103 protein-coding genes and 2 pseudogenes (1 of these 105 cut by a window edge) are annotated in these 114,958 nt (G+C 64.6%); 52 read left to right on the top strand and 53 right to left on the bottom strand.

Annotation, left to right across the window (positions count from 1 at the left end; translation table 11 throughout):
- From NKJ04_RS07805 to NKJ04_RS07795, 3 genes are all read left to right on the top strand, one after another.
- A protein-coding gene (locus NKJ04_RS07805) for an NAD(P)/FAD-dependent oxidoreductase (RefSeq protein ID WP_352674211.1) crosses the window boundary here: on the top strand, positions 1–463 show its final stretch. It extends 671 nt beyond the left edge of the window; only the last 463 of its 1,134 coding nucleotides appear in the window; its start codon lies off the left edge, out of view; it ends in the stop codon at positions 461–463.
- A 55-nt stretch (positions 464–518) separates the two neighbouring features.
- Complete coding sequence (locus tag NKJ04_RS07800) at positions 519–2,120, top strand: ABC transporter substrate-binding protein (RefSeq protein ID WP_352674210.1); 1,602 nt, start codon at positions 519–521, stop codon at positions 2,118–2,120.
- An 84-nt stretch (positions 2,121–2,204) separates the two neighbouring features.
- Positions 2,205–3,305 (top strand): serine hydrolase domain-containing protein, encoded by a 1,101-nt coding sequence (locus NKJ04_RS07795; protein ID WP_352674209.1) that lies wholly within the window; start codon positions 2,205–2,207, stop codon positions 3,303–3,305.
- On the opposite strand, the gene NKJ04_RS07790 is transcribed toward NKJ04_RS07795, so the two are convergent.
- Positions 3,302–4,015, bottom strand: a complete 714-nt coding sequence (locus tag NKJ04_RS07790) for a 3-keto-5-aminohexanoate cleavage protein (RefSeq protein ID WP_128306021.1) — start codon at positions 4,013–4,015, stop codon at positions 3,302–3,304. The genes NKJ04_RS07795 and NKJ04_RS07790 overlap by 4 nt on opposite strands.
- A gap of 346 nt (positions 4,016–4,361) precedes the next feature.
- On the opposite strand from NKJ04_RS07790, the gene NKJ04_RS07785 reads away from it, so the two are divergent.
- On the top strand, positions 4,362–4,556 hold the full coding sequence (locus tag NKJ04_RS07785; protein ID WP_023813860.1) for a hypothetical protein: 195 nt from the start codon (positions 4,362–4,364) through the stop codon (positions 4,554–4,556).
- A gap of 54 nt (positions 4,557–4,610) precedes the next feature.
- Here the strand turns inward: NKJ04_RS07785 and NKJ04_RS07780 are convergent, their stop codons facing one another.
- Positions 4,611–6,728, bottom strand: a complete 2,118-nt coding sequence (locus NKJ04_RS07780; RefSeq protein WP_352674208.1) for an EAL domain-containing protein — start codon at positions 6,726–6,728, stop codon at positions 4,611–4,613.
- 395 nt (positions 6,729–7,123) lie between these two features.
- On the opposite strand from NKJ04_RS07780, the gene NKJ04_RS07775 reads away from it, so the two are divergent.
- Entirely contained in the window at positions 7,124–8,191 is a 1,068-nt protein-coding gene (locus tag NKJ04_RS07775; RefSeq protein ID WP_352674207.1) for a phosphatase PAP2 family protein, read from the top strand.
- Positions 8,192–8,334: 143 nt separating this feature from the next.
- On the opposite strand, the gene NKJ04_RS07770 is transcribed toward NKJ04_RS07775, so the two are convergent.
- Positions 8,335–8,835 carry a hypothetical protein gene (locus tag NKJ04_RS07770; protein ID WP_502897893.1) on the bottom strand — a complete coding sequence of 167 codons (501 nt, stop codon included), beginning with the start codon at positions 8,833–8,835 and terminating at the stop codon, positions 8,335–8,337.
- A 157-nt stretch (positions 8,836–8,992) separates the two neighbouring features.
- A complete protein-coding gene (locus NKJ04_RS07765; RefSeq protein WP_352674205.1) occupies positions 8,993–9,319 on the bottom strand; it encodes a DUF1330 domain-containing protein in 327 nt (108 codons plus the stop codon).
- Between the two features lie 174 nt (positions 9,320–9,493).
- On the opposite strand from NKJ04_RS07765, the gene NKJ04_RS07760 reads away from it, so the two are divergent.
- From NKJ04_RS07760 to NKJ04_RS07740, 5 genes are all read left to right on the top strand, one after another.
- A complete protein-coding gene (locus NKJ04_RS07760) occupies positions 9,494–10,186 on the top strand; it encodes a winged helix-turn-helix transcriptional regulator (RefSeq protein WP_127297522.1) in 693 nt (230 codons plus the stop codon).
- A gap of 65 nt (positions 10,187–10,251) precedes the next feature.
- The gene (ada, locus tag NKJ04_RS07755) at positions 10,252–11,364 is read left to right on the top strand and encodes a bifunctional DNA-binding transcriptional regulator/O6-methylguanine-DNA methyltransferase Ada (protein ID WP_352674332.1); all 1,113 of its coding nucleotides are present in this window, start codon (positions 10,252–10,254) and stop codon (positions 11,362–11,364) included.
- Positions 11,365–11,385: 21 nt separating this feature from the next.
- On the top strand, positions 11,386–11,604 hold the full coding sequence (locus tag NKJ04_RS07750) for a hypothetical protein (protein WP_352674203.1): 219 nt from the start codon (positions 11,386–11,388) through the stop codon (positions 11,602–11,604).
- 103 nt (positions 11,605–11,707) lie between these two features.
- On the top strand, positions 11,708–12,262 hold the full coding sequence (locus NKJ04_RS07745) for a methylated-DNA--[protein]-cysteine S-methyltransferase (RefSeq protein WP_128306027.1): 555 nt from the start codon (positions 11,708–11,710) through the stop codon (positions 12,260–12,262).
- A complete protein-coding gene (locus NKJ04_RS07740) occupies positions 12,259–13,002 on the top strand; it encodes a 2OG-Fe(II) oxygenase (RefSeq protein WP_128306028.1) in 744 nt (247 codons plus the stop codon). Before NKJ04_RS07745 ends, NKJ04_RS07740 begins: the two co-directional genes overlap by 4 nt.
- Positions 13,003–13,026: 24 nt before the next feature.
- On the opposite strand, the gene NKJ04_RS07735 is transcribed toward NKJ04_RS07740, so the two are convergent.
- A complete protein-coding gene (locus NKJ04_RS07735) occupies positions 13,027–13,626 on the bottom strand; it encodes a dihydrofolate reductase family protein (RefSeq protein WP_352674201.1) in 600 nt (199 codons plus the stop codon).
- A gap of 103 nt (positions 13,627–13,729) precedes the next feature.
- Between NKJ04_RS07735 and NKJ04_RS07730 the strand changes: the two genes are divergently transcribed.
- Together NKJ04_RS07730 and NKJ04_RS07725 are read left to right on the top strand one after the other, a co-directional pair.
- Positions 13,730–14,146: a winged helix-turn-helix transcriptional regulator gene (locus tag NKJ04_RS07730; RefSeq protein ID WP_352674199.1), complete on the top strand. Its 417-nt coding sequence runs from the start codon at positions 13,730–13,732 to the stop codon at positions 14,144–14,146.
- A 122-nt stretch (positions 14,147–14,268) separates the two neighbouring features.
- Positions 14,269–15,515: pseudogene (locus NKJ04_RS07725) on the top strand (Y-family DNA polymerase).
- Positions 15,516–15,529: 14 nt separating this feature from the next.
- Here NKJ04_RS07725 and NKJ04_RS07720 read toward each other — a convergent pair.
- The 12 genes from NKJ04_RS07720 to NKJ04_RS07665 form a co-directional block, all read right to left on the bottom strand.
- Positions 15,530–15,862 carry an excalibur calcium-binding domain-containing protein gene (locus NKJ04_RS07720; protein WP_128305750.1) on the bottom strand — a complete coding sequence of 111 codons (333 nt, stop codon included), beginning with the start codon at positions 15,860–15,862 and terminating at the stop codon, positions 15,530–15,532.
- A gap of 133 nt (positions 15,863–15,995) precedes the next feature.
- Positions 15,996–17,018 (bottom strand): cupin domain-containing protein, encoded by a 1,023-nt coding sequence (locus tag NKJ04_RS07715; protein WP_352674198.1) that lies wholly within the window; start codon positions 17,016–17,018, stop codon positions 15,996–15,998.
- Positions 17,019–17,157: 139 nt separating this feature from the next.
- Positions 17,158–18,759: an FGGY-family carbohydrate kinase gene (locus NKJ04_RS07710; protein WP_352674196.1), complete on the bottom strand. Its 1,602-nt coding sequence runs from the start codon at positions 18,757–18,759 to the stop codon at positions 17,158–17,160.
- 161 nt (positions 18,760–18,920) lie between these two features.
- Positions 18,921–19,649, bottom strand: a complete 729-nt coding sequence (locus NKJ04_RS07705; protein ID WP_352674194.1) for an SDR family oxidoreductase — start codon at positions 19,647–19,649, stop codon at positions 18,921–18,923.
- 22 nt (positions 19,650–19,671) lie between these two features.
- Positions 19,672–20,931 (bottom strand): sugar ABC transporter permease, encoded by a 1,260-nt coding sequence (locus tag NKJ04_RS07700; protein ID WP_352674193.1) that lies wholly within the window; start codon positions 20,929–20,931, stop codon positions 19,672–19,674.
- Positions 20,928–21,749 carry an ATP-binding cassette domain-containing protein gene (locus NKJ04_RS07695; protein ID WP_352674192.1) on the bottom strand — a complete coding sequence of 274 codons (822 nt, stop codon included), beginning with the start codon at positions 21,747–21,749 and terminating at the stop codon, positions 20,928–20,930. Before NKJ04_RS07695 ends, NKJ04_RS07700 begins: the two co-directional genes overlap by 4 nt.
- A gap of 95 nt (positions 21,750–21,844) precedes the next feature.
- Positions 21,845–22,933: an ABC transporter substrate-binding protein gene (locus NKJ04_RS07690; protein ID WP_127255649.1), complete on the bottom strand. Its 1,089-nt coding sequence runs from the start codon at positions 22,931–22,933 to the stop codon at positions 21,845–21,847.
- A gap of 247 nt (positions 22,934–23,180) precedes the next feature.
- On the bottom strand, positions 23,181–24,065 hold the full coding sequence (locus tag NKJ04_RS07685; RefSeq protein WP_109660775.1) for an AraC family transcriptional regulator: 885 nt from the start codon (positions 24,063–24,065) through the stop codon (positions 23,181–23,183).
- 332 nt (positions 24,066–24,397) lie between these two features.
- Positions 24,398–24,694, bottom strand: a complete 297-nt coding sequence (locus tag NKJ04_RS07680) for a DUF982 domain-containing protein (protein ID WP_352674190.1) — start codon at positions 24,692–24,694, stop codon at positions 24,398–24,400.
- 98 nt (positions 24,695–24,792) lie between these two features.
- Positions 24,793–25,020, bottom strand: coding sequence for a hypothetical protein (locus tag NKJ04_RS07675; protein WP_352674188.1), 228 nt, complete (start codon positions 25,018–25,020; stop codon positions 24,793–24,795).
- A 69-nt stretch (positions 25,021–25,089) separates the two neighbouring features.
- Entirely contained in the window at positions 25,090–26,721 is a 1,632-nt protein-coding gene (groL, locus tag NKJ04_RS07670) for a chaperonin GroEL (protein WP_352674186.1), read from the bottom strand.
- 56 nt (positions 26,722–26,777) lie between these two features.
- A complete protein-coding gene (locus NKJ04_RS07665) occupies positions 26,778–27,092 on the bottom strand; it encodes a co-chaperone GroES (RefSeq protein WP_128305759.1) in 315 nt (104 codons plus the stop codon).
- Positions 27,093–27,409: 317 nt separating this feature from the next.
- On the opposite strand from NKJ04_RS07665, the gene NKJ04_RS07660 reads away from it, so the two are divergent.
- Positions 27,410–27,688: an usg protein gene (locus NKJ04_RS07660; protein ID WP_031214047.1), complete on the top strand. Its 279-nt coding sequence runs from the start codon at positions 27,410–27,412 to the stop codon at positions 27,686–27,688.
- Between the two features lie 176 nt (positions 27,689–27,864).
- Positions 27,865–28,647, top strand: coding sequence for an SDR family oxidoreductase (locus NKJ04_RS07655; RefSeq protein ID WP_352674185.1), 783 nt, complete (start codon positions 27,865–27,867; stop codon positions 28,645–28,647).
- 133 nt (positions 28,648–28,780) lie between these two features.
- Here the strand turns inward: NKJ04_RS07655 and NKJ04_RS07650 are convergent, their stop codons facing one another.
- A complete protein-coding gene (locus NKJ04_RS07650; RefSeq protein ID WP_128307828.1) occupies positions 28,781–30,283 on the bottom strand; it encodes an ATP-binding protein in 1,503 nt (500 codons plus the stop codon).
- A gap of 206 nt (positions 30,284–30,489) precedes the next feature.
- Here NKJ04_RS07650 and NKJ04_RS07645 point away from each other — a divergent pair, with 206 nt between their 5' ends.
- Positions 30,490–30,795, top strand: a complete 306-nt coding sequence (locus NKJ04_RS07645) for a hypothetical protein (RefSeq protein ID WP_013530714.1) — start codon at positions 30,490–30,492, stop codon at positions 30,793–30,795.
- A 58-nt stretch (positions 30,796–30,853) separates the two neighbouring features.
- Here the strand turns inward: NKJ04_RS07645 and NKJ04_RS07640 are convergent, their stop codons facing one another.
- The 3 genes from NKJ04_RS07640 to NKJ04_RS07630 form a co-directional block, all read right to left on the bottom strand.
- Positions 30,854–31,684 carry an aldo/keto reductase gene (locus NKJ04_RS07640; protein ID WP_352674184.1) on the bottom strand — a complete coding sequence of 277 codons (831 nt, stop codon included), beginning with the start codon at positions 31,682–31,684 and terminating at the stop codon, positions 30,854–30,856.
- A 144-nt stretch (positions 31,685–31,828) separates the two neighbouring features.
- The gene (locus NKJ04_RS07635; protein ID WP_352674183.1) at positions 31,829–32,461 is read right to left on the bottom strand and encodes a Vgb family protein; all 633 of its coding nucleotides are present in this window, start codon (positions 32,459–32,461) and stop codon (positions 31,829–31,831) included.
- A 36-nt stretch (positions 32,462–32,497) separates the two neighbouring features.
- Entirely contained in the window at positions 32,498–33,718 is a 1,221-nt protein-coding gene (locus NKJ04_RS07630; protein WP_352674182.1) for a helix-turn-helix domain-containing protein, read from the bottom strand.
- Positions 33,719–34,011: 293 nt separating this feature from the next.
- Between NKJ04_RS07630 and NKJ04_RS07625 the strand changes: the two genes are divergently transcribed.
- The 3 genes from NKJ04_RS07625 to NKJ04_RS07615 all read left to right on the top strand — a co-directional run bounded on the left by NKJ04_RS07625 (position 34,012) and on the right by NKJ04_RS07615 (position 36,162).
- A complete protein-coding gene (locus NKJ04_RS07625; protein WP_352674181.1) occupies positions 34,012–34,761 on the top strand; it encodes a DUF899 domain-containing protein in 750 nt (249 codons plus the stop codon).
- 86 nt (positions 34,762–34,847) lie between these two features.
- Entirely contained in the window at positions 34,848–35,108 is a 261-nt protein-coding gene (locus NKJ04_RS07620) for a hypothetical protein (RefSeq protein WP_127297078.1), read from the top strand.
- Positions 35,109–35,157: 49 nt separating this feature from the next.
- Positions 35,158–36,162 carry a zinc-dependent alcohol dehydrogenase family protein gene (locus NKJ04_RS07615; RefSeq protein ID WP_352674180.1) on the top strand — a complete coding sequence of 335 codons (1,005 nt, stop codon included), beginning with the start codon at positions 35,158–35,160 and terminating at the stop codon, positions 36,160–36,162.
- A 63-nt stretch (positions 36,163–36,225) separates the two neighbouring features.
- Here NKJ04_RS07615 and NKJ04_RS07610 read toward each other — a convergent pair whose 3' ends face one another.
- Both NKJ04_RS07610 and NKJ04_RS07605 read right to left on the bottom strand, forming a co-directional pair.
- Entirely contained in the window at positions 36,226–37,224 is a 999-nt protein-coding gene (locus tag NKJ04_RS07610; protein WP_352674179.1) for a bestrophin family protein, read from the bottom strand.
- Between the two features lie 56 nt (positions 37,225–37,280).
- Positions 37,281–37,901, bottom strand: a complete 621-nt coding sequence (locus NKJ04_RS07605) for a TetR/AcrR family transcriptional regulator (protein ID WP_024501664.1) — start codon at positions 37,899–37,901, stop codon at positions 37,281–37,283.
- A gap of 291 nt (positions 37,902–38,192) precedes the next feature.
- Between NKJ04_RS07605 and NKJ04_RS07600 the strand changes: the two genes are divergently transcribed.
- From NKJ04_RS07600 to NKJ04_RS07575, 6 genes are all read left to right on the top strand, one after another.
- A complete protein-coding gene (locus NKJ04_RS07600; RefSeq protein ID WP_023814339.1) occupies positions 38,193–38,690 on the top strand; it encodes a (2Fe-2S)-binding protein in 498 nt (165 codons plus the stop codon).
- On the top strand, positions 38,687–39,745 hold the full coding sequence (locus tag NKJ04_RS07595) for an FAD binding domain-containing protein (RefSeq protein WP_352674177.1): 1,059 nt from the start codon (positions 38,687–38,689) through the stop codon (positions 39,743–39,745). Before NKJ04_RS07600 ends, NKJ04_RS07595 begins: the two co-directional genes overlap by 4 nt.
- Positions 39,735–41,993: a xanthine dehydrogenase family protein molybdopterin-binding subunit gene (locus tag NKJ04_RS07590; RefSeq protein ID WP_352674175.1), complete on the top strand. Its 2,259-nt coding sequence runs from the start codon at positions 39,735–39,737 to the stop codon at positions 41,991–41,993. Before NKJ04_RS07595 ends, NKJ04_RS07590 begins: the two co-directional genes overlap by 11 nt.
- Positions 41,994–42,222: 229 nt before the next feature.
- The gene (locus NKJ04_RS07585; RefSeq protein WP_352674173.1) at positions 42,223–42,702 is read left to right on the top strand and encodes a (2Fe-2S)-binding protein; all 480 of its coding nucleotides are present in this window, start codon (positions 42,223–42,225) and stop codon (positions 42,700–42,702) included.
- Positions 42,699–43,682, top strand: coding sequence for an FAD binding domain-containing protein (locus NKJ04_RS07580; RefSeq protein WP_352674172.1), 984 nt, complete (start codon positions 42,699–42,701; stop codon positions 43,680–43,682). Before NKJ04_RS07585 ends, NKJ04_RS07580 begins: the two co-directional genes overlap by 4 nt.
- Positions 43,679–45,976 carry a xanthine dehydrogenase family protein molybdopterin-binding subunit gene (locus tag NKJ04_RS07575; protein WP_352674170.1) on the top strand — a complete coding sequence of 766 codons (2,298 nt, stop codon included), beginning with the start codon at positions 43,679–43,681 and terminating at the stop codon, positions 45,974–45,976. The genes NKJ04_RS07580 and NKJ04_RS07575 overlap by 4 nt, the downstream gene beginning before the upstream one ends.
- Before the next feature lie 156 nt (positions 45,977–46,132).
- On the opposite strand, the gene NKJ04_RS07570 is transcribed toward NKJ04_RS07575, so the two are convergent.
- Both NKJ04_RS07570 and NKJ04_RS07565 read right to left on the bottom strand, forming a co-directional pair.
- Positions 46,133–46,843 carry an outer membrane protein gene (locus tag NKJ04_RS07570; protein ID WP_023814333.1) on the bottom strand — a complete coding sequence of 237 codons (711 nt, stop codon included), beginning with the start codon at positions 46,841–46,843 and terminating at the stop codon, positions 46,133–46,135.
- 302 nt (positions 46,844–47,145) lie between these two features.
- Complete coding sequence (locus NKJ04_RS07565) at positions 47,146–48,288, bottom strand: helix-turn-helix transcriptional regulator (protein WP_352674168.1); 1,143 nt, start codon at positions 48,286–48,288, stop codon at positions 47,146–47,148.
- 232 nt (positions 48,289–48,520) lie between these two features.
- On the opposite strand from NKJ04_RS07565, the gene NKJ04_RS07560 reads away from it, so the two are divergent.
- A complete protein-coding gene (locus NKJ04_RS07560; protein ID WP_352441803.1) occupies positions 48,521–49,483 on the top strand; it encodes an AraC family transcriptional regulator in 963 nt (320 codons plus the stop codon).
- A gap of 75 nt (positions 49,484–49,558) precedes the next feature.
- Here NKJ04_RS07560 and NKJ04_RS07555 read toward each other — a convergent pair whose 3' ends face one another.
- Entirely contained in the window at positions 49,559–50,071 is a 513-nt protein-coding gene (locus NKJ04_RS07555) for a hypothetical protein (protein WP_352554566.1), read from the bottom strand.
- A gap of 445 nt (positions 50,072–50,516) precedes the next feature.
- Here NKJ04_RS07555 and NKJ04_RS07550 point away from each other — a divergent pair, with 445 nt between their 5' ends.
- Positions 50,517–50,996, top strand: coding sequence for an autotransporter outer membrane beta-barrel domain-containing protein (locus NKJ04_RS07550; RefSeq protein WP_352554567.1), 480 nt, complete (start codon positions 50,517–50,519; stop codon positions 50,994–50,996).
- A 111-nt stretch (positions 50,997–51,107) separates the two neighbouring features.
- Here NKJ04_RS07550 and NKJ04_RS07545 read toward each other — a convergent pair whose 3' ends face one another.
- The 7 genes from NKJ04_RS07545 to NKJ04_RS07515 form a co-directional block, all read right to left on the bottom strand.
- On the bottom strand, positions 51,108–51,989 hold the full coding sequence (locus tag NKJ04_RS07545) for an EamA family transporter (RefSeq protein ID WP_352554568.1): 882 nt from the start codon (positions 51,987–51,989) through the stop codon (positions 51,108–51,110).
- Positions 51,990–52,204: 215 nt separating this feature from the next.
- Positions 52,205–53,287 (bottom strand): sensor histidine kinase, encoded by a 1,083-nt coding sequence (locus NKJ04_RS07540; RefSeq protein WP_352674166.1) that lies wholly within the window; start codon positions 53,285–53,287, stop codon positions 52,205–52,207.
- Positions 53,288–53,453: 166 nt separating this feature from the next.
- Positions 53,454–54,944: an efflux transporter outer membrane subunit gene (locus NKJ04_RS07535; protein WP_352674164.1), complete on the bottom strand. Its 1,491-nt coding sequence runs from the start codon at positions 54,942–54,944 to the stop codon at positions 53,454–53,456.
- A 12-nt stretch (positions 54,945–54,956) separates the two neighbouring features.
- The gene (locus tag NKJ04_RS07530; protein ID WP_128305726.1) at positions 54,957–58,100 is read right to left on the bottom strand and encodes an efflux RND transporter permease subunit; all 3,144 of its coding nucleotides are present in this window, start codon (positions 58,098–58,100) and stop codon (positions 54,957–54,959) included.
- Between the two features lie 3 nt (positions 58,101–58,103).
- On the bottom strand, positions 58,104–59,375 hold the full coding sequence (locus NKJ04_RS07525) for an efflux RND transporter periplasmic adaptor subunit (RefSeq protein WP_502897891.1): 1,272 nt from the start codon (positions 59,373–59,375) through the stop codon (positions 58,104–58,106).
- Positions 59,376–59,617: 242 nt separating this feature from the next.
- Positions 59,618–59,866, bottom strand: a complete 249-nt coding sequence (locus NKJ04_RS07520) for a hypothetical protein (RefSeq protein ID WP_352674162.1) — start codon at positions 59,864–59,866, stop codon at positions 59,618–59,620.
- 140 nt (positions 59,867–60,006) lie between these two features.
- The gene (locus tag NKJ04_RS07515) at positions 60,007–60,726 is read right to left on the bottom strand and encodes a hypothetical protein (protein WP_352674161.1); all 720 of its coding nucleotides are present in this window, start codon (positions 60,724–60,726) and stop codon (positions 60,007–60,009) included.
- A gap of 212 nt (positions 60,727–60,938) precedes the next feature.
- Between NKJ04_RS07515 and NKJ04_RS07510 the strand changes: the two genes are divergently transcribed.
- From NKJ04_RS07510 to NKJ04_RS07485, 6 genes are all read left to right on the top strand, one after another.
- The gene (locus NKJ04_RS07510; RefSeq protein WP_352674160.1) at positions 60,939–61,667 is read left to right on the top strand and encodes a response regulator; all 729 of its coding nucleotides are present in this window, start codon (positions 60,939–60,941) and stop codon (positions 61,665–61,667) included.
- The gene (locus tag NKJ04_RS07505; RefSeq protein ID WP_352674159.1) at positions 61,664–62,905 is read left to right on the top strand and encodes an ATP-binding protein; all 1,242 of its coding nucleotides are present in this window, start codon (positions 61,664–61,666) and stop codon (positions 62,903–62,905) included. The genes NKJ04_RS07510 and NKJ04_RS07505 overlap by 4 nt, the downstream gene beginning before the upstream one ends.
- 558 nt (positions 62,906–63,463) lie before the next feature.
- Positions 63,464–64,630 (top strand): acyltransferase family protein, encoded by a 1,167-nt coding sequence (locus NKJ04_RS07500; protein WP_352674157.1) that lies wholly within the window; start codon positions 63,464–63,466, stop codon positions 64,628–64,630.
- Positions 64,627–65,733, top strand: a complete 1,107-nt coding sequence (locus NKJ04_RS07495) for a glycosyltransferase family 2 protein (protein ID WP_352554576.1) — start codon at positions 64,627–64,629, stop codon at positions 65,731–65,733. Before NKJ04_RS07500 ends, NKJ04_RS07495 begins: the two co-directional genes overlap by 4 nt.
- Positions 65,734–65,737: 4 nt before the next feature.
- Positions 65,738–66,772, top strand: coding sequence for a glycosyltransferase family 2 protein (locus NKJ04_RS07490; RefSeq protein WP_352674155.1), 1,035 nt, complete (start codon positions 65,738–65,740; stop codon positions 66,770–66,772).
- A gap of 9 nt (positions 66,773–66,781) precedes the next feature.
- Positions 66,782–68,566 carry an ABC transporter ATP-binding protein gene (locus NKJ04_RS07485; RefSeq protein ID WP_352674154.1) on the top strand — a complete coding sequence of 595 codons (1,785 nt, stop codon included), beginning with the start codon at positions 66,782–66,784 and terminating at the stop codon, positions 68,564–68,566.
- Between the two features lie 281 nt (positions 68,567–68,847).
- Here NKJ04_RS07485 and NKJ04_RS07480 read toward each other — a convergent pair whose 3' ends face one another.
- The 9 genes from NKJ04_RS07480 to NKJ04_RS07440 form a co-directional block, all read right to left on the bottom strand.
- Positions 68,848–70,314 (bottom strand): coiled-coil domain-containing protein, encoded by a 1,467-nt coding sequence (locus NKJ04_RS07480; RefSeq protein ID WP_352674153.1) that lies wholly within the window; start codon positions 70,312–70,314, stop codon positions 68,848–68,850.
- Between the two features lie 326 nt (positions 70,315–70,640).
- Positions 70,641–72,845: a sensor domain-containing diguanylate cyclase gene (locus NKJ04_RS07475; RefSeq protein WP_023813380.1), complete on the bottom strand. Its 2,205-nt coding sequence runs from the start codon at positions 72,843–72,845 to the stop codon at positions 70,641–70,643.
- 294 nt (positions 72,846–73,139) lie between these two features.
- Positions 73,140–73,412, bottom strand: a complete 273-nt coding sequence (gene minE / locus NKJ04_RS07470) for a cell division topological specificity factor MinE (RefSeq protein ID WP_024501686.1) — start codon at positions 73,410–73,412, stop codon at positions 73,140–73,142.
- Positions 73,409–74,224, bottom strand: a complete 816-nt coding sequence (gene minD, locus NKJ04_RS07465) for a septum site-determining protein MinD (protein ID WP_256746825.1) — start codon at positions 74,222–74,224, stop codon at positions 73,409–73,411. Before minD ends, minE begins: the two co-directional genes overlap by 4 nt.
- Before the next feature lie 62 nt (positions 74,225–74,286).
- A complete protein-coding gene (gene minC, locus NKJ04_RS07460) occupies positions 74,287–75,102 on the bottom strand; it encodes a septum site-determining protein MinC (protein WP_352674152.1) in 816 nt (271 codons plus the stop codon).
- Between the two features lie 352 nt (positions 75,103–75,454).
- Positions 75,455–76,798: a hemolysin family protein gene (locus NKJ04_RS07455; protein WP_031213649.1), complete on the bottom strand. Its 1,344-nt coding sequence runs from the start codon at positions 76,796–76,798 to the stop codon at positions 75,455–75,457.
- A gap of 222 nt (positions 76,799–77,020) precedes the next feature.
- Positions 77,021–77,674: a hypothetical protein gene (locus tag NKJ04_RS07450; RefSeq protein ID WP_023813375.1), complete on the bottom strand. Its 654-nt coding sequence runs from the start codon at positions 77,672–77,674 to the stop codon at positions 77,021–77,023.
- A 22-nt stretch (positions 77,675–77,696) separates the two neighbouring features.
- A complete protein-coding gene (locus NKJ04_RS07445; RefSeq protein ID WP_352674150.1) occupies positions 77,697–78,365 on the bottom strand; it encodes a HupE/UreJ family protein in 669 nt (222 codons plus the stop codon).
- 114 nt (positions 78,366–78,479) lie between these two features.
- Positions 78,480–78,869, bottom strand: coding sequence for a hypothetical protein (locus NKJ04_RS07440; RefSeq protein ID WP_023813373.1), 390 nt, complete (start codon positions 78,867–78,869; stop codon positions 78,480–78,482).
- A gap of 102 nt (positions 78,870–78,971) precedes the next feature.
- Here NKJ04_RS07440 and NKJ04_RS07435 point away from each other — a divergent pair, with 102 nt between their 5' ends.
- From NKJ04_RS07435 to NKJ04_RS07415, 5 genes are all read left to right on the top strand, one after another.
- Positions 78,972–79,253 (top strand): metal-sensing transcriptional repressor, encoded by a 282-nt coding sequence (locus NKJ04_RS07435; protein ID WP_023813372.1) that lies wholly within the window; start codon positions 78,972–78,974, stop codon positions 79,251–79,253.
- A gap of 8 nt (positions 79,254–79,261) precedes the next feature.
- A complete protein-coding gene (locus tag NKJ04_RS07430) occupies positions 79,262–80,590 on the top strand; it encodes a cation diffusion facilitator family transporter (protein WP_352674148.1) in 1,329 nt (442 codons plus the stop codon).
- Positions 80,591–80,614: 24 nt separating this feature from the next.
- Positions 80,615–81,049 (top strand): YqaA family protein, encoded by a 435-nt coding sequence (locus NKJ04_RS07425; RefSeq protein ID WP_352674147.1) that lies wholly within the window; start codon positions 80,615–80,617, stop codon positions 81,047–81,049.
- An 80-nt stretch (positions 81,050–81,129) separates the two neighbouring features.
- Positions 81,130–81,786, top strand: a complete 657-nt coding sequence (locus tag NKJ04_RS07420; protein WP_502897890.1) for a DUF1007 family protein — start codon at positions 81,130–81,132, stop codon at positions 81,784–81,786.
- Between the two features lie 21 nt (positions 81,787–81,807).
- On the top strand, positions 81,808–82,518 hold the full coding sequence (locus NKJ04_RS07415; protein ID WP_352674329.1) for a nickel/cobalt transporter: 711 nt from the start codon (positions 81,808–81,810) through the stop codon (positions 82,516–82,518).
- 391 nt (positions 82,519–82,909) lie between these two features.
- Here NKJ04_RS07415 and NKJ04_RS07410 read toward each other — a convergent pair whose 3' ends face one another.
- A complete protein-coding gene (locus NKJ04_RS07410) occupies positions 82,910–83,257 on the bottom strand; it encodes a DUF2934 domain-containing protein (protein ID WP_352674146.1) in 348 nt (115 codons plus the stop codon).
- Positions 83,258–83,347: 90 nt separating this feature from the next.
- Positions 83,348–83,959, bottom strand: coding sequence for a BA14K family protein (locus NKJ04_RS07405; protein ID WP_352674145.1), 612 nt, complete (start codon positions 83,957–83,959; stop codon positions 83,348–83,350).
- Between the two features lie 261 nt (positions 83,960–84,220).
- Between NKJ04_RS07405 and NKJ04_RS07400 the strand changes: the two genes are divergently transcribed.
- Positions 84,221–88,339 carry a Pls/PosA family non-ribosomal peptide synthetase gene (locus NKJ04_RS07400; protein WP_352674144.1) on the top strand — a complete coding sequence of 1,373 codons (4,119 nt, stop codon included), beginning with the start codon at positions 84,221–84,223 and terminating at the stop codon, positions 88,337–88,339.
- A complete protein-coding gene (locus tag NKJ04_RS07395; protein ID WP_352674143.1) occupies positions 88,336–89,463 on the top strand; it encodes a GNAT family N-acetyltransferase in 1,128 nt (375 codons plus the stop codon). Before NKJ04_RS07400 ends, NKJ04_RS07395 begins: the two co-directional genes overlap by 4 nt.
- Before the next feature lie 9 nt (positions 89,464–89,472).
- Here the strand turns inward: NKJ04_RS07395 and NKJ04_RS07390 are convergent, their stop codons facing one another.
- Positions 89,473–90,567 carry a KamA family radical SAM protein gene (locus NKJ04_RS07390; protein WP_352674142.1) on the bottom strand — a complete coding sequence of 365 codons (1,095 nt, stop codon included), beginning with the start codon at positions 90,565–90,567 and terminating at the stop codon, positions 89,473–89,475.
- Between the two features lie 369 nt (positions 90,568–90,936).
- On the opposite strand from NKJ04_RS07390, the gene NKJ04_RS07385 reads away from it, so the two are divergent.
- Complete coding sequence (locus NKJ04_RS07385) at positions 90,937–92,592, top strand: acyl-CoA synthetase (RefSeq protein ID WP_352674141.1); 1,656 nt, start codon at positions 90,937–90,939, stop codon at positions 92,590–92,592.
- A gap of 58 nt (positions 92,593–92,650) precedes the next feature.
- On the opposite strand, the gene NKJ04_RS07380 is transcribed toward NKJ04_RS07385, so the two are convergent.
- Positions 92,651–93,541, bottom strand: a complete 891-nt coding sequence (locus NKJ04_RS07380) for an NmrA family NAD(P)-binding protein (RefSeq protein WP_352674140.1) — start codon at positions 93,539–93,541, stop codon at positions 92,651–92,653.
- Entirely contained in the window at positions 93,538–93,720 is a 183-nt protein-coding gene (locus NKJ04_RS07375) for a DUF1127 domain-containing protein (RefSeq protein WP_352674138.1), read from the bottom strand. The genes NKJ04_RS07380 and NKJ04_RS07375 overlap by 4 nt, the downstream gene beginning before the upstream one ends.
- 62 nt (positions 93,721–93,782) lie before the next feature.
- Here NKJ04_RS07375 and NKJ04_RS07370 point away from each other — a divergent pair, with 62 nt between their 5' ends.
- Both NKJ04_RS07370 and gcvA read left to right on the top strand, forming a co-directional pair.
- A complete protein-coding gene (locus tag NKJ04_RS07370; protein ID WP_352674136.1) occupies positions 93,783–93,917 on the top strand; it encodes a hypothetical protein in 135 nt (44 codons plus the stop codon).
- Between the two features lie 20 nt (positions 93,918–93,937).
- Positions 93,938–94,849, top strand: coding sequence for a transcriptional regulator GcvA (gcvA, locus tag NKJ04_RS07365; protein WP_352674134.1), 912 nt, complete (start codon positions 93,938–93,940; stop codon positions 94,847–94,849).
- 269 nt (positions 94,850–95,118) lie between these two features.
- Here the strand turns inward: gcvA and NKJ04_RS07360 are convergent, their stop codons facing one another.
- Both NKJ04_RS07360 and NKJ04_RS07355 read right to left on the bottom strand, forming a co-directional pair.
- Positions 95,119–95,331 carry a tautomerase family protein gene (locus tag NKJ04_RS07360; RefSeq protein WP_127269408.1) on the bottom strand — a complete coding sequence of 71 codons (213 nt, stop codon included), beginning with the start codon at positions 95,329–95,331 and terminating at the stop codon, positions 95,119–95,121.
- 67 nt (positions 95,332–95,398) lie between these two features.
- A complete protein-coding gene (locus NKJ04_RS07355; RefSeq protein ID WP_352674132.1) occupies positions 95,399–96,157 on the bottom strand; it encodes an SDR family oxidoreductase in 759 nt (252 codons plus the stop codon).
- Positions 96,158–96,257: 100 nt separating this feature from the next.
- Between NKJ04_RS07355 and NKJ04_RS07350 the strand changes: the two genes are divergently transcribed.
- Positions 96,258–97,151 carry a LysR family transcriptional regulator gene (locus tag NKJ04_RS07350; RefSeq protein WP_352441830.1) on the top strand — a complete coding sequence of 298 codons (894 nt, stop codon included), beginning with the start codon at positions 96,258–96,260 and terminating at the stop codon, positions 97,149–97,151.
- A 23-nt stretch (positions 97,152–97,174) separates the two neighbouring features.
- On the opposite strand, the gene NKJ04_RS07345 is transcribed toward NKJ04_RS07350, so the two are convergent.
- A complete protein-coding gene (locus NKJ04_RS07345) occupies positions 97,175–98,407 on the bottom strand; it encodes a flavin-dependent oxidoreductase (protein WP_352674130.1) in 1,233 nt (410 codons plus the stop codon).
- Between the two features lie 75 nt (positions 98,408–98,482).
- Positions 98,483–98,659, bottom strand: coding sequence for a hypothetical protein (locus tag NKJ04_RS07340; RefSeq protein WP_352674128.1), 177 nt, complete (start codon positions 98,657–98,659; stop codon positions 98,483–98,485).
- Between the two features lie 84 nt (positions 98,660–98,743).
- On the opposite strand from NKJ04_RS07340, the gene NKJ04_RS07335 reads away from it, so the two are divergent.
- From NKJ04_RS07335 to NKJ04_RS07300, 8 genes and pseudogenes are all read left to right on the top strand, one after another.
- Positions 98,744–99,769, top strand: a complete 1,026-nt coding sequence (locus NKJ04_RS07335) for a GlxA family transcriptional regulator (RefSeq protein WP_352674127.1) — start codon at positions 98,744–98,746, stop codon at positions 99,767–99,769.
- A 184-nt stretch (positions 99,770–99,953) separates the two neighbouring features.
- The gene (locus NKJ04_RS07330) at positions 99,954–100,814 is read left to right on the top strand and encodes an FAD binding domain-containing protein (RefSeq protein WP_023813349.1); all 861 of its coding nucleotides are present in this window, start codon (positions 99,954–99,956) and stop codon (positions 100,812–100,814) included.
- Positions 100,814–101,290, top strand: a complete 477-nt coding sequence (locus NKJ04_RS07325) for a (2Fe-2S)-binding protein (protein ID WP_352674126.1) — start codon at positions 100,814–100,816, stop codon at positions 101,288–101,290. Before NKJ04_RS07330 ends, NKJ04_RS07325 begins: the two co-directional genes overlap by 1 nt.
- A gap of 1 nt (position 101,291) precedes the next feature.
- Positions 101,292–103,553, top strand: a complete 2,262-nt coding sequence (locus tag NKJ04_RS07320) for a xanthine dehydrogenase family protein molybdopterin-binding subunit (protein WP_352674125.1) — start codon at positions 101,292–101,294, stop codon at positions 103,551–103,553.
- Positions 103,554–103,617: 64 nt separating this feature from the next.
- Entirely contained in the window at positions 103,618–103,863 is a 246-nt protein-coding gene (locus NKJ04_RS07315) for a MoaD/ThiS family protein (protein WP_027035223.1), read from the top strand.
- A 211-nt stretch (positions 103,864–104,074) separates the two neighbouring features.
- On the top strand, positions 104,075–104,980 hold the full coding sequence (locus tag NKJ04_RS07310) for a tyrosine-type recombinase/integrase (protein WP_352665110.1): 906 nt from the start codon (positions 104,075–104,077) through the stop codon (positions 104,978–104,980).
- Between the two features lie 3 nt (positions 104,981–104,983).
- A pseudogene (locus NKJ04_RS07305) lies at positions 104,984–106,176 on the top strand (IS91 family transposase).
- A gap of 1,230 nt (positions 106,177–107,406) precedes the next feature.
- Positions 107,407–111,936: an autotransporter outer membrane beta-barrel domain-containing protein gene (locus NKJ04_RS07300; RefSeq protein ID WP_352674124.1), complete on the top strand. Its 4,530-nt coding sequence runs from the start codon at positions 107,407–107,409 to the stop codon at positions 111,934–111,936.
- A 120-nt stretch (positions 111,937–112,056) separates the two neighbouring features.
- Here NKJ04_RS07300 and NKJ04_RS07295 read toward each other — a convergent pair whose 3' ends face one another.
- Positions 112,057–112,413, bottom strand: coding sequence for a hypothetical protein (locus NKJ04_RS07295; RefSeq protein WP_031213633.1), 357 nt, complete (start codon positions 112,411–112,413; stop codon positions 112,057–112,059).
- A 251-nt stretch (positions 112,414–112,664) separates the two neighbouring features.
- Between NKJ04_RS07295 and NKJ04_RS07290 the strand changes: the two genes are divergently transcribed.
- Complete coding sequence (locus NKJ04_RS07290; RefSeq protein ID WP_352674122.1) at positions 112,665–113,105, top strand: lipid-binding SYLF domain-containing protein; 441 nt, start codon at positions 112,665–112,667, stop codon at positions 113,103–113,105.
- 3 nt (positions 113,106–113,108) lie between these two features.
- Here NKJ04_RS07290 and NKJ04_RS07285 read toward each other — a convergent pair whose 3' ends face one another.
- Positions 113,109–114,731: an ABC-F family ATP-binding cassette domain-containing protein gene (locus tag NKJ04_RS07285; RefSeq protein ID WP_352674121.1), complete on the bottom strand. Its 1,623-nt coding sequence runs from the start codon at positions 114,729–114,731 to the stop codon at positions 113,109–113,111.
- Positions 114,732–114,958 lie beyond the last annotated feature (227 nt).

Genomic DNA, 114,958 nt, shown 5'->3' with positions numbered 1-114,958 from the left:
CGATCCGCCCGCCGGCACGGACATCAGCGCCTGGCCGCTGGTGGTCGATTTGCATGAACAATTCTACTTCAAGCCCGATGCCGGCAGGCTGATCGGCTCGCTGGCCGACGAGACCGATTCCGAACCCTGCGACGCCTATCCGGAAGACATCGACGTCGCGATCGCCGTCGACCGCATCGAACAGGCGACGTCGCTGCGCATCGGCCGTCCGTCGACGCCCTGGGCGGGCCTGCGCACCTTTTCGCCTGACCGCACGCCGGTCATCGGCTTCGACCCTCGCCTGCCCGGCTTCTTCTGGCTTGGCGGCCAGGGCGGCTACGGTTTCCAGGTGTCGCTGACGCTGGCGCGGCTGGGCTCAGTGCTGCTGCGCGGCCAGCCGCTGCCGGACGATCTCACGGCACGCGGTATCACGTCCGCCGCGCTTGCGCCCAACCGTTTCATCACCCCGGCGGCGACGCCATGAACTTCACCGGCCTGCCCTTCCCTCAACCCGTAAAGTGTCATCAGGAGCGTTTGCGATGAAATCCGTTCTGCGCGCAGTGCTTACCTCGTCCCTGCTGGCCTCATCCGTCCTTCTCGGCGGACAGGCCTACGCCAAAACCCTGGTCTATTGCTCGGAAGCCAATCCCGAGACCTTCAACCCGGCGATCGGCACGGCGGACTCCACCATGGATGCCGCCGCCAAGACGATCTTCAACCGGCTGGTCGAGTTCAAGCCTGGCACGACCGAGGTCGGGCCGGCGCTGGCCGAAAGCTGGGAGGTCTCAGCCGAAGGCAAGATCTACACATTCCACCTACGCCACGGCGTGAAATTCCAGTCGAACGACCACTTTACACCGTCGCGCGAGTTCAATGCCGACGACGTGCTGTACACCTTCAACCGCCAGCGCGACGCCAGCAATCCCTACCACAAGCTCGGCGGCGGCGCTTACGAGTATTTCAACGCACTGGGCATGGGCACGCTGATCGACAAGATCGACAAGGTCGACGACCACACCGTGCGCTTCACGCTGACGGCTGCCAATGTCACCTTCCTGCCCGGCATTGCGCTCGACTATCTCTCCATCCTGTCCCTGGAGCAGACCGAAAAGATGGTCGCCGCCGGCACGCCGGAACTGATCGATAGCGAGCCCGTGGGCACCGGCCCGTTCGTGCTGCAGGCCTATGTCCCCGACAGCCAGATCCGCTACGCCGCCAACAAGGATTATTGGCGCGGCGCGCCGAAGATCGACACTCTGGTCTTCGCCGTTACGCCCGAACCGACCACGCGCGTCGAGCGTCTCAAGGCCAATGAGTGCCAGGTCGCCGCCCCGCCCCCGCCAAGCGCCGTCGCCGATTTGCGCACCGATCCCGACATCACCGTGCTCGACCTCAAGGGCCAGAACATTGGCATTCTCGGCTTCAATGTCGAACATCAGCCGCTCGGCGATGTGCGCGTGCGCATGGCGCTGGCCAAGGCCGTCGACCGCAAGGCGATCGTCGACGCCGTCTATGCCGGCGCCGGCACGGTCGCCGGCAGCGTCGTGCCGCCGGCGCAGATCGGCGCCGTCACCGATGCCGGCATCGACTATGACCCGGATGGCGCGAAGGCGCTGCTGAAGGAAGCCGGCCACGAGAGCGACCTGAAAATCAGCCTGTGGGCGATGCCGGTATCGCGGCCGTACAATCCCAATGCCAAGCGCATGGCCGAGATGATCCAGGCCGACTGGGCGAAAGTCGGCGTCAAGGCCGAGATCGTCAGCTTTGAATGGGGCGAATATCTCAAGCGCACCGCGGCGGGCGAACAGGACGCCTACCTGCTCGGCGGCAGCAGCGACAATGGCGACCCCGACAACATGCTGAGCTACCTGCTTTCCTGCGACGGCGTGAAGGGCGGCTCCAACCGCTCGCGCTGGTGCGATCCGGCCTTCGAGAAGCTGCTGCAGGACGGCCGCGTCGCCGCCGATCCGAAACAGCGCGCCGACATCTATGCCAGGGCGCAAGCGATCCTGAAGGTTGAGGTGCCGGTGGCGCCGATCGCCCATTCGGTGGTGGCGATCCCGATCCGCAAGAGCGTGCTCAACTACGTGCTCGACCCCTTCGGCCGGCAGAACTTTGCCGCCGTCGATATGGCGGAGTGAAGCTTGGCGACCCTGCCCTCGGGCTCGGCCCGAGGACGCACCGACATCTATGAAACCAGCAATTTAGCGGCGAAAGCAGAATCCATGTGTGAAGACCTGAACGCCCTCCTCAAGACCTATCTCACCGATGGCGCAGTAGGCGCATCACTCGCATACTCCATTGGCGCCGCACCAACCGGCCTGACCGCCGGCCTCGCCGACCGGGAGCATGGCATTGCCGTCTCGCCTGAACGCCTGTTCAAGATCGGCAGCTGCACCAAGACCTTCGTTGCCGCGGCCCTGGCCAAGCTCGCCCAGGACGGCAAGCTCGATCTCGGAGCGCCGATCTCCGGCTGGTTTCCCTACCTGCCGGAAGCAAAAGACATTTCGGTGCGCCAGTTGATCAACCACCGCAGCGGCCTGCCGGAGTTCGAATATTACATTCCGATGGATCCGAGCCGGCAATGGACGCCGCGGCAACTGGTCGACATCGCCTTCGCTTCCGACAAGCAGAAGGCGCCGGGCGGACCCGCCGTCTACAACAACACCGGCTATGTGCTGGCCGGCATGGTGATCGAGGCGGTGACAGGCCAGTCGCTGGGCGGCTATGTCAGAAATGCAGTGCTGCAGCCGCTCGGCCTCAAGAATACCTGGTCGCCGGCCACCGAGGCCTTTCCGGAAAAGTCAATGGTGCGCGGCTATTACCACCGGCCGCCGCCGGCGGCGAATGCGCCCACCGATATCGCCTCGGGCGGCGAGATGTGGCGCATGGATGGCGTGATGCCTTACTCCGATGCGCTGCAGGATTCCTCCGATTCCTTCCCGTTCGGCGCCGCCTATGGCTGCGGCGACATGGTGTCGACGCCGTCCGACATGGTGAGCTTCATGCGCGGCCTCTTTTCCGGCAGAGTGCTGTCGCCGCCGTTCTTCGCCGAGATGTTCGAACACCGCGTGCCAGCGAGTTTTCCGGGCACCCCCATGCGCGAGACCGGCGCCGGCATGTTCCAGAGCGCCTACGCCAACCGCGCCTTTTACGGCCACCAGGGCAGTATCCCCGGCTACGTCGCCGTCATGCTGCATGACCCGATCTCAGAGCTGACCATCGCCATGACCAGCAATGTCGGCTCCGGCAACCGACTGTCCTTCCAGGCTAGCGGCTTGCATCCGGTGGTGGATAAGGCGATCCAGATCATTCTGGAAAACTAGCCGCGAAAGATCGCCACGGCGGCAGCGACGATCGCCGCGTTGTCCTTCGCCACAGTTCCATCGGCGAGCGTCTTGCCGTCTTCCAGCCCGACCCGTGTCGACCAGCGCTTGCGATGCGCAACCTTGATGAAGGGCCAGACAGTTGCATCGACGCCATGCAGCAGGATCGGCCGCCGTACCCCGGCGCGCTCGAGCACGGCGACGATGCCATGCGCTTCGTCGAGTGCAGCGGACAGGTCCTGGATGTCGATCTCGATCAAAATGCGCAGCACCTGGTCGTGGCCGGCAAGCGCTACGAAGCGCTCGGCATCGGCGACGACGGCAAGCCCCGTCTCGATGCCGACTCCACGCTGGCGCAGCAGTTCCATCACGGCGGGCGCATCCGGTTCGGACACGTTGACCGAGGCATAGTCGGGCAGGCCTCGCCAGCCTGCGATCGCCGTGCGGGTCCGCTCGACGTCGTCCTCGATCCAGGCGCCGGTCGACACGCCAACCAGTGTTCCCGGGCAGGTCCGGCGCACCGCCAGCACGGTGGCATCGACGGCTGCCAGGCTTTCGCGCCCGTCAGTGCCGCGCGGATGGATGTGCAGTTCGGCCGCTCCAGCGGCGACGCAGGCTGCCGCATCGCTGGCCATTGCCTCGGCAGTCAGCGGCAGCTTCGGGTGGAAATCGCGCGGACGCGCGCCGTTGATGCAGGCCTGGACGATCATCGGTCTCACCTTGCGCAGGAATTGACAGTCTAATCATGCGGCGGTGAAACCGCCAATCTCGTGTGGGGGAGATGCCCGACAGGGCAGAGGGAGGCGTGACAGATCGCAAGCCTCTCTGATCGTCAATCTCATCAATGCAGGCTGCGAAACAGGTCGAAAATCTGATTGTTCAGGTCGGCGGGACAGCGCCCCCTCTGTCCTGCTGGACATCTCCCCCACACGGGGGATCGGCAGCGCGCCTCCCCGCAACATTCGGCGGCATTTGAATAAAAGCCGCTTGTGGATATTTACCCGGCGTTCCCTCGTCTCCGGCAAGGTCTTCTAGGGCGGGATCATGGAGGGACCATTGACCAGCGATTTTTCAGCCGCCCGCATCCACCTCGAACGCGCCTATCATTATCTGCAAGGCAACGACGAGACGAGTCGCACGGCCTGTGAAGCGCTCGATCTGTTGATCGAAGCGGTGACGGAGGCGCAGCACAGGCGACCCGAGGCTGGAGTGCTGGAGTTTCCGCAATCAACGGCGCGGCGAACCGGATAGACTGTGGCGAGTTTCAGGTCAGTCCGGCCTGGCCTGAAACTCGCCGCACCCGGATCACGATGCCTTGCGGGCCGCCGCTCCCTTGGTCGCACGCACGACAATCCGCTCCAGCGGCTCCGGCCGGTGCAGCAAAAATCCCTGGCCGAAGGCGACCCCCATGTCGCTCAACATGGCCAGCGTTTCCTGCCGTTCGATCTTCTCGCCGACCACGTCGCAGCCAAGGCTGCGGGCAATGCTGGTGATGGCCAGCACGATCTCGCGGTCAAAGCGGCTTTGCGTGATGTGTTCGATGAAGGAGCCGTCGATCTTGATCGTGTCGACGGGGAACCGCCGGAGATATTCGAACGAGCTCATACCAGCGCCGAAATCATCGAGGCTGACCCGGCAGCGCCGCTCGCGCGCCTTGCGCACAAACTGTTCGGCGGCGTCGAAATTGGTGACGGCGGCGGTTTCGGTGATCTCGAAGCCGATGCCCGAATGCGGCGCCCCGGTTTCTTCTATGACGTTGTCCACGAAGTCCCAAAGCTGCGGGTCGCTCAGCGTCTGCGCCGACAGATTGAAGCCAAGCGTCAACGCCCCCGAACGCAAGGCGGCACCATGCCGCGACAGCGCGTTGCGGATGATCCAGCGGTCGAGCCGCGACGCGATGCCGAACCGCTCGGCCACCGGAATGAACTCGCCGGGCGGCACCAGCCGGCCGTTGCGGGCGGCGAGCCTGGCCAACACTTCGACATGGCGGCTTTCCAGCCAGGGACGGCCCAGCCGATGGATTTCCTGGCCAAACAGCTTCAGCCTCCCGTCTTCCATGGCATCGACCGTATCGGCGACGACGCGCGCCGCGTTGAGGCCACCCGAACCCGATGCCGTATCGGTGGAGAAGACGGCAAATCGGTTTCGCCCGGCGGCCTTGGCCGCGTAGCAGGCGTCGTCGGCGCAGGCCAGCGCGTCGGCCACCGTCGTGTTTGCATCATCGACGAAAGCGATGCCGATCGAGGCCGCCAGCTTGCGCGACGTGGCCGTCGATCCTAGTTCGGCATCGCGAACCGCTGCAAGTACCGCGGCGGCCAGCCGCCCGGCCTGCGCCGTATCGCAATTGGGCATCAGCAGCGCGAACTCGTCACCGCCCAGGCGCGCGGCATGCGCCGTCGGGGGAAGGCAGCCCAGAATGCCTTGGGCAACGCTTTTCAGTGCCAGGTCGCCGGCCGCGTGGCCGGCAAAATCATTGAGCGCCTTGAAGTAGTCGAGATCGACATAGAACACGGAGAGCGGCAGCCGCTGCGCGGCCGCGATATGATCGGCCAGCAGCCGGTCGAACGCGGCACGGTTCCAGAGACCGGTGAGCGCATCGTGGCGGGCCGCATAGGCAAGTTCCTGCTCACGCTGCTTGTCTTCGGTGATGTCGCGCACCGTGCCCAGGATCTGCCCCGCCAGCCGGCGGTCCGGGATTTGCGGGTCGGCGATGAAACGCAGCAGGGATTCTATGTGCCGGACCTCTCCGTCGCGTCGGACGATGCGGTATTGCACCGCGGTGACCTTGTCCGTTTCGAGCGGCACCAGATGTGCGCGCGACGCGGCCTCCTTGTCGTCCGGATGCAGATAGCCGAACCAGTGGTCGCGCTCGACTTCGGCGGTGTCGGAGACAAGTCCGAAAATCTCCCTGGTGCGTTCGTCCCAATAGCTTTTGCCGGTGGCGAGGTCGTGGTGCCAGATGCCGGTACCGCTGGCGGCGAGCGCCAGGCGGAAGCGCACATTGACCTGCTCGAGTTCGGCTTCTGCGGCTTTCTGCTTGGAGATGTCGGTCTGCACACCCATCAGCCTGAGCGGCTTTCCCATCGCGTCGCGCTCGACGACGCCGCCGCGATCGAGCACCCACACCCAGTGTCCCTGCTTGTGCTTCAGCCGCAATTCGGTCTCGATGGTGTCGGTCAGGCCGGCAATGTGGCGGTCGCCGCTGGCCAGCGCCCGCTCGCGGTCGTCAGGATGGGTCAGTTGCAGCCACAGGTCGCTGGTGTCGGCAAGTTCGCTCTCATCGTAGCCCAGCATCCGCGCCCAGGTCGCGGAATAGAAGCAGTCGCCGGTCACAAGATCCCAGTCCCAGACGCCAAGATGGGCGCGCTCCAGGGCCTTGGCCCAGAACGTTCCATTGCGACTTTTCTTGCCCTGACGCGCCATCGTCTGCTTCGCCTGCTCCACCGCGGGGCAATCTGCGGCAAAACCAGAGAAGAAACAGTTACCGCGGCGATGGCGGGCTGCTTTGTTGGCTCCCCGCCTGCCGCCTCTGCTCTTCGATTGGCCGGCAAGAACCGGAGTTTCGCATCGGCCGGATCTTCCTAGTCATGGCTCCAGGTCATCGGCCAATCCGATGATCCCGGATCATCGGCGGCGCCGATGAGCCCATGCAGAGACAAAGAGGGCGGCGCAACGCTTTCGTAAACAGACTCTTTGCCAACAGGCATCTATCGGTCTAATATTTGGAGATCTATTCGCACACAAGTGTAACCTGATGGTAATATATCGCCTGCGAAATAATCCAATTATTTTTCTGGACAACGGCGGGATGTCCTTCGATGAGTGAGCACACAGGTCAGCACGGCAACAATCGCCGCCCAGCTGCCATCCTTGACCTCGACATCGCGACAACCAGGAGCGGCTGGCTGCTGGTTGCCTTGTGTCTGACCTATGCCGTGACCGCTGTTTGCCTGCAGCCGGACCGCTACCTGCATCTGGCGCAATCCTATGCCAAGCCGTTCGCCTTTTTCCTGCCCGCGCTTCTGGCGGCGGGCCTTGGTGTGGCGGGGCTGGCATTTGCCCGGCATGCGCCGACGAGGTTCATCCTCGGCGTACTCAGGCACCGCTGGCTTGCAGCCGCACCCGTCATCTTCTTGTTCTTTCTCGGCGTCACCGCATTCACCACCTTGAAGGTCGCCATCCCGGACATGGTGCCGTTCTACGCCGACCGCGCCCTGGCGGACCTCGATCTTCGGCTGCATGGCGCCGATCCCTGGACATGGGCGCACAGCATCTTTTCCGAACCGGTGTCGGTCGCCATTTTCGCCGGCTATGGTTATGGCTGGCTTCTGCAATGGTTCGGCGCCGTGCTCTTCGTCGCCTTCTGGAACAATCCGGTCGGGCGTTTGCGCTACCTATGGGCATTCGCGCTGACCACGATGCTGTGCGGCACCGTTCTTGCGACCCTGCTGTCGTCCGCCGGCCCGATATTCCACGACCAAATCTACGGCGGCGACCGGTTTGTCGCGCTGCAGGCCGCCCTGGCGCAGAAGGGCTACGGCGCGTCGGTCCATCTGTACGCCGATTATCTGTTTACAGCCTACCAGAGTGGCCGCCCGGAACTCGGCGGCGGCATCTCGGCCATGCCCAGCATGCATGTTGCGATCGCCACGCTCAACGCATTCTTCCTGGCCCAATTCGGCCGCCGGTGGGCAACCGCCGGCTGGTCCTTCGCGGCCTTCATCCTGTTCGGTTCGGTTTACACCGGCTGGCACTATGCCGTGGATGGCTATCTCTCGATTCTCGTGGTGTCCCTGCTCTGGTACGTGACGGGACGCTTCGTCTTGCCGCAAGCGAGCCGGGATACCGCCGAGGTGGGATTGGCGATCCCGGATCAAGCGGCATAAAGACCGTACCTGCCTGACGCCGCGAGGAGCGCCAGCGGCACGCACCTCCCCGGCTTTTCCTCGCCGAAAGCGGCCGCTGGGCCGGAGCTGCCAACTGTCACGGAGGGCGACCAGGCGGCATTGACGCCGCCTGGCTTCATTGCTTACTGGCTCGGCGCCATCGTGTGTTCGCATGACACTTTCGGGTTCATGTCGGCGAAAGTGCCGGTCGGGTTGCCCTTCCAGGCCCAGACATGCAGTTCGTAGAATTCGCCCAGGCCATAGCGGTTGGGCGCGCTGTTGAAATTGAACAGCTGTCCGTCCAGCGACGCCGGCCCCTTCGAGGTGATGTATTCGACCGCCACCAGTTGCAGCGTGCCGTCGGCCATCGGCTCGTACATCACGGCCTCAGGCCGGGCGATATCGATCTTGTCGTCCTTCAGATATCCGCCGTTGACATAGTGGATGCCCATGGCGCCGCCGGTGATGCCGCTGGCGCAGGGAATGGGCGCATAGCCCTCTGATGTAGCGGCCTTGACGTCGAGAAACCGGCTGTTGGCGGCCCGCACCTTGTCGGCCAGCGGATTGAGGCCGGCCACCGGCGCGGCGGCTTCCTGATGCGCCTGTGCGAAGGTGGTGCAGACAGCCAGCATGGCCCCGGCCATGATAAGCTTATTGTGAAAGTTCGATATCATCTTCATTCCATTCTTCTTGAAAAAGCCCAGCTGGCCGGCCGCCGAAAAATACGGAGGCCCGGCGGGCAAGCGCTGTGACTGTTGTTGCTTGGAGATCCCGAAATCGATGTGACGCTACCGGGAAGGATCATCCCTTCGGCAGATACGGGATCGTTCCAGCCAGATCGGTGTTGTCGATCATCTGGAAACGGCTGTCGCTACCGCCCCGACGGGCCGAAACGAAGGGCGCATAGGCCGGATCGTTGGCGAAGGCGCGGGCCGCCGCTTCCGACGGGAACGCCATCAGGGCGATCAGCGTGGTGTCGAGCGGCTTGCCTTCAAGCGTCTTCACATTACCGCTGCGCGACAGATATCTGCCGCCATGCTTGTGGACGAGGTCGTGCACCGATGCGGCGTAGGTCGGCACCCACTGCGGGTCGTTTATCTTGATGTCTGCGATAACGTAAGCGGTCATGGTAGTCTCCTGGTTGCGGCGCACAGGGTATCCCGTGCAACCGGCCAAAGGGCTCGCATGGCAAGGCGCTCGCCAACCAGTCCGCGATCTGTACTGGGGCAGTACAGTTTCCGTACTGGCCGCTTCATTCATGAGCGCCTAATGTTCGGCCAGGTTGGAGGGAGAGGCGCAATCATGAACCAGCACGGATACAAACAGTTCTGCCCGCTATCGATGGCCGCGGAGGTGCTGTGCACCCGCTGGACGATGGTGCTGATGCGCGAATTGGTGGCGGGTTCGACCCGCTTCAACGACCTGCGCCGCGGTGTCCCCAAAATGTCGCCAACCCTTCTGTCGCAACGGCTGAAGGAGCTTGAGATCGCCGGGATCGTCGAGCGCGGGGAGGTCCGGGGCGAGAAGGGGATCTTCGATTATCGGCTGACGGAGGCCGGCCGCGATTTGCGCCCGGTCGTCGAGGCGATGGGCTTCTGGGGGCAGAAATGGGTCGAGTCCCGGCTGTCGCTCAAGAACCTCGATCCGTCATTGCTGATGTGGGACATGCGGCGCAATTTGAACCCCTCGCCGCTGCCCGAGGGACGCACGGTGATACAATTTCTGTATCAGGACCTGCCGGCGTCCAAACGGTCATGGTGGCTGATCGTCGAGAAGCACGGCGAGGTCGATCTGTGCTGGTACGATCCGGGTTTCGACGTCGACCTCTACGTCTCGACCGACCTGCACACGATGACGGCGATCTGGATGGGATTGCTGACCGTCGAGAAGGCCGGTGCGAAGGTTGCCCTGACCGGCGACCAGGCCATCGGCAGGAAGATGCAGACCTGGCTCGGGCTCAGCCCGTTCGCCGTGGAGCCTAAGCGCGCGGCCTAGGAGAGCCGGGTGTTCTTTGCAGGAAACGGGTGGCCGGGCCGTTTTCCCTCGGCTTCAATGCGGCCATGTTCATCACCCTGGCCAAGAATCTGAAAGCCACGCCGCTGCCGGTTGCCAACGATCCGCGCTGGGCGCGCATTGTCGCCCGCGACAAATCGGCAGACGGCGAGTTCTGGTATTCGGTGGCGACGACCGGCGTCTATTGCCGGCCTTCCTGCCCGTCTCGGCGCGCCAATCCGAAAAATGTGCAGTTGCACGACACGCTCGATCAGGCCAAGGCCACCGGCTTTCGCCCGTGCCGGCGCTGCAACCCGGATGGCCCATCGCTCGAGGCCGGTAATGCCGCGATGGTCGCCGATGCCTGCCGCAGGATCGAGCAGGGCGAAGAAGAACCGTCGCTGGCTGAACTGGCTGATGCCGCCGGCCGCAGCGCCGGTTACTTCCATCGTATCTTCAAGGCGGTCACCGGGCTGACACCGAAGGACTATGCCGCCGCGCACCGCGCCGCCAGGGTCCGCCAGGGGCTGGAAGACGGCGCCAGCGTGACGACGGCGATCTACGATGCCGGTTTCAATTCGAGCGGACGTTTTTATGAGAAATCCACTGGCATGCTCGGCATGACGCCGACGCGCTATCGCGCCGGCGGCGCCGATGAAGAGATTCGCTTCGCCGTCGGCGAGACCTCGCTCGGCACCATCCTGGTCGCGTCGAGCCAAAAGGGCGTCGCCTCGATCCTGCTCGGCGACGATCCCGACGCGCTGGTGCGCGACCTGCAGGACCGTTTCCCCAGGGCACGGCTGATCGGCGGCGACCGCGACTACGAGGCGCTGGTCGCCCGCGTCGTCGGTTTCGTCGAGGTTCCGGCGCTCGGTCTCGATTTGCCGCTCGACGTGCGCGGCACCGCCTTCCAGCAGCGTGTCTGGCAGGCTTTACAAGACATCCCCGTCGGCCGCACGGTTTCCTATGCCGAGATCGCGCAGCGCATCGGTGCGCCGAAGGCAACCCGCGCCATCGCCGCCGCCTGCGCCGCCAACAATCATGCCGTCGCCATTCCCTGCCACCGCGTGATCCGCAGGGATGGCGCCCTGTCCGGCTACGCCTGGGGCGTTGAGCGCAAGCGCGCACTGCTGGAGCGTGAGGCGGCGTCCGACAATGCCAACCGGTCAATGCGGGCCTGACGAGGACCGGCAATGCGCGCGATGGCAAGGTCTCCCACCACCGATGCGACCAGCCGGACCCAAGCTGTCGGCAGCCGGCGCGCCGAGGGCTCGAAGTTACTGGTGATGGCGGCCATTGGCGAGATGGTCGATCACGGCAGAGCCGAATGGAGCCGCACCGCGGCCGGCGAGATCGAGCTGCGGTTGTTGACGGGTGAGGTGTTTTTGCTCGGCGAGGTCGCTGTTACTCGTGTCGCGTAGAACGGTTCGCCTACCTTCGAAATTCGAATTTGAAAGCAAGCACCGGAGTGAGCGCGAGAAGCCGTCTCTGTAGGGTTCACGCACAGACAAAGGAGTAAACGCAATGAACCTCACGCAAACCCAAATGGCGCCGCCGGCGAGCGTCCCCAATGCCTTCGACACCATAAGCTATGCCATCGGCGAATCCCCGATCGGCAACATCCTCGCCGCGCGCAGCGATATCGGCGTCTGCGCCATCCTGATCGGCTCGGATGCAGAGGCGCTGGAGCAGGACCTTGGCCATCGCTTCCCGGGCAAGGTACTGGTCGAAGACGAGGCCACCTTGCGCGACGATCTCGCGGCAATCGCGCGCTTCATCGAGACGCCCAGCGTCGGCCTCGACCTCCCGCTCGACCTGCGCCACGGCACGCCATTCCAGCAACAGGTTTGGGATGTGCTGCGCAGCATCCCGTGCGGCGCCACCATCACCTACACCGCACTGGCCCGCAGTCTCGGCCAGCCGAACGGCGCCCGCGCCGTGGCGACGGCCTGTGCGGCCAACGCAATCGCGCTGGGCATTCCCTGCCACCGTGTCGTCCGCGCCGACGGCTCACTGGCCGGTTACCGCTGGGGTGTCGAACGCAAACGCGCGCTGCTCGACAAGGAGGCTACGATATGAACGCCCATGCCAAGGTTGCCGCATCGGCGGTTGAAGCCGCCGGGACGCGCATCGCCGATTACGACTGGCCCGCCCTTGCCGCCGAACTCGACGGCTTCGGCTGTGCCGTGATCGAAAAGCTGTTGTCGCCCGAGGAGTGCCGGCGGATCGCCGACCTCTATTCGGATGAGAAATATTTCCGCAGCCACATTCATATGGCCAGGCATGGCTTCGGCAAGGGCGAGTACCGCTATTTCCGCTATCCCTTGCCCGACCTCCTGGGTGGCCTGCGCAGCGCGCTCTATCCCAGGCTGGCCGAGGTCGCCAATCGGTGGAACGAGCGCATGGGGCAGGCCATGCGTTATCCCGCGACGCATGCCGCGTTTCTCGATCAGTGCCATGCCGCCGGCCAGACACGGCCGACGCCGCTGCTGCTGCAATATGTGCCTGGCGACTTCAACTGCCTGCACCAGGATCTCTATGGCGACCTCGCCTTTCCGCTGCAGGTGGCGATCCTGCTCTCCGAACCGGGCCGGGATTTCAATGGCGGCGAGTTCGCGCTGACCGAGCAGCGCCCGCGCATGCAGAGCCGGGTCGAAGTGGTGCCGCTGCGCCAGGGCGACGCCGTTGTCTTCGCCGTTCACAACCGGCCGGTGCAGGGCACCAAAGGCAATTACCGAGTCAACCTGCGCCATGGCGTCAGCCGGCTGCGCTCAGGCATGCGCCACACGGTCGGGATTATTTTTCACGATGCGAAGTGAGCAGGGAGAAGATGGAGGTCCCCCTCACCCCGCCGGCGCATAGCGGCTGACCACCATGCCACAGGCATAGGCCGTCGAGCCGAGCAGCCTTAGGTTTTGGAAACCACCCTGATCGAAAATCCGGCGGCCCGCACCCAGCACCGCCGGGTTGATGAAAAGCTGGAACTCGTCGACCAGCCCGGCCGCGATCAGCGCCGACGCGAAACCGGCGCCGCCGAACACCGCCATGTCGCCGCCCTCGCCCGCTTTCAGCGCATTGACTTCGCGCGGCAGGTCGCCGCTGGCCAAACTGGTGCGCTCCCAAGCCGGCTCCGAGGCCGATTGCTTGAGCTTGTTGCTGAGCACCACCTTGCGGGAGTCGACGATGCGCTGCGCAAAGGCGTAGAACGGATCGCGCGGAAACTTCTTCGCCGCATTGCCCCAATGGGTGAGATAGCCCTCCTGCGCCATCTTGCGGCTGAGCAGGATGGTATCGACGCCTGCGAAGACGGCGTTAAAGTCCTGCTTCAGCGCACCGTCCCAGGCGCTCTCGTCACCCCACTCCCAGAGCTGCCAGGAATGGTCCTCATTGGCGCCGACAAAGCCGTCGACCGACATCTGCATCTGCAGGACCAGCTTTTTCACCGTCATTCTCCTCAGGGCCATCGCAAAACAGTTTACATTTGGAACCGTTGACGCAAGGCCAAAACGATGTCAATAGTAAAGTGATTTAAAAATGGAACCATAGATGTCGACGCGCGAAAAATCCGGCTGCCCGATCAACCTGTCGCTCGAACTGATCGGCGACCGCTGGACGCTGCTCATCATCCGCGACATGGCCTTCGCCGGCAAAAGGCACTTTCGCGAATTCCTGCAATCCGACGAAGGCATCTCCTCGCGCACGCTGGCCGAGCGACTGCAAACGCTTCAGGAGGAGGGCATCCTCACCCGAAGCGACGACCCGACGCATGGCTTGAGAACCGTCTACCGGCTGACCGAAGCAGGCATCGACCTCTTGCCGGTGCTGGCGACGCTCGGCGCCTGGGGCAGCAAGCACCGCAAGGCCGACGATAAGCTGGCCAGGATTGCCGACGAACTGGCGGCAGGCGGCGAAGCGGCGCTGGAAAGGATGAAAGCGGCGCTGCGAGCGGAGCATATTGTCTAGGCGGTTGCGTTCAGGCGGAACCGGCATGGCTGTTGCCGCACAAATCGCCCTTCCCTTGACAATGATCCATCTTTGTTCTTTATTTGTTCCAATCTATCAGCAACTGCGGATGTGCGGTCGGGATGGAAACGACAGCCACCATCCTGCATGCCGATCTCGACGCTTTCTACGCCTCGGTCGAGCAGTTGCTCGATCCGTCGCTGCGCGGCAAGCCGATCGCGGTGGGCGGCGGTGTCGTGCTCGCCGCTTCCTACGAGGCCGCGCCTTCGGCGTGCGCGGCGGCATGCCCGGGCGCAAGGCGCGCGAACTCTGCCCGCATCTGATCTTCGTCGGTGGCAATTTCAGCCATTACCAGCGGCTAGGCGACGCGGCGATCAAGGTGCTCGACGATTTTACGCCATTGGTCGAGCGCATCTCCATCGACGAGGCCTTTGCCGACGTTGCCGGCTGCACGCATCTGTTCGGCTCCCCACAGGAGATCGCCACGACGATCCGCAGCCGGGTACGCGCCGAACTCGGCCTGCCGATCTCGATCGGCGTCGCCCGCACCAAGCATCTGGCCAAGATCGCCTCGCAGGTGGCAAAACCCGATGGGCTGGTGGTCGTCGAACCCGGCAGCGAGCTCGCTTTCCTGCACGACCTGCCGGTCGGGCTGATGTGGGGCGTCGGCTCGGCGACCAAAGCGCGGCTGGCGGAAATCGGCGTCGAGACCATCGGCCAGCTGGCCAGGACGCGCAGCGGCGCGCTGACGCGGCTGCTCGGCCCCGCCGCCGGCGAAAAGCTCGCCGCGCTGTCATGGAACCGCGACCCGCGAAAACTGGAGACGAAGCGCCGGGCGCATTCGGCCGGCGCGCAATCGGCGCTTGGCCGCAAGCCCGCCGTAGCTGACGTCATCGTGCCAACCCTGCTGCATCTGGCCGACCGCGTCGCCAGCCGGCTGCGCGCCAAGGCGCGGCCCGGCCGCACGGTGACGGTGCGCGTGCGCTTTGCCGATCTCAGCGCCGTCACCCGCTCGATCACGCTTGACCAGCCGATCTCGGCGACCGCGATGCTGGCCGAGATCGCCGGCGATCTGGTGCGCGGCGTGCTTGCCGACAACCCCCACGAGAGAACGATCTCGCTGCTGGCGATCTCGGTCTCGCATCTCGAGGAAAGCTTCGAATTACAGCTCGAACTGCCGCTCGATCTCGCCGACGAGAAGCAGAGGCCCGGCACCCGAAAAGGCCTGGCACGCTTTGACGCCGACCGCGCCATCGACAAGATCCGCGAACGCTTCGGCAAACAGGCGGTCGGCTATGGCACGGTGGCGCTGGAGGCGGCGCGCTCGGTGCCGGATGAATTCAGGGAACTGGCGGAGAAGGAGCTGTGAAGCCAAGGCAAAGGCTATGGGCCGGTACGCGAGTAACGATGGACCCGAACGCCAGTGGAGCTTGCCCCGTGTCGTCGGCTTGCCCCGTGCCAGGGCTCGCAGGCTATGCCGTCATGGTCGGCATCGTGAGTCGGCCAATAGCCAGGTTCGCCCCTGCGGGCGGCCGTGCAGTTCGGGAACGCGGCAAGGTGCCTCAGCACCGAGAGAGGCGTATCAAACCGAATGCCGACGAAGCCATAGACGATATAGCCCGACAACAGAATGAACGGCGCGAACAAAGCCACCCATCTCAGCCTGCCAAGGCGGCGGTGATAGCGTGAAGGCCATCGCAAGAATGGCAGGAGCATCCCCGCCAACTCCCCCGTTGAAGTGCCCGAACCAGACTAGCGTCACCCAGGTAGGGTGGCAACAACGCCTATCTCCGAACGGTTCTCGCGTTCAGAGCGCGGCTATTTGAGTCGGATATCGACACTTTCAGTTCTACGCTTCGCCATCCCAATACCGCCTAACCCCGGCCATATCGAAAATGCCGTCGCGCCGGCGCAAGGCGTCGACCGCCATCTTGTTGGAATCGGGATAGACGCAGACCTCGTTGGGGTTTTTCTCGCCGATCATCAGATAGCGGCACGGTCCCGTACCGCTGTTGAGGAAGGAATGTCCAACCGCCAGGCCGGCCGGAAAGCAGACATAGTCGCCGGCTTTCATCTCATAGCGCTCCTCGCCAAGCAGCAGCGTCACTTGCCCTTCCAGGATCAGCGCATGCTCTTCTTCCAGCATATGGTAGTGCCTGGGCGCCAGGCGCATGCCGGGGGCCGGTGCCTCGATCAGCACGCCGACATGGTAGTCGGGCCGTCCCAAGGCGGCATAGGTGAGGTGTTTGGACTGACCACCAAACCGCGCCCCCTCGCCTTCCTGTTTCCACTCGACAGCGTCGCTGGCGACCGGCGGGATCGGAATGGCTGCTGCCTTGGTGACACCGGCCGTCACATCCGACGGCAACGGATCGCCGGCGGCGAGGCCGGTGCTCTCACCGTCCCAGTAGGTTCGAGTTGCCGCGAGATCGAAGATCGCACGGCTGCCCAAGGCGCGCACCAGCACCTTGTTGGAGGCGGTGTAGACGACAACGTCGTTCGGGTTGCGCTCGCCGACGATGACGTAGCGGCAGGGTGCGTCGCTGGTGTTGATGAGGCAATGCCCTGCCGCCGCCCCGGCCGGAAAGCAGATGTAGTCGCCGGCCTTCATGACATAGGCGGCATTGCCGACATGCGCGGTGAGCGTCCCCTCGAGGATGAAGACATGCTCCTCCTCGAAAATGTGGTAGTGCGCCGGCGAGGTCTGCTTGCCCGCCGGCAACTCCTCGATCGCCACGCCGACATGATAGGTTTCGCCAAATGCGGCCAGCGACAAATGCCGGTAGCGCACGCCGAAGCGCGGCACATCGGACCATTCCGTCCACGGCACCTCATCCGATGCAAATGGCACTGGCGCTTTCTCGTCTGCCATACGGCCTCCTGGTCCTGTCGCCCTGCCCTCGTCGCAAGCCGCAGGAGGGTCTACGACAGAACAAAGCTGCCAGCTTCCGGCATCATCGCCAAGCGGTGTTCGCCACGCTCCTGACAGAGCCCGACAGGAGCCGCTCGCTTCAGCCTCGGATGGCCTTGCCGGCCTGCTGCAGCAGCTCGAACGCCGCGAAGCGCTTGGCATGCCAGCCGGCCAGGGTAGCGTCGGGATGATAGACCTCGCCCAGTTCCGACATGCCGGCCATGGCCGTGACCAGGTCCTTGTAGGTTCCGGCGGCGACGGCGCCGAGCATCGCCGAGCCGAGCAGCACCGGTTCCGGCGAGGTCGACGCCACCACCACCATGCCAGTCGTGTCGGCCAGCAGCTGGCGCACCAGCGGACTTTGCCCGGCGCCGCCGCTGACGACGATGGTGTCGACGGCGATGCCCTTCTCATGCTCGGCCCGCACGATCTGGCGCGCGCCGTAGCCCAGCCCGCAGACGCCTGCGACATAGAGCCCGACCAGGCTGTCGAGACTGGTGTCGAGATCGAGGCCGGCAATCAGCGCACGCGCGTCCGGATCGGCGAACGGCGCGCGGTTGCCGAGGAATTCCGGCACGACATGGATGCCACCGACCAGGGCCGGCGTCGCCGCTGCCCCGTTGCGGCTTTGCGCCTGCAGCGACAGCCAGGCGCTGAGGCTGAGGCCGTCGGCCTGCGCCCTGGCCGTTGCTTCGCCGCTCGCGGGGTGCATGCGCACCAGATGATCGATGGCGGCACCGGCCGCCGATTGGCCGCCCTCGTTCAGCCACAGGCCCGGCACCATGGCCGAGAAATACGGACCCCAGACACCGTCGACGAAAGCCGGCTGCGCGGTCGACGACATGGTGCAGGCCGAGGTGCCGAAGACATAGGCCATGCGCGACAGAACGCTGCCGAACGCGCCGCGCGCGCCAACCGTACCGACGCCGCCGGCATGCGCGTCGATCAGTCCGGCCGCCACCGCGGTGCCGGCGACGAGACCAAGGTCCGCAGCCGCCTGCGCGGTCAGACCGCGGCCAAGTGCGGCACCCGCCGGCACGATCTGCGTGCCGATGCGCGCGAACCCCTCGTCGGCCAGGCTCCCTAGTCCGGTGGTGCGGAAATAGGCCTCGTCCCAGCGGCTTTCATGCGCCAGATAGGTCCATTTGCAAGTCACCGTGCAGACCGAGCGGGCAAGGCTGCCGGTCGCCCGCCAGGTGAGGAAATCGGCGAGGTCCATGAACTGCCAGGCGGCGTTGAACGTGTCGGGCAGGTTTTCGGCCAGCCAAAGGAGTTTCGGCGTTTCCATTTCCGGCGAGATGACGCCGCCGACATAGTTCAGCACCGCCTCGCCGCTGCGGTTGATGCGGCGCGTCTGCTCGACCGCGCGGTGATCCATCCAGACGATGATGTTGCGTTCCGAATTGCCGGACTTGCTTACCGGCAGCGGCGCGCCGCCCTCGCCCAGCACCACCAGCGAACAAGTGGCGTCGAACCCGATGCCGGCGATGGCCTCAGCTGCCACGCCCGATTGAGCGACCGCTTCCCGCGTGGCCGCGCACACCGCCCGCCAGATGTCGTTGCTCGACTGCTCGACAATGTCGCCGGCCTCGCGCCAGACCTCGATGTCCCGCTTGGCCGAGGCGAGCAAGGTGCCGGTGTGGTCGAACACCCCGGCCCGCGCGCTGCCGGTGCCGACATCGATGCCGAGATAATGGGGCATGAGGAACCTCCGGTTCAGGGAATAGGGGATAGGCAGTAGGCAGTAGGCAGTAGGCAGTAAGCGATTAGTTAGTAGGATAGGACGCGCGAAGCACTTTTGAGCGGGGCCTGTAAGACTGTGTCTACATCTTCCCTATTGCCTATTGCCCATTCCCTACTGCCTCACAAATCATTGCTCTGCGGCAAAATCACCAGATCCCGGATCGTCACGTTGCGCGGGCGGGTCAGCATGAACATCACCGCTTCGGCCACTTCGCGCGGCTGCATCAGGCCACCGGCGGCGAGTTCTTCCTCTAGCTTGGCCTTCGGCCAGTCGTCGACCAGCGCCGTCACCACCGGGCCCGGCGCTACCGCGCCGACGCGCAGGCCATGCTTGGCGACCTGCCGGCGCACCGTGTGGACGAAGGCCTGCACGGCGTGCTTGGAGGCCGTGTAGATCGGCTCCCAGACCACCGGGACCAGACCGGCGATCGAACTGGTGACGATGATGTCACCCGTCTTGCGCTCGATCATGTGCGGCAGCACCGCCTGGATCGAGCGGAAGCAGGCATTGATGTTGAGGTTGAGCATGCGGTCCCAGGCGTCGGGATCGCCGGTCGCCACCTCGCCGCCGACATAAGCGCCGGCATTGGCATGGAAGATGTCGAGCTGGCCGGCCTTCTCCATTATCTGCGGCATCATGTTGGCGACGCTGGCCGGCTGCATCAGGTCGATGACCAGCGGGATGGCGTTCGGGCCTAGGTCGGCGCACAATTTTTGCAGCGTCGCCTCGGCGCGGTCGACCAGCACCACGGTGGCGCCGGCCGCCAGCATGTGCCTGGCGCATTCGAGGCCGATGCCTGATGCCGCGCCGGTGACGGCGGCAACTTTTCCGGACAGTTCTTGGCTCATGTCTTGCTTCCTGTTGATGGGTTCAGGCCCGGCCATGCGAGACACGCGAGCGGCGTGCCAGCGAGTCGACGATGACCGCGATGGCAAGCACGGCGCCGGTGATCATGTACCGAAGCGACGAGGACAGATCGAGCAGCGTCAGGCCGCTGGCGATCGACTGGATGACGATGATGCCGAGCAATGCCGAATAGGCGCTGCCGCGGCCGCCGAACAGGCTGGTGCCGCCAATGACCGCCGCCGCGATGGCGTTAAGGTTCACGTCGCCGGTGCCGGCCTGCTGGCTGGCCGAGGCAAGGCGGGCCGCCGACAGCACGCCGCCGAAAGCGGCCAGCATCGAGCACAGCACGAAGGCGCTCGAATAGATCAGTCGCACATTGATGCCGGCGCGCCTTGCCGCCTCGCGGTTACCGCCGACCGCCGACATCGAGCGGCCCCATTTGGTCCGCGTCAGCGCGTAATGCATTGATATGACCAGGCCGACGAACAGGCCGAACATCCACGGAATGCCGCGCGCCTGGTTGAGATAGAAGACAATGAGTTCGAGAATGACCGTGATCACCACCGCCCGTGTAACCAGGCCGCCGGTCGACGGCGCCGACAGATTGGCGGCGCGGCGGCGCGTAACGGTGCGCAGGCCGGTGACCAGCATGACGATGCCGGGCACGGCTGCCAGTCCGAACGAGACGAACTTCGGCATCATCAGCAACTGACCGAAATTCACCAGGTTCGAGCCGTAGGGCAGATTGATCGAGCCGGTCGAGCCGAGAATGTAGAGCTGCAGGCCAAGCACCGCCAGCAGGCCGGCCAGCGTCGAGACGAAGCTCGGCATGCCCAGCCGATTGAACAGCAGCGCATAGAGTGCGCCGATGAAGCCGCCGACAGCGACAGCGGCCAGAATGGCGAGCGCCACCGGCCAGCCCTGATTGACCCACAGCGTGCCCACCATCGCCGAGGCAAAGCCACTGATCGAACCGACCGACAGGTCGATTTCGCCGACCATCAAGACGCAGACAATGCCGAGCGCAATGACGCCGACGGTGGAGCAATCGAACAGCAGATTGACCAGATTGCTGCTCGACAGGAAGATCGGATTGATGCTGGCGAACACCGTCCAGATGATGACCAGCCCGACGATCACCGGCAGCGAACCGAGATCGCCGGAGCGGACCCGGTCGAAGAACCTGCGGATGGCGCCGCCGATTCCCGCCTCATGCTTGACGCGCACATCGGCGCGGTCGAGCTGCGGCGGCACGGAGGCGGCCTGTCCGGCTTCGCGGCTCATGGGCGTGGCTCCTGGGTTTGGTCTTGCCTAGCCTGTCTCCGCTCGGCGCGCCGCGATACCGAATTGTTCGACGCGCCGGTGATGGCGCTGACCAGTTCCTGGTTCGAGGCGTCGGGCGAGAAGATGCCGTTGTTGCGGCCAAGCCGCAGCACGACGATGCGGTCGGCGACGGCGCGCACGTCTTCCATATTGTGGCTGATGATGACGACGCCGAGGCCGCGGTCGCGCACCCGCTCGATCAGGTTGAGCACTTCCGCCGTCTGCGCCACGCCAAGTGCGGCCGTCGGTTCGTCGAGCAGGATGAGCTTGGGTTCGAGCAGCAGCGAGCGGGCGATCGCCACCGTCTGGCGCTGGCCGCCCGACAGCGAAGCGACCACTTCGCGAACGCTTGGGATGCGCGCCGATAGCTCGTTGAGCAGCGTCCAGGCGCGCACTTCCATCGCCACCTCGTCAAGCCGCAGCGGGTTGAGCTCACGGCCGAGAAAGATGTTGGCGACGATGTCGAGGTTCTCGCACAGCGCCAGGTCCTGGAACACCGTGGCTATGCCGAGCGTCAGCGCCGCACTCGGATCTGCAAGCGTCACCTGCTTGCCGCGAAAACTGATCGTGCCTGAGCTCGGCTGATGCACGCCGGCCAGGATCTTGACCAGGGTCGACTTGCCGGCGCCATTGTCGCCGACCAGCGCCACCACCTCCCCAGCATGGACATCGAGATCGATGTCGGTGAGCGCTGAAACGGCGCCGAAATTCTTCGAAACGCCGCGCAGGCTGAGCACCAGCTCGCCTGCCGGAACCGGTTCGTCCGGGGTATCGATCATGCCAGGAAGCCTTTCAAAACCGGTTCAAAATGTCGGATGAGCGCTGCCTGGCCACCGCGTGGGCGGCCAGGCAGCGGAGCGGGCAAGGGTCGCGGTCAGTTCCCGATGCCCAGCTTCTTGCATCCTTCCGCATAACGATCGACGCAGAGTTCAGCCGCAGTGTTGATCTTCTTGTCGATGATCTCGGCCTTCAGGTTTTCCTGCGTCACCACCGCCGGCGTGAACAGCTGCGAGGGCGTGTCGTACAGCGTCATCTCGGCCTTCGGCGTCTCGCCCGAAAGCAGCTTGATGGCAATGTTGGCGGCGGCCGCCGCCACGATCTCGCTCGGCTTGGAGATGGTGTTGTACTGGTCGCCGGCGATGATCAGCTGAAGTGCCGCGATCGTCGCGTCATTGCCGGTCACCGGCGGCACCGGATCGACGCCGGCCGCCTTGAAGGCCGCTATGGCGCCGCCACCGGTGCCGTCATTGGCGGCAACGACGCCGAGGATTTTTGGTCCAAAGCGGGTGATCTGGCCACCGGCCCATTGCTGCGCCTTCGGCGGCGCCCATTCCGGTGTGTCGTATTCGGCCAGGATCTGGTAGCCGCTGTTGTCGAGGCCGGCATGGATGCCCTTCTTGATCAGGCCGGCCGCCGCGTCGGTCGGCGAGCCGTTGATCTGCAGCACGCCGCCGCTGGCCGGATCGACCTTCAGCGCCTTCAGGTGCTCGACCAGCGAATCGGCGATGGCCTTGCCAATGCCTTCATTGTTGAACGAGACATAGAAGTCGGCAGGCGCGGTCGGGATCGGCCGGTCATAGGCGATGACCTTGATGCCCTGGCTCTGCGCCAGCTTGACCAGCGAGGCGGCAGCGGTCGAGTCGACGGGATCGAGCACGATCGCCTTGGCGCCCTGCGAGATCACCGAGTTGAACTGCTGCTGTTGGCGCGAGGCGTCGGCATCGGCGTTCTGGTAGAGCACCTTGCAGCCCGGGCACAGCTTCTTCATCTCGGCGGCGAAACCGGGATAATCATGCTGCTCGTAACGGGTCGAGGCCTGGTCGGGCATCAGGAAGGCGACGGTGGCGTCGGTGACTTCGGCGGCCCGGGCGATCGCGGCGGTGCCGGCCAGCAGCGACAGCGCAAGGGCTGCCATGCCGGCGGACTTGCCAGCGGACTTCAATGAAATTGAAAGTTTGGTCATTCGGTCTTCTCCGTTTCTGATATGGTTGTAAGAAGGTCGTTGACTGCTTTGGTCTGAAGACACCCATCCGCCCTCGCCCCAACTGCATTGGGAACCGGAACCCGGCGCCGGCCTTTCGAGCCGCGCCGACAACCTCCGCCGACGGAGGAATTCGAGACAAGCGTTCTCTATCGCGAACCGCTCCACGCGGCTCACGTCACGTCATGCAAAAGAAAAATCCTCCCTTGGTTCCTCCCTGGCTCCTCCGTTAAGCGGCTTTTCCCGCGTTGATGTTGTCGGCCAGCAGGCGCCTGAAGCGCGAGGGCGGCATGCCCTTCTCCGCCAGGAACTGCCGGTTGAAATTGGATAGATTGTTGAAGCCGACCTCGTAGCAGATGTCGGTGATCGAGGCCTGCTCGTCGCTCATCAGGATCTGGCAGGCGAGGTTGATGCGCAGCCGTTTGACATACTGCACCAGCGACATGCCGGTGTGACGGCGAAACGAGCGCGAGAAGGCGCCGGTCGACTGGCCGGCGATGGCGGCGAGGTCCGCCTCGTCGAACAGCTGCGTCAGGTTTTCCCTGATATAGGCGAGCGCCTTGTTCATGCCGGCGGTCATGTAGCCGGAGGGATCGGGCCGGTAGCTGGCGCTGGCCAGCAGCTGGAATTCCTGGGCGCGGCTGAGCAGGCCGGCGATCATCATGAACAGCTCGATGCGGCGCACGCCCTGCGCTTGCATCATCTCTTCCATCAGCGGCGCCAGCGCCTTGCTGGTGCGATTGGAAAACAGCACGCCACGCCGCGACGCTTCGAGCAGGTGCCCCAGCCCCGCCAGCTCCGGCAGCACATGCATGGCGTCGCCGATGAAACTTTCGGAAAATTGGATGATGCGGCCGCGCAGCGGGATCGAGCTGTCCCTGGGGATGTCGCTGACCCAGTTGTGCGGCAGGTTCGGCCCGGTCAGCACCAGATTGCCCGGCTCGAACTCGCCGATGAAATCGCCGACGAAATAGCGGCCGTTGGTGAAGATCACCTGATGCAGTTCATATTCGGGATGGAAGTGCCAACGCACCGTGTGGAAGGGGTAGCCATGCGACCACGCCTTGAAGGACTCACCGCGTCGTATCTGGACTACTTCCAGGTCCGGTTCCATGTCCGTTTCCTCCCGGGCCGGCACGGATATTTGCCGCGTTCGGCCCAATTCCCTAAACCGGCCGAATTGGTTTCGGCTCTGCATTTCAAGAGCCAAGGTACCGGCTCATGACAACAGGCGCCACCACGATTCAAGACAACGGATGATACTTTTTTAACCGGGAGGCGGCGCTCAGAGGCGTTATTCGGGCAGAACAGGTCAGTCTTGCTGACGCGTCCGCTCAACTGACCGACGACAATGTCGCCCGCCCGGGAAGGAATTCCGGCGTCTCCGTGTTCGCCTGGCTTATCTCAAGAACATGGTCTGCAGGCGCTGTTGAAGCGCCGCATCCGTCAGTTCACCTCGTGCACAGCACCACCGGCCGCCGTCGCGAGCGGCGTAATCAAGTCAGGCACCAGTATGTCGTGGCGGCGCGCGAAGCTGATCAGCGTGGCCCGCACCGTCTCCGGATCGATCTCGCCGACGATGCCCACCTTGCAAGCGTTGAGCGCGACGGCATGGGCGCCGTTGCGGCCGGCGCTCGGCCAGTCCTGCAGCAGTGCATAGGCTTCCATCACGCTGTCGATCTTCCTCGGAAAGCCCATTCCGACCAGAAGTGTGACCGGTTCCTCAAATTGCCCGCGATTCATGGCTTGTGCCTCCTCTCGATTGTTCAGGGCCTGCAGCGGACCGAACACCGGGCAGCACGGCCCGCCGCGGATAGGTGAATGGACTGGCCGATTTCCGTTCAGCCGCTGCCGGCGGATACCTCGGATGTTGCCGACACTTGCTGCGCTGCGAGGAACATCAGTGCCGACGCCGCGGTTCGCCGATTCCAGCCGGCGGCTTCAGCCATGTCGAGCAGCCCTGCCAGCAGCGGGTTCAGCACGTTCCTGCATTCTGTTTCATAGGCCAGGAATTCCTTCGCTTGGTGCGTAGGAGCCGGTACGGATTCGATGCCAGCCATTGCGTCCATCTTTACCTCCACTTTCTCTTCGACTGACGCCCGCTCCCCGCCAGGGGAGCGGGCGGATTGGCCGCGACCTCAGAAGTCCATGCCGGCGCCGGCGGGCATTGCCGGGGCGGCGGCTTCCTTCTTCGGCTTCTCGGCCACCATCGCCTCCGTGGTCACCAGCAGGCCGGCGACCGATGCCGCGTCCTGGAGAGCGGTGCGGACCACCTTGGCCGGGTCGATGACGCCCTGGCCGTAGAGATCGCCGAATTCGTTGGTCTGGGCGTTCCAGCCCCAGCCGAATTCGGTTTTCTCGCGCAGCTTGCCGACGATGATCGAGCCTTCGGCGCCGGCATTCTCGGCGATCTGCCGGACCGGCGTTTCGATGGCACGGCGCACGATGTCGACACCAGTCTTCTGGTCGGCATTGTCGGTCTGCACGGTATCGAGCGCCTTTGCTGCCCGCAGCAACGCGACGCCGCCGCCGGGCAGCACGCCCTCCTCGACGGCCGCGCGGGTCGCATGCAGCGCATCGTCGACGCGGTCCTTGCGCTCCTTGACCTCGACCTCGGTCGAGCCGCCGACCCGGATCACCGCAACGCCGCCGGCGAGCTTGGCCAGCCGCTCCTGCAGCTTTTCGCGGTCGTAGTCGGAGGTGGTCTCCTCGATCTGCGCCTTGATCTGTGCGACACGGCCCTGGATCTCTTCCTTGCGGCCGACGCCGTCGACGATGGTGGTGTTTTCCTTCTCGATCACCACCTTCTTGGCGCGGCCCAGCATCTGCAGCGTCACATTATCCAGCTTGATGCCGAGATCTTCCGAGATCGCGGTGCCGCCGGTGAGAATAGCGATGTCTTCCAGCATGGCCTTGCGGCGGTCGCCGAAGCCTGGCGCCTTGACAGCCGCGACCTTGAGGCCGCCCCGCAGCTTGTTGACGACCAGCGTGGCAAGCGCCTCGCCTTCCACATCCTCGGCGATAATTAGGAGCGGCTTGCCCGACTGTACCACGGCTTCGAGCACGGGCAGCATCGCTTGCAGATTGGAGAGCTTCTTCTCGTGGATCAGCACATAAGGCTCGTCGAGTTCGACGCGCATCTTGTCCTGGTTGGTGACGAAATAGGGCGAGAGATAGCCGCGGTCGAACTGCATACCTTCCACGATTTCCAGTTCGGTCTCGGCGGTCTTGGCCTCTTCCACCGTAATGACGCCTTCATTGCCGACCTTCTCCATCGCCTCGGCGAGGAAACGGCCGATCTCGGCATCGCCATTGGCGGAGATTGTGCCGACCTGTGCGATCTCGTCGTTTCGGGTGACCTTGCGGGCATTGGTCTTCAGCTCGGCGACCACCGCATCGACCGCCTTGTCGATGCCGCGCTTCAAATCCATCGGGTTCATGCCCGAGGCAACCGCCTTGGCCCCTTCCCTGACGATCGCCTGTGCAAGCACGGTTGCGGTCGTCGTGCCGTCGCCGGCAAGGTCGTTGGTCTTGGAGGCCACCTCGCGCACCATCTGGGCGCCCATATTCTCGAACTTGTCCTCCAGTTCGATCTCCTTGGCGACGGTGACGCCATCCTTGGTGATGCGCGGCGCGCCGAATGACTTGTCGATGACGACATTGCGCCCCTTGGGTCCGAGCGTCACCTTCACCGCATTGGCAAGGATGTCGACGCCGCGCAGCATCTTCTCGCGCGCTTCGGTATGGAATTTCACTTCTTTGGCAGCCATTGGATCACTCCTCTATCTAGGCAGCATTCGTTGACTGGTTGGATACGAAGAAGCCGTCAGGCGGCCTTCTTCACTTCGGCGATCTCATCGATGACACCCATCACGTCGCTTTCCTTCATGATGAGCAGGTCCTCGCCGCCGAGTTTGATCTCGGTGCCGGACCATTTACCGAACAGGATGCGATCGCCGACCTTGACATCGAGTTCGACAAGCTTGCCGCTGTCGTCGCGCGCGCCGGGACCGACGGCGAGCACTTCGCCTTCCTGCGGTTTTTCTTTTGCGGTATCGGGGATGATGATGCCGCCGGAGGTCTTCTCCTCGGCTTCAAGGCGGCGGACCAGAATACGGTCATGCAATGGACGGAACGCCATGTCGTTCTCCTCGTGGACAAACAGGTTTTTGAGGTTCCTCCGCACCGAACCGGCAATATCGGACCGATGCGGAACGCCGCGACCCTTCGTCAGGCATCGCGGGCGCATATCGAGCTAGTTTTGCCGTTTTTCGGTTTCAAGAGCCCCGCCAAAAAATTTTTACATCGAGCAGAAAAAAGGCCAAGGCACTGTTATGGCGCGACTATTCTCGGAACCCCTGACCTTCTCGCGGAGTTTGTTTGTAGAGGGACCGGCAGACCGGCCTGGCATCGGGCGAGTTCAGGCGGATGCCTGAACGGAGAGAGAAGGAGAAAGACATGGTCGATACGGTCAGCAGCGAATTCCGCCTGCAAATGGAAGGTTATGGCCTGACGACGGCCGAAATCCACTATCACCTGCCCGATCATCCGAGCCTGCTTCAGCTCTATGTCTGGCAGGACTATGATCTCGCTCCGGCCTTTCCCGAGCTCAAGGGCTTTCTCCAATATTGGGAGCGCGAGCTCGACGGCCCGCTGCACTCGGTCCGCGTTGCTCATCACCGGCTCATCCAGCCTTCGGAATGGCGGGCCGTCGAGGGCATCATCACGGTCCACTAGGGTCTTTGCGACGGCCGCCGCTCCTGCTTCGCCTGGAGCGGCGGCGTTAGGGCAGGCTCTCGCCGGCCCCACGCAGCGCGACAGCCAACAGCCTCCCCTCCCAAATTTCCAATTTCCATGTTGTAAAACGATCGTGCCGCGCTAGCCTGAAACCAGATGCGATGCGGGGGAGAGGAATGGAGCTTCAGCTCAACGGCAAGGTGGCGCTGGTCACCGGCTCGACGCAAGGCATTGGCCGCGCCATCGCCGAGACCTTGGCGCGTTCCGGCGCCGGCGGCCTGCTCGTCACCGGGCGTGATAAGGCCCGCGGCGATGCGGTGGCGGCGGAGCTTTCGCAGCTTGGCACACCAACGCTCTTCGTCGCCACCGACCTCGCCGACCCGGCCGCCCCTGCCCTTTTGGCGCAAGCGTGCATCGAGCGCTTCGGCCGCATCGATGCGCTGGTCAACGCCGCAGGGCTGACCGACCGGGCCTCGTTCCTCGATGCCGATCTCGACGGCTGGGCCTCGCTGTTGGCCGTTAACGCGCGGGCGCCGTTCTTCCTCATGCAGGCGGCCATCGCCGACATGAAGAAGCGCGGTCAGGGCGGCGCCATCGTCAACATCCTGTCGATCAACGCCCATTGCGGCTCGCCGGAGCTCGCCGTCTATTCCGCCAGCAAGGGCGCGCTGGCCACGCTGACCAAGAACGCCGCCAACGCCCATCGCTTCGATCGCATCCGCGTCAACGGCATCAATGTCGGCTGGACCGACACGCCGGCCGAACGTGCCATGCAGGCCGACACGCTGGGCAACGGGCCGGGCTGGCTCGATGCCGCGAACGCCTCGCAACCCTTCGGCCGCCTGTTCTCGACGAGCGACATCGCCAACCTCGCCGTCTTCCTGCTTTCGGATGCTGCCGGGCCGATGACCGGCACGCTCGTCGACCAGGAACAGTGGGTGATCGGGGCGAACCGGTGAGCGCCAGCGAAACGCAAGCGCTGCACGGCGCATTTCGGCGTCGGCGATTTCACCGTTGCCATCAAAAATTGGCCGCGATGACGGTGACTGAAAAAAGCCTATCACCACATTCGCTCAAAGCGCCCGCCCCGCCTCACAGCGCCAGGCTCCCCTGCTCCACCTCCTCGGCATTCGGATCTCCCGGTGCGGTGGCCCAAGCCAATTCGACCAGCGTCACGGTGCGCCGGCCTGTCCCGTCGAGCTGGCAGACGATGAGCCCCTGCTCCTCGATATAGGTTAAGAGGCGCCGGGCGCGGCGCAGCGAGTGCGAGCCGTAGGCGCGGGCGATCGCGGCGTCGCTCGGGCACGGCCAGCCCTCTTTCGCCGCACGGGCGATCATCATGAACACGCCCTGCATGTCGTCGGGCAGCAGCGACGCGCGGACAGAAACGTCCCGCCACGCGTCATCCTGCGTCGTCTCGGAACCAAGGCCGGCACGGGCGCGTGTCAGCATGCGGCGGAACTCCGGCAGGTCGGGCACGACCGACGCGAGGCCTTCTATGCGGCAGCGGACCACGAATTCCTGATAGAGCACGCCGATCACGCGAAAACCCGCATCGGGCTGCGCCAGGATGGCGCGCAGCACACGGTCGACGCGCTCGCGGCGCTCGGCCAGATCCTCGGCGCTGACTTGCGGCTCCGCCGGCTCGGGACGCATTTCCAGTGCCGCCGATTTGGCCGCCATCAGCTGGTCGAGCAGGTCCGGCGACGCCGGGCGGCGCGGCGTGCGCACCGTCTCGGGCGGCGGCGCCGCCAGGATGATCGCGCGTGCGTCTTCCAGCGCGGATTCCGGCATCGCCATCAGCCGCGGCGTGCCGTTGCGCGGGCTGGTGTCGGTCGGGCCGATGCGCAGCCCCAGCGGACGGCGCGACAGCGCCGGACCGAGCGCCATGAACTGTCCGCGTTCCAGATCGCGGAACGCTTCCGCCTGGCGCCGTTCCATGCCCAGAAGATCGGCGGCACGCGCCATGTCGATATCGAGGAAGGTGCGGCCCATGAGAAAATTGGACGCCTCGGCTGCGACGTTCTTGGCGAGCTTGGCCAGCCGCTGGGTGGCAATGATGCCGGCCAGCCCGCGCTTGCGGCCACGACACATCAAATTGGTCATGGCGCCGAGCGAGAGCTTTCGCGCTTCGTCCGACACCTCTCCGGCCACCGCTGGCGCGAACAGCTGCGCCTCATCCACCACCACCAGCATCGGGTACCAGTGGTCACGGGCGACCTCGAACAGCCCGCCGAGGAAGGCGGCGGCACGCCGCATCTGGTTCTCGGCGTCGAGCCCTTCGAGATTGAGCACGGTGGAGACGCGATGCATGCGCGCCCGCTCGCCGGCCGCCTGCAGGCCGCGCTCGGTATGCTGCTCGGCATCGATCACCAGATGGCCGTAACGGTCGCCCAGCGAAACGAAGTCGCCCTCGGGATCGATGATGGTCTGCTGCACCCAGGGCGCGCTCTGCTCCAGCAGGCGCCGCAACAGATGCGACTTGCCGGAGCCTGAATTGCCCTGCACCAAAAGGCGCGTCGCGAGCAACTCCTCAAGATCCAGCTTCGCCGGGGCGCCTGCGGTCGTCTGTCCCATCTCGATCGCAACGGTCATCTCGACTCAGGCGCTCCTTCGCAGACGGGCTTATCAACTGGGCCACGGCCCGTCGAGCGCGCATGACCGCCTGCGGCGTGTTGCGCACAACTGTGCAGGCACCGTCTGCAGGGTCATCAGCCGATGCCTGACTGAAACTTTGGGTTGACCCCTTCGGACCACGAGGCGACACTCCATCCAACGCTAGGAGTACGAGGAGAAATGCGATGGACGAGCCCGAACGGTGGCGGCACATGTCGACGGCGCCGAAGGATGGCAGCCGGATCCTGGTCACGGTGCGCCCGTCCGAACAGGGGCCGGCGGAAGTCGACCTCGCCTATTGGTCGCGCGCCGACCAGTTCGCCTCGGAAGGCTGGCGCGCATCGGACTCCTCGCCCGGGCGCGTTATCGAATACGCTGACCCGGAACTAAAGTGCTGGATGCCGCTGCCGACGGCCAACCTCAGCCGCGCGTCGATGCCGGCGCCGTGGGAAGGCGAAGACGCCCAGCAGCTGGATGGGTCCGGGATTTAAGAGCGCGGAGAGGCCGGAGATTGGCAACTCCACGGTTGGCGTCTCTAACCTGCTCCTCTCAGAACAGGAACGCGGCCGTGGCGGGGTTGGGCCCGTTGCGGCCTTCGGGCGAATCCATGCCGCGGATCGTCTGCAGGTCCTGCGCATCCAGTTCGAAATCGAAGACATCGAAATTGGCGGCGATGCGATCCCGGCGGATCGACTTTGGAATGACGATCAGCCCCTCCTGGAGATGCCAGCGGATGATCGCCTGGGCGACGGACTTGCCATGTTTTTTGGCGATGCCTGCAATGGTCGGATCGCCGAGCAGCCGGCCGCTGCCCAACGGGCTCCAGCTTTCGATACGGATGTCGTGCTTGGTGTGAAAGTCCCTGACACCGCGTTGCTGGAACTGGGGATGCAGCTCGATCTGGTTGACGACGGGCGTCACGCCGGTTTCCGCGATGATCCGCTCCAGATGGTCCGGGTTGAAATTCGAAACGCCGATCGACTTGATGCGGCCGGCCTGCCGGAGTTCGACCAGCGTCTTCCAGGCCTCGACATATTTGTCTTGGCTGGGCACAGGCCAGTGGATCAGGAACAGGTCGATCTGCTCAATGCCGAGCTTGGCCATGGTGTCATCGAAGGCGCGTAGCGCCGCATCGCGCTGGTGTGCGCCGTTGCGCAGTTTCGAGGTGATGAACAGCTCAGCCCGCGACACGCTGGCGCTGCGGATCGCCTTTCCGACCCCTTCCTCGTTCTGGTAGCCTTCGGCGGTGTCGATCAGGCGATAGCCGGCCTCGATGCCCCAACCCACCACCTCGGCGGTAATATCCTGGTCGACCTGCCACACGCCAAGGCCGAGTTGGGGAATGGCGGAGCCGTCGTTCAATGCAATCTGTTCGGGCATGGGGGATCCTTTGCAAAGCGGGTCCGGGCGTTCTGCCCGGTGCACAGCCTATCTAGGTCCGACAGGGTGCGACGACCACCCGACGGCGGACAAATTGCCGTGTGAAGTGCGTCTGCAGCCGTGATCTCGGCGTCAGCCGCAATCTCATCGCGGCCGGCGCACCGCCCGCACCACACCGGCCGAAGTGCTGCCGCAATAGAGGCGGTCGCCGCCATCGGATTCCAGCCCCGACACGCCCATGCCGGCCGGCATGTCGAGCTTCTCCAGAACCTTGCCTGATCGCGGATCGACGCGGCGCAGGTCGCTCTGCTCGCCTTCCCAGGTGGCGTGCCACAGCTCGCCCTCGACCCAGGTCACCCCGGTGACGAAGCGGTTGGATTCGATGGTGCGCAGGATCGCCCCCGTCTCCGGGTCGATCTGATGGATCTTGCGCTCGCGGTATTGCCCCACCCACAGTGTCCCTTCGGCCCAGGTCAGCCCGGAGTCGGCGCCGCCGCCGGGCGCCGGGATGGTGGCCAGCACCTGGCCGGTATCTGGGTCGATCTTCTGGATGCGGTCATTGGCAAGCTGGAAGAAATGCTGGCCGTCCCAGGCGGTGCCGGCATGCGCCGCGACATCGATCGAGCGCAGCGCCTGCCCGCTTTCCGGATCGAAGGCGTTCAGCTTCTCGCCCGATGCAAACCAGACGTTGTTGCCGTCAAAGCTCACCCCATGCACCCTCTCCACATCTGGAAAGGGTCCGTATTCGCGCAGGATTTCGGCTGCTGACTGTTTCATGTCCTTGTCCTCACTGAGATGGTCTGATGTCCATTACTAACCACTCGGCAGCGGGGCCGGGAGTAACAAGGTGGTCGTGAATCCCGCCACCGGCGGCATCATCCAGCGGCGCGCCCGGCCGTGACCGAAAAACTGCACCTTGCCGGCCTCGCCAAGCTGCTCCAGCGCCCGCTGCACACTGCGCTGGCCGGTACCGAGCGCCAGCGCCAGCGCAGAGGATGCCCAAGATTCACCATCGGCAAGGAAAGCCAGCACCGCCGCGTGCCGCTCCTCGATCGGCCGGGCCAGCACCACCACCTCGCGTGCCTGGCGCGGCGCCAGCGCGAAGCCCTGGCTGGTCGCGCCGATGTCGGCCAGCCCGCGCAATTCGGTGCGCAACCGGCCGATCTCGACCCGCAGCCGCGCCCTATGCGATTCATCGGCGTGCCTGCCGCCGAAGGCTTCAGCGATCAGCCTCGCCCTCGACACATCGCCTGGCCACGCTTCGGCGAGCGTACGGGCCAGCGCAAACAGCACCGGGCGCGTTGCCAGCGAGACCGCTTTCTCCTGTTGGCGCACGACGTAGCGAAAGCTATCGACCAGCAGCGCCGGCGACGCCTGCAGCGCCTCGACCTCCTCGAGCAGCAAGGGGCGCTGCCCACCACCTACGATCAGCCGCGCCGCCGGCGTGTCCAGCGCCAGGAAAGCGCTGTCGACCTCTGCCATCAGGCCCGCAATGCCGGCCCGGCGGGCGGCGTGGCGTGCCCACTCCAACGCCCTGCGCGCCGGCTTCGTCTTGAGGCGCCGCATCGCGATGCCGGCAACGGCGAGCTCGTGCGCGGCCCTCGAGGCCGGTGGAAGCGGCATCGGATCGAGCCCGGCCAGCACGTCTTCAGCCTCATCGAGACGGCCGATCAGCAGCAGACGCCGCACCTTGAGGTGGCCGGCATGCGCGGCGTTCAGCCGGTCGCCATGCTTTTCCAGCGTCGCCCGCGCCGCATCCAAAGCCTTGGCCGGCCAGCCGAGATCCCGTGAGACCAGCGCGATCTCGGCCTCGGCAACAACGCATCTGGCACGCGCTACCGCTTCTTTGGGGCCGAAGCCACGCGCGGCCCGCCGCAGCAGCGCCTTGGCGCGATCAAGATCGCCGAGCTGCGCCATCGCAATGCCGCGCAGCGCCAGCGCCGGCGCATCCTCACGCAAGGCAACGCGGTCCAGCGCGCCAAGCGGATCACCTGCCGCCAACGCCAGTCCAGCCGCGGTGATCAGCGAGTCCATTCAAATCCCGTCACACTTGTAACTCCCACCCCCAGCGCTCAGCGCCCTAACTTAAGTCATGGCCGCCAACCAGCAAGCCGTATCGGCAGCGGCACAACAAGGGAGAACCACGCGATGAACGACACTGTCGGGGGTACCGAGCGGATGCGCCACCCCTGCTGCGGCGGGCCGGCTCTTTCAAATCCCGTCACACTTGTAACTCCCACCCCCGCGATTGACCGCCCTATTCTAGCTCACGGCAAGCAGCCACACGTCGCAACAGCGCGACAACAGACTGGCAAAGGAAACGACCAATGACCAAGCACATCGCAATGAAGACCCCGCCGATCGTTTCGCGGCAGGACTGGGAAGCCGCCCGCGAACAGATGCTGGTGAAGGAAAAGGCAACGCTGCGCGCCAAGGACGCATTGGCCGCCGAGCGCCGGCGCATGCCCTGGATGGAAGTGGACAAGGCCTATGTGTTTGAGGGGCCGAACGGCAAGGCGAGCCTGCTCGATCTGTTCGAAGGCCGCCGCCAGTTGATCGTCTATCGCGCCTTCTTCGAGCCAGGCGTGCATGGCTGGCCAGATCACGCGTGCCGCGGCTGTTCCCTTGGCGCCGACCAGGTCGGCCACCTCGCCCATCTCAATGCCCGCGACACCACGCTTGCCTACGCTTCACGTGCCCCGCAGGCCGACATTGCGCGGCTGAAGCAGCGGATGGGCTGGGAGATGCCGTGGTACACAATCACCGACAGTTTCGACAAGGACTTCAGCGTCGACGAATGGCACGGCCACAACGTCTTCATCCATGACGGCGACCGCATCTTCCGCACCTACTTGATCAACAGCCGCGGCGACGAGGCGATGGGCACTGTCTGGAGCTATCTCGACGCGACGCCGCTCGGCCGCCAGGAAATTTGGGAGGATTCGCCCGAAGGCTATCCGCAGACCCCGCTCTACTCCTGGTGGAACTGGCACGACAATTACGACGCCGGTGCCGACAAGAAATGGGAAGAAGTGTCTGCTGCCGGCGAGGCGGCGTTCCGCGACAAGGGCGAGTAGTAACGGTTGTCCAGCCTGGGTTCCTCTCCCCGCTCCGTGAGGAGAGGAACCTGTCGTGGCTGGCATAATCATCAGGGATCAAGACCATGAGCGATATTCACACAGGTGCCGGCAGCACGATCCCGGAAGCGACCACCCTCGGGCTGGCCGACTGGCTTTGCCTTGCCGCGGCACCGACCTTCGCCGTGATGGCGCTGCTCACCTGCATCTTCAGCGGCGATGCGGCCATGCAGTGCATGGGCACCGACGCCTCGCCCCTCACGGGTATGGCCGCGATGTATCTGCTGATGAGCGCATTCCATCTGGCGCCCTGGCTGCGGGTGATTTCCGGCAGGCAGGTCCGCTAGGCGCAGCGCGCCGTTCCAATTCCAAACACCCCACACATCGGAGAAGACAATGAGACTGGTCAGGCTGAGAGCGCCGGGCGGCTTGGGCAATCTCGACCTGGTCGAGGAAGATCCGCCCCAGCCAAGGCCGGGCGAGGTGCTGGTCAGGATCGGGGCCTGCGCGTTGAACATGCGCGACGACTTTGCCGTGCAAGGCAAGATGCCTCTCGCCGACGGCCGTGTTCCGCTCTCCGACGGCGCCGGCGAGGTGATTGCCCTTGGCGACGGTGTCGATGCATTCAAGCCCGGAGACAGCGTCGTCAGCGTCTTCTATCCCTGGTGGCTGGGCGGCGACATGACGCCCTCGACCCGGCGCGATATTCCGGGAGACAGTTTCGACGGCTTCGCCAGCGAGTATGTCTGCATGCCGGCGCACGCTTTCACCAGGGCACCGACAGGCTATACGCATGTCGAGGCGGCGTCGCTCACCTGCACCGGCGTTACTGCCTGGCGCGGCCTGGTTGTGTGCGGCAAGGTGAGGCCGGGCGACGCGGTGCTGGTCCTCGGTTCGGGCAGTGTATCGCTGTTCGCGCTGCAATTCGCCAAAGCCGCCGGCGCCAGGGTCATCGCCACCTCATCCGACGAGCAGAAGCTGGAGCGGCTCAAGCGCCTCGGAGCCGACGCCATCATCAACTACAAGTCCGTCCCGGACTGGGGCCGCAAGGCCAGGGATTTGACCGACGGACGCGGCGTCGATCACGTGATCGAGGTCGGCGGACCCGCCACGCTGGCGCAGTCCATTGCGGCCTGCAGCACGGGCGCGCATATCGCGCTGGTCGGCGTCCTGACCGGCTTTGCGGCGGAAGTGTCTATCCCCGCCCTGTTTTCCAGCCAGATCCGCATCAGCGGCATTTCCATCGGCAGCCGGGCCGACCAGGAGGATATGATCCGGGCGATAGAGGCTATCAGGCTGAAGCCCGTCATAGACCGCCATTTTCCGCTGCAGGACATCGCCACCGCCTTCGCGCACTACGAATCCCAAAAGCATTTCGGCAAGGTCTGCCTTGAAGTTTGAGCACTCTCCACCAGCAGCACGATGAAGGGGACCGTCGGGTCCGTGCCTTCGTCGTGATTCTGCCTAGGTCGCGATATCGTTGACCGGCAGCAGGGGCTTGGGAAGGTCGGCCTCACCGAGCCCGCTGCGCAACTCGATCTCGATGTCGCGGCATATCTGCGAGATCGGAACGTCGTTGGCGTTGCCCTCGAATGGGTTGGCGCTGCTTTCGCCGACCTGGTCGAGGGACATGTAAGCCCAGCCCAGCAGCGTGCTGAACGGGATCGTCAGCCAGATTGCGATCGACCCGAGCGCGCCACCCAGTTTGCCCATATCGGCAAAGACGGGAACGACCCCGAATGGCAGCAGCGTGCAGAAGATCATCACGAACATCGAACTGACGATGGCGTATTGCCTGGGATAGGGATTGTTCTTGATGCGATCGCAGCGCGCCTGCTGGTCATGGAAGTCGCGGATCAGCTTGGTCAGTTCGCCATAGATCTGAGGAGGGAGCTTTGTGTCCTTGAACAGCGCATTGACCTGGACAGATTGCAGTTCGAGCAGGGCTATCGCCGGCTGGGGCGATTTCAGGACGTCCTCGGCCTGTTCGGCGAGCAGTGGACGCAGCTCGTCGGCGACCGAGCTCGCATCCTCGTGGATACGGTAGCGCCGCCGGTATTCGATATTGGCGGCCCGCGCCATGGATTCCCATGGCATCGGCCGGCGCAGAGAAAAACGCAATGCCGTCATCCAGGCGATGTGGCGATAGATGAGCTGTCTGGCCGTCGGCGCGTCGAGGAAATCCCTGCAGAAATTGGACCACAACCGGCTGCTGGCCGTAATTTGCGTAAAAGCCTGCAGCGCGTCGCTGCTGCGGGTGAACACCTGCGAATTCTTGAACCCGGCAACGAGTGATACGGTGGTGCCAAGCACCAGCACCACCGACCATGGCACCGAGAACCCGGCGATGCCCGGAAAACGGTAGGCCGCCACGGCCAGTCCGCTCACCACCACCATGTAGATGACGCTGCGCCGCGACCAGAGCGCGAAATCCACTATTTTGTAGGAACGGCCTACATACATCGGGTCCCCTCAACTTATCGACAGGTGTGGTTTTGCACCGCCGGAATCTCGTCGCTTCATTGTGCCTTTGCAGCCCCGAACCGCAACCCGTCCATCAACAGCTTGACCAGCCGGCGCGAGCGGTCGCGCCATTCGGGGGTGTCGGGCGCTGAATAGATGCCGCCCAGCGCGTGCAGCACGTCGGAAGCGTCGACGTCGCCGCGGATGGTGCCGTCGGCCACCGCCGCCTCGACCAGTCGTCGCAAGGCTTGCGACACCCGGCCGAACGTGTCGGAAAACAGCGTCGAATTGGTGGTGAGCACAATGCGCAGGCTGGTCGCCAGGCCGCGCTTGGTGGCGATGTAGTCGACGAAGCGCTGCATCCACTGTTCCAGCGCGACATCGGACGGATGTTTTTGGGCAAGCTCGCCGGCGGCCGCGCACAGCGCCTCCACCTCGCGGCGATAGACCACCTCGACCAGATGCTCGCGCGTCGGGAAATGCCGGTAGAGCGTGCCGATGCCGACGCCGGCGCGGCGCGCGATCTCCTCCAGCGAGCCATCGATGCCGCGCTCGGCAAAGACTGACACCGCCACCTCGACCAGCCGGTCGCGGTTGCGCCGCGCATCGGCGCGCAGCGGCTTTGCGTCTACGGCCTCGGCCTTCTGTTCAGCAATGGCGGACGGCTCGCTGGCCAATTTTTTCTCCACATCGTGTCAGGGGGGCTTGAACCCGGCCGGGTCAGCCACCACGTAATAAACGGAGGCGCCTCCGTTTTAGTGGAGCACCTTTATCATATAATCAGGGGAACCGGTATGTCACGTCTTTCGAACACGCAAGCCGACATCTCCCCTGCCCGCCTGCCTCGCGGGAGACCCGCTGCCATCTCCGCTTTCGCCGTCAAGACCTGACCGAACGGTTACCTTGCCCTTCTGCGGCAAGGCACCAGTTCAATCCCATCCGCGTCAAGCAACTGGAGCCAGACGCCCATGACCAGCCTTCCCATCACCCTCACCATCAACGGACACAAACACGAACTGGAGGTCGATCCACGCGTAACCCTGCTCGACCTGCTGCGCGAGCGGCTCGATCTCACGGGCACCAAGAAGGGCTGCGATCGCGGCCAGTGCGGCGCCTGCACGGTGCTGGTCGACGGCAAGCGCATCAACTCGTGCCTGGCGCTGGCGGTCAGCCATGACGGCGCCCAAGTCTTGACCATCGAAGGCGTCGCCCACGGCGAGGAACTGCATCCTGTGCAGGCCGCCTTCATCGCCCATGACGGCTTCCAGTGCGGGTTCTGCACGCCCGGCCAGATCATGAGCACGCTCGGCCTGATCGCCGAGGGACAGGCCGGCGACGATCCCGAACGCATCCGCGAGGGGCTGAGCGGCAACATATGCCGCTGCGCGGCCTATGGCGGCATCGTCGAGGCCGTCCTGGAAGCCCAGCAACAGCTTGTCAAAGCCGACCGGAGGACCGCGGCATGAGAGACTTCGACTACATCAGGCCCGCCACCATCCCCGACGCCATCGCCGCGGCAGCCGAGCCGGGTTCGGCCTATCTCGCCGGCGGCACCAATCTGCTCGACCTGATGAAAGGCGGCATCACCAGTCCCGAGCGTGTCGTCGACATTTCCCGGTTGCCGGAGCTCAACCGCATCGAACGGCTGGACGATGGTGGCCTGCGCATCGGTGCGCTGGTTCGTAATGCCGACCTTGCCTACGATCCGGCGTTCGCCAAATCCTATCCGGCGGTGGCCGAGGCGCTGCTGTCGGGCGCTTCGGCTCAGCTTCGCAACGCCGCGACCGTCGGCGGCAATCTGTTGCAGCGCACGCGCTGCAGCTATTTCTACGATACCGCCAGCGCCTGCAACAGGCGCGAGCCTGGCGCCGGCTGCGACGCGCTGGAAGGCGAGAACCGCCTGCACGCCGTGCTCGGCTGGAGCGATGCCTGCATCGCCACCCATCCGTCGGACTTCTGCGTGCCGCTGGTGGCGCTCGATGCGGTGGTCGAGATCGAGGGCAAGAAGGGCCGGCGCCATGTGACGCTGGAGGAATTCCACCGGCTTCCCGACGAAACGCCGCAACGGGAGAATGCGCTGGAGCCCGGCGACCTGATCGTGGCAGTGCGCCTGCCGGCGGAGGCGGCCTCCTTCTCCGCCAATGCCCGTTACCTGAAAGTCCGCGAACGCACCTCTTATGCTTTTGCCGTCGTATCGGCCGCGGCAGCGCTCGTCGTCGATGACGGCAAGATCCGCGCCGCAAGGCTGGCGCTGGGCGGCGTCGCGGCCAAGCCGTGGCGGGCACGAACGGCGGAAGCCGTCCTGCTTGGCGCGGACGCCAACGAGGTGAACTTCGCCAGCGCGGCGGAGGCCGCCCTGGCCGATGCCAGCCCATCCGGCGACAATGCGTTCAAGATCGAGCTTGCCCGACGCATCGTGGTCAGGGCGCTGATGTCTGCCCAGGCGGGAACGCCCGAGCGGCTGCCTGCCCTTCCTGCCTCCCCGTTCTCGAACATTCCCGGAGCGCGCCATGACGCTTGAACTCAGCCTCAACCAGCAACCCGCCCATGCCCGGCAGGGCTCCAGCATCGGCCAGCCGCTGACCCGTCGCGACGGCTTTCTGAAAGTCACCGGAGCCGCGCGCTATGCCGCCGACAACCATCCGCCCGGCATGCTTTACGCCGTGCTCGCTGTCTCTAGCATCGCGCGCGGCCGCGTTGCCGCGCTGGATATCGAGGCGGCCAAGGCGCACCAGGGCGTGGTCGAGGTGATGACGCCCAAGAACCGGCCGGCGCTCGCCGCCGATCCGGATGCCAAGGACCATCCCTTCATGTTCCGGCTCGACCTGCTGCAAAACGATCAGGTCCGCTACCCCAACCAGAGCATCGCCGTGGTGATCGCCGAGACGCTGGAGGCGGCGACCGAGGGGGCGGCGCTGCTGTCGCCGCGCTATGAAGTGCTGCCAGCGCGCGTTGGCCTCGACGGCGCTGAAAGCTTCGTGCCGCGCGGTGTCGGTGTCGGCGGTCCGGCGGTGCAGCACAAGGGCGATGTCGAGGCCGGCCTCAAATCCGCAAAGACGCGGATAGAGGCCACCTACGAGACGCCGGCCCAGTACCACAACGCCATGGAGCCTCATGCGATCGTCGTCGCCTGGGATGGCGACACACTGTCGATCGACACGCCGAGTCAGGGCCTTGCCATGGCGCAGGGCCGCATCGCCGGCCTGTTCGGCATCGCGCCGGAAAACGTCCACATCCGGAGCCCGTTCCTGGGTGGCGGCTTTGGCTCGAAAGGCATGATCTCCGGGCCGCAGGTGCTCGGCATTCTGGCGGCGCGCCTCGTCGGCCGTCCGGTCAAGCTGGTGCTGCGGCGTGAGCAGATGTACGGCCCGGTCGGCCACCGTGCGCCGACACGCCAGACGCTGCGCATGGGCATGGATGGCGAAGGGCGGCTGACGGCACTCGACCATCACGCCAAGACTGCGTCGAGCACGTTCGACGATTTCTTCGAACCGGCGGCGGATGCCTCGCACACGCTCTATGCCAGCCCGGCCATCGCCACCTCGCACGATGCGGTACGGTTGGACACCGGTACGCCGCTGTTCATGCGGGCGCCCGGCGAAGCCACCGGCTCGATCGCACTCGAAAGCGCCATCGATGAGGCGGCACACGCTTGCGGCATGGACCCGCTGGAGTTCCGGCTGCGGAACTATGCCGAGGTCGAGCCGATGACCGGCAAGCCGTTTTCCTCCAAGGCGCTGCGCGAGTGCTACAGGCAAGCGGCCGAGACGTTCGGCTGGGCGAGCCGCCCGCTTCAGCCCCGGCTGATGCGCGACGCGGACGGTTTCCTGACCGGCTGGGGCATGGGCACGGCGACGTTTCCGGCCCTGATGTTCCAGGCCGAGGCCCGCGCCGTGCTGAGAAGCGATGGCAGCGGCCTGATGGAGACCGGCGCGCAGGACATGGGGCAAGGCGCCTGGACGGCCTTTGCCCAGATCGCCGCCGACGGGCTGGGACTGGATATCGACCAAGTCGATTTCAGGGCCGGCAGTTCCGATCTGCCCAATGCAGGCATTGCCGGCGGCTCCGGCCACACGGCGACGGCCGGCATGGCGATCCACAATGCCGGCGCCGCCGTCATCGCCAGGCTCGCCGATCTCGCCACCGGTGACGAGCACTCACCGCTCTACGGCGCCGGCAATGAAGGCGTGCTGGCGCGCGGCGGCCGCCTCTATCGGCGCGACGATGAAAGCCGCGGTGAAAGCTATGCCGAGATCCTCACACGCGCGGGCCTCAGCGAGATCGAGGGCCATGGCAAGGGCGCTCCCGACCCGGCATCCCAGGAAACCTATGCCAAGCACGCGCATGGCGCCGTGTTCGCCGAGGTGAAGGTCGATCCGGATTTCGGCCAGATCCGCGTCACAAGGCTGGTCGGCGCGTTCGCCGCCGGACGGGTCATCAATCCCAGGCTGGTGCGCAGCCAGTATTATGGCGGCATGATCTGGGGCGTCTCGTTCGCGCTGCATGAGGAAGCCATCACCGACCGGCGCTCTGGCCGGATCCAGAATGCCAACCTCGCCGAATATCATGTCCCGGTGAATGCCGACGTTCCGTCGGTCGAGGCGCTGCTGGTCCACGAGGACGACCCTCATGTCAACGCACTCGGCATCAAGGGTGTCGGCGAAATCGGCATTACCGGCACGGCCGGCGCCGTCGCCAATGCAGTCTGGCATGCGACCGGCGTGCGGCCGCGGCGCTTTCCGATCCGCATCGAGGACCTGCTGGGGTGAGGAGTGGTCCGCGTAGCGGACGGGAAGCCAATTGCTTGGCTCCCGTCCGACGAACTGTGAAGGCCCGGTCCGCCTTCGGGCGGATCAAAAGGTCCAGTGGACCTTTTTAAAGGGCTGAACGCCCGAAGGGTCCGGAGCGACAGCGAAGGGCCGGACAGCGGGCGTTAGATCCTCGCCGGCCCAACATGAGATCAACGACTTCGCGTCAAGCAACTGGAGCCAGATGCCCATGACGAAAACAACGATCCCCGTCCATCTCGACATCAACGGCCACCTTCACCGGCTCGACATCGAGCCGCGTGTGACGCTGCTCGACGCCTTGCGCGACCGGCTCGGCCTGACCGGCACCAAGAAGGGCTGCGACCACGGCCAGTGTGGCGCCTGCACCGTGCATGTCGATGGCGAGCGCATGCTGGCCTGCCTGACGCTGGCGGCGCAAGTCGAAGGCCGCACCGTCACCACCATAGAGGGGCTTGCACGGGAGGGCGAAATGCATCCCGTGCAGGCTGCCTTCCTCGAACAGGATGCCTTCCAGTGCGGGTATTGCACACCGGGCCAGATCATGTCGGCGGTCGCCTGCATCCGTGAGGGCCATGCCGGCTCCGACGACGAGATCCGCGAATACATGGCAGGCAATCTCTGCCGCTGCGGCGCCTATCCGCACATCGTCGCCGCCATTCGCCAAGCCGCCTTGGAGGTCGCATCATGAGGGACTTTTCCTATTTTCGCGCCAGCTCGGTCGATGCGGCACGCCAGGCGGCCGCCCTGCCCGGCGCCATGCTCTTGGCCGGCGGCACCACGCTGATCGATCTCGCCAAATGCGGCGTCGCCGAGCCCGAGACACTGGTCGACATCGCTCATCTCAAGGGATTGGACAGCATCGAGGTGGACGAACGCGGCGCCACCATCGGCGCGCTGGCCAGGATGAGCCATGTCGCCGACCATGCCGACATCAAGAGCCGCTTTCCTGCGGTGTCGGAAGCCCTGTGGCAGGCGGCTTCCGCGCAGATCCGCAACATGGCAACCATCGGCGGCAATCTGATGCAGCGCACGCGCTGCCCCTATTTCCGCGACCCGGCGAATTTTTCCGCCTGCAACAAGCGCGAGCCCGGCTCTGGCTGTTCGGAGATCGGCGGCGTTACCCGTGGCCATGCCGTGCTCGGCACCAGCGAGGCCTGCATCGCCATGTATCCGGGCGACCTCGCCGTGGCGCTGGTCGCCTTCGACGCAACAGTCCATCTCGGCGAGCGCCAGATCCCGGTCGACAACTTTTTCCTGCTGCCCGGCAGCACCCCCGACAGGGAGCACGCCATCGAACCGGGCGAGATGATCACCGCGATCGAAATCCCCGGCTCGGCCGCTGCCCGGCGGTCGACTTATCTCAAGACCCGCGATCGGCAATCCTATGAGTTTGCCGCCGCAAGTGCGGCTGTCGGTATCGAATTCGAGGCTGACGGGCGCACCATCCGCGATCTGCGCGTCGCACTCGGCGGTGTCGCGACGAAACCATGGCGGGCGCGGACCGTGGAGGACGCGCTGAAGGGCAAGGTGCTGGAGCCGGGCGCGGTCCACGCCGCCAGCCTGCTCGCTGTCAAAGGCGCCGTCGACCATGGCGCCAACCATTACAAGATCGAGCTTGCGCCGCGCGTCGTCGCCCGCGCCATCCTCAAATTGGGAGAGACGGCATGACCGTTCACAACATCAGGCATGGGGATGCGTCCGACGGCGCTTTTGCCGAAGCCGTCGGCGGTCGGCTGTCTCGCGTCGACGGCCCGGCCAAGATCACCGGTGCGGCGAAATACGCCGTCGAGCAGCAGCTCGAAGGCCTCGCCCACGCCGTGCTGGTCGAAAGCACGATTGCATCTGGCAAGGTGCGCTCGATCGACACAACTGCCGCCGAGGCGGCGCCCGGCGTGCTGCAGGTGCTGACGCCGGACACCATCATCAGCCTGAGGACCGCGGCGGACTGGTTCGGCACACCGCCGCCCGACAAGCCCTATTGCCCGCTTGCGCGCGACATCACTTTTTCGGGCCAGCATGTCGCCGCTGTCGTCGCCGAGACCTTCGAACAGGCGGTGGCGGCGGCAGCACTGGTCAAGGTCAGCTATGACGAGACGCCTGCCATCGTCGACCTCAGCGATGCCAAGGCCGGCGACGGCATCCCGATCGACGCCATGACCAAGGAATGGGGCGATGCGCAAGGTGCGTTCGCGTCGGCACCGGTCCGGATCTGCGCCGCCTACAACACGCCGCGCGAATACCAGGCGCCGATGGAGCCGCATGGGCTGATCGCGCGCTGGGAAGGCGATAAGCTCACCGTATGGGAGCCGAGCCAGTGGCTGGACGGGATGGCGCGCACCTATGCCGAATGGTTCGGCGTGCCGTTCGAGAATGTGCGGCTGGTCTCGCCCTATATTGGCGGTGGCTTCGGCTCCAAGGCGCTGGCGCTCAGCCATGGCGCGGTGGCCGCATGTGCCGCCAGAATGCTCGGCCGGCCGGTGCGCCTGGTGATGACGCGGCCGCAGACCTTTACCGGCTATGGTGGCCGCGCGGCGACGCGCCAGACGGTGACGATTGGCGCCGACGCGCAAGGAAAAATCCAGTCGATCGTGCATCGTGGCATCAACGAGACGTCGATGGACGGCATGTGGGTCGAGCCGCTCGGATCGGTCATCTCGATCATGTACGCGACGCCGAATTTCTCCTCCAGGCAGAATGTCGTGCGGGTCAATTCGGTGGTGCCGGGCGCCATGCGCGCGCCGGGCGAAAACCCTTCGGCCTTCGGCATCGAAAGCGCCATCGACGAACTCGCCTACGAGGTCGGCATCGACCCCCTGGAGATCCGGCTGAGAAATTATGCCGAACAGGACCCGCATGCCAAGAAAGCCTGGTCGACCAGACAGTTGCGCGAGGCTTTTGCCGCAGGCGCGGAGCGCTTCGGCTGGGCCAGGCGCTCGCCCGAACCGCGCTCGATGCGCGACGGCAATCAGCTGATCGGCTGGGGCGTAGCGGCAGGCACCTATCCGGTGCGGCGCGCCTATGGCGAGGCGATCGTGCGCATCCTGGCGGACGGCTCGGTCGAGGTCGAGAGCTCCTCGATCGACATGGGCCAAGGCACGTACACCATCCTGGCGCAGACCGCCGCCGAAACGGTCGGCGTGCGAGCCGACGACGTGGTGGTGAAGCTCGGCGACTCCCGTTTCCCCCGCGCCGGCGTCACCGGCGGTTCGCGGCTTGCCGGCGTCATGACCGGCGCGGTCCATAAGGCGGCGACCTCGGCGCTGGACCAACTGGTCGGGCTGGCGATCAGCGACCCGCGCTCGCCCTTCCATGCGCTGCAGGCGAACACTTTGGTCGTCGCCAATGGCCGCATCGCCTCGCCGCGCGGCGACGGCCCCAATGTCTCGATCGCCGAGCTGCTCACAAGCGTCGGCCGCGACCATATCGAAGCCGCCGGCGATACCATGCCGGCCAACTCGACGCCAGAGGATCGCTACAAGAACTACACCACCATCGCCATGGCGCTGCCGCACACCGAGGGCGACTACTCCCGCCACTCATGGTGCGCGCACTTCATCGAGGTGCGCGTCGACGAGGATTTCGGCACGGTGCGCGTGTCGCGCGTGGTGTCGGCGCTGGATTCGGGTCGGCTCTACAACCCGAAGCTGGCCGAAAGCCAGTGGAAGGGTGGCATCATCATGGGCATCGGCCAGGCACTGCTGGAAGAAGGCATCGTCGACCGCCGCCACGGCCGCGTCGTCAACAACAACCTCGCCGACTATCTCGTGCCAACCAACGCCGACATTCCCGACATCGAGGTGATCTCGGTCGGTATCCCCGACCCGCATTCCTCCGTGCTCGGCGGCAAAGGCGTCGGCGAACTGGCCATTGTCGGCGTGGCGCCGGCGATTGCCAACGCGGTGTTCCATGCGACGGGAAAGAGGATCAGGGATCTGCCGATCACACTGGAGAAGCTAATCTGAGGGCGGTGGCTGATCTCCCACTCGAGGGAGATGTCGCCAGAGGCAACAGAGGGGGTCGCCGCGTGTAGAGCGCCGACCCCGTCTGCGGCAGCAGGCCGAGCCCCGCCGCCCCTGGCCTGCCGGCCATCTCCCGAGGGAGATTTGTAGCACCAGCAATCAGAACTTGTAGCTGAGCCCGACCCGGATATCCTGCGTCTGGAGGTCGACATGGGTTTCCGTGGGCAGGCCGGCGGCTACCGAGAGGTCCTGGCTGCCGAAATCCGAGTAGCGATATTCGGCTCGAGCGATCCACTTGTCGGTGAAGGCGTGCTCGATGCCGGCGCCAACGGTCCAGCCGACATGGCTGTCGCTGTGGAGCGTTACTTCGGCGGCAGGGCCACCGGCGCTGACCGCAATAAGCTCATACTTGGCCGCGGCGACGCCGGCAGTGATGTAGGGCAAGGTCCGATCGAAAGCATAGCCGGCCCGCAGCCGCGCCGACCCCGACCATTTGAGTTCGCTCTTGAGCAAGGTGGTGACACCGCCGCCGCCGGCGTCGAGGGCCGTCAGCCCATCTATATTGCTGTACACAATGTCGGCCTCGGCGCCGATCACGAAGCTGTTCTCCATCTGGTAATTGGCGCCTATATGGACACCGCCGATAAATCCGTTCGGATCGGTGGAGACATTGAGATCGGTGGCCCCGCCCAGTCCGCCGCCGGCGATGAACAGATTGGATTTTCCGGCCGCGTAGCCGATGTCGACGCCGGCATAGAGTCCGGACCAGTCGTAGCCGGATGCAACAGGCGAAACCTCATTGATATCAGCCGCACACGCCATACCGAGCGGCGCGAGAATCAAGGCCGTTGCGAGAAGAAGAGTTTTCATTGTTGTCTACCGCCCCAAGAATGTTGTGGTCCCCGCCGCGAATGCCTCGCGGAGATCCGGTGTTGTCGCCGCCCCGATGTCGCATTGTCCGTCGGACGTGTCTTGGGCTGGGCCGCACGCGAATTGTCCTGAAATGCAATGCCACGCTTTTTCGGCCGGTGTGGCCATTCAGCCTCAGTCGAATGACACCAGCTGGCACTGCCCAGCGCGGAGCCTGACGGCAACCATTCCCGCTACGGCTGGCGCGCGTTCATCGAGGTGCGCGTCGACGAGGATGTTGGGTCCCCGGCGATCGGCGCCCTTCACTGAGCTGCCAGCGGCGTGCCTATGTCCGAAACGAGTTTGACGAGATCGGCTTGGCGTCTCGTACCGGTTTTGGCGAAGATGCGGTTGAGGTGGGTCTTCAAAGTGTTTTCGCCGACACCGAGCGCCAGCGCGCTCTTCGACGCGGACAATCCGCTGCCGATGCGCAGCAGGACCCGCGCCTCCGCGGGCGTAAGGTCGAACAGAGTGGCGAGAACGGCTTCCGGGAGTGGAGAAGAAGACGTCGTGGTCGAAATGAAGACGGCGGCACATGCGGGCCGGAAAGCAGCGCGTGCGGTTCCTTCGGTCAACGGCAATATATAGGCGACGGCGGGGGGCTGACCTGGGGCCGAAATGGGCAGGCCTATACCGCGGGAGCCAAGCGAGGCATCCGCGCTCGCGGCACTGGCGATTGCATCCAGCAGGGCGCGGGCCACCGCCGAATTCTGCACCTGGAGCAGACCGTTCCTGGAAAAAATGGGCCCTTGCAGCGAAAACATCCGTTCGGCAGCCCCATTCGCATGGAGGATTGCTCCGTTGGCGCCGGTAAGCACGACAGGCACGGCGAGATGATCGAGCGCCTGGCGGTAAAGGTCGGCGGTAACGCGAGCCTGATCGAGCAGATCTCCAATCAGCGACGCACGGCGCAGGTGCGGCGAGAGCAATGCCAGGAAGCGCTGTTCTTCAGCTGATATGATTCCCCTGTCGGCCCGCGTAGTGCAGCCCATGAGCCCGATCCGGTCCGGCGTATGGACGAATTTGGTGATGCAGGCTTCGCGCAATCCCTGCGGTTTGGCCCAATTCTGGAAAAATGGCGTCTGCTGGAGTTCGGCTTCGCTCATATGCGACAGCGTCGCAACGGGTGTGTCGATGTCGCCGACAACCGCGGCCTTCAGTCCGGGAATTGCGTCAAAGTCATAGTCCTCCTGGAGCACGCGCATTTGCACGGGATCCCAGGGCGATTGGGCCGCGAAGCGGCCATGATTGCCGGCAGTGCTGGCAAGCGCGACGGTGGTATAGGCTGCGTCTACAGCCTCCGTGATCCGGATCATTACCCCGGCCCAGCCTTCCGGATTCAAAACGCAATCGTAGATATCGCCGATGATCGACGAAAGGACTTCGCTGCTCAGTCTCTCCACCACGCCCCCAGTTTCCTGACGTGCCCACCTCCCCGGATGGCGGGCCGCCGTTCGTTGTAAAAGAGGCAATCTCACCTCGGAGGATTTGCCGCGTCATACTTTCGGGTGACGCCATGCGTGATCATGCTGGATTATATATCTAATTCGATCAGTTGAACGCCAAACGATCAATGTTCCAGATCAGGAAACATTTCGTTTCGATATTCTCTGAAGCTGTGGGTATCGGGGTGTTCCATTGTCACGAAAGACGGTGTTTTCATCGGCTCAACTGCCGTCGCATCTCAATGATCGCGATCGATTTTCCCTCTGGCAAGACATCCATGTCGCGCAGATATGGTCGGTCGAATACGGCATGTCGGACAACCTGCCTTTCGAAGCTGCGATCGAAGCCACAGCTGTCGGATCACTGGTTCTTGGCCAGATGTCCGGAACGATCAAGCATGCGACGAGGAACGCGAGCAATATCGCCGATGACGGCAACGGCGGTTATCTCCTGCTGATCAACAAATCCGACACACTGTTGACCGGCGTCCAGGCCGGCCGCGACTATGATGTCGGGCAGGGAGAAGCGGTGCTGGTCACAGCATCGGAAGCGCTGAAAATGGCCGGCGCCGACAGCAATGTGTGGACAAACGTGGTGGTCCCGCGCAGCGTCCTCGCACGGGCCTTCCCGCAGATCGACGACAGGCTGGCGTTGAAGATCGGCGCCGAGAACGAAGCTCTCGATCTTCTCAAGCGTTATTGCCAACTTCTTGAAACCGGCCGCCCTCTCATCTCGCCCGATCTGATTGCGCACGCGACGGAAACGATCGTCGATCTGATCGGCCTGGTGACAGGCGCCAAGGGTGAGGTTGCCGAACTGGCCGGCTTGCGCGGTCTGCGGGCAGCCAGGTTGCAAGCGGTCCTGGTGAAGATCGCGGACAATTTCGCCAAGCCCGGCATCTCGGCGCAAGGCGTCGCACAGGAACTCGGCCTGTCGGCGCGCTATGTTCACAATCTTTTGCAGAAGTCGGGTATCAGCTTCTCCGAGCGCGTTCTCGAACTGCGCCTGCAGACGGCCCACAAAATGCTTTCGCAGAGACAGAATGGCGAGATGCGCGTCAGCGAAATTGCCATGACCAGTGGCTTCAGCGATGTGTCGTACTTCAATCGCTGCTTTCGCCGCCGCTTCGGCTACACGCCGACGAGCGCCAGATAGAATCCGGATACCCGGAAACCTACACACGACTCGATTCCGATTACCTCTCCGTCAAAAGCCGAGATCCCGCGGCGATCAATGGCGCCTCCGAATGCGATGGCCGATCGACGGCTTCAGCGAAACGGGCGGATCTGCGGCGCTGACCAGCGCGAATTCAACCACCGACGCCACCTTCATCACGCTCAGCCTGCGTGCTTCCACCGATTTGGGCCTCGGCGAATCAAGGCGACGGCGCGCGGCATGCTCGGCTGACGCCATGCCTTCGGTGATGTCACGCCGACCTCGACGTTCGCTTTTGCCGGCGGCGATCTCTTCACCATCGCCGGCGAATGTCCTGCCAAGCGCGAAGCGCGCGCGATGATCCAGATGCGACGGCAAATCCGCCGATGAGAAGACGTTCTTTTGCAAGGAACGACCGGGCTTTTCCACGATCGCAGTCTTCATTTCGACACGCACCGTATTGGACCAGATCACGGTCTGTCCAGAGCCGGAAATACTTGTGCGCCAGGTGACAACTTCAGTGCCGTCCTGGACAAGGGTTGACTTAAGTTTTTTAAATTTGGCCGGTTGATTCCAGAAATAAAACACCGCCCTCGCAACTGAACCACTCCCGTACGACGTTCAGCGATTCGAAATCGAAATTTGAGAAGCTCACAGTGACGTCTGCACGATAGCGTTGCTAGTTATTCCTCGAAGAAGAGTTTGGAATGGAACGTTTTGTATTTGGTATCTTTCTCAGGTACTCAGTTGACATAACTCCAAGCATCACATTAGAGATTTCTATCAGGCAAGTCAGCCCCGGACTGATCCGGGGTCGCATGAATTGGCTGCGAGGGGCAAATCATGGGGCGTGTTCAAGATTCCGCCGGTCTTAGGCCTTCGGACCTAAGCCAGACCCCCTCGAATTCAGCCCGACAGAGCAACCTGCGTTCACAGGCGAGCCAGCTTGCGCTGCGATCCGCCATCGGGATTGCTGCGGCCGCGGGCGTGAGTCTGCTGGCGTCCGGCCAAGCCTGGGCGGATTGTCTCGTCGGTGCCGTCACTGTCCAATGCGACACGACCTCCACCACCGACACGACATTTCCCGCTGACGCACCCAACGACCGCAACTATCAGAACTTGTCGCCCACGCGTCCATACCGATGGCTTCACCGAAGACGGTGGCGATGCGGCACTGACCAGCGCCGGCTCGAACGATGATGCGACCTTCACCACGCTGGGCCTGCGCGGTTCGACCGATTTCGCGCTCGGCGGCATGAACGCCACGGCGCGCGGCATGCTCGGCTGGCGCCACGCGTTCGGCGACGTCACGCCGACCTCCAGCTTCGCCTTCGCCGGCGGCGATCACTTCACCATCGCCGGCGTGCCGATCGCCAGGGACAGCGCCATCGTCGAGGCTGGGCTCGACTTCAACATGTCGGCCAACGCGACGCTAGGCCTGTCCTATTCCGGCCAATTCGGCGGCGGCACGGTCGATCAGGGCGCCAAGGTCGATCTCGCCGTGAAGTTCTGAACAGCAACGAAGCGCGCCGGCCGGACAAAGGCAACGCCCGAACGGCGGTCGGCGACGGGACCGGCTTTACGGCACGATCCCGCATATCCCTCCACCCTACTCCGCCCCACCCTACTCCGGCGACGGCACTGGCGGCCGTGATGTCAGCGCCGTGCCGAAGGCGGCGACAACGACGGCTGCGATCCCGGCCAGTTGCGTTACGGTCAGGCTTTCATGCAGGAACAGGAAGCCGGCCAGTGCGCCCAGCCCCGGCTCCAGGCAGGTCAGCGTGCCGTAGATGCGCGCCGGCATGCGGGTCAGCGCCACCATCTCCAGGAAGAATGGCAACGCGCTGGAAAACAGGCCGACCAGCAGCGCGCTGACCAGGATCGACGGCGCCAGCAGCGCGGTTCCCGCCTGTGCCACACCGAAGGGCAGCACCAGCACGGCGGCGATGGCCATGCCGTAGGCGGTGGTGCGAGTGCCAAGCTCCGCGCCGGCCTTCTGGGCCAGCACGATGTAGAGCGCCCAAAACCCGCCGGCCGCCAGCGCCAGCATCACCCCGATCGGATCAAGCGGCGCGAGGGAATGAACGAAGGGCGACAACAGCAGGATGCCGGCCACCGCCAGCGCGATCCAGGCAAAGTCGCTGGCGCGCCGCGAGCTCAAGGTCGCCACCAGAAGCGGGCCGGTAAACTCCAGCGCCACCGCGATGCCGAGTGGGATCCTGGCCAACGCTGCGTAGAACAGGAGGTTGAGCGCGGCGAGCGTCACCCCATAGGCGACCAGCCACGGCATGGTGGCACGCGAGGGCCGCATCTGCCAGGGCCGCAGCACCGCGATCAGCATCAGCGCACCGATGACCAGCCTGAGCGTCGTCGTGCCTTGCGCGCCGATCTGCGGGAACAGGCCCTTGGCGAAGGTGGCGCCGATCTGGATCGACACCATGGCGCCCATCAGTGCCGCGACCGGTAAGGGCGCCGCTTCGCGACTGGCAATCGGGGTCGATGTCACGTGATCCCATCCTCCATACCGCCTGGTCCAAACCCGACCGGCGGCATGGAGATAGGGCGAACCGGCCGACCTGTCGTGAGGCAGCCGCAACTGGCTGCTGGGGCAAGGACTGCAGGCACGCTATGAGCCTCCCGGGCCGCGAAGCGTTCATTGCCGCGGCGGACAAGGAATAGCTGGAGATGATCCTGTAGGTGTGAGAGCGCAACGACAACGCTTTAGGCGGTGGCAGCCGAGCGCTTGAAGACGATGGTGACCCGCGTACCCTCGGCAGCGCTCGACTTCACGTCGAACTCCGCCCTGGCATTCTCGGTTAGCGAGCGGGCGATCAGCGCGCCGAGCTTGCCGCTCTTGGGCCAGGTCTCGCCGTCCGGCAGGCCGATGCCGTCATCGGCGATCACGATGCGGCAGCCATCACCGTCGACGATGCTGTGCAGCGTGATCGTGCCGCCGTCTCGCCCCTGGAAGGCATGTTTGAGCGCATTGGTCAAAAGTTCGTTCACCACCAGTCCGGTCGGCATGGCGACATTGATCGACACCGGATAGGTGTCGACCTTCATGTCGAGGCGGATGCCCTCGACCGCATGCGAGTTCATCACCGCCGACGCGATCTGGCTGAGATAGACGCCGAGATCGACCTCATCCTTGCCATCGTCCCCCGACAGCGTCTGGTACAGGATCGCCAGCGCGTCGACGCGCCCTGCCAGCCTCTCGAAACGCTTCTGGTCCGGCTCGGCCGCGTTTCGCGTCTCCATCCGGATCAGTGCGGTGATCATCTGCAGATTGTTCTTCACCCGGTGCTGCAGTTCGCGCAGCAGCGTGTCCTTCTCGCGGATGCGCTCATCGATCGATCGCGCATCTTCGGTTTCGCCATGGGCAGAGACGTCGACCAGCGCCACCAGCCGGAAGCAGGCCTTGCCATTGTCGTCCTCGATGACATTGGAATAGACGTCGACGATCGCCGGTTGGTCTTCTGTCCGCTCCAGCCGGAACGTACCGATGAAATCGGTGTCCTCGACCACGGCCTCGAACAGCGGCCGGCCCTTCTGCTTGTGCAGGCCGGTGCCGGAAAGCGCCGCCCAGTGTTGCCGAGCGAGCGTCGCCGCCTTGAGGCCGGACAGTTTCTCGAATTCCGGATTGGCATAGACGACACGCTCCTTCGCACCGAGGTCCGAGACGGCAATGGCGATCGGCACCTGGTCGAGGAACTTCTTGAACTGTTCGCTTTCCAGCGCGCTGGCAAGGTCCGGCGTTTCGAGCAGCTGCCCGACCGCTTCGGCCTTCTGTGTATCGGATGTCATCTGCGGCGCCTGTGCTGTGTAATGACCATCAATAACAGCGATACGATCACGCCGCCATCGCCAAAGCACGAGGCGGCATTTCACGCGCCGCCACGAGCGGTGTGTCGCACAATCTCGAAATCCGCGTAGCCGCCTCGAAATACTTGACCGAGGCCTTGGAAACCGCTCAGGCCGCCGGCTTCGACGCCAGCCGTGGACCGGTTTTGACGTCGACGACCTCAGGCTTGGTACTGTCGACCGCACCGTCCCAGCCGCCGCCGAGCGCCTTGTTGAGGGCGATGTAGTTGGTCGCCAGCAGGACGCGGCTTTGCAGCAGCGAGTCCTCGGCCGAGTAGAGAGAGCGCTGGGCGTCGAGCACATCGAGAAGGCTGGTCTCGCCGGCCTTGTAGAGCGTGCCTTCGAGACTTGCCGCCTCGCCATAGGACTTCGCCGACGAGGCGAGCTTGCCGATCCGGATGCGCTCCTGCGACAACAGCACCAGCGCGTTCTCGACATCCTCGAGCGCCGTCAGCACCGAAGACCGGTATGCGATGAAATATTGATCGCGCTGCGCCTTGGCGACGTCGACGGCGGCCTGCAATTGACCGGCATTGAACACCGGCACGCTGAGCGTCGGCCCGAACGACCAGCCGATCGACGAATTCTTGCCGAGATCGCCAAGCTTCAGCGCCGCCGTGCTGATGTCTCCCGTCAGGCTGACCGTGGGATAGCGGGCGGCCTCTGCCTGGCCGACCTTGGCGGTGTATTGCGCATATTGGCGCTCCGCCATGCGCAAATCGGGCCGCGACAGCAGGAGGTCGGCGGGAATTCCGGTGGGCATCGGCAGGCGTGGTGCAGGGATTGGGGCGACCCGCTTCAGCCGCTCGTTGAGCGAGGCAGGCGGCCGGCCGGCCAGCACCGCGAGACGATGCACGGCCTGGGCATAGCTTGCCTCCAGCGTCGGCACCGCGGCTTCGGTGCTCGCTGCCTGCCCCATCGCCTTGGCGACATCGGCGGCGGTCGCCGTGCCCGCCTGAGCCATGGTGCGGGTAAGTTCGGCGGTCTGCCTTTGCGACGCGGCCGAACGGCGGGCGAGCGCGATGCGGGCCTGGTAGCCGCGCGCCTGGGCATAATAGGAAGCGACATCGCCGACCAGGGTGAGAAGCGTCGAGCGCAGTTCCTCCTGTGAGGCGTCCAGCCCGTAACGCGCGGCCTCGACGCCCCTGCGGTTGGCGCCGAACAGGTCGAGTTCCCAGCTGGCGTCAAAGCCGGCCTGATACTCGCTGTAGGTGGCATCAGAGCCTGACGTGGCTTCTGACGACTTGTTGCGGGAGACCGAGCCGGAGCCGTCGGCCGACGGCAGCAATGTGCCGGCACTCTGGCGATAGCTGGCGCGCGCCTCGCGGATCCTGGCCTTGGCGGTGGCGACATCGAGATTACCGGCAACCGCTTCCTCGACAAGCGTGTTCAACTCGGGATCGCGCAGCCGCTGCCACCATTTCGACAGTTGCGCCGGCAGGGCAGGCTTTGTCGGCTTCTGGCCGCTCCAGCTTGCAGGCATCGCCAATATCGGCGTCTGATAATCCGGACCGACGACGCATCCCGCGAGCAGGACAGCGGTAAGCATAGGCGCAAGGAGCCGCCTCGCGGCCACCGAGCCACGTTCCAAGCCTGTCATGTGAAGTTTTCCTTATTGCTGGTTGGCCGTCACCGGCGTCTCGCCCGTATCTGGTTTGGCCGCCCTGCCCTTGAAGATGCGTCGCACCGTGACGAACAATAGCGGCACCAGGAACACGCCGATGACCGTCGCCGCGATCATGCCGCCCATCACGCCGATGCCGACCGAGTTCTGCGCGCCCGAGCCCGCGCCGCTGGCAATCGCCAGCGGCAGCACGCCGAGGATAAAGGCCAGCGACGTCATCAGGATCGGCCGCAGCCGCTGTCGCGCCGCCTCCAGCGTCGCCTCGACCAGCCCCATCCCGGCGGTCTGCCGCTCGATGGCGAACTCGACGATGAGGATGGCGTTCTTGGCGGCTAGACCGATCGTGGTCAGCAGGCCGACTTTGAAATAGACGTCGTTGGACTGGCCGAACAGGCTTGCCGCCAGCAGCGCGCCGAAGATGCCGATCGGCACCGACAGCATGACCGCGAACGGGATCGACCAGCTCTCATAAAGTGCTGCCAGGCACAGGAACACCACAAGTGCCGAGATCGCATAGAGCGACAGCGCCTGGTTGCCGGAAAGCTTCTCCTGGTGCGACAGCCCTGTCCATTCGTGGGAATAGCCGGCGGGCAGTTGCGCGACAAGCTTGTCGATCTCGTCCATGGCGGCACCCGAGCTGACGCCCGTGGCCGCCGCTCCCTGGATCTCGACCGCCGCCGAACCATTGTAGCGCTCCAGCCTGGGCGAACCGAATGTCCAATGGCTGGAGGCAAAGGCCGAGAACGGCACCATCGCGCCGCTGGCATTGCGGACCTGCCATTTGTCCAAATCTTCCGGCTGCATGCGGAAGTTCGGGTCCGACTGCAGATAGACTGGTTTCACCCGCCCGCGATCGATGAAGTCGTTGACGTAGTCGCTGCCCCAGGCGGTCGAAAGCGTGTTGTTGATGTCGGCCAAGCTGACGCCCAGCGCGCTGGCTTTTTCCTGGTCGATGTCGACCGAGAATTGCGGCTGGTCTTCCTGCCCGTTGGGCCTTGTGTTGGCGAGCAGCTTGCTCTGCCCGGCCAGGGCCAGAAGCTGGTTGCGCGTCTGGATCAGCGCGTCATGGCCGGCGCCGTTGACGTCCTGCAGGTAGAAGTCGAAGCCGTTGGTGTTGCCGAAGCCCTGGATGGCCGGAGGCGCGAGCGCGAAGACCTGCGCATCCCTGATCTTCGAAAACGCGCCCATTGCCCGGCCGGCGATTGCCTGTGCGGCCGAGGCCGGCGATTTGCGCAGGTCGAAATCCTTCAGCCGCACGAAAGCGATGCCGACATTCTGCCCTGCGCCGCCGAAGCCGAAGCCGGAGGCGGTGAACACCCCGTCGACGACGTCCTTCTCCTGGTTGAGATAATGGTTGGTCACCTCTGCCAGCACGCGCTCCGTGCGATCCTGCGTCGCGCCGACCGGCAGCTGCACGCTGGTGATCAGGATGCCCTGGTCCTCTTCCGGCAGGAACGAACTCGGCAGCCGGGCAAACATCCAGCCCACGGCAACGACGATGGCCAGGAACACGACGAGGAAACGCCAGGACCGGTTGATGATGCCGTGCGAGCCGTCGCGATAGGCAAGCGTGCCGCGATCGAAGACCCGGTTGAACCAGCCGAACGGACCGGTCTGCGTCGCATGGTCCTTGGGCGGCCGCAGGATCGTGGCGCAAAGTGCGGGAGTCAGCACCAGTGCGACCAGCACGGACAGCACCATCGCCGAGACGATGGTCACCGAGAATTGCCGGTAGATGATGCCGGTCGAACCGCCGAAGAAAGCCATCGGCACGAACACGGCCGAAAGCACGGTGGCGATGCCGATCAGCGCGCCGGTGATTTCGTGCATCGACTTGCGCGTCGCCTCTTTCGGCGGCAGGCCCTCTTCCTGCATCACGCGTTCGACATTCTCGACCACGACGATGGCGTCGTCGACCAGCAGGCCGATCGCCAGCACCATGGCGAACATGGTCAGCGTGTTGACGGAATAGCCGAACAGCGACAGCACGCCGAACGTGCCGAGCAGCACCACCGGCACGGCAATCGTCGGGATGATGGTGGCGCGCAAATTCTGCAGGAAAATGAACATCACCAGGAACACCAGCACGATCGCTTCGGCCAGCGTCTTGACCACCTCCTCGATCGACAGCCGCACGAAAGGCGAAGTGTCGTAGGGATAGACGACCTCGACGCCTTGCGGGAAGGTCGAGCTCAGCCGGGCGATCGTCGAGCGCACCGCCTCGGCCGTGTTGATGGCATTGGCGCCGGTCGCCAAATTGACGGCGACGCCCGCCGCCGGCTTGCCGTTGTAATTGGCCTGCGTCGTATAGCTTTCGGCGCCGAGTTCGACGGTGGCGACGTCGTTGAGGCGTACCAGCGAGCCGTCCGTCTGGCTCTTCAGGATGATGTTGCGGAACTGTTCGGCGGTCTGCAGCCGGCTCTTGGCCGTCACGGTGGCATTGAGCTGCTGGCCCTTGCGCGCCGGCAGGCCGCCGAGCTGGCCGGCCGAAACCTGCGTGTTCTGCGCCTCGATCGCCGAGGCCACGTCGCTCGGCATCAAGGCGTATTTGGCGAGCTTATCGGGGTCGAGCCAGATGCGCATGGCATAGCCGGAGCCGAACAGCTGCGTCGAGCCGACACCCTCGACGCGCTTCAGCGTGTCGTTGACGGTGGCATCGACATAGTCGGCGAGATCGGTCGAGTTCATCTTGCCGTCGGTCGACACGAAGCCGATGACCATCAGGAAGCCGGTCGAGGATTTGGAGACGGTGATGCCGTTGCTCTGCACCACCTGCGGCAGCTGCGACTGCACCAGCTGAAGCTTGTTCTGCGTCTGCACCTGGGCGGTATCGGGATCGGCTGATGTGGTGAAGGTCAGCGTGATCGAGGCCGAACCGGTCGAGGTCGACGTCGCCGTCATGTAGTCGAGATTGTCGATGCCGGTCATGCCCTGCTCGATGACCTTGGTCACCGAGTTCTCGACGGTCTGCGCGTCGGCGCCCGGATAGGTGGCGCTGATATTGACCGTGGTCGGCGCGATCTGCGGATATTGCGAGATCGGCAGCGAGGTGAGCGCCAGAAGCCCGCCCAGCATGATCACGATGGCGATCACCCAGGCGAAGATCGGCCGGTTGATGAAGAATACGGACATCGCTCAGTTCCCGGCCGCGGCGGCAGGCGCCGGTTTCGCCGCATTGGACGCGGCCGGCGCGGCGGAAGTGCCCTGACCGCGGTCCTTGACCTCGCCTGTCGTCTCGTCGATCGTCACTTCGACGCCCGTCGCGTCGCCGCCGGGGCGCACCAGCTGCATGCCCTCGACGATGACGCGGTCGCCGTCGCCGACACCCGAATCCACCAGCCAGTTGTTACCGACGCTGTTGCGCACTGCGAGCACGCGCGTCTCGACCTTGCCCTGCGCATTGATGACCATGGCGGTGGCCTCGCCCTTGGTGTTGCGGCTGACGGCGCGCTGCGGCACCAGGAAACTATTCTGCGCGACGCCCTCCTCGACCAGCGCCCGCACATACATGCCGGGCAAAAGCAGGCGGTCTGGATTGGGGAATTCGGCCCTGAGCGCGAAGGTGCCGGTGGTCTGGTCGACATTGGCGCCGGCGAATTCCAGCTTGCCGGTCTGTGTGTAGATGGTGCCGTTCTCGAGCTTCAGCTTGACGCTGACATTGGGGCCGCTGAACTTCAGCCGCCCTTCCGAGATCGCCTGGCGCAGGTTGAGCAGGTTGGTGCTCGACTGTGTGACGTCGACATTGATCGGATCGAGGGCACGGATGGTGGTCAGCACAGTGTCCTGGTTGGCGGTCACCAGCGCACCCGGCGTCAGCGTGGACTTGTCGATGCGGCCGGCGATCGGCGCGGTGATCGAGGTCCGGTCGAGGCTGATGCGCGCCGTCTCGGCACTGGCCTTGGCCGAGGCGACATCGGCTTGCGCCTGCGCCAGCGTGGCGGCGGCATCGTCATAATCCTGTTTGGAAACAACGTTCTGCTTCAACAGACCGGCATAACGGTCGAACTTGGCCTGTGCGGTGGGCACCGCCGCTTGCGCCTTCTGCTGTGCGGCGACCGCGCTGTCATACGACGCTTTGTAGCTCGCCGGATCGATGAGGTAGAGCGGCTGTCCAGCCGCCACCTCGCTGCCCTCCTTGAACAGGCGCTGCTGGATGATGCCGTTCACTTGCGGGCGCACCTCGGCAACCAGCGAGGCCGCCGTGCGTCCCGACAGCTCGGCGGTGATCGCCACCGATTGCGGATGCAAGGTGACGACACCGACTTCCGGTTTGCCGGGCGCGCCCATGCCGGCGGGGGCGCTGCCCTCCTGCGAGCAGGCCGCCAGCAGAAGAGTGGCGGCGAACATCGCGGCCCAGGGCGCCAGACGGCGCGCCGAAAAACGAGGCTGGCTAGACTTGGAAATCATGGCCTGGATCTTTCCCTGGAGTTGCGTACGCGCTGGCAATGGACCGCTTGGTCGAGGGCATGCCGATCCATATGATGATAGGCCGCACCCGTCGGCGGGCGGCGACGAGCAATGCTTCGAAGCGGCTCATGTCGCGCTCCTTCTCGTCGGCCGGAGCTGCTCGAAGGTCGAGTAGCTGGCCGCGATGCCCACCAACATCATTATGCCGATCAGCGAGGACATGCCAAGCGCCTTGCCGGAGTTCACGCGATCTTGCGGTCATGATGTCCATGGTTGTCGAGCGACTGCGAGAGCGGAAGCGACAGTCGCCAGGCGGCGAAGCGCAGGCGGATCGCGCCCTTCAGCGTGTCGGCCGGCAGAGCCAGTGGCAGGCCGCGTCCGGACAGCGGAAGACCGCGTCCGGACAGCGGAAGACCGCGTCCGGCATGGTCGAGTGACAATCTCGGGCTGGCGGACGCGAGCAGCCGCAGCAGTATCATGGCTTCCCACATTGTCGTGCTTCCGTTTGATTTGAACTGGGCATGATTTGAAAAACAGGGATGGCGAAGATACGCCCGCCATCCCTGAAAGAGACCGGCCGGCCCGAGAACGGGTTGGGTACCGGGCCGGCCGGCGCAGCCGGTCAGAGTTCTCAGCCGTTCCCGGGCTGGGGCGGCGGACTGCCATCGTTGGGCAGACCTCGGGGGCCGGCTGCATCATCCGGCGGACCGCCCCAGGGACCGGGGGGTGGTCCGTGGGGACGTTCCGCCGAAGCGAGGATTTCGAGCTGTTCGGGCGTCAGCTTGGCGCGCAGTGCCGCGATCGCGTCTTTCAGCTTGCCGGCCGAAACCGCGCGGGCCGTGACGTCGTCGGCCAGTTTTTCCTGGAAGGCGAAGGGATCGCGCTTGCCGTCAGGGCTGGCTGAGTCGGAGCCCTTCGCTTCAGGACCGCCGGAGCTATCAGGACCACCGGGCCGCCCATGATCGGGCCGTGGCGGCGCCAGCACGGCCTGCAGCGCGCTGGTGTAGTCGCGCCAGGCGTCGAGCTGTTCGGAGCGGATGCCGACGCGGGTCTCGAGCGCGGCCAGCCGGGCGGCCAGCATGAATTCCGGCGGCGGACCCATGCGGCGGGGGCCAAAGCCTTCCGGGCCAAAACCTCGCGGGCCAAACCCCTGCGGACCATGCCGCATCGGCCCGTGCGGGCCGGGTCCGGCCATCGGGCCATGGTCGGGTCCATCCTGCATTGCCGCACTCTGCTGGGCCATGACCGGTGGCGGCTCGCCGGGGGCGGCACCCGGATCGCGCTGTGCCGCCAGCACGGGGTGAATTGCGGCGACGGAAAACAGGCCGAGCGCAAGAAGTCTGCTTCGCATGACGGTGTTCCTTTCTCTCATGCTTCGGACAAATGAGAGGATAGGAAGCGTGTTTGTCCGCTTCGCGTCGGCGTATTGCCGAAGGTTTCCGCAAGAGGGCAATTTGTAACTGAATGTTTCCCACGGCCTGCCGGAAACATTCAGTTGCAATTTTTCCGTGCCGCTTGGACGCGGCTCTCCCTATAATCGCGGCCACAGGCAAGGGTACGGTCATGCAGTCACAACCCCATATCCTCGTCGTCGACGACGACCGCGAGATCAGGACGCTTCTCCAGCGCTATCTCGACAGCCAGGGCTTTCGTGTCACAGCTGCGGCGGACCGGCGCGAATGCGAGCAGAGGCTGGGCGCGGGCCAGTTCGACCTGATCGTGCTCGACGTCATGCTGCCGGACGGCTCGGGGCTCGATATCTGCCGGGCCTTGCGTGACCGCAAGCCGCATATCCCGGTCATCCTGCTGACGGCGCTGAAAGAAGATGTCGACCGCATCATCGGCCTGGAACTCGGCGCCGACGACTATCTCGGCAAGCCGTTCAACCCGCGTGAGCTCATTGCCCGCATCCGTGCCGTGCTCAGGCGCTCGGCTCCCGAGGAGGCGCCCGCCTCCGCGCGCGCGCGTACCTACCGCTTCGCCGGCTACAGGCTGGAGCCGGACACCCGCAAGGTGACGGATGCACAAGGCGTGGCCGTCGACCTTACGGGCGCCGAGTTCGACCTCTTGCAGGTGTTTCTCGACCGCCCCGGCCGGCTTTTATCGCGCGACCAGCTTCTCGACCTGACGCAAGGCCGCGAGCGCGACCCGCTCGAGCGTTCGGTCGATGTGCTGGTGAGCCGGCTGCGCCGGAAATTTTCCGACACCGGCGACGGGCCGCTGTTCAAGACCGTGCGTAATGGCGGCTACCAACTCACCGCGCGCGTCGAGACCGTGGAGAGCCACGCGTGAATTCGCTGCGCCGCCGTCTCATCCTGCTGCTGGTCGCCTCGATCGTCGGCGTCGTCGGCCTGGCGACGGCCGCCGTCATCAGCGTGCGCGGCGGCGGACCGCCGCCGGAACTGACCGTGCCCTGGATTGCCCAACAGATGGAACTGGTGGTGCGGCTTTTGCCGGGGCCGATCCCCGACGTCCTGCGGGTGCAATTCGCCGACCATCCGGCGGGCGGCAAGGTGGCTCGTGCGGAAACGGCGATGCTCAACGACATCCTGCACCGCCGTGGCCTCGACTTTCCGGCGGTCGTCAACGAGAAGACGGACGAACCCGGCCAGATCGCATCGATGCACCTGCCTGACCGCCGCTGGGCGATCATGGAGGTGCCGCATCTCAAGCCGCCAAGGCGCGAATGGCTGGTCTTGGCCGGCTGGATCTCGCTGATCGTCGCCGGCGCCACGGCGGTGTCGGTCTATTTCACCTCGGTGCTGATCCGCCCGCTCGAGATGCTGGAGGCCGCCGTCTCCAAGATCGGATCGGACGGCGTGCTGGCGGCGGTGCCGGAAGTGGGCTCGGCCGAGGTCAAGGCCACCGCGCATGCGCTGAACCAGCTCTCGTCGCGGCTGCGGACCGCCATGGAAAGCCGAATGCGGCTGGTCGCCGCCGCCGGCCATGATCTGCGAACGCCGATGACGCGCATGCGGCTGCGCGCCGAATTCCTCGACGACGAACGCGACAAATGGCTTCACGACCTCGACGAACTCGACCGCATCGCCGATAGCGCCATCCGCCTGGTGCGCGAAGAAGTGAACCAGGACGCCGTCGAACCGGTCGACCTGGCAAAGACGGTGCGCGATATCGAAGCCGAGATGGTATCGCTCGGCCATGCCGTCTCGATCGGGCACCTGGACAAGGTTTGCGTGCGGGCCGGCGCGCTTGGCCTGCGCCGCGCCTTGCGCAACCTGATCGTCAACGCCGCCACCCATGGCAAGGCGTGCCGCATCGACCTGGCCACAGCCGACAATCGCGCCGTGCTGACCATATCTGACCATGGCCCGGGCATACCCACGGAACTCCTGAACAAGGCGTTCGAGCCCTTCTTCCGCGTCGACCCCGGCCGCCTGCAATCCGTCCCCGGAGCCGGTCTTGGCCTCGCCATCGCCAAGGAAATCATCGAGCGCTACGGCGGCATCGTGACGCTGCAAAACCGCCGGGGCGGCGGGCTGGAACAGACGGTGGTGTTCGAGGCCGTGTGAGGGGCGTTACGTGCGAGTTCCCGTTGGGCGGAATGCCTGCCTCGGGAGCAGTGAGCCTTGCGGCAAAAAGACGGCGACGATGCTGCACCGCGCAAAGCCAATGGTTCCAGCCCATTTCTCGGCGCAACCAGAGCCAATCCACTCGGCAAAAAAATACAGACTCCGAAATTTCGCCTGGTTTAACAAATGATTAGGCCTATCTTATTGCGTCAGCCTACGACGACCTTCCCAATCAGCCGAAGCAGGAATCTTTAGCGCTTGCTCACATAAGTATTTCATCCCGGTAGATTTTTTGTGTTGCGCCGCACAATAGGGTGGCCGAACCATTCCTTTGGGGTTCGTTTGCGACTGGACATACGCTGTGGAGGATTCCGGCACGTTGACCAACTTGTGCTGTTCGTCCGTCGATTTCGAGCCCGGCCCGATCGGACTCGCCGCGATCGGACCCGCAAAGCGAAGGTTTGACGGTGCCGGTGCCCTGGCGGATCTCGTCCGCCTGGTGCCCGAAACGACCGGCTGGCGGATACGTCGCGGACATCAATGCCGCGGAAGCCGCTGATGGGAAGCGCCCGTGACATCCAACTTGATGCGTTGAGAGCCATCGCCGTAACGATGGTGTTGTATTCCCATTTCTTCGCGGAGGGACCTTCGTTCTGGGGCCATATCGGCGTGCGGCTGTTTTTCGTGCTGAGCGGCTTCCTGATCACGCGCCTGCTCCTGGAGGCGCGTTCGGCCACCGAATTCGAAACCGGCCCCGCGCTGCGATCCTTCTACATCAGGCGGATGTTGCGGATATTCCCGCCCTATTTTGCCGTCCTGGGTTTCGTCTGGCTGGTTGACCTGGATCAATCCAGAGGATCGCTGGTCTGGCATGCGCTTTATCTGTCGAACTTCTGGTATGCGCAGCACAATAACTGGAACCCTTGGGTGCTGGGCCATTTCTGGAGCCTGAGCATCGAGGAGCAGTTCTATCTTGCCTGGCCGCTGGTCGTCCTGCTGGCCCCACGCCGCCGCTTCGAGGCCATCTGCATCGCCGTCATCGCACTGTCGCTGGCCTATCGCTTCTATTGGCCGATCACTGCCACGCCGGCGCTGGCGCGCGACCTGCTGCCGCCGGCATCCTTGGACGCGCTGGCTTCGGGCGCGCTGCTTGCCTGCTGGCATTTTAGGGGCGCCGGCATGCCGCACTGGATGCGGCTGGGCTGGCCTGCCTTCGCCGCCGCATTCCTGGCGATTGAGTGGTTAGTCCCAGAGCCCGCCGATCCGACATTGGAATGGGCCCGCTGGGTGCTGCGAGAAGTCCTGCCCCTGGTGCCACTGATGGTCATCGTAGCCGCCTGTTCGCGCGGCCTTGGCGGCATCCTGGGCAGGCTTGCCGAACTGCCGCCGCTGCTTGGCCTCGGCCGCATCAGCTACGGCGTCTATCTCTATCATCCGATATTGCTGTCGCTCGCCGTCAAGGCGCAGCCCTGGATTCCGCTCAACGTCTCTGAGCAAGGGCCAGGGCGATTCCTGGTCGCGGGCGCCGCCACGATTGTCGCGGCCTGGATTTCCTGGGTGGTTTTCGAGAGGCCGCTCAACAGCCTCAAGCGCCACTTTCCCTATGTCGCGCGCACCCGCCCCGCACAGGGCAGCCATGGCGGCTGGCTCGCGACGGCGGCCGTCGGACCGCCGGATGACCGCACACCGGCGCTCGAACTCCAGCGCACGGATACAAGACGATGACCGCCGCGCCGCTCGTCTCCGTCCTGTTGCCGGTCTACAATGCCGGCCCCTATCTCGCCGCCGCGCTGGGAAGCATCCTGCGGCAGGATTACGGCCGCCTGGAGATCATCGCGATCGATGACGGTTCGACCGACAATTCGCTCGAGATACTCGAGCGCTGCCAAAAGGCCGACAGCCGCATTTCGATCGTCTCGCGTGAAAACCGCGGCCTTGTCGCGACGCTCAACGAAGGGCTGGCGCTCGCCCGGGGCGAACTGGTCGCGCGGATGGACGCCGACGACGTCGCCTATCCCTGGCGTTTGTCGCGCCAGGTGGCGCTGTTCGAGCGGCGGCCCGAACTGGGCTTCTGCGGCGCCGGCGTCGACATGTTGATCCGCGGCCGCATCGCCATCGGCAGGCCGGATCCGGTGTTCCAGTTCGGCCGCATCCCTGTATTGGCGATGTTCTTCACGATCTTCATGCACCCGACGGTCGTCTACAACAGGAAGGTCATCGACGACGGCGTTCTCCACTACGACCAGACCTACAGGCACGCCGAGGACTTCGATCTTTTCAGGCGGCTGGCCAGCCGCTACCCGGCAGCCATGATGCCCGAAAACCTGGTCGTCTACCGCGTCCATGAGGCAAGCGTGACCAGCCGGCACGTCAAGGAGATGCGCAGGACGCATTTGCGCATCGTGGCCGAGAACCTCGAGCGCGAGGGCCTGGCGCAGGCCACGCGGGACCTGCGCGACATCGGCGATGCGGTCAGCCACGACACGGTCGCCCGTGCGGCCAGCTTCATCGTCGCGCTGGAGGAGGAAATCCGCTCGCTGCCGGCGGCGACGCGGCCGAGCTTCGAGGCTGGCGCGCTGAACCTGTTCTATTTCCTTTACCAGCTGGTGGCCGACGAAAAGCAGCCCGCGCTGACGCATGAATTGCTGACGCGGACCGCGAAATGGAATGCCATCCGGCGCCGCGAGCAATATGCGCTGCGGCCCGGCGCCTGGGCGCCCTGGCTCAGCCTTGCCTCGCTGTCGGCCGCCAGACAAGCCGATGCCATGGCATACTTCTTCAAATCCGCGCCCGCCGCGGCGGTTCTGGCGTCTCATCGGTTGAGTTAGGGGCATGATCGTCAAAGCCAACCAACCTCTGCAGCGCGATCGTTCGACGGCGCTTGGCCCTGCCCCGGCCGGTCCCCGCCCGGAACGAGCGGCGCCGGAAGTCAGCTTCATCATCTGCACGCGCAATCGCGTCGCCGTGCTCGATGCCTGTATCAAGTCGGTGCAAGCCGCGTGCCGCGCACATGCCGGCTTCGCCGCCGAACTCGTGGTCGTCGACAACGGTTCGAGCGACCGCACGGCCGAACGCCTGGCCAGCATCGCCGCTGCGTCGGACATTCCGTTCACGCCGGTCTGCGAGCCGCGCCCCGGACTGGCGGCCGCGCGCAACGCCGGGCTGCGGCGCGCGCGCGGCCGTGTGCTGGTCTTCGTCGACGATGACTGCGCGGTCCATCGCGATTACCTGCGCGATCTGGAGCGACACTATGCGTCCGGGGAACAATGGCTCATCCGGGGCGGACGTGTCGAGCTTGGCGATGCCAGGGATTTGCCGTTCACCATCAAGCGGTCGTGGGCGCGCGAGCGGCTGACGCCAGATGTCCATCCAGGCGGTTTCGTGCTGGGCTGCAACATGACGATGCACCGCGACGTCGCGGCCCGCATCGGCTATTTCGACGAACGCTTCGGCGCCGGCGGACCATTGCGGTCGGCCGAGGATACCGATTATCTCGTGCGCGCGATGCTGCTCGGCATCGCAGTCGAGTATGTGCCTGATATGACGATATTCCATCATCATGGCCGGCGGGATCGCAAAGCCATCGAAAAGCTGCACCGCGACTACAGCCTGGGCAATGGCGGGCTCTGCCTCAAGCATGTTCGCCACGCGCCCTGGCTGCTTCGCCATTTCTACTGGGCCGCAAGAGGGGCTATCCGGGAATTGGCGGGAGGCCCCGCCTTCGATCGTGAACTCAACCTGCCGCACTGGCCGATCGTCGCCATGAATTTGCTCGGCGCGGCCAGGTTCGCGGTTCTCCTGCTGGCCAGACGGCCGCGGGCCGAGCCGGCGCGGCAAGATCAACAAGCCAATGCCCAGGCGAGGTGAAACGCAATAATGCCGATGCTGCCGCCAAACCTGCCGATGCTGTTCCGGGCGTTCGGAAAGCGGCAACTGCGCCTGCTTCCGGCGGTGGTGGTACTCGGCCTGCTCAGCGCCGTCCTCGAAGGGTTCGGCATCGGCCTGATCATCCCGTTGCTGGGCATCATCATGGGACACGGGGATGCGGCCGGAATGGGCGGCTTCTCCGCTGTCCTCCAGCATGTCGGATCGGGCTTGAGCGAGCGCGACCGGCTGATCGTCATTTCGGTCGCCATCCTCGGCTCGATCATCCTGAAGAACGTCTTCGCCTTCGCCAACACGCTGCTGACGACCTTCATCTCCGGCAAGGCAAGCCATTCCATCCGTGGCGCCCTGTCGGAGCAGCTGTTGCGGGTCGGCTACCCATTCTTCCTGCGGCAAAGCCCCGGACGCCTGCTCAACATCATCTCCAACGAGTCCTGGCGGGCCTCCGATGCGATCCAGATCATGCTGTCGGCCATCGTCAGCGCATCGGCCGCCATCATCCTGTTGGCTTTCCTGTTGCTGCTTTCGTGGCGCATGACGCTTCTGGTCACGCTCGGACTGGCGCTCGTCCAGATCGCGCACGCTATCCTCTCTGCCAATCTGAAGGAGCCCAGCCGCAGCGTCGCTTCGCGCAACGGCCACCTCGCCTCGCAGATGCTTCACCTTGTGCATGCCGGACGGCTGATCCGCATCTTCGGACAGGAGAACCGGGAAAAGGCGATATTCGACACGGCGTCGGATGCGGTTCGCCGCGCCTCCTTCGCGCTGCTCGTGCGCCAGGGAGCGCTGCCGCCGCTGACGGAGGTTCTCCACGCCATGCTGTTCCTGGCGGTGGTGATCGGCGCCTGGCTGGCGCAGGTGAGTTTCCCGCTGATCATCGCCTTCGTCATCCTGCTCTACAGGCTGCAGCCGCATATGCGGGCCCTGCAGGGGTCGTGGAGCCAGCTGCAGGGCCTGAGCGGATCGCTCGAAGAGGTGACATGGCTGCTGGATCCCGCCGGCAAGCCGCAACCGCCGCAAGGCGACGAGCCGTTCCACGGCCTGCGCCAGGGCATCAAGTTCGACGATGTGACATTCACCTATTCCGGTACGGACCGGCGCGAGGTCGTGCTGCATGCGGCGACATTCGAGATCCGCGGCGGCCGCTCGACGGCGCTGATCGGCCGCTCGGGCGCCGGCAAAACGACGATCGTCAATCTCCTGTGCCGCTTCGTCGAACCGGACACCGGCAGCATCCTCGTCGATGGATCGCCGCTCGACGGGATCGACGCCAGCCAGTGGCGACGGCACATCGCCCTCGCCAGTCAGGAACTGGAACTGGTCGATGGCAGCATTTTTGAAAACATAACCTACGGGCAGGATACGGCGACAGCCGGCGACGCCGAGGCCGCCGCAAGACTGGCCGAAGCGCACGAGTTCATCGAAAGGCTGCCTCAGGGCTACGAGACGCTGGTCGGCTACAGGGGCCTCAATCTGTCGGCGGGACAGAGGCAGCGGATCGCCTTGGCGAGAGCCCTGGTCCGCGATCCCGATCTCCTCATCCTGGACGAAGCCACCAATGCGGTGGACGGGCTGTCGGAAGCGGCCATCGTCGAGACCCTGAAGTCGAGAGCCGGCCGCCGCACGACCATCGTCATCAGCCACCACCACAGCACCATCTCGTTCTGCGACGACGTGGTCATCCTGAGCGGCGGCCGCGTGAAAAAGCAGGCCCCTTTCGGCGCCCTGGCCTCGCTCAGCATGGACGAGCTTTATCAGCACGAGCCGCTCGACTGAGGAGGCACCGGGCCGGCCGCGATCGTTTCCCGGGCGTGTTTGCAGCCTCCGGCCGGCGGGTCGTCGCAAAGGTTCGAATCAGAAGCTTGGGGAAGTGCCGCTGGCACCTTCCGTGATCGCACCAATGCCGTGCGGGACCGAGGCGCGCTACCTTGCCTGTGCGGCGGACCTGTCGATCCGCCTGGCCGGTGCCCCATTGGGCTTACTCTCCGGGTGAGGTGCCGGCCTCCCATGCACAAAAGACCTGAAGCGGGTCACCTGAAGCCCTTCAGCGCCACACTTCAGCTAACGGCGCCAACATTCCTGCGCATGCGCCGCCTGCCCGTCGTCCGTGCTTTCTTCGCCATCGCCCCGGCTATCTCGACCACGCCGTCCTCGCGCGGCCTGCCATTGGTGGCCTTGTGGAGCCGCTCGTAGGGCAGCAGTTCCTTGATGCGGGCATTGAGCGATGCGATTTCAGCTTTGAGGTCCTCGCATTCCTGCCTCTGCACGTCGAACTGTATCTGTTCGGACGCCTGTTGCAGCGTCAGCTGAGAAAGGTTGGCGTTCACCTTGGAAAGACTCATCTTGTCGCTTTCGCTCTCCTGGGTCAGCGCGGACAATCTTTCATCGGCGATCTTCTTTTCGGCCAAGGCATCGTTCAGTTCGCTCTTGAGCCTGGCGATCTCGCCTGCGGCTTCGCTGTTTTCGGTCGAGGTTTGCTCCAGCCGCGATTGCAGGTTCTGTATCTCCGAGCTCAACCCGCGCATTTCCGCCTGGCTGCGAGCCAGCTCGGCTTCCTTGTCGCCTTCCATCATGCGTGCTGCTTCGTTCGTTTCCGACAGCTTCGCCTGTGCGGCCTCGAGCGACTTCTGGAGCCGCATCTCCTCTTTCTCGCTCTTGCCGAGCGCGGCCAGCAGCTCCGCCAGCCGCGCTGCTTCGCTGGCATGGATCGTCGAGAGCTCGTCGAGCCTGTGGCGCGCCTGCGATTCCCGCTTCAGCGCCTTGTCGAGTTCGATCGAGAGGTTGACGTGCTTTTCGCGCAGCATCTTGCTTTCGCGCAAGCGCCTGTTGGCCTCGACCGTCCTGGCGGTCAGCCGCTTGGCGATGTCGCCGAACTCCGCTTCACGTTTGGCGCTCGCATTGGCTGTCTCCACCAGTTCCAGCCTTACCGCGGCAAGTGCCGCACGAAGCGTCTCCCGGTCCTGAACCAGGCTTGTCTCGCGCTGCTGCAGCGCTTCGAAAGCGCCGTCACGCTCGCGCAATTTTCTCGTCGCATCGTGCAGCTTCTCCGACAGCGCCCTCTGTTCGGCGGCCAGAGCGGCATTGGCAACCTCCAGCTCGTTGGCGCGCAGGATGTCGCTGTGCAGGATGTTGAGGAATTCACGCGTCAGATGGTGTGAGGTGCCGATCTCCGACAGCTTGTCGTTGATCTCCTCCAGATAGTCCCTGGCGTCATGGAAGAGACCCTCGAAGGCGCTCAATGCAGCCAGCCGGGTCTGTGTATGGGCCGTCAGTCGTGGCGCGGTTTCGGAACTGTCCGCATCGCCCGCGGCGTCGGCCTTGCTGGCGTTGTCGTCATTTGCCGCGTCGGCCTGGGGTGGCCCGTCATCGGGTGCCGCCTGGGCATCCGGCACATCGTCGCTCTCCGACGGCACCAGATCGTCGGCGTCGAGACTTGCATCCAGCGCGTCCGCCAAATCGATCTGCAGGTCCTGGATCGCTTTATCCACGTCTTCAGCACGCTTGATCAGGCCTCTGAAGTTCATCACCAAACTCCCCTTACGCATACCTCGCTTAGAACTTAACAAATTGCTAATATATCCTTACATCCGCTGCTTGCGCAGGGGAAGCCCCGTCGGCACAAAGGTAAATTTGGGACATTTGGGGGTTGAAATAGCCCGAACAACCAATGCCGCAGCCGAAAAGAGCCGGATCCTCTGACAGTGTGGAGGTCTGAAGGACGGCAAGACCGCGGCCGCTCAGGAAGAGCCCGCGCGCGAGACCTCGAGGGCAGAGAGAACTTGCCTGATCCCTCTTGGCAGGCGCAGGATGACTATCGCGGGCCGGGCCGAGTGCTCTACCCCAAACGGTCTCAGCTGCTTTTCGGGGCTGGTACCAACTGGATCGGAGGTCGCTCGCCGGACGCGTTGCCCAGCGCGATGGCGACGCGGTCGCGCCCACTACCCTTGGCCTCGTAGAGCGCGTGATCCGCGGCGTTGGTCAATTCGGCCCAGCCCACGCCATGCTCGGGGTAGGCGGCGACACCGAAGGAGGCTGTGACGGTGCCCAGCGTTCGGCCGCGATGCGTCAAATGAAGCTTCCTGATTGCCTGGCGCAGCGCTTCCGCCCGCTCGGCACCTTCCTGGACCGAGCTTCCCGGCATGACCAGGGCAAACTCCTCGCCGCCGTAGCGCGACACGACATCGCTATCCCTGGCGTGCTCGATCAAGGTGGCGGCGACCTGCTTCAGGACGAGATCGCCGGCTTCGTGGCCGAACGTATCGTTGAACTGCTTGAAATGGTCGACATCGAGCATGATGATCACCAGCGGCTGGCCCGAGCGCTCCATCCGGCGCAGTTCGCGGCTGCTCGTCTCCTCGAGATATCGCCGGTTGAACAGACTGGTGTTCGGATCGCGGATCGACTGCTGCCGCAGCGTCTCGCGCAGGCGCAGATTGGCCAGGGCGAGCGCCAGCGTGTCGACGACACCGCGCAGGATCTGCTGTCTTTCAGTCAGCCATTGTGGCTTCTCGGCCGCATTCGGCTCGCACAGATGAAGGATGCCCAGCGTCTCGCCTTGGGCCGCCAGAGGCATGCAGACATAGCCCTTCTTGCCGTTCTCGGTGATATGCGCGCAGCGCGGCGTGAGCATGCCGGGGCCAGCGACATGTTCCTGGCCGCGCCTGAGCGCCCAGCAGTCTTCCGGCGCGAATTGCGTGGCGCTCGAGCGGACGTCGCCCCAATGCGCCATCTCTTCCACCAGGTTGCGCGACGCGCTGGTCAAGTGGACGGTTCCGCTCAAGCCACCGAGGAACTCGGCCATGGCCGTTCCGACCACCGAGAACGCTTCCGGGAAGGTGACGCAGGCCTGCAGCAGTTCGCCAAGCTTCACCAGACGGGTCGTGGTTTCGGACTTGTCGTGCAGTTCGCGGTTGAGGAGCGCCAGCTGATCGGCACGCTCGTTGACCACTCCTTCCGCGCGGCGCAGCTCGCTGATGTCGTTGAGCGTGAGGACCAGGCCGCCTTCGGACCTGCTGAGCGGACTGCAACTGGCGATGACCGGCAGATGCGAGCCGTCGGATCTGGTCAGGCGCACTTCGCCCTGGTGTTGCCGGCCCGTGGCTAACGCCATTTCGATGGGAGAAGCGCCAGCGGCGAACGCACCGCCTCTGGGGTCGCGAACCGTCAGCACCGAATCCCATTGCTGCCCGACGATCTTGTCGGCGCGCCGCCCGATCATCGTTGCCGCCGCTGGATTGGCGCTGGCGACGCGGCCGTCGCCGTTCAGAACCGCGATGCCTTCGGCAGCCGTTTCGACGATGTCCTCGACATGCGCACGCGCCGATGCAAGCTGGTCCGCCATCGTGTTGAAGCCATGGGCCAGCTGCCCGAATTCATCGTTGCGGGCGTGGCTGATGCGCGTCATGGCGTTGCCTTTCGCCAGCGCTTCCATGCCGCGCATCATGTCCCCGAGGCCAGAGCTGAAACGACGGAGCAGCAGCCATGCGAAGCCGACCGCGACCAGCACGGCGGCCGTCGCGCTGAGGCCAACCAGCCAGAGCAGGCTGTTGGTGCTTTGTTCGGCGGCCTGCAGAACGGGGTCATATTCCAGCAGCACGGCGCCGATGATCGTATCCTCGGGATTTTCGATCGGAACGGCCAGTATGGCGTTCACTTCCTCCGGGTCGACAAATCTGCGCGGAATGCCGTCCGCCAAGGTCTGGCCTATTTCGTTGCCGGGGTCGTGACCGAATTTGTCGCCGACCTGGTGCTCTTCGTCGGCGGCATGGGCAAGGATGGTCTTGTTGTTGTCGAGGACCAGGAAATCCCGGTGCAGGCGGCGGTGCTGGTGCTCCATGAATTGCTTGAGCGCCTCGGGCCGCTCGAGCAGCGAAGGCGTCCCATCGGATGATTTGAAAACGATGGTGTCGGCCAATTCCCGCGCGACGTTGGTCGCTTCGGTCAACCCCAACGATTTGGTCGCCGCTATCTGCGTAAAGATCGCAACGCCGCCGACCAGCCCGATCAGGGCCGCGGCGGCCACCATGGAGAGAATGATCTGGCTCTTGATACGCATGTCATGGCTCCGCCGAGAACGACAGCATTGCGCATGTCAAATCGAGCCAGCATCTCATTTCCGGCTTTTTATTACCAAATGCTTATCAACGTCCTAACGATGGCAGGCGAAGCCGCTCCACACGCGGAGGGAGCGGACTGGGCTCCCCACCTCCCCCTTGTGGGGAGGTCGGACCGCAGGTCCGGGTGGGGGTGCTGGCGCCAACCCCCACCCCGATCCGCTTTGCGGATCGACTTGCCGGGGCGAGCCACCGGTCTCGCCCGTCCTTCGGACCCCCACAAGGGGGAGGTAAAGTCACCCCGCCATGGCCAGCGGCACGGCGCTCTTGTTGGGGATCTGGATGTCGATTTCCAGCGTCGACATGGTCTCGCCGCGGTCCATCGAGACCTGCAGATAATCCTGGTCGATCTGCACATGCTTGGCGATGACGGCCATGATCTCCTCGCGCAGGATGGAGACGAGGTCTGGCTGGCTGCGGTTGCGGCGCTCATAGGCGAGCAGCACTTGCAGCCGCTCGCGCGCCACCGGGGCGCTGGAGCGCCGCTTGAAGATGTCGAGCAGATTCATGCCGCCCTCCTTCCCAAAAGACGATCGAGGAAGCCCTTGCGCTCGAAGGGCACGATGACGGGCAATTCCTCGCCCTCCAGCCGCCTGGCGGCGTCGATATACGCCTTGGCGGCAGAATTGAGCGGCTCCGACAGCGTCACCGGCGAACCGAGGTTGGAGGCGCGCAGCACGTCCTGGCTTTCCGGAATGATGCCGAGCAGCGGCACCGACAGGATTTCCAGCACGTCATCAATGGACAGCATTTCGCCACGCGAGGCGCGCGCTGCATCGTAGCGGGTGACCAGCACATGCTTGGCGATCTGCTCGCCCTGCTCGGCCCGCAAGGTGCGGGCGTCGAGCAGGCCGATGATGCGGTCGGAATCGCGCACCGACGACACTTCCGGGTTGGTGACGATGACCGCCTCGTCGGCAAAGCGCATGGCGAGCTGCGCGCCGCGCTCGATGCCGGCCGGGCTGTCGCAGAACACGTAGTCGAACACCGAGCGCAGCTTGTCGATGACTTCGCCGACGCCCTCCTCGGTCAGCGCATCCTTGTCGCGCGTCTGCGAGGCCGGCAGCAGGAACAGCGTCTCGACCCGCTTGTCGCGGATCAGCGCCTGCGAGAGTTTCGCCTGGCCCTGGATGACGTTGACGAGGTCGAACACCACCCGCCGCTCGGCGCCCATGATCAGGTCGAGGTTGCGCAGGCCGACGTCAAAGTCGACCAAGGCCACCCTCTTGCCGGTCTTGGCCACGGCCGCCCCGAGGGCCGCCGTCGAGGTCGTCTTGCCGACGCCCCCCTTGCCCGAGGTGACCACCACTACCTTGCCCATTGAATAGCCTCCGTTGTTGTTCATTTGTTTTTGGTCGAGCGGCCCTCGCCGCCCGGTCGAAGTCAGCTCAGCGTCGAAACCCGCAGCGCGTCCCCGTCGAGAAATGCCTGCACCGGCTTGCCGCGCGAAACGCCTTCCATCTCCTCGGCGGTGACGTACCAGCCGTCGACCGCCAGCAGTTCCGCCTCGTTCTTGCGGCAGAAGATGCGCGCGCTTTTGTTGCCCAGCGCACCCGCCGAAGCGCGCCCGCGCAGCGTGCCGTAGACATGGATCGAACCCGCCGCGATGATCTCCGACCCGGAAGCGACCGAACCCAGCACGATGACATCGCCATGCGGATGCACGATCGTCTGGCCGGAGCGGATCGGCGACTTGACCATCAGCGTGCCCGAAACCTCCTGCGCAACCTGCGGCTCGCTATCGCCGGCCTTGCTTGCGCCAGCCTTGCCGTCGCCGACCTTGGCCGAGCTAACTGCGTCCGCGAGTTGTTTAGGCGCCCTGCCCTCGGCCTTGTCGAAACTCTCCGCCCGCGCCTCGCGGGGCAGCAACCCATCCGTCGTCGCCTCCTTGGCGCCGACCAGCACCGGCGGCAGGTTGGGCTCGAGTGCGGTGTGGCCGTCGAGCTCGATGGCGTAGATGCGGATGCCACGATGGCCAAGCACGCCGACCAGCGATTCGATCGCGGCGACATCGGGCTTCAAGGTGTTGAGATCAAGCACCACCGGCCGCCCGGCAAAATAGCCCGGCGAGTTGCCGATCCAGTGATCCAGCCCCTCGAGCCACACGTCCAAAGGCGCCTCCGGAGTCAACGTGAAAGCGACGAAAGAGCGGGCACGAAAACGAATGGATTTGGCCTCGAGGGGGGCGGCAAAGGTCACGGCTGGCGAATCCTTACTGAGAGGTAAACGCTAGCGGGAGGATGGTTAACGAATGGTTAATAAGGGTGTGGCTACTTGGCAGCCCGCGTGAGGTTGGAAGTTGGCTAGACGCCTGTAGTCAGACTGGCACATCGCCGGCAATGTCGCGACAGGACGACTCGTCTGCCTCCTATCGGCTTCCGAGCGCCTGACGCCGAGATCGTCGACTTGATGCAGCAACGGCAGATTCGCTCTCCGCGCACCGACGCTTTCCTCGACCAGATGCGTAGTGCTCCGTCCTGCGCCATGGAGAAGTAGGTCGCCCGAACGCTGAACCCTTTACATTCGTGCCGAATCCTTGGCGTATCCTGTCTCAAATGGCTGCAGGCGTGGATGTAGGCAGTTCTCGGCGAGCGAGCAGCTTGTCGATCCGCCTTCCGTCCATGTCCAGAATCTCGACGCGCCAGCCCTCGTAGTCAAAGTGCTCGCCAGCTTCAGGAAGGTGTCCAAGCTGGGACAAGGCAAAGCCTGCGAATGTGTGAAAATCACCCTCCGCCAATCCTGACTTGAAGCCAAGTCGCGCGAAGGCATCGTGCGCCAGCATCATGCCGTCGATCAGGAGGGAGCCGTCCTCCCGCACGACGACATCGGGGTCTTCACCGTCCAGATCCGGCAGGTCTCCGGCGATGGCTTCGAGCAGATCGGTCTGGGTGACAATCCCCTCCAGGCTGCCATATTCGTCGATGACGATCGCCAGGCGCACCGGGGCCCTCTTGAATTGATCGAGCACGCGGAAGATCGGCGTACCCTCGTGAACGATCACAGGTTCGCGCATGACCGCCATCGGATCGAGCGCCTTGCCGTCGAGCACCTGGTCGAGGAGATCCTTCTTCAGGATCATGCCCAACGGTTCGTCGATGTCGCCTCGGCCGACCAACAGCTGTTCATGGCGGCAGTCCCGAATGGTGCGTAGAATCTCGTCAGGACTATCATCGGCATCGATCCAGTCAACGTCGCGGCGCGGCGTCATGATATCTGCGATACGTCGGTCGCCTATGTTGAAGACGCGCTCGACGAGTTCCTGCTGTGTCTGGTGGAGCAATCCGGCTTCCTGACTTGCGGCGACGAGCAGCTTCAGCTCTTCGGGCGAATGCAGGGATCCCTCGCCTGTGCCCGGCCGCAGGCCGCACAGGCGCAGCACAAGGTTGCCTAGACCGTTCAGACCGATGATGGCCGGGCGCAGCAGAAACAGGAAGAGCCCGAGTGGACGCACCACCCAGAGCGCGGTCCCCTCGCTGCGCTGGAGTGCCAGGCTCTTGGGCGCCAGCTCACCGAGCACGATATGCAGCGCCGTTATGATGACGAAGGAAATCGCGACAGCGATCACGTGAGAACTGGCCGTGGCAAGCGATCCCGGCAACGCGCTTAACAAGGGCTCGATCAGATGGGCGAGCGCGGGTTCGCCGACCCAGCCAAGGGCCAGCGAGGATATGGTGATGCCGAGCTGCGTTGCCGCCAGATTGGCGTCGAGGTTGTCGACGGCGCGCTTCAAAGCGATGGCATTGAGCCGACCCGAATTGACTAGTTCGGTTACGCGGCTGCGACGGACAGCGACAAGTGAAAATTCCGCCGCGACAAAGAACCCATTGGCGGCGACGAGGGCAAGTACGGCGAATATTCCGAGTAAATCGTAAATACTGCCATCGGGACTAGACATGATCTCCTTTTGGGCGGAATGCGCCACGTACTGTTGATGGAATCTATGTATAACATGGCCTCGTCGCAGCACCACGGATATGCCTGCGGCGGTGGGACGCGGGCCGTTGGTACTCCGCTCCTTGCCGTGCCCGCTGAAGTGGGAAGGCGGCGAGTATTTGTCCTGCCGTCCCGGCAGCGAACATGCCCTGCCCGATTGGACAAGGCATGTTCGACCATTTCGTCACATCATGCGTTTGATGTCGGCATAAGCGCCGTCCGTCTTCAGCGTCACAGTGACCTCGGCATCGGTCCGGTTGCGCCAGAACCAGCCGTGATTGCCGTCGAAAGCCGCTTCGAGCACGCCTGAGCTCTCAGCCACGGCGCGGCCCTTCTCGTAACTGATCGTTTTCCCGCCGCCGTCACCGTGCATGTCGAAGTTTACTGCCGCTCCGTTGGCCGTCCATGAATAGACCGCCTTGGCTCCGATCGCCATCGCAAGCTTGACCTCCGCGCCTTCGCCCGGCTTCAGCGTAACCGATATCTCGTCGGCGCGTCCCGCTGGCGCTGACTGGGCAGCGGCGGAACCGATCACCAATTCGGCGAAGACGCGTCCCAGCAGGCTCGATTCCTGATCGGGAGCGGCGGGAGCGGGAGCTTCGCCCTGCTGGCTGGCGGCACGGTCTCGTTCCGCCTCGTCGGCGAGCTGGGTTTTGATCTCTCCCATCTCTGTGAGATTGAGCGCCCGCCCGATGCCCGTTGGATCGATGGCGTATTCGGCAGGCAGCACGATGGTTACGAGGATGGCGGCAGCTGCGATGATGGCGATGACGGTTGAGCGGAGCAGCTGCCTGGAGGTCGGCAGTTCGGCGCGGGTCGGAATGTCGGTGTTGTACATGGAGAAGTCCTTCTCTTGACGTTCAGGAAACAAACAAGCCAGTGAGCTGATATCCGATCAGCACGAACCCGGCGGTCATCATGACGGTGTTGGCGGCGTAAGCGTGCCGCCAGAAACTATCGGTCCGCCGCCAGAAGCCCATGACGATCAGGATGGCGGCAAGCGCCAGAAGCTGGCCGATCTCGACGCCGACATTGAAGGCGAGCAGGTTGGGCACCAGGCCATCGGGCGAGATGTCGTATTCGATGATCTTGGTCGACAGGCCGAAGCCGTGGAAGAAGCCGAAGATCAGGGTCGCGATCTTGGTGTTCGGCTGGAAGCCAAGCCATCTTTGGAAAGCGCCCATGTTGTCGAGCGCCTTGTAGACGACCGACAGGCCGATGACCGCGTCGATGACGTAGCTGTTGATCCCGACGTTGAAATAGACGCCGAGCAGCATGGTCGTGGAGTGGCCGAGCGCGAACAGACTGACATAGATGCCGATGTGCTTCATCCGGTAGAGGAAGAAAATCACGCCGAACAGGAACAGGATGTGGTCGTATCCTGTCACCATGTGTTTGGCGCCGAGATAGATGAAGGGCAAGAGATTGATGCCCGAGATCTCCTGGATGTAGCCCTTGTCGCCGGCGGCGACGGCATGGGCGAACGCCGCTCCGGCCAGGAGAGGCAGGGTCAGGAGAGCGAGCAACATAGGAATGGCGGGCCGCCAGCGCGCGCAAGGCGAGCATGGCGGGCCCTGATAGCAGGGTCCTTGCATGAGAATTCCAATCTTCGTCGTTGAGGGTGGCCGCGCGAGCGGCCGCGATCATGCGGCGAGGATCGGTCGCGGAGGGCGATCGAGCCGGGAGCTTGCTTCGGGATCGGGCAAGGACGGCGGATAAATCACCCAGTTCCGCCCGGCCGCAGGGACGGCCGGCGCGAAGTCCGGAAGCGTGCTCGCCGTCTCGTGCGAGTGGTCGGCCGGATTATGGCCATGGGAATGGCCGGGCCCCTGCTCCTCGGTCGCACCGTCATCGTGGACGTGCCCGTGAGTCTCGATCTGTCCCGCCAGTTCGGCATGGCGGGCGGCCTCGGCGGCAGCAAGCGCGATGGGATCGTGCGAGATCGAACCGCCCATAGGCGAGAGCAGCATGCCGAGCGCCATCGCGAAAGCGATGACGAGGCGAAAGGCTGCGCTATGGACCCAATTCGGCATGCTTGGCGATTATTCCCTAAAATCTTAACGAGTGGTTACATGCACGGAATCGGGGCTAGTTTGAGGCTTGTATATCCTCTCCAGGAGGATAGTATCAATGGCATGAGCGAGCAATCTCACATCCACGAAACCCATCCCGATATCGTCAAGCGCCTGAAACGAGCCAACGGACATCTTAAGGGCGTCATCGAAATGATCGAAGCGGCCCGGCCCTGCCTCGATCTCGCCCAACAGCTTCATGCTGTCGAGAAGGCCATTTCGCAGGCCAAGAAGACCTTGATCCAGGATCACCTCAACCATTGCCTTGAAGACGTCGTCGGGCCGCTGGCGCGCGAGCAGCGCCGCTCAATCGACGAGTTCAAGGATATCACCAAGTACCTGTGAGAAGCGCCATGATGGACAAAGTTCGCGATTGGTTCGGGTTTGGCCCGATGACGCATGGTATAGGCGGGCACGGACATGATCACGGTGATGGCGGCCATGGCCACACCCATGGCGTCATCGATCCGACGATCGCCACGACGACGCGCGGCATCTGGGCGATCAAATGGTCGTTCGTCGTTCTGGCCATCACGGCAGCGCTCCAGCTTGTGATCGTGCTCCTCTCCGGCAGCGTGGCGCTGCTGGCCGACACGATCCACAATGTCGGCGACGCCGTCACTGCCATTCCGCTGTGGATCGCCTTCCTGCTGGCTCGCCGCAAACCCAGCAAGACATTCACCTACGGCGTGGGCCGGGTCGAGGATCTGGCCGGGATCGTCATCGTTCTGATCATCCTCTTCAGCGCCCTCGTCGCCGGCTATGAGGCGATCGACCGGTTGATCAATCCGAAGCCCATCACATTTCTTGGCTGGGTCGCCATCGCCGGCATCATAGGCTTCATCGGCAACGAGGCCGTCGCCGTGTTTCGTATCCGTGTCGGCCGCGAGATCAACAGCGCGGCACTGATCGCCGACGGCTATCATGCCCGCACCGACGGCTTTACCAGTCTGGCGGTCGTGCTTGGCGCCATTGGCGTGTGGCTGGGCTTTCCGCTTGCCGATCCGATCATCGGACTGTTGATCACGCTGGCGATCTTCGCCATCGTATGGCAGTCGTCGAAAGCCGTGTTGACCCGCATGCTCGACGGCGTCGAGCCTGGCATCGTCGATGAAATCCATCATGCCGCCAAGCATGTATCCGGCATCGAGCGTGTCCAAAGCGTGCAGGCGCGCTGGATCGGCCACCGCCTGCATGCGGACGTGGCAATCAGTGTTCCGGAGATGGCGACGGCCAACGACGTGCTGGGTGTAACTGAAGCCCTCAAAGAGGAGCTGTTCGCCCACTTGCCGGCGTTGGCCGAAGCCAACGTTCGCTTGGTGAGCCCGGCCGTCACTGGCGCGGAAACCTCTCATGCTCACCATCATCCGCCGGAGCCCTTCAAGGTCGCCTGCGATCTGGCTGAAGGGACATTGGAAATCGTCGATACACCGGCTGGCGAGCGGATGCTGCTGACCGTCGATCGGCATGTCGACGATCTGACGGCGACGGTATTCATCGACCGGCCCAACGGGACGGAGACGCTTCGCCTTGAGCCTGTCGCTGACAACCATCATCGGCTTGAGAGCTCGGTGGCTCCGGCCGAGCCGCATCAATTCCAGGCAAGGCTAGTGCTGACTGCGAAAGATCGCGAACAGGTGCTGCCGTTCAAGATGGTCGAACCCGAAGGTCACCATTATTAGGTCGACAGACAGATACGCTGTTCAATGACCGATCTCGCAGCCTACGCTGGTCTTTTCCTGGCAGCCTTCATCGCCGCGACGATCTTGCCGATGCAATCGGAAGCGGTGCTGATCGGGCTCTTGCTTGCGGATTATTCGCCCTGGTTGCTAATCGGAGTCGCGAGCGTCGGCAACGTGCTTGGGTCGGTGATCAACTGGTTGCTCGGCCGAGGCATTGAGCGCTTTCGGGACCGGCGGTGGTTTCCGGCGAACCAAACGCAACTAAACCGCGCGCAAGTGTGGTATCGCCGTTACGGGAAGTGGTCGCTCCTGCTGAGTTGGCTGCCGATTGTCGGTGATCCGCTGACCGTCGTCGCGGGCGTCCTGCGCGAGCCTTTTCGGGTTTTCCTCTTGCTGGTCACTGCGGCCAAGGTCGGCCGTTATCTTGTTCTTGCCGCCATGACGCTGACCGTGATTTGATCTTGCGGGCCACCTTAACCGCATGTCCCATTTCGGCCTGCTTGCAATGCCAGACGTGCTGCCTGACCGGAAACGATGAAGTGCGAGTGAAAATGCGACCGACAGGCATGGTATCAGGCGTCGCGCTGTTGCTCGCTTCCGCCGCGGCGGCGAACGCCCATCCGCATGTCTTTGCCGAAGCGAAGCTCGACCTGACCGTCGGTCCAGACAGGACCGTTAAGTCGCTTCGGCATCTCTGGCGTTTCGACGACCTCTTTTCCAGCACTGTGCTGATGGAATTCGACAAGAATTCCGACCTTGTCCTTGATGCAAAGGAACTCGATGAGGTTGCTATCACCGTCCATGCGTCGCTGGCCGAGTACAACTACTTTCAGATGGTGACCTTGAACGGCAAGGACGTGACGATGGCGCCGCCACCGAAATTCAGCGTCAGCTTTGAGAATGATCAGCTCGTTGTCCAGTTCGAAACGCAGCCGAAGGACTCGTTGGCTCTTGCTGGAAAAGTCAGCATCGGCGTCTATGACCCGACCTTCTACACGGCGATCGATTTTACCGACGACGACAAGATTGCTGTGGCTGGCCTGCCTGAAGCCTGCTCGCGCGCGGTCGTGCGTCCCGATCCGGACACGGCCATCGCGCAGAACCAGAAGAGCCTGACAGACGCGTTCTTTAGCGACCCGACGGGGACCGATCTCGGCAAAATTTTCGCGACGCGCCTTGAATTGACGTGCGGCTGAAGCGGAGCCGTTTCGATGGCCTTGTTCCAAACGATTGTCGAATTCCAGCGTACGATCTACCTGGCGCTGGCCGAGCAGATCAAGCTGCTTTCGGCCGGTGGCGATTGGCTGGCATTCATGGCCTTCCTGCCGATGGGGGTTCTATTCGGTGCGGCGCACGCCTTGACCCCTGGGCACAGCAAGGCTGTACTCGCGACATATCTAGCTGGTTCAGACGCGAAGGTTTCGCGCGGCCTTCTCGTATCACTGACACTTTCCTTCACGCATGTGACGATTGCGGTGATGATCGCAGCTCTCTCGTTGCCTCTCGTCTCAATTGCCCTGGGAAGCGTTGGCCGCGCTCCGCTGCTGGAAGACATCAGCCGCGGACTGCTTGGGTTGATCGGACTATGGATGCTGTGGCGAGCACTCAGTCATGGGCGCCATCACAAGCACGAAGGTGAAGCCGTCGGAGTCATGGCCGGACTAATTCCTTGTCCGCTCACCCTATTCGTCATGACATTTGCGATCACGCGCGGCGTGCCGGCGGCCGGCATTCTGTTCGCCGGCACAATGATGATCGGCGTGGCGATCACGTTGTCAGCCGTCGCAGTTCTCTCGATCCTGTTACGCGAACGCCTGGTGAGGTTTGTCGAAGGCAGGTCGCGTCTATTCGAAGCGATCACCCGCTCCATTGAGGGCTTGGCTGGCACTGCCCTGATCGTCCTCGCGATCCACGAAATACGTCCCTGATTTGACGAAGCGCCGGCCAAAACGCAAAAACCCGCCTGCGCGGCGGGTCACCGGCGCAAATCAGCACCATAGGCAAAAATGTAGCATAGCTGCCCTCACCAGTCAAGAAAAAATTCCTATCAACATCGACACAAACTGCCTGCCCGGACACATGCATTTCCGACCAAAGGCCAGCGGCGCAACTGCGGTGGAGGCCGACATTTCAACGAAAGTAAATTAGATCCAACTTGACGGAACATTAGCCATAACTAATTGTTGATCTGTGCGGCAGGTGGTGCCCTCCATCGCCTGCCGAAGATCGGCCGTCCGATCGGCCCGCGTCCTCCGCCAGAGGCGCGGGCTTTCGGGGCCGCCGCGCAATCCAGCCGGTATTCCGTTCTTCAGCTTCCGATCATTTCGCCAGTCCCTCATCGGGGTTTCGCCGCCTTTTGGCCTTGAGGCCGCGGGCGGCTTGCTCCACCGCGGCGCGGTCGTTGCCGAGGCGGTCGATCAGTTCCTGTGCCTCGTCGCCCGATATGCCGGTGCGCACCGCCAGCGCCTCAACCTCCAGCACGTCGGTGCTGGCGATCTCCCCGGTTTCAGGCAGTGCGTCATCCGCCGTCAGCGGCAGGGCCGCCTCGCGGTCGATCTCGGCCTCGGCCTGGTGCCAGTGCCGTTCAGGGTCGCCTTGCATGCGGCCTTCCCGTTCCCAGATCTGGTAGGCGCGCTCACGAATTCTGTCGTCCCGGTCGTCGCTCATGGTCAGTCCTCCTTCGGGTCAGGGTTGAACGCCGCGCCAATGCGAACGCTCCGGAAAATCCGCTCGATCGGATCGTGCGGCGCGCGGGCTCTACTGGCATTGCCGCCTCGGGCCGCCGGAATAGGGCTGGTAGGAGTTGTCTTCCGGGCGGTAGGAACGGTAGCGGCTGAAGCAGTAATCTACGTGGTCGGCCGAAAGTGCTTCGCCGCCACCATCGCCGGCAACGTAGACGCCCAGGCCGGCGCCGTTTTCGCCGCCATCGCCGGCAACCGGCTGGCCGACCTGACCGGCGGCTTGAAGATAGGGCGAGATGCAGGGGCGCAGCTGCCCGCTGTAGGAGCGATAGCTGTTGTCGTCCGGGTGGTAGGAGCGATAGCGGCTGGCGCACCAGGCGAGATGCGGAGGCGGCAATCCGGTCGTCTTGGGCGCGATGGCGCCGGTGACGGTGGGGTCGGGCGGTGTTTCCTGCGGTTTGGCGGGGATGTCGGGCGGCGCGGACTGTTTGGCCGGCAGGCGTTCGAGACCCTGCCCGGCTTTGTTCACCGGCCGCGCCTTCTTGGTCCACAGCTCCGCCACGCTGACGGTGGCCGTTGCCTGGCGCGGCGGCTTCGCGGCAAGCAGCCAAGCGGCGAAGCCCAGTCCGCTGCCGAAGACCGCAAGGGTCAGCACGAAGCCGCAGACCAGTCCCAAAACCGCTTTCACGACACGCTCCTTAAGTCCCTGTTCATAGAATGCGGGGCCTCAAGGCTGGTTCCAGAAAAACGGCCAAGCGCACGCGCCGTCGCTGCCCCCGGGCGGGCCCGGCAAGAGCCGCCAAGGGAGGCTCAAAGGAGCGCCCAGACACAGTTCAGAAACAATATTCAACAGTTCGGAAAAACTGCCGAAAAAATCGGATGGCATAAGCATCCCACAACAACTGGAAAAATGGCCATGCCGGGCGATGCCCGGCCTGGACGGGAAAGTATGGAAATGGATCACGGTGTCGACATCGCCGAACTGGACGCCGAACGATCGGGGCTGGAAAGCGGCCTGGCAGGTGTCGATGCGCTGGTAAAAACGGCCCCCGCGACAGCCAGGCGCGGGCAAATCCTGACGGGCGCCGACTTTGCCCGGCACGGCCTCCCCGTCGAGCGGCTCGACACCGTCTTCGAACAGCTCGCCGAAATGTTTGCAGCGCTGCCGGCGGTGATCTCCGACGGGCGTGTCTGGACCTATCGTGAACTGGACAGCCGGGCCAACCAGTTCGCCCGCCTGCTGGTCAAGCGCGGCGTGCGACCGGGCCACCGCGTCGGGCTTCTCCTCGACCGCTCGGCGGAGACCTATGTCGCGCTGCTCGCGGTGATGAAGGCAGGTGCTGCCTTCGTGCCGCTGGCCACCGCTTTTCCCGAGGAGCGGATGGCGCTCATCATCGAAGACGCCGGCGTCAGCCTGATCGTCACCATCGCCGCCTATGCGTCGCGCGCCGGTCAGCTGCCGGTTCCGCATCTGCTGATCGACAGCGCGGCCGCCGAGATCTCCAAGCAATCCGACGCGCCGCTGAAGCCGAATGCGAAGACTTCGGACGACACCTGCTACATCCTCTACACCTCGGGCACCACAGGCAAGCCCAAGGGCGTGGTCATCAAGCACCAGAGTTTCGTCAATTTCATCCGCGTCGCCGCCGCCTCCTACGGCTACCGGCCGGGCGATCGCGTCTACCAGGGCATGACCATCGCCTTCGACTTTTCCTCCGAAGAGATCTGGGTGCCGTTCGTCGCCGGCGCTACGGTGGTGCCGGCACCGGGCCAGATGCCGCTGGTGGGCGAGGAACTGGCCGATTTCCTGCGGCTCCATGACATCACCTGCATCGCCTGCAGCCCGACGCTGCTGTCGTCGATGACGTCAGATGTGCCCAGCCTGCGCACGCTGCTGGTCGGCGGCGAGGCCTGCCCGCACAATCTGGTGGTGCGCTGGTCGAAGCCGGGGCGGCAGATCCTGAACACCTATGGGCCGACCGAGGCGACCGTCACCGCTACAATGGGCGCGCTGACGCCGGACAGTCCCGTCACCATCGGCGCGCCGCTGCCGACCTACTCCATCGTCATCCTCGACGCTTCGCTGCCGCAGCTCGCCGAGCCGGGCGAACTGGGCGAGATCGGCATTGCCGGCATCGGGCTCGCGGTCGGCTATCTCAACAGGCCGGACCTGACCGAACAGAAATTCATCGCCGATTTCGTCGGCCTGCCGAACAACCCGTCGAAGCGCATCTACCGGACGGGCGACCTTGGCCGCATCAACGACCAAAGCGAGATCGAGTATGCCGGCCGCATCGACACCCAGGTGAAGATCCGCGGCTACCGCATCGAGCTCGGCGAGATCGAGGCGGTGCTGCTCGACCAGCCCGAAATCGCCCAGGCCGCCGTCACCACTTGGGAGATCGAGCCCGGTCGCGTCGAACTCGTCGCCTATTACGCTGCGAAGGCCGGCCAACCGGAGATCTCGCGCGCTGACCTCGCCAGGACGATGAAGCGGCGCCTGCCCGACTACATGGTGCCCTCCTATCTGGAGGAACTGCCGGCCATCCCGATGACGGTTTCCAACAAGGTGGATTTGCGCCAGCTGCCGAAACCGACAAGTGTGCGGCTTTCGGGCGATCGCGCCATGGTCGCGCCCGGCAATGACGACGAGCGTTTCCTGGCCGACGCACTGGCCGCCGTATTGAAATTCGAAGACGTGTCCGTCGAGGACAATTTCTTCGACGATCTCGGCGCCAACTCGCTGCTGATGGCGCATTTCTGCGCCCGCGTGCGCACCAGGAAGGAATGGGCGACGGCGTCGATGCGCGACATCTATCTCCACCCGACCGTGGCGCGGCTCGCGCTTCACCTGGGCGTGGCGGACGAGATGGCGACGGCCACCAACGAGCCCGTCCTCACCCGCCGGGCCTCGAATTTCGCCTACTGGACCTGCGGCGCCGCACAGCTGCTGTTCTACGCGCTCTACAGCTATGGCGCCCTGTGGGCGGTCAATGACGGCCTCAACTGGATGTATGACGCGCTCGACGATCCGCTGCAGCTGTACATCAGGTGCGTGGCGCTTTCGGCCGCCGTGTTCTTCGGCATGTCGGGCTTTGCCGTCATCGCCAAATGGGTGCTCGTCGGCCGCTGGAAGGCGGAGGCGTTTCCCATCTGGGGCGTGCGTTACTTCCGCTTCTGGGTGGTCAAGACATTGATCCGCACCGCGCCCGTCGTGCTGTTCCGCGGCAGCCCGCTCTACAGCATCTATCTGCAGCTTCTCGGCACCAAGCTTGGCAAGAACGCCGTCATCGAATCGAAATCCGTGCCCGTCTGCACGGATCTCATTTCGATCGGCGCCAACACTATCCTGCGCAAGGAATCGATGATTCTCGGCTTCCGGGCGCAGTCCGGCTATATCCACACCGGGCCGCTGACCATCGGCCGCGACGCCTTTGTCGGTGTCGGCTCGACGCTCGACATCGACACCAGGATCGGCGACGGCGCCCAGCTCGGCCATTCGTCCTCGTTGCACCGCGGCCAAAGCATCCCCGACGGCGAACGATGGCATGGCTCGCCGGCCGTGCCGACCTCGGCCGACTATTGCAAGGTGCGCAATGTCGATCCGTCCAACATCCGGCGCTTCCTGTTCGAAGCGGTTCAGCTGATCGGGCTGTTTGCCATCGTCACTCCCTTGCCGCTCTTGTTCCACAGCTATTGGGAAAACGTCGGCGACGACTACCAGGAGACCATCGGCGTCGTCGCGATCGGCACCACGGTCACGCTGTTCGGCTACATGGCCGCATCCTTCCTGGCGGCGACGCTGGTCCCGCGCCTGGTCAGCCTGCTGTTGAAGCCAGGCCGCACCTACACGCTCTACGGCTTCCGCTACTGGCTGCAGACCGTCGCCGAATTCTCGAGCAACTCCCGCGTCCTGGGCCTCCTGTTCGGCGACAGCTCGGCCATCGTGCACTATATCAGCGCCATCGGCTGGAACCTCAACAAGGTGGTGCAGACCGGTTCCAACTTCGGCTCGAACCAGCAGCACGAAAACCCGCTTCTGTGCGAGATCGGCACCGAGACCATGGTCTCGGACGGGCTGTTCATGATCAACATGCACAAATCCGCCTCCGCCTTCCGGCTCGAGCCGACGCGCATCGGCGAACGCAACTATCTCGGCAACAACATCTACTATCCGCCGGACGGGCGCACGGGCGACAACGTCCTGCTCGGCACCAAGGTGATGATCCCCATCGACGGGCCGCTGCGCGAGAATGTCGGGCTCTTGGGCTCGCCTGCCTTTGAAATCCCACGCATGGTGAACCGCGACAAGGAACTCATTGCCGGTGTCGACGAGGACGACCGGCGCCGGCGCATCCCGCACAAGAACCGCCACAATCTGGTGACGATCCTGCTGTTCGTGGCAACGCAATGGGTCATGCTGTTCGCCACGCTGGCGATCTGGGACCGGGCGCTGAACTACTACACCGAATGGGCTGAAGTCGCGCTGTTCGTCGCCGTGCTCCTGACCTCGGCGATCACCATTCCGTTCTACATCTTCGTGGAACGGGCAAGCCTTGGTTTCGGCCGGCTAAAGCCGCAGATGACGACGATCTACGACGTCGCGTTCTGGCGCCAAGAGCGCCACTGGAAGCTGGCGGATTCGCCGATCGTGCGGCTGTTCGCCGGCACGCCGTTCCGGCCGATGATCCTGCGCCTGCTCGGCGTCAAGGTCGGCAAACGGGTCTATGACGGCGGCAGCAATCTGACCGAACGCTCGCTGGTGGAGATCGGCGACGACGCCACCCTCAACGAGGGCTGCGTCATCCAGGCCCATTCGCTGGAAGAAGGCGCGTTCAAGTCCGACTTCATCCGCATCGGCAAGGGCTGCACGCTCGGACCTTCAGCCTTTGTCCATTACGGCGTGGTGATGGGCGAAGGCTCGGTGGTCGATGTCGACTCCTTCGTCATGAAGGGCGAAGAGCTGGAGCCCAACTCCATATGGCGGGGCAACCCGGCCAAGCTGCACCGCTTCGTCGAGCCGATCACCGACGATGGCTCCAAGGTATCGGCCTGGGCCTCGGCTTGACGAAGGGCATCGGCTTGAACACCGGAGATATCCGTCTCGTTGCCGTGACCGAGGCCAACCGGGCCCTGGTCACGGCCTTGGAACTGGCGCCGGAGCAGAGGGATTTCGTCGCCGGCAATGCGGACTCGCTGGAAGAAGCCGGGACTGACGAAGACGCCCGGCCACGGGTCGTCATGGCCGGGGATCGTGTCGTCGGTTTCCTGATGTACGAGGCTCCTCCGGATGACGACGAGGCACGCATCTACCGCTTCATGATCGACCGCGCCGCTCAGGGCAAAGGCTACGGCAAGGCCGCGCTGCGTAAGGTGCTGGACGAAATCCAGGGGCTCAGCCACATCAGCCACGTCTCGATCTGCTACGAACCGGAGAACGATGCGGCGCGAAATCTCTATCGCAGCGCCGGTTTCGTCGAAGAAGGGCTCGACGAGGACGGAGAAATGATAGCCGATCTCGCTTTGCCGGCCCCGGACGCACGAGTCGTGATGCGGCTGCTCGAGGAAATCGCCTTGGCCGAAGCGATCGCCGCCATCGCACCATCGGGAGTCCGGATCGGATGCCGGATGATCCGCGACGGCGACGACGCCCATCTGCTGCCTGGGGAAGCGCATTCCATCCCCGCGCGTCAGCCTGGCATGCGGCGCGCCAGCGGCGCGGCCCGGTGGATCGCGCACGGACTGCTGGCGGAGCTTGGCGTTGGCGACGTCGCCATCCTGCGCTCGCCAACCGGCGCGCCGGTCTGGCCTGACGGAATAACCGGTTCGCTCGCGCACGACGACGACATGGCCGTGGCGGCGGTTGCCCCGATTGGCGATATCGCCTCGCTCGGCATCGACGTCGAGCCCGCGCAGCCTCTCCCGGATGACATTTTGGCGCTCGTGACAACGCCCGCGGACCGCACGGACGCAGCCGACCGGCATCTTGCCGGCCGCATCCTCTTTGCCGCCAAGGAAGCCGTCTACAAGGCCGTCTATCCGCTCGATCGCAAGGTGCTGGGCTATGAGGACATCACCATCGACCTGAACGCAGGCTGCGCGACGACGAAGACGGGCCGCAAGGCCAGCCTCGCCTACTGCGTTGCCCCGCGCGTGGTGGTGCTGGCATTTGTCGAGAAAAACGCACGGTAGCGCGCAGCCCTATTGGCCAACGACCTCCGTATACGCCCTCACCTCGCCATCGAGCCCGCGCAGCCGCCAGTTCTCGCCGTCCCGTCCCTCGACATGGCAAGGCCCGATCGGCACCTTGCCGCCCCCTTCCGGCAGGTCGAGCACATAGACGGGGTTGCAGATGCCCGACAGCCGCGCGCGCAGCGCTTCAGTCAGCGCCTGTCCCTGCGCAATCGTCGTGCGCCGGTGCGCCATGCCGCGCGCGAGGTCGCCATGGTGCAGGTAGTAGGGTTTGACGCCGAGGCGGTACATCAGCTCGCGGCAGAGTTCTTCCAGCGCCTCGATGCTGTCGTTGACGCCCTTGAGCAGAACGCTCTGGTTCAGCAGCACGAAGCCGGCTTGCCGAAGCGTGCGGCAGGCCACCTCGGTTGCGTCGGTGATCTCGCGCGCGTGGTTGAAATGGGTGACGACAGTGACCATCAGCCGGCCCTGCAGCGCCGCGACGAGCCCTGATGTAATGCGCGACGGCAGCACCACCGGCACGCGCGTATGGATGCGCAGCAGCCGCACATGCGCAATGGCTTCGATGCGCGCGAAGATTTCAGCCAGTACCTTGTCGGGCAAGGAGAGCGGATCGCCACCGGTCAGGATCACCTCGCGGATTTCGGGGTGGTCGGCGATATAGGCCAGCGCCGGCTCCAGCGCCTCACGCGTATAGCCCCGGCCGATCGAGGTTAGCGATTCCTTGCGGAAGCAGAACCGGCAATAGACCGCGCATTGATAGGTCGGAAACAACAGCACCCGGTCGGCATGGCGATGCGTGAGCCTGGGCACCGGGCTGAAGTCATGGTCGGCGATCGGATCGTCGAGCTCGCCTTCCACCTCCTCCAGTTCGCCCGGTGATGGGATGACCTGCGCCCGGATCGGATCGGCGGGGTCATTCCAGTCGATCAGGTCGAGATAGGCTTTGGGCGCACGCACCTTGTGGTTCGCGGCCGCCGCTTGCGCCGCCGCGCGCTCAGCTGGCGACAACGGCAGGGGCGCCAGATCGCGCACGTGGCGCACGCCGGCGCGAATTTCGGCCTGCCAGGCGGTGTCGGGGTGGAATTTGGTGTCTGTGGTCATCGGAGTTTCTCGGGCGGGTATATTTGGGCCGGACCTATCCGCTGGATGACTGATTAGGTCAACCACGCAGATTGTCAGCGCTGTGATCCTTCACACCCCCTCTGTCCTGCCGGACATCTCCCCCGCAAGGGGGGAGATTGGATGTCGTTATCGCTTTCGCCAACCGTCGACGTCGCAAGACAAGCGCCGCGATTGAGGCGCCGATCTCCCCCCTTGCGGGGGAGATGCCCGGCAGGGCAGAGGGGGGTGTTCAAGCGCCAACCTTCCCACCCACCAACTTTCGCCGCATCGACCACAACCACAATTTCGGGCAAGCTGACACGTGACGGCGCCGCATGGGGAGATGCGGCGCAGCCAGGGAGGACTGCCATGACCAACACACCGGCGCTGTCGCGCTATGTCGATGCCATTGCACGCTTTCGCATCGACGATGAGATCGCAAGACTTCACGGCGATCCCGCGACGGGCATCAACGCCTGCATCGAATGCTGCGATCGCCATACCGGCCAGAACCGGCTGGCGCTGCGCTCCATCTCCGCCGGTGGCGAGCTGCGGGAGTTCAGCTTCGACGATCTCAAGGAGATGTCGGCGCGCGTCGGCAACATGCTGAAAGCGGCCGGCGTCGGCTCCGGCGACATCGTCGCCGGCATGCTGCCGCGCATTCCCGAACTGGTGGCGCTCATCCTCGGCACCTGGCGCATCGGCGCGGTCTACCAGCCGCTGTTCACCGCCTTTGGTCCCAAGGCCATCGACCACCGGCTGAAGACCAGCGGCGCGAAGCTCGTCGTCACCAACATTGCCAATCGCGGCAAACTCGACCAGGTGGAGGATTGCCCTCGGGTTGCAACCATCCTTGCCCCAGGCGAAGCCCTGCCGGCCGGCGACATCGATTTCCGCGCCGACTTCGCCGCCGCCTCGCCCGAGTGCCAGCCGGTGATGCGCAAGGGCGACGATTTGTTCATGATGATGTCGACCTCGGGCACGACAGGTTTCCCCAAGGGCGTTCCGGTGCCGCTCAGCGCGCTGCTGGCCTTCGGCGCCTATATGCGGGATGCCATCGGGCTGCGGCCCGCCGACGTCTTCTGGAACATCGCCGATCCCGGCTGGGCCTACGGCCTCTATTACGCCATAACAGGCCCGCTGCTGCTTGGCATCGCCACGACCTTCAACGAGGGCGCCTTCACCGCCAGGAGCACCTACGACATCATCGAGCGCCTCGGCGTCACCAGCCTTGCCGGCTCGCCCACCGCCTTCCGCCTGCTGCTGGCCGAAGGACCCGAGGCCGCCGACCGCGTCAAGGGCCGCCTGCGTGTGGTGAGCAGCGCCGGCGAGCCGCTCAACCCGGAGGTGATCCGCTGGTTCGACGCTCATCTCGCCGCCCCCATCCACGACCATTACGGCCAGACCGAGAACGGCATGATGGTCAACAACCATCATGGCCTGTCGCACCCGGTGCGCCACGGCTCGGCCGGCTTCGCCATGCCGGGCTACCGCATCGTCGTGCTCGACGAGGCCAGCCACGAACTTGGCCCCAACCAGCCCGGCATTCTCGCCATCGACATCGCCAATTCGCCGCTGCGCTGGTTCGGCGGCTATCACCAGGCGGAAACGCCGGCCATAGCGGGCGGCTATTACCGCACCGGCGACACGGTCGAGTTCGAGCCCGACGGCTCGATCTCCTTCATCGGCCGCGCCGACGACGTCATCACCTCGGCCGGCTACCGCATCGGCCCGTTCGACGTCGAAAGCGCGCTGATCGAACATCCGGCGGTCAACGAGGCAGCCGTCGTCGGTGTGCCCGACCCGCAGCGCACCGAAATCGTCAAGGCCTTCGTCGTTCTGGCGCCCGCCTTTCGAGGCAGCGAGGCGCTGGCCGAGGAACTGGCGCAGCATGTCCGCAAGCGCCTCTCGGCCCACGCCTATCCGCGCGAAGTCGAGTTCGTCAGCGAGTTGCCGAAGACGCCGAGCGGCAAGATTCAGCGGTTCCTGCTGAGGAAGGCCGAGGTGGAGAAGCGGAAGGGGTGACGCTGCCGATCTCCCCACTTGTGGGGGTGACCGCAGTTGCACCGCCGCGCTTCTGCTCCTACCGCCCAGCGGTGCCCGCCATCGCCACAAAGGCGCTCTCGATGGTCTCGAACGTCAGCTCCGGATAGAGCGCGCCGGCTTCCGGCGTGGCCGTCTCGAGCGCGGTCTCGCCGCGTATCCAGAACGCCCGCAGCAGTCCGAGCCAGGGGGCTGATGCGATCATCGCCTCAAGCTCCGCCGCACTCTGGGGCACGATGCGCGGCGAGCGGCCGCTCACCCGGCGCCACAGATCGATCATTTCATTCTGGGTGATCTCGTTCTGGGCGATGCGGATCTCGCTGTGGATGGCGCTGGGATCGTTCAACGCGCGCAAGGTGACGGCGGCGATGTCCTTCTCGCTGACAAACGTCGCCGGCACATTGCCGTCGCCATAAAGTGTCACCTCTTCGGGAGGCAAGGGCGACGAGCCGAAGCGCATCAGGTCGCCCAGCGTCGTCACCCAGGTCGAGAAGAAGCCGTTGGTGTAAATCACCGTATAGGGCAGATCCGCTTGCCTGATCGCGTCGAACACGGCTCGCTTGAGGTCGAGCGGCGGAATCGAGCCCGGTGCAGCGGCGGCAAAGTCGAGGCCGAAGCCGGCGGAAGGTACATAGCGGGAGATGCCGGCATCCCTGAGCGCCCGCACCAACGTCATCTCGCTGGCCGAATCCACATGCACCGAGCTGATGACGCGATCCACCGCACCGGCGGCGCGGACACGGCTGCCATAGTCGTCGAGATCGCCGACATGGATTTTGGCGCCGAGCTCCTTCAGCGAACGCAGCCGTTCTTCATTACCGGCTGTTGTCGGACGAACCAGAACGTGCAGGCGATCGCCATTGCCTGCGCTGGCCTTCGCCATCTCGCCACCCAGCAGCCCCGTCGCGCCGATGATCAGGGTGCTGGTCATATCGCCCTCCCATTGCGCAGGATGGAACCGTCCCAGTCACGCTCGAAGCCGATGTCGTGCAAGCGTTGGTTCGAGAAGCGTGAAACTCGGCGCAGCATGCGGCGGCGCTCGACGACTGCAGCGGTTCTGAGTGCAAGACCGCTCATCGCGGCGCCGATGGATTCGAAGGTCGGGTTCATTGTTCGTCTCCTGTATTTTACGCGGGGCGCAAGCGTGCCGAGGCCGTCCGCGGAGGACGAGCATGACGATTGCTCACACTGTTCTGGTCGTTCAGCGCAGCGGTGAGATGGAAAACCCGATCTGGATGCGCTGCTACGTCAGTAGATTGGACATTTCCGGGCTGGACGACAAACGACTCTTTGTGCAGGATTTGTGAGCAACGCTCACAGGTGGACCATGCCGCGCAGACTGCCGCCGCTCACTGCCCTGCCCGCCTTCGAGACCGCCGCCAGGCATCTGAGTTTCTCCAAGGCTGCGGGCGAACTCAACGTCACCCATGGTGCGGTCAGCCGCGCCATCCGCAACATTGAGGACAGGCTGGGCATCCAGCTTTTCGATCGGGGCACGAGGTCCGTGCGCCTGACTCCTGTCGGCGCTGCCTATGCATCGGAAGTCAGGACGGCGCTGGACCAGATCGCCGCCGCCACCATCGCCGCCACGCCCGACCGCACGACAGGCATCCTGAATGTCAGCGCTTCGGACGGTTTTGCCGGCCGCTGGCTGGTGCCGAGGCTGCATCGCTTCCATCGCGCCAACGGCGATATCGACGTGCGGCTGTCGACCTCGGGCGTGCTTTCCGATTTCGTCAGCGACGGCATCGACATTGCCATCCGCTACGGCAAGGGCGGCTATGTCGGGGTGACTGCGGAATTTCTTGCCGATGAAGAGGTCTTCCCGGTCTGCAGCCCGGAACTGCTGCAAGGCGAACATCCGTTGCGCTTGCCGGCGGATCTCAGGCATCACAAATTGATCCATGATGCCTTTCGCATCGACTGGGCGACATGGCTGCAACATGCCGGCGTGGCAGATGTCGATCCGAAGCGCGGCGTGCGCTTCGATTCCGCCACCTTCGCCGTCGAGGCCGCGGTGCATGGCGAAGGCGTGTTGCTGGGCCGAAGCGCGCTGGTCTCGGCCGACCTCGCCGCCGGGCGGCTGGTTCGTCCCTTCGACCGCGCGCTGAAATCCGCCTCGCGCTACTACGTCGTCTACCGCGACGGCGCGCTGCGTCAGAAGAAGATCAGGGCGTTCCGCGACTGGCTGTTTGCCGAAATGGCGGCTGACTGGATTGGTGCGACGAAGGGCGATTGAGGTAGAAGACCTGCGCTTGCAACCCACGCAGCGCCGCGCAGACCCCCACCCCACTGCTTCGCATCGACCCTCCCCACAAGGGGGAGGGTCAGGAAGACGCCCTGCCCGCCTGCCGAACAGCACCTTTTTTGGAAATGCGGAAAAGCTGGGCTCCCTACCTCCCCCTTGTGGGGAGGTCGGACCGGAGGTCCGGGTGGGGGTTCTGGCGCAAACTTTACTAGACTGGGGTTCCTCGCCTCACGAAGTCGGGAGAGGAGGTCGGCCCGGCACTACTCCTTTGCGCGAAAAACTTCCGGCACGACGAACACTTCGTCGGCCCGGCCATAGCCGCCGTCGGCGACCTCCTCCACCAGCACCATCGTGAAGGGGCGCACACCCTCGCCGAAAAAGTCGACGAACATGGCTGTCGTTCGATGGATGAGGTCTTCCTTCTGCGCCCTGGAGAGGGCCGCTTGCGGTAACTTGATGTTGGCGAATGGCATGATGTTTCCTTAATTTTTTCGAGTGCGGGATTCAGGCAGTCGGGAGAGCCAAGCCGGCATGGTTGCCTCAGACCACGCCGCCATTGGCTCGTATGATTTGTCCGTTGACCCAGAAGCTGTCCGGACCGGCCAGGAACGAGACCAGCCCGGCAATGTCGTCGGGCTGGCCAAGCCGGCCGAGCGGGACCATCTTGCCGATGGCCTCGATCTGCGCCTCGCTCTTGCCGTCCGTGAACAGCGCGGTTTCTATCGGTCCGGGCGCCACCGCGTTGACGGTGACACGGCGCGAGCCGAGCTCCTTGGCCAGGATGTGGGTCATCGCCTCGACACCCGCTTTTGTGGCGGCGTAGACGCCATAGCCCGGCTGGTAGAGACCAACGACGCTGCTGGAAAAATTGACGATGCGGCCGCCGTCGCGAAGCCGGCGCGCGCCTTCCCGCATGCCGCGGAACACGCCGCCGAGATTGATCGCGATCTGCGTGTCGAACGAAGCATCGTCGGTCTGCGCCATCGGCGAAATCTTCATGACGCCGGCATTGTTGACGAGGATGTCGATGCCGCCGAACGCCTTCTCGCCGGCGTCGAACAGCGCTGCGATCCCATTCGGATCGGCGATATCGGCCTGAACGGCGATCGCCTTGCCGCCGCCGGCTTTGATGCTGCGCACAAGCTCTTCAGCCTCCGCGCGGCCCCGTGCATAATTGAGGACGACAGCGACGCCCTCGCGGGCGAGCCGCTGTGCGATGGCGGCGCCGATGCCTTTGGAGGCGCCGGTCACGATCGCGGTTCTGGTTTGGCCACCCGTATCTGTTTGATTGGATGTCATGGAAGTCTCTCCGTGTTGGTGACACGGATATAGGCCGGCCCGCTTTCCGGATAATCAGCCACCAATTGACATCACTATTCGGAAACTGCGAACAAAGGCCATGGATCGACTGGACACGATGCGGCTCTTCGTTCGCGTTCTGGAGCGGCGCAGCTTCACCGCTGCCGCGGCCGATCTCGGCCTGCCGCGTTCAACGGCGACGGAAGCCATCCGGCGACTGGAAGAGCATCTCGGCGCACGGCTTCTGGAACGAACGACGCGGCAGGTGAACGCCACCCAGGACGGCGAAGCCTACTATCGGCGCTGCCTGTCGATCCTAGCAGAAATCGAGGATGCCGAAGCCGCCTTCCGCAATGCGGAGCCCTTCGGGCTGCTGCGCATCGACGCCAGCACCCTGCTCACCCGCACATTCCTGTTGCCGCGCCTGCCGGAGTTCCTCGACCGCTATGCCAGAATCGACCTGCAGATCGGCCAGAGCGACCGGCTGGTCGATCTCGTGCGTGAAGGCGTCGACTGTGTCATCCGCGTCGGCGAGCTACCCGACAGCGGCATGATCATGCGGCGGCTGGCTGTCATCCGCGAGATCACCTGCGCCAGCCCTGGCTATCTCGAACGCCACGGCACGCCCGCCTCCCCCGATGCGCTCGACGGTCACCAGGCGGTGGGCTTTGTTTCGTCGCGCACTGGCGAGACCCTTCCGTTCGAATTCACCGTCGCCGGCAATATCCGTGAGGTGCGGCTGCCCGGCCGCGTCGCCGCCAACAATTCCGACACCGCCGCCGACCTGGCGCGGCTTGGCCTCGGCCTCATCCAGGCGCCGCGCTATCGCTTCGAAAAGGATCTGGCGGATGGGACACTCGTCGAGGTGCTGGCCGACTATCCGCCCTCGCCAACGCCGCTGTCGGCGCTCTACCCGCAGAACCGTCAGCTCTCGCCACGCCTGCGCGTCTTCCTCGACTGGGCCTCGCGCATCTTCGCCGAGGCCGATCTCTAGGGCGCAAAAACGCCCGCTCCCGGTCAATTCGGTTTTGCAAACCCGGCCAGGGACGCATAGCCGCGTACCACGCTCTTGCGTTCTTCGCGCGAAGCGACGGCGTCGATGTCATCAAAGCCATGCGGCGCCCGGGCCTCGACCAAGTCTATGACCGCTTCCGGCCCGCCTTGCCGATTGGCCAGCACGATGGCCGATGTGGCCGGCCGCCGCTCCCCATCATATCGCGTTAGCGCGGCTTCGACGGTTGGTCCCGCGGCCAGATGCATCGCGAGGCAGCCGGCGTCGAGTATTGCCTGGCTGGCTCCGTTCGACCCGACCGGATACATGGGATGCGCCGCATCGCCGAGCAGCGTCACCCGCCCGAACGACCATCGCGGCAGCGGGTCGCGGTCGCAGTTCGGATATTCGTAGAAGCCATCCGTTGCCTGGATGATCGAGGCAGGGTCGACAAAATCAAGCTGAAACCGGTCGCGCACGAAGGGCAGCACATCGTCGATCACGCCCGGGCGGCTCCAGTCGCCGGGACGCAGCGGTGATGTGCCGCTATCACCGGTATTGGCCATCACCGCCCAGTTCGTCAGCCTGGTCTCCGGCTCTTCGCGATCCGGTTCGATCGGATAATACACGAACTTGGCGAAATTGCCGCCGGCAACCGCCATGGTGCGCCCGTCGCGCCAGACCGGCCAGGGCGTGGCGCCGCGCCACAGCATCGTGCCGTTCCAGATCGGCGGCCCTTCTTCGGGATAGAGCACGGCCCTGACGGCGGAATGGATCCCGTCAGCGCCTATGAGCAGGTCGCCATGCGCCTCGCCTCGCGAACCGTCATGCCGGCGGAAATGCGCCACGACCCCGCCTTCGCTCTGCTCGAAGGCATCGACAAGGCTTGCCGTATTGATGATGTCGCCGCCAAGCCTGCTCACCACGGCCCTGTGGATCAGCCCCAGCAGTCTGCCGCGATGAATGCTGATTTGCGGAACCTCATAGCCGGCATCGATGCCGCGCAATTCCTGCCATACGATCTGGCCGAAGCGGTTGGTGTAGACAAGCTCGCGTGTCCTCACCCCCTCCGCGTCGAGCGCCGACATCAGCCCAAGCCCGGCCAACTCCTTGACAGCGTGCGGGAGCATGTTGATGCCGACGCCAAGTTCGCGGATGTCGTCGGCCCGCTCGAACAGTTCGACCTCGATGCCTGCCTCATGCAGGAACAGAGCAGTGGTGAGGCCGCCGATGCCGGCCCCGGCGATCAATGCTTTCATCAGTCACTCCCTTGCTGTGAAAGATCGATGCTCGCAGGACGGCCACACACCCGCCGTCGCTTCAGCACGGCATCGTCACGGCGATGCGCCCGACCCGGGATATTCGAGTTGCATGGCGACGAAGTCGGCCGTGCGGGCACCGTGGCTGGCGCTAGCAAGCGCCCTGTGGGCCAGTTGGCGTAGCAATCCGTGCTCCGCCACGACAAGGCCGGCGGCACCGGCACTGCTCCACAACGCAAGTCGCCAGCTCATGAGGTCCGATCTCCAGATGGCTTGACGACGAGGGTATCGGCGTTACGTTTCGTCCGAAATGACATAAATCGGGCGAATACTGCCATGCGCAGGCAAGTTGCCGTCGTCGTTCACCCCGGTTTCCAGCTTCTGGATGCGGCCGGGCCGACTACAGTCTTCGAGATTGCGGAGCGCTGCCGCCCGGACAACTATGAGCTGGTTTTGCTGGCGCCCGGCGGCGGCGACGTTGAAAGCTCTTCGGGTCTGAAGCTCCTCACCAGGCCTCTGCGCGACGGCCCTTTCGACACCGTTATCGTATCGGGCGGCGAAATCATCCGCTCCATGGAGGCGATGGACGAGATCGTCGCCTGGTTGAGGCGCGCCTCGGCGCGGCGCATCAGCAGCGTCTGCACGGGCGCGTACCTGCTGGCAAAGGCGGGATTGCTCGACGGCCGCCGCGCGACCACGCACTGGGCCAGCAGCGACGACTTCCACCGCCGCTACCCGAAGGTCAGGCTGGATGCCGAGCGTATTTTCATCAGGGATGGCGACATCTGGACGTCGGCCGGCATCTCGGCCGGAATAGACCTGGCGCTCGCCCTCGTCGAAGATGACCTTGGCGCTGAGGTGGCGCGCCGCACCGCGCAGCAGATCGTCGTGCACCAGCGCCGGCCGGGCGGCCAGTCGCAATTCTCGGCCTTCGTCGAGCTGGGCGGGCGAACCGGGCGCTTTGCCGCGCTGATCGAATGGGTGCGGGCAAACCTGGCCGAACCGCTGACCGTCGAATGCCTGGCCGATCACGCGGCCATGAGTCCCCGCAACTTCGCCCGCGCCTTCACCGCCGAGACCGGCGTCACGCCGGCAAAAGCCGTAGAGCGCATGCGCCTTGAGACGGCCCGAACGGCGATCGAGACCAGCCATCTCCCGCTTGAGCGCATCGCCGAAACCGCCGGTTTTGGCGATCCCGGCCGCATGCGGCGCGCCTTCCTGCGTACCCTTGGCCAGCCGCCGCAGGCGTTTCGGGCGGCTGCCGAACACAGGGGCTTCAGCCGGGGCGGCCAGGCAGCGGCTCTGCCCGGCCTAAAGGCCGTTCCGGTCCAAAGGCGGACAAAAGCGAATGAGCGCACTTGATCCACAACCGAAGTTTCACGAAAATCGTCTCAAAGCCGGTTGCTGCCATTCAGCGCGCCACCTTCCGTCTGTTGGACTGGATATTGCGGCGCCTGGCCTAATCGCCGCAGATGCGGAACCGGATGGCCATTATGAGGAGACTGTTTATAACGGTCGCTGAAATCGCGATGACCAAGGGGAGACGATGCGCTACATACGTCCGCTTTCAATAGAAGATGCCGTTGGCCAGTTGGCCGGGTCGGCTGGTACGGCCGCCATCCTTGCGGGAGGCAGCGACCTCCTGGTCAGAATGAAGGGCGGCTTTGCCGAACCAGAGCTGATCGTCGACATCAAGGCGATCGACGGCTTGAGCGAGATCCGGGAAACGGCTGAAGGCTTCAGCATCGGCGCGGCGGTTCCCTGCGCCGTCCTGGGGGAGAACACCGCGCTCAGGAAGGCATGGCCCGGTGTCGTCGAGGCGGCCAAGCTGATCGGATCGAAGCAGGTGCAGGGACGCTGCACCATCGTGGGCAATCTCTGCAACGCATCGCCGGCCGCCGACAGCGTGCCGGCGCTGGTTGCCGCCGGCGCCAAGGCGGTGGTCGTCGGGCCGGCGGGCCGGCGCACGATCCCCGTGCAGAGCGTGCCGACCGCGCCGGGCAAGACGTCACTCGCCAAAGGCGAGATCATCGAGGCGATCCTGCTCGACAGCCAAGCGCCGCGCTCGGGCGATGCCTATCTGCGTTTCATTCCACGCACCGAAATGGACATCGCGGTGGTCAGCGCCGGCGTGAACCTGACGCTTGATGAGCACGGTGTGGTCAAATCGGCCCGCGTGGCGCTGGGCGCCGTGGCGGCGACGGTGCTTCTGGTCGAAGAGGCGGCGGAGGTGCTCATCGGCTCCAAGCTGGACGAAGCGACGCTGGAGCGGCTCGCCAAGGTCTGCGCGGGGGCCTGTCGGCCCATCGACGACAAGCGCGGCACCATCGAATTCAGAAGAAAAGTTGCGGGCGTGCTGGCCAAGCGGGCAGCAACGACCGCCTATGCACGTGCAGGAGGCAAATGATGGCTGGTGTAGCAGTATCAACCACAATCAACGGCGACACCGTCGAGTTCCTGTGCCAGCCCGACGACACGCTGCTGGATGTCTTGCGTGATCGCCTGGGGCTGACGGGTGCCAAGGAAGGCTGCGGCACCGGCGACTGCGGCGCCTGCAGCATCATCCTCGACGACCGGCTGGTGTGCTCGTGCCTGGTGCTCGGCGCGGAGACTGAAGGACGGCGCGTCGAGACCATCGAGGGCATGGCGCATGGCGACAGGCTGCATCCGCTGCAGCAGAAGTTCCTTGAGCATGCAGCGCTGCAATGCGGCATCTGCACGCCGGGCTTCCTGATCGCGGCCAAGGACCTTTTGGCCAAGAACCCCGACCCGACCGAGGAGGAAATCCGCTTCGGCCTTGCCGGGAACCTCTGCCGCTGCACCGGCTACGACAAGATCGTGCGCGCCGTCCAGGACGCGGCCATCGTGATGAAGGGAGCCTGAGATGAATTTCGATCCACGTTTTTCCGGACGTAAATTCACCTCCGTCGGCACGCGTCCGATCCGTCCCGACGGCATCGACAAGGTGACGGGCCGCGCGCGCTATGGCGCCGACTTCAACATGGCCGGCCAGCTGATCGGGCGTGTTCTCAGAAGCCCGCACGCCCACGCCAGGATCGTCAAGATCGACATTTCGAAGGCGGAAAAGCTCGCTGGCGTCAAGGCGGTGATCACCGCGGCCGACCTGCCCGATCTCACCGATGGCGATGCCGCCATGTACGACGTCCTCGACAATTGCATGGCGCGCACGAAGGCGCTCTATGACGGCCACGCGGTGGCCGCGGTCGCCGCGATCGACGCCCGCACCGCCAGGCAGGCGCTGAAGCTCATCGAGATTGAATACGAGCTTTTGCCGCACGTCACCGATGTCGACGAGGCGGCGAAGCACACGGCGCCCTTGATCAACGACGCCATCTTCACCGAGGGTCTTGAGGAAAAGCCGGTCAAACCCTCCAACGTCACCAAGCGCAGCCAGTTTGGCCATGGCGACGTCCATCAGGGTTTCGGGCATGCCGACTTCATCGTCGAGCGCTCCTTCAAGACCGAGCAGACGCATCAGGGCTATATCGAGCCGCATGCCTGCGTGGCCAATTTCAGTTCAGACGGCACCGCCGACCTCTGGGTCTGCACGCAGGGCCATTTCGTCTACCGCCAGCACTGCGCCCAACTGCTTGGCATGGAAGCCTCGAAACTGCGCGTCACCTCTTCGGAGATCGGCGGCGGTTTTGGCGGCAAGACCCATGTCTGGGCCGAGCCGGTGGCGCTGGCGCTGTCGCGCAAGGCCGGACGGCCGGTGAAGCTGGTGATGACCCGCGACGAGGTGTTCCGCGCCTCGGGCCCGACCAGCGCCACCTCGATCGACGTGAAGATCGGCGCCCGCAAGGACGGCACGATCACCGCCGCCGAAGCGACGCTGCGCTACAGCTGTGGCCCGTATGCCGGCTCCTGGGCCGAGATCGGCGCCATGACCGCGTTCGCCTGCTACAAGCTCGATAACGTCAAGACGGTCGGCTACGAAGTGCTGGTCAACCGGCCGAAGACCGCGGCCTATCGCGCGCCCTCCGCACCCATGGCGGCGTTCGCGGTGGAAAGTGCTGTCGACGAGCTGGCCAAGAAGATCGGCATGGATCCGGTCGACTTCCGCATCAAAAACGCCGCGCAGGAAGGCACACGGTCCTCCTACGGCCCGGTCTACGGACCGATCGGCATCGGCCCGACGCTCGAGGCGGTGAAGAGCCATCCGCACATGAAGGCGCCGCTGGGCCCGAACCAGGGCCGTGGCATGGCTTGCGGTTTCTGGTTCAATTTCGGCGGCCAGACCTGCACCGACCTCAACATCGGCATGGACGGTTCTGTCTCGCTTGCCGTCGGCACGGTCGACGTGGGTGGTTCGCGCGCGTCGCTATCGCTGGTGGCGGCGGAGGAACTCGGCATCGACTATTCCCAGGTCAAGGCGATCGTCGCCGACACCTCCAGCCTCGGCTACAACGACATGACGGACGGCAGCCGTGGCACCTTCTCGTCCTCCATGGCGACGATCTCGGCGGCCCGCAATGCGATCAAGATCCTGCGCGAGCGCGCCGCGCAGATGTGGGACATTGCCGTCGACGACGTGGTCTGGGAAAAGGGCCACGCGATCGCCAAGGGCGAGAAGCACGGCAATCTCGGCAAGCTGTCGCTGAAGGAGATCGCGGTCGAATCGGGCAAGACCGGCGGACCGATCGCCGGCCACAGCGAGCTCGTCGCCGATGGCGCGGGCGTCTCCTTCGCCACCCATATCTGCGATATCGAGGTCGATCCCGAGACCGGCGCCACAAGGGTCCTGCGCTACACGGTCGTGCAGGATGCCGGCAAGGCGGTGCACCCGACCTATGTCGAGGGACAGTACCAGGGCGGTGCCGCGCAAGGCATCGGCTGGGCGCTCAACGAGGAGTATATCTACGGCAAGGACGGCCGGCTGCAGAACGCGGGCTTCCTCGACTACCGCATCCCGGTCTGCTCCGACCTGCCTATGATCGACACGCAGATCTTGGAGATTCCCAACCCCAACCACCCCTACGGGGTGCGCGGTGTCGGCGAGACGTCGATCGTGCCGCCGCTGGCGGCGATCGCCAACGCGGTGTCGAACGCCGCGGGCGTGCGCATGACGCATATCCCGATGTCGCCGCCGCGCATCCTGGCGGCGATCGAGGCGGCTAGAGCATGATGCCGAAAAGTGCGAAGCGGTTTTCGGATAACATCATGCTCCATCCCGAATAGGGGTCTCGCGAATGGTCGAAGTAACGCTCTGGGGCTCGCTCGCCGCGACCGCCGGAGGCAACAGCAAGGTCGAGATCGAGGCCAAGGACATAAGGGAGCTGTTCAGGAAGCTGGCTGAACAGTATCCCGGCCTCGAGCCCTGGATCGACAAAGGCATCGCGGTTGCGATCGACGGGACGATCTATCGCGATACGTGGTCGAAGAAGCTGCCGGAGGGGGCGGAGATTTTTTTGTTGCCGAGGCTGGCGGGGGGGTGAGCGGATAGCTGGCGGGGCAAAAGTGCACTGTCACCGTAATTCTACGAAGCGCTATTGCGTCCGACCGGGAGGAAGTCTGCTTCGCGCCTCAAGCACGAACCCGCTTCGCGGGAGGGGCGCCTCGTTCTGCGATGGCGAGATATTCATAGACCTTGAGCGGGTAGAGGCGTCGATCTGACCATGGAGTTCCCTTCAACGAGAGGAACTCGCCATGGCTACTCTGTCGACCGATGCACCAATCTCTCCGCTTCGCCAGCGCATGCAGCACGACATGCTCATGCGTGGCCTGGGTTCCCATACCCAGCAGGACTATGTTCGTCACGTCCGGCGCTTCGCTGTGTTCCTTGGCCGCTCGCCCGACACTGCGACGGCTGAGGACATCCGTCGATTCCAGCTGCATCAGCATGAGAGCGGCGTCGGCCCTGCGACGATCAATGGCGCGGTCTCAGCCTTGCGGTTCCTGTTCCTCGTGACGCTGAAGCGGCGAGATCTGGCGCGTGCGCTGGTGATCATGAGGTATCAGCGCAAGCTGCCCGACGTGCTGAGCGTGGAGGAAGCGGCGCGGCTGCTCGAAGCCGCACCAGGCATCAAGTACAAGGCCGCACTCGGCGTCGCCTATGGCGCGGGCCTGCGCGTGTCCGAGGTCGCACACCTCAAGGTCGACGATGTCGATAGCACGCGCATGCTGATCCGCGTCGAGCAGGGCAAGGGCCGCAGGGACCGTAATGCGATGCTCTCACCGCAACTGCTTGAACTGCTGCGGCTATGGTGGCGCGAAGGCAGGCGGCGCGGGGTGATGCTCCCGCATGGCTGGCTGTTTCCGGGGCGCAGCTGCACGGCGCCGATCTCGTCGCGGCAATTGCACCGCGCGGTCCAGGAGGCAGCCGAAGTCGCGGGCATCCGCAAACGCGTCAGCCCGCACACGCTGCGCCACAGCTTCGCCACCCACCTGCTCGAACAGGATGTCGACATCCGCGTCATCCAGGTGCTGCTTGGCCACAGCAAGCTCGACACCACCGCGCTCTACACCAAGGTCTCGACGCGGACGATTCATGCGGTCGCAGGGCCGCTCGACCGGCTGATGGCGCTGATGGAAGGCAAGACGCCGCCCGGCTGAGCCGTGCGCACCTCTGTCGAGGTCGCCGACATCTTCCGTGCTGCCGGCCCCGCCTATCGGGCCGCCCATGCAGGTCACCTGAGCCTCATCCAGCTCAAGGTGATGTCGGCGATCGAGCATTGCCGCACCGCAGCGCTCGGCGGTCACGTCGAGGCCTGCGAGGACTGCGGCCAATGGCGGATCGCCTATAACTCCTGCCGCAACCGGCACTGCCCGAAGTGCCAGGGCGCGGCCGCGCGGACATGGCTGGCTGAGCGCGAGGCCGACCTGCTACCGGTCGGCTACTTCCACGTCGTGTTCACGCTGCCCGCCGAGATCGCCGACATTGCCTTCCACAACAAGGCGCTGGTCTACGACCTGCTGTTCAAGGCGGCATCGGAGACGATGCTGACGATCGCCGCCGATCCCAAGCATCTCGGCGCACGCATCGGCATCACGGCCGTGCTTCACACATGGGGATCGGCGATGACGCATCATCCGCACGTGCACATGATCGTGCCGGGCGGCGGCATCGCACCGGACGGGAAACGCTGGGTCTCGTCGCGCCCGGCGTTCCTGCTCCCGGTGCGAGTGCTTGGGGCGCTGTTCCGCCGACTGTTCCTGACCCGGCTGGTCGCGCTGCACGACGCCGGCTGTCTCACCTTTTCGGGTCGATGGCGCACTTCACCGAGCGACGCGCCTTCCTGCGCCAGCTTGCTGCCGTCCGGAAGAAGCGCTGGGTTGTCTACGCCAAGGCGCCGTTTGCCGGGCCGGAGGCGGTGCTCGCCTACCTGTCGCGCTACACGCATCGGGTCGCGATCTCGAACCGCCGGCTGATCGCCTTCGACGAGAGCGGCGTCACCTTCCGCTACAGGGACTACCGTCGCGACGGCGCCGATCGGCAGAAGGTCATGACGCTTGCCGCCGACGAGTTCATCCGCCGCTTCCTGCTCCATGTCCTGCCGCGTGGGTTCCACCGCATCCGTCACTACGGCCTGCTCGCGGGCTCCGCCCGCAAGGCCAGCCTCGCACTCGCGCGCAAACTGCTGAACGTCGCTCCGCCGCCCGAAGACGGCACTCCGGAAGAACCGGCTGACGTCCGCCCGCCTTGCCCTTGCTGTGGCGGACGCATGGTCGTCATCGAGAGGTTCGAACGGTGGTGCCAGCCTCGTGCACCGCCGGACACTTCGGCACCGAACTGGGAGACTTCCCCATGACCCGGCATGGCATGGTCCAGACTTCAGTCGCAGGCCCTCAGCCTTCGGCGACGGACCCACGCGCGTCCATGGTGATCATCGACGCCGAAGGGGACACGTCCAGTCGCGCGCCGGGTCGACAACACCCCGCGAAAACGCAACGAAGCGACCTGGCAGCATCCATAGCGGCGCTTCCCTCCGGCGGTCCCGACATCGCCGACATCAGCCGTAAATCGAAATCCCCATAGCCACCCTCGTGGCCCGCGGGTTCCTGCATGAGAGGCTTTCGTACGCCTGCCGGCACCCGAAACCCTTCACCATGTCGGTCATCGAACAGACTGTAGCCGCATCCCAGTAGCTGACATCGCTGAGGCCCCCGCGGCGACAGGGGTATGGCGTGAGGGGGAAATCCCGGTCCAGTGATGACGCTCTGTCCACCCGGCTTGCGCTGGGCAGCCTTCGAGCTCACTCGATGGATCGGCTGAGGGCCAGGAGCTCCGAAAATTTCCCTGCAGATCCATGCGGCGAGATTGTTCTCGCGATTCCGTAAGATCTCTCTTTGATAAGCTCGATCTAATATTCATGTATTATCCATCACTCTAACGTCGCAGACTTGATTTTACTGATCACCGTTAGCTTCTTGGTAGCTCTCATGACTATAAACGTCTTGCGGGCGAATAGCTTTCATGCTGCCTTCTGCGCACTCAGGAATCAGGGAGCTTTGGCATGGCGGAGCGGATTTTGGCGCGCGACGGGATTTGGGTTTTGCGCCTCGCGCGCTTGCAGCAGTACGTGTCGCTTCGCTGCAGCGCTTCCGCCCTTGCGATCCTTGCTGTCACTCTCACACTGAGCGCCGCGCCGGCTTGGGCCGATGGCGGCAATGGCAGCGGCGTAGGCGCCGGACAAGGTGGCGTGGACGGTGCACTAGCGGGCGCCACGGGTCAGAATGCCGCCAATGGAGCCACGGCAGGTGGCGGCGGTGGTGCCGTGGACCTCACAACGGGCAACGGTGCCGCAGGAGGTTCGGGAGGGACGTCGTCGACATTCGGCTCGCCCAACGGCGTTCCTGGTGCGACCGGTGCAACGGGTCAGGTCGTTTTCACCAGTGGGACCATCTCCACCAGCATCAGCGGTGGAACCGGCGGCGCTGGTTCCGCTGGGGTGAACAATATAGTCAGAGGAGGTGGCGGTGGTGGTGGCGGTGTTGGCATTAGTGCCACAGCGGACAGTGTCATCACCAGCAGCGGATCGGTGACGGGGGGCACCGGCGGCATCGGGGGCACCAACTCTAATGCCGCTGGCGGAGGTGGTGGTGTAGGCGTGTTTTCTTCGGCCAATGTAACGGTTGCCGCGGGCGGCAGCGTCACGGGCGGCACGGGCGGCCGCAGCGGGGCGCAGGCTGGCGGTGGAGGCGGCGCTGCTGCTGTCGTCGTGACCGGTGGCGGTACGATAGAGAACAGCGGAAATCTGCTTGGGGGAACAGGTGGAAGAACCATCGCCGCGGCCAACGGTGGCGACGGCGGAGCCGGTGTTCTGCTGCTTTCGGGCGGAACCGTCATCAACGGAACCGGGGCGACGATCATTGGCGGTATCGGCGGTCAGGCCGGCACGACCGGAACGGCAGGTGATGGCGGCGCTGGGATCAAGGGCGCCAACATCGCCGTCATCAATGCGGGCACGATTACAGGTGGCGCCGTCGGCGCGGGTGGCGGAACGACGGTAGCCGGCAAAGCCATCCAGTTCACCGGCGGCGTCAATTCGCTGGAGATTCAGGCTGGCTCGACCATCACGGGCAATGTGGTTGCTTTCAGCGCCGCGGATACGTTCAAGCTGGGTGGCGATACCAGCGCCAGTTTCGATGTGTCGCAGATCGGCGCTGGTGCCAAATATGACGGGTTTGGGTTCTACGAAAAAACCGGAAACAGCACTTGGACCCTATCGGGGACGACAACTGCCGTCACGCCTTGGACCTTGTCCGGCGGGATCCTGCAGATTTCGAACGATGGCAATCTGGGCGCCCTCTCGGGCGGCTTGACCTTTGACGGCGGCACGTTGCGCACGACCACCAGCTTCGCCACCAATCGCAATATCCTGATCAGTTCGACCGGCGGGTTCGACACGGTGGCGGGCACGCAGTTGGACGTGTCAGGTCAGGTGACCGGCACCGGCACGCTGATCAAGAACGGCGCCGGCACCCTCAACGTCACCAATCTTTCCAACAGCTATACGGGCGGCAACATCGTCAATGCCGGAACGCTTGCCGGCAACACCGTGGCCATCCGTGGCGACATCCTGAACAACGGCGCTGTCTCGTTTCTCGACCTCGGCCCCCACACCTTCGGCGGAAACATCTCCGGCTCGGGCAGCGTCGACATCGAAGGCTTCGGCACGCTGACGCTGACCGGTGCCAACACCCACAGCGGCGGCACGAAGGTCGGGACCGGCAAAAGCATCTCGGTGGCGTCGGACCAGAATCTGGGTGCCGCGACGGGCCTGCTGACACTCGACGGCGGCGAACTCGGCACGACAGCAAGCTTCGCCATGAGCCGCGATGTCAACCTCACTTCCGCCTATGGCTACTTCCGCGCGGCGGCGGGTACGACGCTGACCGCCAATGGCGAGCTGAGCGGCGCGGGCGGCGTCTACAAGGAGGGCGCCGGCACCCTGGTGCTCAACGGCGACAGTACCTATTCCGGCCGCACCACCGTCGACAGCGGCAAGCTTATCGTCGAGGGCTCGCTCGGCAGCAGCGAAACGACGGTCAACAGCGGCGGCACGCTGGGCGGCTCCGGCTCGATCGGCGGCGCGGTGATCGTCGCCGATGGCGGTGTGCTGGCGCCGGGGTCCAGCCCTGGCACGCTTACGGTCGGATCGCTCAGCCTGAGCTCCGGTTCTATCCTCGATTACGAGCTCGGCCAGGCGGGCATTGTCGGCGGCGGTGTCAACGACCTGATCGAAGTGACCGGAGCGCTGACGCTGGACGGCAGCCTCAACATCACCGATGTTGGCGGCTTCGGGCCTGGCGTCTACCGGCTGATCAATTATGGCGGCGCGCTCACCGACAACGGTCTCGAACTCGGCACTTTACCGGCCGGTGTCACGGCCGCCGACCTGACGGTGCAGACCTCCGTAGCCAACCAGGTCAATCTCGTCAGCAGCGTCGGCACCGATTTGCTCTTCTGGGATGGTGACGCGGCCGGCAATGCCAACAATGATCTGGTCGACGGCGGCAACGGCACGTGGACGGCGACAAGCCTGAACTGGACGACGAGCACCGGCCTGGTAACTGGCGCGATGAAGCCGCAGCCCGGCTTCGCCATCCTCCAGACGCTCGGCGGCACCGTCATCGCCGACGATGGCGCTGGCGAGCTTGCGGTCACCGGAACGCAGTTCGCCGCCGACGGCTATCGCATCGAGGGAGACGCCATCACGCTTGCCGGCGCTGGCGGCGAGAGCATCATTCGGGTCGGCGACGGCACCTTGGCCGGAGCAGGCTATACCGCCACCGTCGCCTCCGTGCTGACCGGGGCGAGCAGCCTGACCAAGACCGATGCCGGCACGCTGGTGCTGTCGGGCGCCAACACCTACACAGGCGGAACGGCCGTCTCGGGCGGCGTGCTTTCGGTTGCGGCAGACAACAATCTCGGCGACGCCGCCGGCGACCTGACCCTCTCCGGCGGTACGCTGCGCAACACCGCCGTCTTCTCCTCGGCGCGCGACGTCACGCTCGCGGCGGCCGGCGGCACCTTCGACACCGTTGCCGACCTCACTCTGTCCGGCGCGATCTCGGGCACCGGCAGCCTTGCCAAGACCGGCGCCGGCACGCTGACGCTGACCGGAACGAACAGCTATGGCGGCAACACGCTGGTGAGTGCCGGCACGCTGGTCGGCAACGCCGATTCGATCCGCGGCGACATTGGCAATGCCGGCACCGTCGTGTTCGACCAGGCGGCGGACGCCAGCTTTGCCGGCGATATCTCCGGCACCGGCACGATGGTGAAGGACGGCGCCGGCACGCTGACGCTTGCAGGCATCTCCGTGCTCGACTGGACCGTCGACCAGGGTGGCCTCGTCTCGGCGGCCGAGCGCTTCGGCGGCGACGTCTCGATCGGCGCCGGCGCCTCCTTGACCTTCGATGAAGCGGCCAATGCGAGCTATGCCGGGATGCTCTCGGGCGCCGGCGCTTTCGTCAAGGACGGGCTGGGCACGGTGGTGCTCGCCTCGGACAACTCGGGCTTTACCGGCGCCACATCGGTCAGCGGCGGCACGCTTGCCGCAGGCGCAGGGACCGCATTCAGTTCCTCCTCGCAGTTCTCGGTCGCCTCAGGCGCCACGCTCGATCTCGCCGGCACTTCGCAGACCATTGCTGGCCTGACCAATGCCGGGACCGTGGGTATTGCCGGCAGCCTTGGAAGCAAGCTGACCGTCAGCGGCGACTATGTCGGCAATGGCGGCAACATTCTCATCGGCACCGCCCTGGGTGCAGACAACTCGCAGACCAACATGCTGGTTATTGCCGGGGATACGTCAGGCACGGGCACGCTCCAGGTTGTCAATCTCGGCGGTGGCGGGGCGCAGACGGTCGAAGGCATCAAGATCGTCGATGTCGGCGGACTATCGAATGGCAGTTTTTCCCTCCAGGGCAACTACACCTTCGAAGGCGATCAGGCGGTGGTCGGCGGTGCCTATGCCTACCGGATGTACCAAGGCGGCGTCAGCACGCCCGGCGACGGTGACTGGTACCTGCGTTCCGCCCTGATCGATGGCGGTGGACCCGGAACTCCGCTCTATCAGGCAGGCGCACCGCTGTACGAGGCCTATTCGGGCACATTACAGAGCTTCAACCAGCTGGGCACGCTACAGCAGCGGCTCGGCAACCGGTCCTGGACCATCGAAGCGCAAGGCGCCGACGGGATCTCCGACGAGGTGAAGGCCGAGGCCGGTATCGGGCTGTGGGGCAGGATCGAAGGCACCAGCGGCTCCTACGATCCGGAAAGCTCCACCACCGCAACGACATATGACACATCGACCTGGAGGCTGCAGACCGGCGCCGACATGCTTTTGTCCGATAGCGCGGCCGGCCAGCTCATCGGCGGCGTCGCCTTCCAGTATGGCACCGTGTCCGCCGACGTCTCGTCGGTATTCGGGAGTGGGTCGATCGACAGCACCGGCACCGGGGTTTCCGGCTCGCTGACCTGGTACGGCGCGGAAGGTTTCTACCTCGACGGCCAGGCGCAGGTGATCTGGTACGACAGCAATCTCGATTCGGCGACCGCCGGACAGCGGCTCGTCGATGGCAACAACGGTGTCGGCTACGCGCTCGGTGTCGAAGCCGGCAAGCGCATCATGCTCGATCCCAATTGGTCGCTGACGCCGCAAGCCCAGTTGGCTTGGTCGTCGGTCGACCTCGACGCCTTTACCGACGCCTTTGGCGCGAGGGTCACCCCAGGCACCAACGACAGCCTGCTCGGCCGCCTCGGCCTCTCGCTCGACCATCAGACGCAGTGGCAGGACCGCACGGGCCGCGCCGGCCACACGAACCTCTACGGCATCGCCAACCTCTATTACGACTTCGACGATGGCTCGTCGGTCGACCTCGCCGGCAGCACCCTTTCGAGCCGCAACGAGCAACTCTGGGGCGGTCTCGGCATCGGCGGCACCATCAATTGGGCCGACGACAAGTTCTCGGTCTTTGGCGAAGCTGTCGCCCGAACGGGTCTGGAAGACTTCGGTGACAGTCATGTACTGACCGGCTCGCTCGGCTTGCGCGTCAAGTGGTGACTTGCTTGGCACTTACTGGCTGATGTTGATTGCGCCATGACTGCTTAGGTCCAACGGCGGCTCTCCACTCGCGCCGCTTCGCAGCCCCGGTGCCTTTGGGGCCGGGAAGGCGCGGCAGGGCTATGGATACTTCGTCGGCGGCACGCCAGGGTTCAAATCGCCCTGCAGTTCCTTCGGCAGCGGCAAGCTCGAGCATTGCAGGTGCACCTCGCGGGCGAACAGTTTTCGTTGCTTCTGCTCATGCTCCTTGATGGCTGCGACGAGCCCCATCGAGTATGGACCAAGCAAGACGCCGAAACCCCACCCCGGATGCTCTTTCTCGCGAGCCTCGTAATCCGAAGCCGCCCTGCGGGCCTGCTGACATGCCGGCGAAGCCCATTTCTGGTCCTGCTGCGAAAGCGACGCCTCATAGTCGACCGGGGAGGTCGCGCATCCGGCCACTGCCGCAGTCAATGCGAGGCAGATTGCGATTCTCATCCGAAGCCTCTCCCAAGCCTTGTAGAGGGCCTGCATAGACCTCTTCATCCCACAAGGCGATAGCTGCGGTCAGGCGCCTTCCCCACCCTCCGCAATCCGCCGCCCTCTCCCGGCCTTCCAGCCGCCGGATTCGAACCCATGCCTGGAACCAAATCATGGGGCCTGGAACCAAATCACGGGCGAGACTGTTCAGTTGTAACTTTGATCCCACGCTGCGGCCGGCAAAGCGGCGACATTGAGGAGTTCTCACCATGAAGATTTCATCCGGATTTCGTTCCATCGCGGTTGCCGCCATCGCTACCGCGAGCATCGGCTTTTCCAGCGCCGCGCATGCCGAGAGCGGCACGATCCGCTTCGCCGTCTACAAGGCTGCCTTCTTTGTCGGTGGCTCCGGAGGCGAAGGAACACTGACCTTCCATGGCCGCCGCTATCCCATCTCGGTCGGCGGCGTCTCGGGCGGTCTCGCCTTCGGCGTCTCCAAGACCTATTTTCAAGGTACCGTGCGCCACATCAAACGTGCACGGGATGTGACCGGGGTCTATGGTGCGGCGGGCGGTGGCGGCGCGCTTGGCAAAGGGGCTCAGGTGATCGTCATGAGCAACGACAAGGGCGCCCGGCTCGAATTGACGGGCAGGCAGGTCGGCCTGCAGGTCAACGCCGACCTCAGCGGCATGAGCATCTCGCTGCGGTAAGGGCTAGCTCCTCAACCCCGGCGCTTCCTGCCCGGTGCCCTCGACATATTCCATATAGCCGCCGCCATAGGTGTGGATGCCTTCGGGCGTCAGTTCCAGCACGCGGTTGGAAAGCGCCGCCAGAAAATGCCGGTCGTGCGAGACGAACAGCATGGTGCCCTCGTACTGCGACAGTGCCGTGATCAGCATCTCCTTGGTGGCGATGTCGAGATGGTTGGTCGGCTCGTCCAGAACCAGAAGGTTGGGCGGGTCGAACAGCATCAGCGCCATCACCAACCGCGCCTTCTCACCGCCTGACAGCACACGGCATTTCTTCTCGATCTCGTCGCCGGAAAAACCGAAGCAGCCGGCAAGTGCCCTGAGCGGCGCCTGGCCGGCTTGCGGAAACGCGTCCTCCAGTGTCTGAAACACAGTGCGCTCGCCTTCCAGCACTTCCATCGCGTGCTGGGCGAAATAACCCATTTTGACACTCGGCCCGCGCGCGACCGTGCCGGTGTCGGGCTCGGAAGCGCCGGCGACCAGCTTCAAGAGGGTCGACTTGCCGGCGCCGTTGACGCCCATGATGCACCAGCGCTCGCGGCGGCGGACCTGGAAGTCGAGCCCCTCATAGATGGTGCGGCTGCCATAGCCCTTGTGGACGTTCTTCAGCGTCACGACATCCTCGCCGCAGCGCGGCGCCGGCAGGAAATCGAAAGACACGGTCTGGCGGCGCTTGGGCGGCTCGACGCGGTCGATCTTGTTCAGCTTCTTCACCCGGCTCTGCACCTGTGCGGCATGCGAGGCGCGCGCCTTGAAGCGCTCGATGAAGGCGATCTCCTTGGCCAGCATCGCCTGCTGGCGCTCGAACTGTGCCTGCTGCTGCTTGTCGGCGATCGCCCGCTGCTGCTGGTAGAATTCGTAGTTTCCGGAATAGGCGGTCAGGGAACCGGCGTCGATCTCGACCACCTTGTTGACGATGCGGTTCATGAACTCGCGATCGTGCGAGGTCATCAACAGCGCGCCGTCATAGTTTTTCAGGAAGGACTCCAGCCAGATCAGGCTTTCCAGGTCGAGATGGTTGCTTGGCTCATCGAGCAACATGGCGTCGGGCCGCATCAACAGGATGCGGGCCAGCGCCACGCGCATCTTCCAGCCGCCGGAGAGCTTTCCGACATCCCCGTCCATCATCTCCTGCGAAAAGCCGAGACCGTCCAGCACTTCGCGGGCGCGGCCATCCAGCGCATAACCGTCGAGTTCCTCGAAGCGGTGCTGAGCCTCGCCATATTTTTCGATGATCTCGTCCATCTGGTCGGCCTGGTCGGGATCGGCCATGGCTGCCTCGAGCGCTGCCATCTCGGCCGCGACTTCGCTTACCGGCCCGGCACCGTTCATCACTTCGGCCACGGCGCTGTGGCCTTCCATGTCGCCGACATCCTGGCTGAAATAGCCGATGGTGACGCCGCGATCGACCTGCACCTGGCCTTCGTCGGGCTGCTCCTGGCCGGTGATCATGCGAAACAGCGTCGTCTTGCCGGCGCCGTTCGGCCCGACGAGGCCGACCTTCTCGCCCTTCTGCAGCGACGCCGACGCTTCGATGAAGACAAGCTGACGGCCGTTCTGCTTGCTGATGCTTTCAAGTCTGATCATACGGTTTCCGGGGCTGAGCCTGCGATGAAAGGATTTGCCCGGCGCCTTACGCGAAGGATGGCCGCAAAGAAAGAGGCGCAAGCGCCGCATACAGCCGATCTCCCCCCTCGTGGCAGGGCTATCGCATATGGATTCTTGCGAAGAAGAACCCCCACCCTAACCCTCCCCACAAGGGGGAGGGAACGCTGCCGCGTGCCTTTAATTCTTCTTGGCGCCGAAAAGACAGG

Origin of the sequence: Mesorhizobium sp. M0618 (assembly GCF_040320765.1) — a bacterium.
Classification (GTDB): Bacteria; Pseudomonadota; Alphaproteobacteria; order Rhizobiales; family Rhizobiaceae; genus Mesorhizobium.
Note: the sequence above shows the minus strand (reverse complement) of the source record. Positions and strands in the feature narration are given on the sequence as shown.

Coding starts and splice junctions, on each gene's coding strand:
- NKJ04_RS07800 (WP_352674210.1), top strand. CDS start 519: ATGAAATCCGTTCTGCGCGCAGTGCTTACCTCGTCCCTGCTGGCCTCA.
- NKJ04_RS07795 (WP_352674209.1), top strand. CDS start 2,205: ATGTGTGAAGACCTGAACGCCCTCCTCAAGACCTATCTCACCGATGGC.
- NKJ04_RS07790 (WP_128306021.1), bottom strand. CDS start 4,015: ATGATCGTCCAGGCCTGCATCAACGGCGCGCGTCCGCGCGATTTCCAC.
- NKJ04_RS07780 (WP_352674208.1), bottom strand. CDS start 6,728: ATGGCGCGTCAGGGCAAGAAAAGTCGCAATGGAACGTTCTGGGCCAAG.
- NKJ04_RS07775 (WP_352674207.1), top strand. CDS start 7,124: ATGAGTGAGCACACAGGTCAGCACGGCAACAATCGCCGCCCAGCTGCC.
- NKJ04_RS07770 (WP_502897893.1), bottom strand. CDS start 8,835: ATGGCCGGGGCCATGCTGGCTGTCTGCACCACCTTCGCACAGGCGCAT.
- NKJ04_RS07765 (WP_352674205.1), bottom strand. CDS start 9,319: ATGACCGCTTACGTTATCGCAGACATCAAGATAAACGACCCGCAGTGG.
- NKJ04_RS07760 (WP_127297522.1), top strand. CDS start 9,494: ATGAACCAGCACGGATACAAACAGTTCTGCCCGCTATCGATGGCCGCG.
- ada (WP_352674332.1), top strand. CDS start 10,252: ATGTTCATCACCCTGGCCAAGAATCTGAAAGCCACGCCGCTGCCGGTT.
- NKJ04_RS07750 (WP_352674203.1), top strand. CDS start 11,386: ATGGCAAGGTCTCCCACCACCGATGCGACCAGCCGGACCCAAGCTGTC.
- NKJ04_RS07745 (WP_128306027.1), top strand. CDS start 11,708: ATGAACCTCACGCAAACCCAAATGGCGCCGCCGGCGAGCGTCCCCAAT.
- NKJ04_RS07740 (WP_128306028.1), top strand. CDS start 12,259: ATGAACGCCCATGCCAAGGTTGCCGCATCGGCGGTTGAAGCCGCCGGG.
- NKJ04_RS07730 (WP_352674199.1), top strand. CDS start 13,730: ATGTCGACGCGCGAAAAATCCGGCTGCCCGATCAACCTGTCGCTCGAA.
- NKJ04_RS07720 (WP_128305750.1), bottom strand. CDS start 15,862: ATGCTCCTGCCATTCTTGCGATGGCCTTCACGCTATCACCGCCGCCTT.
- NKJ04_RS07715 (WP_352674198.1), bottom strand. CDS start 17,018: ATGGCAGACGAGAAAGCGCCAGTGCCATTTGCATCGGATGAGGTGCCG.
- NKJ04_RS07710 (WP_352674196.1), bottom strand. CDS start 18,759: ATGCCCCATTATCTCGGCATCGATGTCGGCACCGGCAGCGCGCGGGCC.
- NKJ04_RS07705 (WP_352674194.1), bottom strand. CDS start 19,649: ATGAGCCAAGAACTGTCCGGAAAAGTTGCCGCCGTCACCGGCGCGGCA.
- NKJ04_RS07700 (WP_352674193.1), bottom strand. CDS start 20,931: ATGAGCCGCGAAGCCGGACAGGCCGCCTCCGTGCCGCCGCAGCTCGAC.
- NKJ04_RS07695 (WP_352674192.1), bottom strand. CDS start 21,749: ATGATCGATACCCCGGACGAACCGGTTCCGGCAGGCGAGCTGGTGCTC.
- NKJ04_RS07690 (WP_127255649.1), bottom strand. CDS start 22,933: ATGACCAAACTTTCAATTTCATTGAAGTCCGCTGGCAAGTCCGCCGGC.
- NKJ04_RS07685 (WP_109660775.1), bottom strand. CDS start 24,065: ATGGAACCGGACCTGGAAGTAGTCCAGATACGACGCGGTGAGTCCTTC.
- NKJ04_RS07680 (WP_352674190.1), bottom strand. CDS start 24,694: ATGAATCGCGGGCAATTTGAGGAACCGGTCACACTTCTGGTCGGAATG.
- NKJ04_RS07675 (WP_352674188.1), bottom strand. CDS start 25,020: ATGGACGCAATGGCTGGCATCGAATCCGTACCGGCTCCTACGCACCAA.
- groL (WP_352674186.1), bottom strand. CDS start 26,721: ATGGCTGCCAAAGAAGTGAAATTCCATACCGAAGCGCGCGAGAAGATG.
- NKJ04_RS07665 (WP_128305759.1), bottom strand. CDS start 27,092: ATGGCGTTCCGTCCATTGCATGACCGTATTCTGGTCCGCCGCCTTGAA.
- NKJ04_RS07660 (WP_031214047.1), top strand. CDS start 27,410: ATGGTCGATACGGTCAGCAGCGAATTCCGCCTGCAAATGGAAGGTTAT.
- NKJ04_RS07655 (WP_352674185.1), top strand. CDS start 27,865: ATGGAGCTTCAGCTCAACGGCAAGGTGGCGCTGGTCACCGGCTCGACG.
- NKJ04_RS07650 (WP_128307828.1), bottom strand. CDS start 30,283: ATGACCGTTGCGATCGAGATGGGACAGACGACCGCAGGCGCCCCGGCG.
- NKJ04_RS07645 (WP_013530714.1), top strand. CDS start 30,490: ATGGACGAGCCCGAACGGTGGCGGCACATGTCGACGGCGCCGAAGGAT.
- NKJ04_RS07640 (WP_352674184.1), bottom strand. CDS start 31,684: ATGCCCGAACAGATTGCATTGAACGACGGCTCCGCCATTCCCCAACTC.
- NKJ04_RS07635 (WP_352674183.1), bottom strand. CDS start 32,461: ATGAAACAGTCAGCAGCCGAAATCCTGCGCGAATACGGACCCTTTCCA.
- NKJ04_RS07630 (WP_352674182.1), bottom strand. CDS start 33,718: ATGGACTCGCTGATCACCGCGGCTGGACTGGCGTTGGCGGCAGGTGAT.
- NKJ04_RS07625 (WP_352674181.1), top strand. CDS start 34,012: ATGACCAAGCACATCGCAATGAAGACCCCGCCGATCGTTTCGCGGCAG.
- NKJ04_RS07620 (WP_127297078.1), top strand. CDS start 34,848: ATGAGCGATATTCACACAGGTGCCGGCAGCACGATCCCGGAAGCGACC.
- NKJ04_RS07615 (WP_352674180.1), top strand. CDS start 35,158: ATGAGACTGGTCAGGCTGAGAGCGCCGGGCGGCTTGGGCAATCTCGAC.
- NKJ04_RS07610 (WP_352674179.1), bottom strand. CDS start 37,224: ATGTATGTAGGCCGTTCCTACAAAATAGTGGATTTCGCGCTCTGGTCG.
- NKJ04_RS07600 (WP_023814339.1), top strand. CDS start 38,193: ATGACCAGCCTTCCCATCACCCTCACCATCAACGGACACAAACACGAA.
- NKJ04_RS07595 (WP_352674177.1), top strand. CDS start 38,687: ATGAGAGACTTCGACTACATCAGGCCCGCCACCATCCCCGACGCCATC.
- NKJ04_RS07590 (WP_352674175.1), top strand. CDS start 39,735: ATGACGCTTGAACTCAGCCTCAACCAGCAACCCGCCCATGCCCGGCAG.
- NKJ04_RS07585 (WP_352674173.1), top strand. CDS start 42,223: ATGACGAAAACAACGATCCCCGTCCATCTCGACATCAACGGCCACCTT.
- NKJ04_RS07580 (WP_352674172.1), top strand. CDS start 42,699: ATGAGGGACTTTTCCTATTTTCGCGCCAGCTCGGTCGATGCGGCACGC.
- NKJ04_RS07575 (WP_352674170.1), top strand. CDS start 43,679: ATGACCGTTCACAACATCAGGCATGGGGATGCGTCCGACGGCGCTTTT.
- NKJ04_RS07570 (WP_023814333.1), bottom strand. CDS start 46,843: ATGAAAACTCTTCTTCTCGCAACGGCCTTGATTCTCGCGCCGCTCGGT.
- NKJ04_RS07540 (WP_352674166.1), bottom strand. CDS start 53,287: ATGACATCCGATACACAGAAGGCCGAAGCGGTCGGGCAGCTGCTCGAA.
- NKJ04_RS07535 (WP_352674164.1), bottom strand. CDS start 54,944: ATGACAGGCTTGGAACGTGGCTCGGTGGCCGCGAGGCGGCTCCTTGCG.
- NKJ04_RS07530 (WP_128305726.1), bottom strand. CDS start 58,100: ATGTCCGTATTCTTCATCAACCGGCCGATCTTCGCCTGGGTGATCGCC.
- NKJ04_RS07525 (WP_502897891.1), bottom strand. CDS start 59,375: ATGATTTCCAAGTCTAGCCAGCCTCGTTTTTCGGCGCGCCGTCTGGCG.
- NKJ04_RS07520 (WP_352674162.1), bottom strand. CDS start 59,866: ATGTGGGAAGCCATGATACTGCTGCGGCTGCTCGCGTCCGCCAGCCCG.
- NKJ04_RS07515 (WP_352674161.1), bottom strand. CDS start 60,726: ATGCGAAGCAGACTTCTTGCGCTCGGCCTGTTTTCCGTCGCCGCAATT.
- NKJ04_RS07510 (WP_352674160.1), top strand. CDS start 60,939: ATGCAGTCACAACCCCATATCCTCGTCGTCGACGACGACCGCGAGATC.
- NKJ04_RS07500 (WP_352674157.1), top strand. CDS start 63,464: ATGGGAAGCGCCCGTGACATCCAACTTGATGCGTTGAGAGCCATCGCC.
- NKJ04_RS07495 (WP_352554576.1), top strand. CDS start 64,627: ATGACCGCCGCGCCGCTCGTCTCCGTCCTGTTGCCGGTCTACAATGCC.
- NKJ04_RS07490 (WP_352674155.1), top strand. CDS start 65,738: ATGATCGTCAAAGCCAACCAACCTCTGCAGCGCGATCGTTCGACGGCG.
- NKJ04_RS07485 (WP_352674154.1), top strand. CDS start 66,782: ATGCCGATGCTGCCGCCAAACCTGCCGATGCTGTTCCGGGCGTTCGGA.
- NKJ04_RS07480 (WP_352674153.1), bottom strand. CDS start 70,314: ATGAACTTCAGAGGCCTGATCAAGCGTGCTGAAGACGTGGATAAAGCG.
- NKJ04_RS07475 (WP_023813380.1), bottom strand. CDS start 72,845: ATGCGTATCAAGAGCCAGATCATTCTCTCCATGGTGGCCGCCGCGGCC.
- minE (WP_024501686.1), bottom strand. CDS start 73,412: ATGAATCTGCTCGACATCTTCAAGCGGCGCTCCAGCGCCCCGGTGGCG.
- minD (WP_256746825.1), bottom strand. CDS start 74,224: ATGGGCAAGGTAGTGGTGGTCACCTCGGGCAAGGGGGGCGTCGGCAAG.
- NKJ04_RS07455 (WP_031213649.1), bottom strand. CDS start 76,798: ATGTCTAGTCCCGATGGCAGTATTTACGATTTACTCGGAATATTCGCC.
- NKJ04_RS07450 (WP_023813375.1), bottom strand. CDS start 77,674: ATGTACAACACCGACATTCCGACCCGCGCCGAACTGCCGACCTCCAGG.
- NKJ04_RS07445 (WP_352674150.1), bottom strand. CDS start 78,365: ATGTTGCTCGCTCTCCTGACCCTGCCTCTCCTGGCCGGAGCGGCGTTC.
- NKJ04_RS07440 (WP_023813373.1), bottom strand. CDS start 78,869: ATGCCGAATTGGGTCCATAGCGCAGCCTTTCGCCTCGTCATCGCTTTC.
- NKJ04_RS07435 (WP_023813372.1), top strand. CDS start 78,972: ATGAGCGAGCAATCTCACATCCACGAAACCCATCCCGATATCGTCAAG.
- NKJ04_RS07430 (WP_352674148.1), top strand. CDS start 79,262: ATGATGGACAAAGTTCGCGATTGGTTCGGGTTTGGCCCGATGACGCAT.
- NKJ04_RS07425 (WP_352674147.1), top strand. CDS start 80,615: ATGACCGATCTCGCAGCCTACGCTGGTCTTTTCCTGGCAGCCTTCATC.
- NKJ04_RS07410 (WP_352674146.1), bottom strand. CDS start 83,257: ATGAGCGACGACCGGGACGACAGAATTCGTGAGCGCGCCTACCAGATC.
- NKJ04_RS07400 (WP_352674144.1), top strand. CDS start 84,221: ATGGAAATGGATCACGGTGTCGACATCGCCGAACTGGACGCCGAACGA.
- NKJ04_RS07390 (WP_352674142.1), bottom strand. CDS start 90,567: ATGACCACAGACACCAAATTCCACCCCGACACCGCCTGGCAGGCCGAA.
- NKJ04_RS07385 (WP_352674141.1), top strand. CDS start 90,937: ATGACCAACACACCGGCGCTGTCGCGCTATGTCGATGCCATTGCACGC.
- NKJ04_RS07380 (WP_352674140.1), bottom strand. CDS start 93,541: ATGACCAGCACCCTGATCATCGGCGCGACGGGGCTGCTGGGTGGCGAG.
- NKJ04_RS07375 (WP_352674138.1), bottom strand. CDS start 93,720: ATGAACCCGACCTTCGAATCCATCGGCGCCGCGATGAGCGGTCTTGCA.
- NKJ04_RS07370 (WP_352674136.1), top strand. CDS start 93,783: ATGACGATTGCTCACACTGTTCTGGTCGTTCAGCGCAGCGGTGAGATG.
- gcvA (WP_352674134.1), top strand. CDS start 93,938: ATGCCGCGCAGACTGCCGCCGCTCACTGCCCTGCCCGCCTTCGAGACC.
- NKJ04_RS07360 (WP_127269408.1), bottom strand. CDS start 95,331: ATGCCATTCGCCAACATCAAGTTACCGCAAGCGGCCCTCTCCAGGGCG.
- NKJ04_RS07355 (WP_352674132.1), bottom strand. CDS start 96,157: ATGACATCCAATCAAACAGATACGGGTGGCCAAACCAGAACCGCGATC.
- NKJ04_RS07350 (WP_352441830.1), top strand. CDS start 96,258: ATGGATCGACTGGACACGATGCGGCTCTTCGTTCGCGTTCTGGAGCGG.
- NKJ04_RS07345 (WP_352674130.1), bottom strand. CDS start 98,407: ATGAAAGCATTGATCGCCGGGGCCGGCATCGGCGGCCTCACCACTGCT.
- NKJ04_RS07340 (WP_352674128.1), bottom strand. CDS start 98,659: ATGAGCTGGCGACTTGCGTTGTGGAGCAGTGCCGGTGCCGCCGGCCTT.
- NKJ04_RS07335 (WP_352674127.1), top strand. CDS start 98,744: ATGCGCAGGCAAGTTGCCGTCGTCGTTCACCCCGGTTTCCAGCTTCTG.
- NKJ04_RS07330 (WP_023813349.1), top strand. CDS start 99,954: ATGCGCTACATACGTCCGCTTTCAATAGAAGATGCCGTTGGCCAGTTG.
- NKJ04_RS07325 (WP_352674126.1), top strand. CDS start 100,814: ATGGCTGGTGTAGCAGTATCAACCACAATCAACGGCGACACCGTCGAG.
- NKJ04_RS07320 (WP_352674125.1), top strand. CDS start 101,292: ATGAATTTCGATCCACGTTTTTCCGGACGTAAATTCACCTCCGTCGGC.
- NKJ04_RS07315 (WP_027035223.1), top strand. CDS start 103,618: ATGGTCGAAGTAACGCTCTGGGGCTCGCTCGCCGCGACCGCCGGAGGC.
- NKJ04_RS07310 (WP_352665110.1), top strand. CDS start 104,075: ATGGCTACTCTGTCGACCGATGCACCAATCTCTCCGCTTCGCCAGCGC.
- NKJ04_RS07295 (WP_031213633.1), bottom strand. CDS start 112,413: ATGAGAATCGCAATCTGCCTCGCATTGACTGCGGCAGTGGCCGGATGC.
- NKJ04_RS07290 (WP_352674122.1), top strand. CDS start 112,665: ATGAAGATTTCATCCGGATTTCGTTCCATCGCGGTTGCCGCCATCGCT.
- NKJ04_RS07285 (WP_352674121.1), bottom strand. CDS start 114,731: ATGATCAGACTTGAAAGCATCAGCAAGCAGAACGGCCGTCAGCTTGTC.